Consider the following 115,343-nt stretch of genomic DNA (forward strand, 5'->3'; position numbering starts at 1 on the left):
TGTATAATATTGTCTATATGTCTTACAGAATATAGATTCTTTAACGGTGAGATATTGATATATTTTAAATAAATTTTATCCTTTTAAAAATATTTGTTTTTATACTCCATTATAATAAGAGATTTATGAAAAACAAATTCAAAGGCACAATAATTGTATCACTGTTTGTCCTTTCAGCAATACTAACCTCATTCTATCAATTTCAATCATCTTATGGTTTTCTTGGCCGATGCGTAATAGAAGCGATGGAAAGGCCCCAATAGCTGTTTCTGGAAACAACGTCTATGTTGCATGGTGGGAAAATATAATGGAAACTATGAGGTGATGTTTAAGGCATCAAAGGACGGCGGTCAGACATTTGGCGACAAGATTAACCTAAGCAATTCTCACCAATGGAACTTCTGTGGAAGCAGATATAGCAGTGTCAGGAAATAATGTATATGTTACTTTTGCAGATAACAAAACAGGTAGTGCTGATGCTTATATCATGACTTCAAACGATAATGGAAAAACATTCAATCCAGTCATAAAACTAACTTGGAGATTCAACGCAACTTTAGCAAACCAAATACCCCTGTCTCAGTTGTATTCATACGATGTGAAAACATCTCCTTATGAGTTCAAGTGGCAGCTTCAGGTAGTAACGTATACGTAATAGCAACAGGAGGCGAAGAAACAGGACATCTTATCAACCGGATGTTGATAAAAGTATCAAACGATAAGCCTAAACTTTTGGTAAGGACATAAATTTGAGCTGATCAGAAGGAGTTGCTTCAGAGCGAATACAAATGGAATCTATTGATGATAAAGGTATAGGTTACCGTGGGATAAAAATATGAACGGTAGATATACACTGATAATGAGAATCAGCGACAACGGAGGACAGAGTTTTGGTGAAACACAGGTGATTTCGGCAAATTCTACAACTTCAACAACAGCAAATAATACAAATGCATCCTCATCATCATAATTCCTATTTTTGTAACTAATAAATCTACAAGGATATAATACAATTTGAGTCAAAGATTATTATTCTCGTTACTATTATTAGTTTTTTTCTCACTTTCGTTAATACTTTTTAATATTTCTGTTGACTCCTTGTCGTTGTCGAAATCAAACATAATTGATATTAATGCATACAATAATATGGGATCACCTAGAGATTATTTCACAACCATATCGAATATTAGTAATGATAGAACTATTAATAATAGCATCGTTGAGAAAGAGGGAGCAGAGCCTTCCCATGTTTATATCAACTCTACCTATGGAATAAAGATAAAGTATCCAGCAGGATGGATAGTAGAGGAAAGCGATGCGGCCACCATTTCTCACAATCAGAGTAAATCCCTTAATGTTGTTCAGTGAAATATTAACCCCTATTCAAAGTAGTTACTATGATTCAAAAATAGGAGCATCGCATAACAGTATTAGACTGATTGTAGAAGATTATAATACATTTGGTAATTATGTAAACGAGAATATACAAAATTATATCAACAAAAATAACTCGAAAGAAAATAACAATAACAAGCTTTTAACTATTGCAAATAAAAGGATAGGAAGCGGCACAGGTTTGTATTGCCATAATTTTGACCTCCAAAGTTGGAATCAGAATGCTAGTTTAGCAGGCTATCCTGCTCATCAGATATTTTTAGACTATAGTTATGACAAATATAGCAAGGATGCGACTGAAATCTGGACCATAAAAAATGACAAAATCGTTTGTCGTTGAGTTTGTAGCTCAAGATATTTACTATAATCAATATTTACCCATTGTAAACAAGATACTCAATTCTTTCCAACAATACTTGCTTAACCTACACTTTTGGTAATAATTAGCACCATTATTATATCAGTTGATATAAAATCATATGCCGAAATTATGACTAATATCGGAATCCATTATAAAGGACTGATATCGTCCTGAAGCCCACCGGGCCCGTTTGATTTTGAGAATAAGGTTGATTTAGGCTTATTTGATTAGTATACTGTTTTTGCATTACAGTATACTGTTTTTGAAAGTCAGGTGAATAGTAAATATCGCAGGCGATACAGTATAGGCCTACCTTCTTAGAATGATTCTTTTGCTCCAACTCTGATATAAGTAGAGTTTAGACCTTTGTGACAGATTTGGCACTTTGTCATTTAAATTATAATCAAACGACATGCTATTTGATCTTTATGTCAGATGTATTGTGATCCAAAATGACTTTGAGAAGATTCATTGCGAAGCAAATTCTACTGATGTAGTTGGTGATTTAGTCAATTGGTTTTGACCTCGTATGAACTGAACTTCTGCTTTTGAGACGATATTGATATCTTCATCGTTGTATCACATATAGAGATGGCTAAAAGCGTTTATGTTTAGTCACTATTGGTGTTGAAACTTCTAGCATCTAATTTGACTAATTCATATATATAGATGATTCCGAAATCTACAAGGATATAAGAGTATTAGAATTTCAGGATCAATCTCATATAGTTCATTGAATAGTTAAGGGTATGGATAATATTAATAATGCCCAAAAAAACACAAAAGGAATTTTGAGAACGTTCATGATGATATTTGCTATTACATTGGTCCTTTCTATAACAATGTCAAATGTATTTGCGGTACCCGCCGAACGTCCGGAGAGTTGTCTGTTTGACGAGACTGCTGGTGAAGACTTGTGGGAATGTTGCTGGACAGAGACCGATCCGTCTGATCCAGAGCAAATTGAAATATATAAGTGTCAACATTGTTGGATTGAGAGCGGCGTCGTCGATTGTACTCCGGTCAAACCTGGCCATTCAGGACCACCAACGACAAAGGATGATATCTCCCCAGGAGACACAGGGGGTATAGAGCAACCACCTTCACAAAATACACCGCCAATAAAGTCGGATAACTCTGTTGCTCCAAATGACGATAGTAACATTATAGATGAACAACAATCAAACCCCAACCCACCATCAACTGATCAGCGTGCTCCAGCTGGTAACGTAGGCGTATTAGAAGAATTAGAAGATTCATCAAATAGTAAATCAGAGGATTCTGTATTTTCAGATAATCAGGGTTTGTTCAATGTGGTTCCACAAAATCCGTAATCATAGATCAACCCTATCTCCTTTTATTTTATTGAACCAAACGTATACTAAAACAATTTATTGAGTAGCTTAATATCCGTATACTAAAAGTCATATCTCATGCCAAATTTCTATTCCAACCTGATCCAATTGATGGATATGAATTTAATCCGATTCCTATAGATATTCACTTAGGGATAGTCAAAATCCCTACAGAAGAGCTTCTGTATGACGACGCAATAAATAACACTGAAGCTATTATTGTTGGAACGGATAGGAAAGAGGTTCTAAATAGATTACAAACAGTATTTGCTAGGGAATTTGAATGGTATGGAAAATTAAAAGAATCAGATGTTCTTTCGATAAATCATGCGACAAGGCAAATATGGTCTCAAATAAGAAAAAACATTAAGAATTAACCTCGTTGAGCTTGAGCCGTTAGTACGTACCCTATTTGCTTTTACATATTTCATTCCCCATATTTGCTGTTTTAGAACTAGAAAGTAACCATGGTGAAACCTATCGACTGATACATGCTGCTTATAAACCCCTCAGGATAGTTAAGAGCAACTTTAGCTCCCAATAAAGTTGACTTTGGGCCTTGCATCACTAATTCCACAGTTGCCAAAGTTGCAAGGCCCAAAAATTTTGTATTTAGTTTCTACAGCATGATAATAGATGTGAATTCATCGTATGAAATCATTAAATCATGACGAGTTAATCTTTCTTACGGTTATTGTCAGTTAAAATATATCTAACTTCATTAGCAGATTCTACAGAATTAGTCAAATCTAACGAATCTTGTTTATAATTTTAATTTAAACTGTCAGAGCTTGTATGTTCTTTGAAAGTTTTTATCGTGTCTAACATTTTCTTCCTACCTTGGTGAATCAAATCTCTAATTGCTTTATTTGAAAAGTTAGCATTTTGGATACATTGGGTGTTTCAATTCGGTTTCTAGTGATCCTCATTACAGTATGAATCTCCGCTCCATAATTGTGGACCAGTTCGTTATACTCATTTTCTATCTGTTTGGATTGGAATGGATCTAATCCTTGTTTATCAGCCTTTGTATAAAAGTCAAAGTTGTTCAATTAACTGAATCTGTCTTGTCACAAGTTCAATCATTTTGATATTGTGTTTTGTCTTGTCTTGTCACTAAATACTATCTCCTTGGCTCTGTCCATCACTTCTACCATATTTGATGACAATCTATCAATTATCCGAGGATAGTTTTCAACTATAATGATATGTTTATCATTCCTAGGTGAAGCTACTATTACCTCTCTAACAAGGGTGTTGCTGAGCATACTACCATCCCATGCATACACGCCTTTAACGACCTCTATCCATGGAAATCCGTAAACAGGATAAGCAGAGGTGGCTAGTAGGTGATTTGGCTTGATTTGCATTTTCCAGCTATCAAATGTTAGAGGTTTCGCAGTGAGAACATTTACTGCAGTCAGAATAAGCATTTTGATATCGTTATTAGATTTGTTGATATCTTTATTTATAAATTATTTATTATAGTCTATATACTTGTCTAGCGTTTTTCTTAAAGGCGAATGATCATAAATATATGTCCAAGTCGCAGGTTTAAAATAATCTTTATCTTTGAATATGTTACTAAAGTCTCAACGAGGAATAAACATTTTTGGAACAACAAACAATGCTGCATTGTTGGCAGCTGATGGTATGTGTTCGTAGTCAAAGGCTCTTTTGGAAGAATTATAAATAAATGCAGATGTTTCTGGAATAATCTCATAATTGCTGTCAGATAATTCATACCAGAATTCCTCAAGGCTTTTTTCAGGATTTTGTTATCTTTACTTCCTGCAATGATTGTAGCATTAATTCCACCTATCGAAGTGCCGCAACATATCTATTTTTATATTTTCCTCTGCCAAAGCCTTGTAAACTCCACATGAAAACGCCCCCAGTGAGCCACATCCTTATAACACTAATACGTTCTCTACCTTTCTACTCGCTGCATGATTTTGATGGCTGTTTGGAACTGTGAAATTTATGTACTTTATTGGTTCTCTTTATTTAAAGACTGTATCCCTATGATTAGAAATAACTTTGACAGTTGAAAAAAATCGAATAGTTTAGACATATTCTTACAAAGCCAAGTCCATAATACAATAGGAATTAACTTCTTTAATTAGTTTACCTGCTTTTGGACTAATTACTATATGTAAGGCTTAAAACATTACACTAATCGATACCATGGCTGTTCAACCAATCCTTTTTACTCAAGCAAAATTATGCTTTTTTTTATTAAATATGAATGACAACTTGATGTCCTTCCAAAGATTCAAAAACGCTATCGACTCGTGGTTTCTATTTACACTACCATAGGATATGGAATTTCGTACCAATGTGTTTTCACACCCTCTATGAATGTGGCAAACTATCTCTGTTGGATCGATACTACAAAAAAAATTTATGGGTTACGCGTGGCAGTATCATTTACGGTATAGGAACCTGTATATACATCACCCTGGGTACTGTGTGCCAGTATCCCACTTCCATTAAAATTAACAGATCCATTTGTTACATTTTTTAATAGTGTATTTGGTACATACTTCTTGTCTCCTACTTCCCAGATCTTTTTGGTTGCATTAGTTGGATCTTCTGTTACTTCTTCAAATGATATGACATCTGCAGGTTTAGAAAGATTGAATGTGACTGTCCCTGAATATGTCAAGCCGTCACTTGAATCTTGGAAGATTATGACTTGATGGGATTCATGTCCCTTTGCATTGTGTGCAATTGAGGTTTGATTTCCTTGCTGACCTACTTCTTTTTCTTCCTCTACCTCTACCTGACTTTGTTGTTGTTGCTGTTGCTGCTGCTGAGCTAATACTGTATTTACACTTTCTACAAATACTGTTTGACTAATAATGGCCAGTGTTAAGATCGTCAATCCTGCTATGAACAAACCATGGCCTATCTCTTTATTGTCATTGTTTAGTTTAGTATCCATTTTCATTCAACTTCTATCTTGGTAATTAATATATTTCGTTAGAAAAATTACTAAACTTGATATCTTCTAACAGGTACTGGATCTCTTTGTGCACCAAGGTTTTGCTATCTTCTTTTGTTGTACAATACTTGTCATACTGTCTCTTTTATTCAGATACTCGATCGGCTTAGATTCAATGCTACACTGATAAAGTTTGATGACCATATGAAACCATCTGGTAAAATCACAAAATGAAGAAAACACATACGTTTAAAAATAAGTTGACAAAATTTGCCCTTTCCTGTATATCATTATTTCTAATTATGCTTGGATTTATCTTTACCATGTATTGGTTCATGTGGGCTATCTATGTGGTGATTATGCTGTATGTGGGAATGATGATGATGGGACTAGGTGGATTTCTTATGCTTTGGTTGTATATGAGCAAATCGTACTATTACAATAAACCTTAATAAATTTAAATCATTATAATTAATTGTATCACAGATATTCGAATAAAATGGTAGACATAGAAGTATATGTCAGAGATTTGTACAAAAAAACACAAAGGTAAGAAACAGTACAAGGGCCTTTATTCTATCGGAAAAAAAGTTTATCAGGATAATGGGACCCTCCTTAACGAGGGCATTGCCCTGGACAGGGAGGCTTTAGAAGTCTTGAGGGCGAAAATCATGGCTATTTTAATACATGAAATACCAGCAATGAGAAATTTAAAAACTTCTTCATAGAACAAGAATTTAGAAATCTCTAATTGCCAAGGTGTGTGGCAATGATTGAAACTTTCAGACTATTATAGTCTCTTTTACTGGGACTTTTCACATATTTTTTCTAAAACTTTATTGCTAATGTATTTCAAAAATAATCTTTCAATTAAATTTATTGAGATTTATGGCTTTTCTTAATATCTCGTGCGGTTGTCCAATTCATTTAAGATTACTCTTTTGCCATACAGCACATCCACATTTTTTGGATCGTTCTCTAATGCAAGGTCAAAGTATTTTATTGCCTCTGTATGGTTACCAGAAATACCCAGTGAGAACCCTTTTACAATTAATGCATTGGTATTAACAGGATCAATCTCAAGTGCTTTGTCAGCATACATAAGAGCACCTGTAAAGTTTCTTAGTTTGTACAGATAGTCTGCCTTTCCAGTTAATGCAAAGGTGTTGTTGTGATTTATCGAAAGAGCCTTATCCAAGAGGGTAATCGCTTTAGTTTGATTACCCAATTGATCTACGGCCAAAGCCTTTCCATAGAAGGCATTAGCATTGTTAGGATTAATCAAAATAGCACGGTCAAAGTATCTTATAGCTTCCTCCGGGTTACCCGAAATATCCAATGCAAAGCCAAGATTGTTTAATGTCAGGCTATTGTTTGGATCTGCTACTAGCGCTTTTTTAAAGTAATCTATTGCATATTGGTGATTTCCTAGTCCATAATGAGACACACCTTTATCAAATAAGGAACGGTTACTAGTACGATAATTTAGAGTCAATACCTTTTCGAAAATCCTTGTAGCCTCAGTATGGTTACCCGAATTAAACAAAATTACACCTTTGCTGGTTAGTGCATCCATGTTATCAGCATCAATATTCAAGATTTTGTCATAGATCTTGATGGCTTCTGTATGGTTACCAAAATTATCTATAGTCAAACCTTTACCATGTAATGCTTCGGTATTATTAGGCTCTGTTGATAAAACCTTGTCAAAATATGTTAGAGCTTTAACATAATTCCCAATATTATTCATATGCTTTCCTTGACCAATTAATTGACCAATTAAATCAGTATTATTGATAGAACTGGATTCATCTTGTCCAAATACAACCGAATAGGAAAAAAGTAAGTCATGAGAACTATTTGTAAAAAGTGTTAAACTACTACCTAGCAGAATTGCCCACCCGAGCATATATACTCCCGAGGAAAGGAAAGATGTAAACTTGAACATCTTATTCATTAAGATATTATTTACGAACACTATATAAGATATTTATGTACCTATAAACCGGATACACGGGTTTTTCCTTTAGACCGAAAAATTTCCTATGGTAACTAATACCCTGAAAATTAAGAATCTTGTAAACTGCGCTTAATAATGCTTGCAAGAATAGATCGCCAAAAATAAATTGAGTATAAAAGAACTAGACCAGGAGTGTTCTCATTAGTGGTAAAACAACTCAGCACATCGAAGTGAACTGCTCATTTATGCGGTTGCGTGAAAGTTATTTGTAATCACCTTGACAAGAGTAGGCTAAGATGTGATGATAACAGCTCGGCTTTTTAGCCGATATACCTTTTGGTACATCACATCATTGTAATTACCTATCATGCCTCTGGTAGTCTCCTTAAAAAAAGATAATGACTACGTCATTTTGCCTAGCCTAAAATGAAGGCGATTTAGTACCGCTTTATAGTCTCTTCTCTATATTTATTCCTCATTTTCCAGCCTCGAAATGACCTTGTTCTCAGTTTATAATTACAACATGGACAATATGCATTATCATTCCAGTTTATAAAAATTTCACAAGTACTACATCTTTTCTGTCCCTCCTCATATCTTGAGGGAACCTCAAAATTCCTTTTTGCCTTATATCGTACACATATTCCATTACAACTCATATAGATTAGAATCAGAAGAAATACCCTATGGTAGTAATAAATATGTACTTAATTAGTCTGCTCTAACCTATATTCCAGCCCAGGTCTTAACTTTTAGACCCGATTTCATTGAAGTGGTTATTTGTAATGATCAACGAGAGTTAATTGGCCTTGCTACCGCCACAGAACAAACCCTAATCAATTTAGTAATAATTTGTAGTTTTAAATATCCATTACTTGATGGACCGAAAGATATTCTGTGCGAGCAGATATATCGCCATTAATTTTTTGCTACTATATCCGGAACTAAAAATACTTAGAAAGTTCTACCTTCTCATATGTACAGACGAATTGATAACAGAATAAGATCGTCTTCTTTTTAATCCTTTTTTTGAAACGATTGGTTAGATAGGAAAAATCTTGCAATGTTTTACATACCGCCTTGATAAATTTCTATATGGCTTTAATATTTCCCTGATCAGTCTGATTACTACCTAAATCAATGCTAGGCAAGATGTCTGTTGTTATCTTTATAGAAACATTGGGCTAGTTTGCAGTCAAATATTAATCATGGTGAAATACGATTGTTAATACATGGTGTTTTTAAACTTGACAATGTAATAGCGTACACTCCCGTAGTATTTTCGTAAGGGTCTTGCATTTCTGGTTATTAGATCTACTCCTCCACTACCACCCAAGACACAAAGTTTTACAAGAATTTCTCACCATAACTATATGGGAGACCTTAATTATGGTACAATTTAAATTAAGTAATTCCAATGCAATTATTGCAAGCATATTTTTAGGAACAAAATCATATTAGTTTATTAGAACATATTTTGCAATAACTATTAGACACGAAACCGTGGGGATATTCCACTTTGTTTTAGTTCATATACCAAAGCTTTGACATAAACTCGACTTATTCGCGGCTTGTACTGTTGGGACTTAAAACGGTTCGTAAGTTAATAGACCAGTTTAGCCAAACTTGCATCCCACCTTATGTAATTTTATTGGTCAAACTGTGAACCCTGTCTCTTAAAAAGCGGTCGAAAAAAATAGTTGTGAGTCGCCGACGGCACTAATGACTATCGACTACGAAATCATGAAAAGAGTAACGGATCAGAGTGATTACCTAATATTTCAGAATCGTACTATCATTTGATATATCATAGATGTTCAGAGAATAGGTTTATGTTTTCTGACTTGAGTTTTGCATTATATTTTTAGGTACTTGTTAATAGATCTATATGCTATTGTTTGAAATATTAAATGTTATGTAAAAGGATTAATGAAAGAGTTTGTTCAATTGAAGTTAAATTGGGGGTTTAAATATTACAAAACCAATACAACTAATTCTTCTTTTATCTATTGATTCAAATTTCCATACAGGGCAAATATTGAAGTATATTTTTATTGGTTAAGAATACACAATATCCAATGAATAACCCGAATGTGAGTGAGACATTAAATAAATCTGCTGGTCAGGTGGCTCTTTTCTTGTATCGAGCACCTAAAGAAAATCATGATGCATTGGTAAAAGTAAACAGACATTCGCATGATTTTTTTATGAAACACGGCATACTAAAATTTGAAGTATACAATCTCAATACTCGAGAAGACATGATGGGATTCGTAAACTTGGCAAAAACCATTTCTGCGTCTGATAACGAGGATGTTTGGATGGAAATACAATACTATCGTGACGCTAACCATGTTCAGGAATTTATCAAGGCAATAGAGGGTGATAAAAGTGGAGATGAAATGTATAATGAGTTTATGAGACTTATTACTCCTGGATCTATTGTTACATTTGGAGATTTTGGTAAACTAGAAGAGATTTCCTAATTCCATCCAATTATCCAGAGACCTGTCCCTTGTTCGACAAACTTGCGTTTCAAATCTATTCTCCCGACAAACCATAGGATGAAGGACACGGGCTGATTCAGAGCCTAAATTCGTTAAACACGGGCATTTAATTTCAAAATTGCACAAATCTAATTTTGTTTGGGTCTGAAGTAACTATTTATTGTAACAATTTTAGATAAATGAATACTATAATCTTTTAGCAGATTAAAGTGTCATATTTAATAAATATTGACTTGATCTATCTCTCTCAGAGGCAGAGCATAAAAAAGATCAAAATGATCGGTGGACATTCACAAAAATATGAATAGGGTCTACGAACAAGTTAGCTTTGACTTCCTCTAAGTTCTTGCCCCTAGGATAATGTCCGTTAATGTCAAAATGGAATTGTACACATATCGTAGTTTTAACTAGTATGATTACCTTATTTCGAAACTCTTGTTGGATTGATTCTTGTGTATATGCATCACTGGTTTATGTTACAAACCCTTTTCAATTTTACATGATTTGATTTGTCACATATCATTTATTCAATATTCAGCAGGTCAGCTCATCTTAGTATACTGTATCCTACTAGGTAATAATCTATAATTTTGAATATACAGATTTTTCCTGTAGTATTATATACTGCAAAAATAATATAGGAAAATATTATATAGTTGCTATTTGATGGTTATCTGAATGAAATGAATTGCCATTATAATGATGCAATTCACTATATTTCTGAAAAAGGGTCTACCTCAAAATCAAATAGAAACTTTGTAAACAAAATAGTTTGCTTCATGAATGGCTGCTTGACCAGACCTATCGCTAGATGTGTCCTTTGCTCAAAGTATTCTTGTTATGCTCATTTACAATTGTGCCTACAGCTTCATTCTCATGAAATTGAAATTATAAACGGCGTATAGTCATCTTAAATATTGCATAATAGGTTCATAATTATTACTTTAAAGTTACTTGGTAATGGAAATTATTTGAAACCTGTGCACAATTAATGAATTATACGAATTGATTTAGTATTTAAAAGTCTAAAGTTTTGGCCCTAATTTCTATCAAACTGGTAAACTGTTTCTGTTTTGTGGATATGCACTACACCGAATGTCTAGAGGTATAATTCTTGTGAAGGATTCAAATAGGAAAATGATATCTATTCAATATCTTATTCATCAAAGACTGAATTAGTCAAAGTTATTGACATACTTATCTAGCTTATCCACTCTCTTGTACAAGCAAGTAGCTATTTAAAAAAATGTGAAACAAGTAATAATCATTATTTATCAAAAAATGATTTTAATACTTTAAGAATCGAAAGATTATGGGTATGTAAACTATGTTGACTCTAAGAGTCTATTCTAGGTGAAACATGTTGCTTATTTATCCTGCTCAAATTATACCCAGAAGACTTGCAGACAAGGTCCTTTTACTTTTTTTGCCGTTTTTGTTTAGATTTTTACAATCTTTATTCTCGGGTTCTCTCTATATCAAAAATAGTTCAAATAGACAAGACAGCTGAAAAACAGCCGTATCCAAAAGCAAATTATCATTTCTAAAAAGTAAACAAGTACAAAAGGATTTTCTAGTATCTATCTAGAAAGAATTCTTATGTATGACATCTTGACATTTCTTTTAACTTAGATGCTTATTTTGTCATTGTGAGTAAAAAATATGGGATTTTTGCAAAGTTCACCCTGACTTTTTTCATATTAACAACAGGTTTTTTATCAACCATTTCTACACCGTCGTCTTATGCACAGAGCATAAACTTGCCAGACATCGCATCGCTAGATTATAACACTCAAAGCAATAACAATATAGACGAATTATACGACATGATCCCAAACTTAAACAAAAAAGATCCGTTTGAACAAAGTTCAGATATGTCTGTTGGTCCCAAAGATTCTCTTGAAAAAGATACCAAGTCGCCAGATTCTAAAGATGAAAATCATAACCAAGCTATAAATAGCAATTATCCATTCTATTCTGGTGATATATTAGATAATAATATCAATCCCAGTTTGAAAAGTGAGAATTCCAAAGAGGATACGTCTCCTGGTATCCTTTCCTCTATTTTGGACAAATTGCCTTATTCGGATGTGTTATCTGATTCCCACTCATCCACACCATCCTCCACTGGTTCTGAAGCGGAGATGGGTGAAGTAATTCCGGGGCAGTATATCGTGATTCTAAAAGGAGATTCTCTAAATTTACGTGAAATACTAACAGAGGTTTCAAAAAAAGTGAATATTGAGGGGACACAGATTTTGCATATTTACGAAGACGTGCTAAATGGATTTTCTCTTAAAGTTCCAAATGAAAGGATAATAGATGCACTGCATCAAAGTCCATTTGTAGATCATATAGAAAAAGATAAGGTAGTTAAAGCGTTTGCCCAAACCCTACCGACCGGTATCAACAGAGTTGATGGGGATTTAAGTTCTACAAGGTCTGGTAATGGAGCCGGTTCTGTCAATGCTGATATTGCAATTTTGGATAGTGGGATTCATACAAGCCATTCTGATCTCAATGTATATCATCAAAAAACATTTGTTTCTGGTACGTCTTCTGGAAATGATGATAACGGTCATGGTACCCACGTTGCAGGGATAGCTGCTGCCAAAGATAATTCTATAGGAGTAGTAGGTATCGCTCCGGGAGCAAAGCTGTGGGCAATTAAGGTATTGGATAGGAATGGTGCGGGAGCCTTATCTACCGTCATAAAAGGTATTGACTACATTAGACAATATGCAAGCCAAATAGAGGTCGCTAATCTTAGCCTTGGCTGTCAATGCAAATCTACTGCCTTTGATGCAGCCATTAACAATGCTGTCAAAGCTGGGATAACATTTGTAGTAGCGGCAGGAAATTCCGCAAAAGATGCTTCCACAAATTCACCTGCTAATAATCCCAATGTTATTGCTGTATCGGCAATAGGAGATAGTGATGGAAAATGTGGGGGTAAAGGCCCTGCCACTGGGTACGGAAAAGATGATGCGCTGGCTAGTTTTAGTAATTACGGATCGGTTGTAGACATTGCTGCTCCTGGAACAAAAATTTATTCTACTTATAAAGGCAATTCATATGCCGCTATGAGTGGTACAAGCATGGCATCTCCACATGTGGCTGGTGCAGCTGCATTGTATGAGGCATCACACCCAGGTGCATCCCCATCTGAAGTACGGAATGCTTTATTAAATAGTGGATCCACGTCGTCAACAACATGTGATGGAAACGGACGTGGCTACTTTACAGGCGACAAGGATAGTAACAGAGAACGATTACTATATGTTAGGAATTATTGATTGCCAATTGGCAAGGAACAATTGACAAGGAAATATAATACGTACGTTGGTGATCCCAGAGGAGTATCTCTATTTCAGTGACTCTCCTCGACTCCTCTCTCTCTTTTTTTTCTCACTAGTCTCTCCTTTTCAAAATTTTATTCTATGAACAACTCATCTACAAAGCACCATTTCCAAGACTCACCTGGCTCATAGGATTTGATTATTGGGTGCGCGGTACTCTTAAAATGCTTAGTTCCGTGTTTATTTTTAGAATTATCACAACAACCTACATGGCCACATGTAAGACAAAGCCTTAAGTGAACCCAGTCAGAGCCTATCTTCTCACATTCTTCACAGCCTTTTGTATTTCCCTTTTTTTCTAAATCTACAACCCTTAGGTGCTCGCATGCAATATTCTGATCATCGTTCATGTTTTTATTAATATTCACACATAATATCTAGAGAACCTCGTAATTAAATTGGACAGTAAAAATGTCGGCTTTGATAACCGGAAACATAATCGACTTTCTTGAGATTGAATTCATAAAATCGATTTTTAGTGAACTAGGATTCAGAAAAAAGTTGATTGGTATTGAAGCAAGACCTGAATTACTTGATTAGTATGCTCGTACCATATGCTGAATATACCGCCATGGTTCAAGCCCTTTAAATAATCGAGATGTAATCTGCCCTCGCTGTTTATGACTTCATCATTACTATGAAATATCTTTTACGGATACGTCACCACAGTAGAGAAATGCTTAATCGGCGATTCTGGTTAGGGCGCGTATACGATCCTTCAAAAGGCTACTTGTACCACCAATTCTCTAACTTGATCCTTTCTCAAATTGTCTATGTGGGTGAGTAACAGAGTGTCACAACTAGTAGTCAAAAGGAAAGGTCGATTTGTTCTATCCTTATCATCATCATCATTATTTAGCATCTGATCACTCAGTATTGTCATTATTTTTGAATATTCCAAAGTTTCCTACTGTGGACTCCTTAAAATGCAGTCAAGGCTATCAATAGTAATCTTCAATCTTTCGGGTTTTTATTGTGTTACTATATCAAGAGACCAATTTATTTGATTTGTTTTCTAGATAAATAATTGAGTGAAATACTGTTGACTTGGGAATTTACTGATATGTTGGTGTTTGGATTAGTATTAAATACTATTCTGAATAGAAAATAGTACCATATTAGGTCAATCAGGTAGAAAAACCTATGATGTGTGTTTACCTAGAAATGAGGTAATAAGCCACTACTGCCAACTTGCGGCTTTCTTTTCCTACCTCATTTCTAGTTTTTAGTAAATAGCATTTTTTCCTTTCGCTTTCCTACCCTTCACCTTAATCGTTTTTTATTCTGTTAAATAGTAAATTAGAAATCTCCTAATTTTATTGCTTTTTTGTACCTATAGGAATCAGGCCAACTGATCGAGCTATGAGCAATCATTGATTTATTGAACATGATCTTCTTGTTAGCATTTTGTAATTTTGTTACTCACCTAATCATGATTTCTTGCCAAGAATAGAGAATTATCACAAATTCAAATATTTGTAATCATAACCACTACACTCAAAAAAATTTAGTCAAGTATAGGAAATGGTTCTAAAAAAATTAATGAAAAAAGATTTACTTTTGAGAATTCTAGCTTCTGAATCTACTTTACTCTCGCTTTACTAGAATAAAGTGAGGAATATTTGAGATTGTGGCCGGATATGAAGTTTTATATTCCCATCCTTCGGAAAGTAATTTCCTTGTTTCTTGAACATCTGTGACGGCTGCAATATCTACTATCCTTTTTCTGTGAAATGTTGGTTTTCCAATTACTTGAGTATTGGACTTGTGTTTATGTTCATTCCCATCTTCATCGATTGGTTTCCAGATTGTTTTTCCAGATGTTGGATCTTGTCCTATATTTTGGAAAGTTATTAGTTGTTGGGGGAAACCTGCACTACTGCATATGGTGCATTCTCGCATCTTTTTTTGATAAAGCGGGTTTGATGCTTCCGCTTGATTTATTGTGTGAGACATTTTTGGTATAATTTGATCACGCTCTAAACTTATAAATTTATGAATTTTGTCAAAAAGCGAGCACATAAGGGTATAAAAAAAATTGCATAACAAAAAAGTATACTGACTATTTATTTATAGTCGATATTGTGTAAACTATTTTTATTTGGCTCATTAAATTTACAAAAAAATAATTTCAATCTCAAAAAGCCGTATAATCTTCATACTAGAGTTCTAAAAAAAAGAACTTTATTTTTTTGCTGAACAATATTGATTTATTGTGATTTATTAGTTGCGATTCTAATGTAACAGCTCAATCTTTTGATTTGGAACATATTTTTATATTTTGCATTTGATATATGACCAATGTGGATGTCGAATCAGACGCGAGAAAGATTTCTTACAATGACTCGATAATCTCACAATTCACTAAGCAGGCAGTTCCTTTTGTACAGATGTCTCAGCATTCTAATCAATATGGATTAAACCTTATGTTGAAACTAAGTGGCCCAAAACACGATGACACAGTTTTGGATGTGACACGTGGTCCTGGATTAGTTTCTTGCGAATTTGCCAAAATTGTTGGCCATGTTGCTGGTATTGATTTGCCACCTGCAATGATTGAACAGGCAAAACGACTTCAAAAAGAAAAAGATCTTCGGAATATTGATTGGAGAATAGGCGATGTTTATGATTTACCTTTCGAAGATAATTCCTTTTCATTGGTTTTGACGCGTTATAGCTTGCATCATATGATCAATCCTAAAGCAGTAATAAAAGAAATGAGCCGAGTATGCAAACCTGAAGGCAGAATCTTGATAGTCGATGTTACTCCTCCTGAAGACAAAAAGAAAGCCTATAACCACGCCGAGAAATTACGCGATCCTTCCCACACTGAAGCATTGACGCTTATTGAACTACAAGATATGGTCGAGACTATTGGGTTATGCAACATAAGGATTGAAAGTCAAGACCTTGAGATGAACCTCGAATCAATACTCACTTCTTCATTCTCAAATCCTGAAGACAAGGACAAAATTAATCTTCTTTTCAAAAAAAGACATTTCCGAAGATAATTTGGGAATGAAAAGTTATCTCAAGGATAACAAAATACTTTTTTTCTTTCCTGTGTCTTTAATTGTTGCTTCCAAGCCAAAGCAGAGAATTTGTTAAGTTTCTTTCAGCCTTATCAAATTTATTTTTTCTTAATATTGAAAGTAAGATAGAAAGTGGCATGTGATTCTAAATATAATCATTTAGCTCAAAAGACCTGTATTAGCAATTTTCCATTTATTTAAAAGCATATCGCATTTTATTTGGATTAACTATTGCATCATGATATCTGATTAGTGATACATAGTGTATCGGACATATATTTATAATCGGGGACTAAAAATTTTTGAACGATAACCGTATTACTGATATCATCTATACTAATAATTATGCTCGTTAAAATAGAATCTATAGATAAACCTGGACTTAAGGTAAAAGCTACATTGCTTGATATCGATGAACTAGGTTCAGTTGTTCCAGTTAAAGCACTAAGTCTGAATATTTTGCCTGGAGATGATTCGATTGTTGACCTGCTCAAAGCCTCCTCACATGCTATTATTTTTACCGAAGCCAGTAGCAACGAAGATCATCCGACCGTTATTTCCGCAATAAACCTTACTGATGATGAATTAAATGATGAGAAGGAAAAAATGATTAGAGCAGCAACTGCAGCAGATACAGCAGCTAACCATTTAAACAAAGAAAACTAATAGAATGATTACCAAAAACCTCGTTTTATAATCATGTGAGATTTGAAGATTTTGATTTGTTCCAAAGAGATTTTTTATCCTTAATTCGATTCCAACCTTCCTCTTCAGATTCTATAGCCTGAATTTTAATATCACTAAAATACCTGTCCAATACTGCTTCACGCTCCATTGCCAATGGTGGGGAACAGTGGTCTTCTTCTATCCAAACTGCATTGTCATCATTTTCCAATTTTGCATTTTCTAAACTATATTGCAAGGATTTTCCAAAAGGTATTAAGGTATGAATCATGCCATGGTCCATATCATAACGGAGCTCATAAATATTCTCTTTAGGTTTAGCTCTAACTTCATAATAGGTCATGCTATAATTAAGCAAGCATCGGATAAAAGTGCTGTTAATTCCCTTGTCTGTATTCCTATCCATCTGTGGAAAAATTTATTGATGAATATTTCTGTCGGCTCTTAGGGGGTTTTAACACGTTTGGTTCATGCAAACATATCAGTTTTCTTTAACATTATATTTGCAGTTACTAGATAGGTAATCCATGCAAGTATGGTTGTAGAAATGGAGAGTTGAGAGGAAGTCAAATCTATATATGCAAGCAAAAAATATGTTGAAATGAATTTGATTGTCAAATAGCTAATTTCGGATAAACCAAGTGTAGCAAGGAGCTTTAATACCAATGTTTTCAATTCAGATTTGTTTGATGGTGCCAAATCTCCTTGTTTTGGTTTTAGTAGCAATCTTTTGTTATCTGAGTACAACAAAAATAACAAGAAGGAATTAAAAATAGAGAAATCTGCAACTAGGGAAGTTAAAGAAATTAAGAAATTGTTTGTATGAAAAATAGATGAAGCCGCCATTACAATTACAATGTCACATAATGCTGTAATAATTGCTGAAATAATGATATTTTTGTTAAAGTCAATAATATTTCTGTAATTATGATAAAAGTTTGTGATGAGCCACTTTGTTCTCATCAAACTAATGTTATCAACAGGATATTTAAAAATACCATCGTTTGCTATCATAATTACATTGCAACAAAATGCTAAATTTCTTATAATGTGATTCGATCTGCTGTATATATTGTATATCTCTATACCGTAAAATAGAATTTTTAGTGCTATTACCTTTCTGCTAATCTATTTCCGTAAATGACATTCTTGAATTTTGTCGCTAAATGTAATTGTAAACTCCTTTTTGCTTGACGAACTTAAGGTAGAGAATCTTGACAATGATTAAATATGAAGTTAGTTCTAGAAGAAGAGAATATCTGCTATATCAAATCGAAACATTAAAGAGAAGCAATGACTGGTTTGGATTCGAGAAAGATAACACTCTTAGTAAGAGTTGTTGCTTCTCTTCGTGGTTTTAGTTTTATTCTTGTTTATTTTTTCTAGCCGGTACTCGAACATGATACTTGGATTAATGATTATTGAAGTTACGTGACATTAGACTCTGTTCATTTAACGAAATCTTATAGCTTGAAGACGTCTTATTCCATATGTGTTTACCAGAAATAAAACGCCTTCGGAATACGTCTATCGGGGCCTGTATTTGTATTTTTCAGGCCTATCGCTTAGGAGAACCTCTGAAAGACTATCTTGTTTTATAAAGGGAAACCATGTTACCATTTGGAACTGGATACAAAAATACTATCCTCTAAAGATATCCACAAAAAGTAAAAGATTTCTGAATTCATTTTGGATGAAACCTTGATCAAGGTGGGATGGGAATTTATATGGTTATGGGTTGCAATAAATGCAAAAAGTAAGGAAATTCTCGCACTATCTATCTCTAAGGAAAGAAACATGTTTGTTGCTGAAAGATTCATTGCTGGTTTAGTCAAAGAACATGGAAGACATCCAGTTTCCACTGATGGAGGCACATAATACCCGATGGCTTGTAAGTTTCTAAAACTAAATCACCACCTTCATTCTAATATTGAAAAAAGCCTGATTGAAAGAACTATACAGTATATAAAGGATAGAACCGAATGCTTTGACGATTATTTTTCCTGTCGAGTAAAGAATTGCAAACTAAAATATGTGAGGAACTGGTTAAATCTTTTTATCAACTATCATAACAAGGAGTTAAAATCCGTTAACTGAACACAGCCTGACATTATATTATATCTATTTAAAAGTGATTCTTATCTCAAATTTTGTCCGAGAAAAAATTTAGATAATGGAAATAAAATATTACAAATGTTAGAAAAACTCTCCATTATTTTATCTTTAATTGCAAGTAATTACTAATCAATACTTAATTTGAAATGTTTAGTTATTACGTGATATTATAGTCTTGAATATCATTGAAAATGAGATACCGTATTTGGTAGAAGCAAAAACTTGTGGTTGCAATGAACGAGGAAAAAGTGTTTCTTATCATTTCATTGAGTCCACTCATAGCCTATGCATGAATAAAGTTGAACTAATATCTGCCCAAATTCAAGCTTGCGAAGGACTCTTAAAATATGCCAAAGAAATTGACGAGACCATTTTGTTAAAAGATGAAATTACTCGATTGAGATTGGTACTAGATATGGTACAGTATTTGAAATCAATGTGTAAAGAAAATTTATTTGGATCAATTAGGTTTACTCCTATTTAAGCCCCAATTCATTGAATAGGAATAGATCTAGTAAACAACAGCTGATCCCTAGATATTATGACGGTTAGTTTGCAAGAGAATAGTCGATCGTGTTTTTTGGATAGTGTTTGCATACAAAATCACTAAATATTTGATTTCTTCCAATATAGTAAACTGAATATCCCGTTGGGAAGAATCGATAAAGATGGCTTTCCAAATGTTCCTTTAATATGGCCGGTTTCAACAAAATTCAAACAAGCTTACATGATCATATCAAGACTCGAAAGATTTTTAAAAAATGATAAAGTCGGCAGGTTTATTTTTTTTAGATAGTTATAGTATTCTAAATACGGCTGTTATGGGTAATGAGGAGGTAAGCACCATAGATATTATTGATTAAAACGTTATCATTGTCGAGGCCATTGAGACGAGATATTTGTGTGATCTCGGCAATCTAACATCCTGCACTATTCTGAAGTTTGTCAAGACTGAAGACTTGCATATTGAAAATTGTACTTGATTACTATTTTACTTGGGAAGACTGTAAAATAGATGGTTACCTTATCTCAGGATACAATAATCGTAACCATTTGAAATGGAACATTTAGGGATAGGAATTGATCATGAGACTAGAAGTATCATGATATTTGCATCGACTTTCAAGAACCTGGATAGTAAGAACAAGTATGATAGAATATTTAACCAGATTTTGAACTATTTGGAGGTGTTCTGATAAAAAGATCGATTTTTATTTATATCATTGAAATCCTTATCAGTAAATGATGTCTGACATACGGTGCAGGATTATTTCAGAACCTCATGATCATAAAGCAGTTTTTAGACAAACGTCTGTAAAATCTCCTTATTTTGATGGGGATGATTATGAAGATGTACCGTCGTCTAAAATTTCATATCTTTGTGGAGATTGTGGTTTTATTCTTGCAAAAAATATTCATTCGGATCAAATATCCCAGCTTTTGAAAAGCGATCAAAAGGGATTGAGCATTGTTTTGCAATGTCCTCAATGTGAAAAATTTAACGAGTTAAGCACTAATCAATCCAAGAGTTAACCTGAATATTGTTTGTAACAGAGTGTTATTGAAAGATTTGTGTATTTGTCCTCAGGGAGTAAATGGGACATATAAATAATAATACCTATTTTTTGGTATAATACTATAGATATCTTTAATACCCTTATTATTGAAGTGAAGTTGGAAAGGAAAGATAAGGTAAGATTGTCTGGAAAATCCCAACTAATTGAAAAAGATCATCAGTTATCGACTCTTGATTTAGGTACTATGGAATTTATGAAATGGTTAATGGCAGAAAATAGCTCGTCTCGGGATTGCTTAATAATTGTAAAGGATTTCTTTGAAAATAAATACGTGATTTTATACGATAAATGTATTAGTCAATCTGTAATTGTAGGTTATAGAGAGAGCATGCCTTGGTGTATGACCTGCGACACCGATGACTGTGGGCATGTTGGATTTGCAATATGTTTAAAACAGCATTGTGACAGAAACGACCAACTTATCTATTAGAGCTGTCTATTTAGTATTCTAATTACAATTCTAATAAAAACAGGTTTTGTCATTCCCTTTGTTTTAGTAGCCTAGTTCGGGTCTAGGAGCTGTTATCAATATTCTTTTGATCTTTTCTTAGTCTTTCTGTGAATTTCCATCCATATTTTATGACATAGGGTGAAATAAACGTAGTAATTATTGTCATCGTACCTATCATAGGCAATATAAAAGCGCTGGCTGCACCTACATCTATACCTCCCTTTGCTACTACAAGAGCTATTTCACCACCGGAAGATGATAACCCTACTGCTGTGCGGGCCGAAGTCATATTGCTTATCTTCTGAAGCCTGGACGATAAATAAACTGTCAAGAATTTTGCACCTATTGAAACTCCAATTAATATCAAAGCAGGTACAATGAACATAGGAATGAGCTTAAAGTCCATCAACGCTCCAACGGATACGAAGAACAATGCTGCAAAAATATCTTTAACTGGTGTGGCCAAAACGCTTGTTACCGCATGCGATCTTGATTCTGCAATCAAAACTCCTGCAAAAAAGGCGCCAGCTGCCACTGAGATGCCTAGCTGAAAAGATATGAAAGCAAATCCAAAGGCAACACCTACTGCAGCAACAATCAAAACATCATGCTGATTTGTTCTTGCAACAACATCTATTAGCTTTGGCACAATTTTTGAACCTACTATTAACACACCAGCTATGAATCCTATGGTAATTACAATTGAAATTACTATTTCGTTGATTGAAATGTCACCACTTACTCCAGAGGATTGGAATATTGCCAATAGCGATATTATTAAAATGTCTTCTATGATAGCCGTTCCAAGGATCAATGTTGCAGATTCCTCTTTCATCATGTTTAGTTCTCCTAAAACTCTCATGACAATAACGGTGCTTGTTACTGATATTGCGAGGGCTATGAATAAACTATCGTAAAATCCAAGTCCTAGTGTCTGTGCCGTAAAGAATCCTATGGCCAGAGTTCCAAACGCCTCACTTGAGGCAATTATCATTGCTTTTCTTCCTATTTTTCTCAATTTCTGAATTGGAAATTCCATTCCAACAGTAAACAACAATAGAATCACTCCCATCTCTGCAAACAAATTAAGAACGTCCGAATTATGGATGAGACTGAAAGGGGGGGTATGCGGTCCAATTATTATCCCTGCAACAATAAACCCGATCACTATTGGTTGTTTCAATCTATAAAATATCAGGGTCATAATAGAGGCGATTATCATTATAACTGCAAAATCTTGCAAAATCTGCTCAATTGGTACTTCCACAAGAAAAATAGGTTTGCACGTTATTTATATTCTGGCCTCATTTCCACTATTCAATAATATAGACATAAAATGTAACACTTATCGAAATATTGTTTCGTATATACTTTACCATAATAAAGTTCATTTGAACTTATTATTTCTTTAGCAGCTAAGACGCTCATTTATTTCATTGAACTTTTATAACCTATGTCATACTTTTGACTAATTACAATGACTTTTAATTACTCATTGTGATGCAATTATGCATTGCATAAAAATCTAAAGCGGTTGGAATAACCAGAAATAGATTTCAATCTGTCCGTATATTGACTTTGAAAGAAAAGAAGCGGCACAGAATCATCGCTCTATTCATGCATCGGTAATAGTAATGTACTTGAATCCACCATAAATTGAAGTTATTGGCCCTTTCAGCATAATTTGAGATCCAATTATTATTATTATTATTACTATTATAGTACTACTGCATATCTACCCTACTAATTTTCTGATAAAACCTCTGCATGTTCTGAGAACGCTGAGATGGCGACAGACCAAAATATCAAAATTGTACTACATCAAATGATTTTTTTTATCATGCATAACATTAATTCCTCTAATTAATTGCTAGAAACTATCCATGATAAATACAAAATCCTTTCATTTATCAATTTCGGATCTTCTACATATCTAATCTTTTCAGAGGACTGTATCTGATTAAGGATTGATCACTATTTCTTAGGGTGTATTATGGTAACGAGTTCTACCAAAAAGGCCCTTGCCTCCAATCAATACCTATAGCAAATTCTCTTAAACTTTCGCAATAATTCATCCGATCACTATTCTTTCCAATTACTTGCCTATCAATTAGTAAACATGATCTTAGACTCTCGCTAATATGGAAAATTCATATTGCATACTAACTTATTCTAACTGTTGGTTCGCCACATATTCCTCAATCAACTGTTTACAGTTATGATATAGAAGTTGATTGCAGCTTATTTTCAAGCTTTCCCTCTAACAAATACAATCCTTTGTCGATAAAGTCTTTGGTGATCATAGTTGGTGACTCTATTCTCAGTTCTTTTGGAAGTAAATTGTTGATTCGAATAAATAGTTTAATTTTAGCATCCGTATTTTCCTCATAGATGCATTTTTTGATCATCATTTTTATCTTTCTAACATTAATCATGATATATTAATATCATCAATGTTTATATTCATATCCATTGCCATTATATCGTTAAAAAAATTCAATATGTTTTGATATTAATTATTTAAATTGTTTTCCATTATTATGATATTTATTGAAGCCAAATGAATGCTCGTCTTTAGAGGAAATCAGACAAAACATTGACCTGATAGATCGGGAAATTGTTTCTCTTTTGATAAAAAGGGGAAGATATGTTATGCAGGCGGCAAAATTCAAAAATAATATCACAAAAATCGAAGATCAAGTGCGAATTAACAATATTATCACAAAAGTTACGGCTTATTCCAAGGAAATGAATTTTGATTCGAGTGTTATAGAACAAATCTATAGGTTCCTGATTAAGGTCTATATCCAATTAGAAAAGGAAACTTTCATAAATTCCAAATAGGTGTTCTAGCTTTTTGCACAAATCAATTCTAAATCCATGATGGATCTTATTCTATCCAAAGCTGATCATCTTGACAGTCTGCCAACTCGATGTCTGGTCTCGTCCGTATTATTCGATAATCTATAATAACAATTTGATTCATCATGCCTGTTAATACCTTCCTATCATTGGAGGATTCTAACTTGATTTGAATGAGTGCCGTTTTCTACTATTGACAAAATACAAATATTAAGTCACTTTAAGATATTATTGGAACTAGATGGTCAATGAGAGTATCCGATAGGATTAGTCGCGTCGAATATGCAATCAGAGACGTGATGCTTCATGCAAGGGAATATCAAAAGACGGGGCGAGAAATAATGTACCTAAATATAGGCGACCCTGTAGCGTTTGATTTCAAAACCCCTGATCATATCAAAAGGGCTTTGTCTGATGCACTAGTTAACAATAATGATTATTATACTGATTCTGAAGGTTGGATGGAACTAAGAAAATCCATTGTAGGCAAAGAAAAAGGGAAGAAAGGGCTGGAGCTAACTCCAGATGATGTGCTAGTAACAAATGGAGTATCTGAGGGGTTAGATATGGTTATGGGTTCTATTGTAGAAGACGGCGATCAAGTTCTATTGCCTGGTCCTTACTATCCTCCATATTCCTCTTATGCAAAATTTTATGGTGGTAGTATCGCTGAATTCGGAATCCATGCTGATGGTACTCCGAATTTGGATGATATAAGAAAAAAAATTACTCCCAAGTCCAAGGCCATATGCATCATAAACCCTAATAATCCGACAGGCGAGGTTTTTGACTCCAAAAGTTTAAGATCGATAGTTGATATTGCTGCTGAAAACGATTTGTATATCATTTGCGACGAGATATATGACGAAATTGTTTTTGACGAAAAATTTGATGGGATAGGAGCTGTAGCAAAAGACACACCAGTTGTACTTCTTAATGGCTTCTCAAAGACTTATCTAATGACGGGATTAAGATGTGGATATGTTTGCATGAATAGTAATTCAAGGCAGCTAGATCCATTAAGACAGAATATTTTTAAGCTTGCACGAGTCAGGATTGCCTCCAACTTCCCCGTTCAAATAGCTGCTAATGCTGCATTGCATGGACCTCAAGATCACTTACCGAAGATGGTGCAAAAGTTGAAGAATAGGAGAGATTTGGTCTATAGCCGCCTAAATGAAATTGAAGGATTGGAATGCACAAAACCCAAGGGTGCATTTTACATGTTTCCAAGAATAGATCTCAAAAATAAGTGGAACAATGATTTGGAATTTGTAATCGAACTGTTGAATTCAACCGGGGTATTAACAGTTCACGGATCAGGGTTTGGTAGCATGGGAACAGGACATTTCAGAATAGTTTACCTTCCACAAGAAGCGATCTTAAATAAATCAATGGATAAGATCGAAAAATTTATCAAGGACAAACATTAATTGACACTCAGATTACTACTACTGCCGCTGCCCCCGCTCGACTATCTAGGGAAAGTATCCTGCCTTTTTCTCTTTCCAAAATAAATCAATATCAGGCCAATTCCATACATCACTACCGCAAACTTTTCGTTTGTTATCTCTGGATTTAAAAAATTATCTATAAAAAAATCTGCCCCAAATTCAGTCGAAATCAAAATAAGGTTTCTAATTAATATAATAGTTGCCATCACTATGAATAATATTCCAAGTGGGAACATCCACTCCTTACGTCTATCTCTCTCCTTATCTCTAATCCTTTTATCTATCTTGTCAAAATCCATTTTAAGAGTGATCTTTACACTAGTTTGATACCAGGATGTTTTAATTTGTTTTGTTTGGATGCATTGAGAATCATAGGTGTCATGACTTCGGCTTGATATGATAATGACAAAGGACCCAAGTATACCGATCTAAGTCCGTCTATTTCTGAAATCAAACTATTAAGAGTTTGTAGTGACTCCTTGTTGTCAGTACAAATAAACGTATCTGCATTCAATGAGGATTCAATGTTTTTTAGTTTTACTTCAGAAATTGTATGAAATGCCGATACAACTTTATTGCTATTGGGAAGATTTTCGCCAACTAAGGCGCCAGCGGATTTATTTTCTTCGACAAAAGGAATATAGTAAAATCCGTCTTGATTTTTACCCATAGGGACTATAGGGGAAACGACGATGCAATCTGAATTAATGACAGTCTCAATGTCCTTACAAGTGCTTTGGATATTCTCATAAGGAATAGAAAGGATTAATATTTCACTTTTCTTTGCGACCGATAGGTTATCATCGCCTGAAATACTACCAGTTATTTTTTCTGACAAAGGTGTATTTTTGATTGCATTCATATGATTTTCTGCCACACTCTGGGCTCTCTGCTTATCTCTAGAACCCAAAATGATGTCATGATTAATACACCATCTGAGGGCAAAACCCTCGCCCATGCCGCCTGTTCCTCCAATGATTCCGATTTTCATTCTAATGTGTTTACTATTCTGCCCTAATATATTAAAGCACGGGTAACTCAACATGATGATTGACAATTGAATAAAAAGCTTAACGATCATAAAAACAACAACAACAACAACAAATGAGTTATCAAGTACAGCATGTCTTATTATTTTTAACCTTCTTTTATCTCTGAAACCAAGAGCAAAGAATATTCACTAAAATAAATGGAGCAGGATGAGCTAGCTCAAACCCTGATAAACTTGAAGAGTCGATATCCTTCTAAATAACATTCTTTGATTTAGGTGCGATATGGATATGCTATTGTCAAAGATATTTATCCTCCCCGGTGCATAGGTGATCTTGTTCTGACCCAAAACATTTTGATTTGAAACAGTAACACAAATTTTGAGGTTTTGTGTATTTTCCTATTGACTGAATACTTTGCAAGCAAAGTGCTTAAGATATGAAAAATTCCGTACAATCATATTTTATCCTCAATATGGGTCTGTACATTCATATCGAAATCGAGCGAGAATATGAAAAGAAAGTGTAACTGACCTACTTTAAAAGACACATTTTTTAGTCCTTTTTCATAAAATTTGATCATGCATTAGGGTTGGCCTTGACATACCAAATTAAAGTAATGCATGAATAGTTTAATATTGAAATAATTTTATCATACTCTTACTATAGCATGTCGCTTCTTATTTTTATGAGACACGGTCAGGCATACAACAATGTCAAACGGCTACTCGTTGGAAGAAATCTTGAATCTCATTTGACCGATCTTGGTAGAGAGCAAGTGAGTCAAAGCAGTGAATTGTTGAAATCCATTCCCATTGATAAAATTTACTCTAGTCCTGTGATTAGAACAGTCGAAACAGCTGAAATTGCCTCAAAAACCTTGGGTTTGAAATTTGAATTAGATGAAAGATTGTTCGAGATTGAGTTAGGAAAGCTAGTAGGATTGTACTACGATGACGTAATTTCTGCACATGGTGATCTATTCGCAAAATTTTATTCTGATAATGATAATGAAAACTCACTGCTTGAGTTTGAAGTAGAATCCTTTGGGTCAGTTAGGGAAAGAATTCGTCATTTAATTCAGGAAATGGTCAAAAAACATAAGAATCAAAATATTCTGTTTATTTCTCATTTGGATCCAATAAAGGCTGCAATATCTCTAGCTATGAATATAAAACCCTCCTCAGTCTATAGTGTTCAGGTTCCTAACGCATCCATTAGCGTATTAAAAAGTTATGATGATCTCTTAACGTTATGCGGACTAAATATACTAACAATGAAACGCTTTCTAACAGAGTTTTAAACTTAAGTTAATTCTGAAGTGAATATAGGAGATAACTTCTAGAGCTTCTAGATTATAAATTGTCGCAAAAATCATCAACAAAAACCTTAAATGACAGAAAGATTCACCAATCCAAAGAGAGTGGAGAATAAGATTATGGCTTTTTCCTCTGTTAATAAAATGTTGTTGATTTTCATTTTTAGTTCTATGGCTGTCATAGGTATTCAAAGCATAATTGAAATAGCATATGCTGCAGAAGGAGGTGAAACTGTAATACGCCGAGTAGAGATTTGGGGTCTATTTTATAGGATGATGGTCGCAGCATTCATTGTAGGAGCCGTTGTACAGGGTCTGAATGTGTATATATCGTGGCGATTTAGGGAATCACACCCTCGATTTAAAAATATAGATAATTCTGGAGGCAAGGCATAGTGGGTCACAGCACTCCAGAGTGGGTATATATAGGTGCTGTCACTGCTATTTTGATTTGGGTTGGTGCCGAATCTTGGAATATTGAGCATACATTAGAGTATGCTCCTCCTAATTCTGAAACAGTTCGAGTGGTAGGACAGCAGTGGTTCTGGTCATTTCAGCATGCTGATGGTACACAGGAAATAAATGAACTTCATGTGAAGGAAGGTATACCTTATCGTTTTGAAATAGTCTCATCTGATGTAGTCCATAGTTTTAATATTCCTGATTTTGCAATGCTTATGGATGCAGTACCAGGCAGAGTTAATACAATGTGGAATATTTTTGATGAACCTGGCGAATATCTGATTGAATGTAGGGAGTATTGCGGTATGCTTCATCAAGACATGAGGGCGAGGTTGTTTGTAGAACCAAATACTGATAATACAACAGCCTCACAACCTGAATCAGAACCAACAATATCTCAGGGTACGGGCACTGCTACGGTGGTTGCACCAGGCGGTGGTGAAGTAGGCTCTACAGGGACAGGAACCATGAGAGTAGTTGAGCCTGGAAATATAACTGCATCAAATGAAAGTGGTGCTAGTGATAACACTTCTAGTACAGCTTCCGATTCAGGTGACAACGCCACTACAGGTTCCACAAATGGAACTTCGACTACATCAGCAGCAGGTGTAACCTTATCTATACCTGCAGGGGCAGCTACTCCTGGAAATCCCGCCTATTCTCCTGATACACTGACGGTTACGAAGGGCGAGATAATTGCAGTGTCAAACGATGATACTGCTCCTCATACTGTTACTAGTGGGGCTTCTCCAGGAGATGCTGATGCTGGCCAACTATTTGATACAAGCATTATCATGCCTGCCGGCAAAGCCGAGATTGATACCTCAACAATAGACGCTGGAGAACACCCATTCCACTGTACAGTTCATCCGTTTATGACAGGAACAATGACTGTACAATAGATTCTCTCTCATTTTTAGTTGGCAATAGTATAAATTTTATAATAAAGTAAGTTTTTCTTTTAGAAATTTCTTTATATCAATACTTTTTTTATATTTTTGCAACTTTTTTTACAGAACGGAATCCAAATACTTTTATAGACATATTTCGATTTTATGATTGTAGGGGTGTTTATTGTAACAAAATGGTTCTAGAATTAAAAAAACCTCGTCCCATATGGGAGATTATATTTTCAACCCACCATACTGATATCGGGCTACTATATATCATAGCTTCGATGGTGGCACTGTTTGCTGGTGGTGCCTTAGCGATGGCGATCAGGGCTGAATTGTTTTTGCCTGGTGTGCAGATCTTCGAAGGCCAAGCAGACTTTTCGAGATTCTTTACAGTCCATGGGACAACGTTATTGTTTTTGTGGCTTATTCCATTTGCAGCAGGAGCTGGCAATTATCTTATTCCAATTATGGTTAGGTACAAAGATATGGCTTGGCCGAAGCTCAATGCTGTTGCATTTTGGATGATTCCACCTTGTATGTTCTTAATTTGGGGAGGATTTTCAGATACTACTTGGAATGCATATCCACCATATTCTATTTTAAAAGCACCGGGTCCAGCCGCTGATATGTGGATAGTCGGATTAAAGTTGCTTGGATTATCGTCAGTATTAGGAGCTATTAACTTCACTGTTACAATATTGAAAATGAAGCATCCCGATTTGCCTTTGATGAAAATGTCATTGTTCAGTTGGGCAACATTGGTTACATCTCTAATGATTATTGTAGCTATTCCCACATTCGCAGCATCTTTGGTTATGCTGTATACGGACAGACTGGGAGTAACCGGATTCTTTAATCCTGAAATGGGTGGAGATCCTATTGCCTATCAGCACTTGTTCTGGTTTACATTCCATCCAGAGGTTTACATCTTCGTCCTTCCGGGTATTGGTATGATGTATGAAATGATACCTACATTCTCCAGGAAACCCTTATTCAGCTATTACTCTGGAGTTGTAGCGTTGATAGTAATAGCGGTAATTGGCTTTGGTTCTTGGGCACATCACATGTTCGCAGTCGGTATGAGCTTTACAGAAAAGACGGTGTTCATGGTAGGAACCTTAGCTGCCGTGCCATCTTCTGCCATGCACGTGTTTAACTTCTTGGCGACTATGTGGGGTGGGCGAATCAAATTCGCGGCGCCCATGTTGTTCAGTGTCGGAGGTATTCTACTATTCTTCTCAGCAGGAGCTGGAGGTGTGGTAAATACAGCTATGCCATTGGACTTTTTGACTCACGATAGTTATTGGGTCGTCGGTCACATGCACCTGTTTATCATGGGAACTATAACTTTGGCGTTCGTTGGATTTATCTACTATTTGTTCCCGCTGATAACTGGCCGTATGTATGATCAACGGCTGGCGAAGATCCACTTTGTGCTAACGTTTGTGGGTATTGCAGTAATATTTGGTGTGCAGCACATACTGGGTTTGTATGGAATGCCTAGAAGAGTAGTGGACTATCTCCCTATACCCGAGCTTATTATCATGAACCAGATTGCCAGTTTCGGAGGATGGGCTATAGGTGCATCGTTTATACTGTTCTTGTATAACATGATAAAATCTGCAATGTTTGGCAAACCAGTTGATCCAAAAGATCCATTTGAATTAGGACATGGAGTTGAATATTACTATGACTACGCCCGACGAGAACCCCATCATTAGAACATCGCCCGCGCGATTTATGAAGGGATTGGTAATTATTATCATCCCTCTCATAGTCCTAGGCTACATCACAGTCTTTCATTGGGATGACACTGCAAGTGTTCCTCCGCCTGTATCGGCTCCTCCGCCTGCGCCGGCTGCACCTGATTCGACAGGCGCCGAATCCTCAACATCTGCAAATGCACCAGCTCCAGCTGCAGCGTCGGCTACGGCGATATCAATTCCTGCTGGGGCTGCGACTCAGGGCAATCCATCCTATACTCCAGACTCGATCACTGTGTCCAAAGGGGATGTAATTACCGTTTCCAATGAGGATACAGTTCCTCATACAGTAACTAGTGGCTCAGGACCACAAGATCCAAATTCAGCAAAGCTATTCGATACCAGTATCATTATGGCTGCTGAATCTGGAGAGGTTGACACAGCCACTTTGGAAGCAGGAGAGTATCAATACTATTGTACTGTACACCCGTTCATGACAGGTTTGATTACGGTCCAATAACTCCCTTTTTTTTAAATATAAAGGAAGACCGAAACATCACATATTAAGCAATTTCAAATGAATTATGATAAATTTCTTCAAATTTTTTCAATAGGTACGTTATGTGTTTTATTTAGTCTAATGACACTTGGTGGTTATGTGAGTTCTACAGGCGTGGGTCTGTCTTGTCCTCAATGGCCTTTGTGTCCTCAGGGATTGATTCCTTCTTATGAATTTTTGATAGAATATATTCATCGAACAATCGCTGCTACCACTGGTCTTTTGGTATTCTTAACCATGGTATTTGTTTTGAGAGGAAGACACTCCACCAAGCCAACCAAGTTATTTTCAATAATAGCTGCTGCCGCTGTGGTTGGACAGATAACATTAGGCGCTATTGTTATCAATGAGAAATTACATGCAGATCTGGTTACCGCGCATTTGGGTTTAGGATTAATCTTATACAGTAGTATGATATTTGTTGTAATCAATATCTTTTATACGAATGTAAATCTCAAATCCTTACAACCATCAAATTTGTCATCTCAGGATAGTGACTCTAGAGTTAGTTTTTCCAACAAATAGGAAATCTATACACAATAATAATAGTATTTTATGGGATTCAGATAGACACAAGGTGAATAGCGAATAAAATCATCAATTTTTCTATATGTCATTTTGATTTCACTTTTCCTTTCTCTTCACTCCATGCATTTAATAACTTCTAAACCAGCTGGAGGTCATTTTAATCACCTTTCATACTATAATAGTGAAAGCATGGGGATTGGTAACAAATATTTTATTGATCAGGAGTTGAATCCCGAATACGCCAAATCAAATGAGCAGACAAATATCATGTTCAGCATTCAAGATAAAAACGGCAATGATGTTTCTAATGTCAATGTGATGGTTGAGATTTATACAGCCGCAGGAGAACTATTGTATGATTTTCCATGGACTAATCTTGCAATTGGTGACTTTGAGATTCCATATACGTTCGAAAAAAATGGTAACTATCAAGTTGTATTGAGTATACTTAATGAAGGAGTAGCTAGACCACATGCATCTGATACCACACCTCCAACAAGGACCATTCTTACAGACAATGCAAATTGCAACTGTGAACGGGCGGTATTTAATATTGCCATCTCTGAGACCTATGGATTAATCTTTACTCTTACTATTTATGGGATAGTGATTAGTGCAATCTTAGTATTGGGGATTATCGGGGTCTGGGTGTTACGGAAAAGGAGAAGGAATAAAAAGTCTCGATTCTAGGTAATTTCTTAATATCTCTTTATTCGCCGATTCTGTAATGGATAGAGGACTTGAGTCCAATAGTCTTAATATTATCTTACAGATGATCAACACCGAGTGCTAGAATTTTTGGCTACAACTACCGCAATTTTTAAGATATCGATGAGCCTGTTCAACTAACTGATTAGTATATTTTATTTTACTAATGGACTATATGTAAAATGAATAAGTATCATTAGAACTATTAATATTGATGTAGCGCCATTTTCTTATTGTTATGAACAAATTGAAGAAAATTTCTTTAATTTTTAGCTTTATAACCTTGACAATTGCAGTAATTGCATTAGTTACACTAAATGCTATTTTTATAATAGGTGGGCTAGCCAGTTTTGTAATGGCAATTTTTTATCTGTACCTCAATCGAGCTCGTCAAACATTCAAGAAAGACCTATTGGATACGCTCAAGTAAACTTCTCACAATTTGTTGTCTTGGTCTTCCCAGGGAAAAACTACCCAACGGGAGTCATTAAGGATTTTTCCACAAACATCATTGTCAATGATCGAATCTGTCTTGTATCTTTTTAATAAGAATATTTTTAGACAATTCATTTTCATTAGGTACCTGCCCACCAATTCTATCGTCTTTCCAGTATCGTGTATTTCATCTATTAGCAGGTATTTTTTATTTGGATCCAAGATTGGCAGCTTGTGAGAAATAATTTGCTTGTCAATTAATGGAAATATGTTTATTGGTTTGATATTCATCTTGTAGGACAGTATTGTTGCTGGAATTATTCCGCCATTTCCAATCGCGATTATTTCATAGTCCTGAAGAGAACTGGGTATTATTTTTGACTGCAATTTGTACGATATATTTGCAATCAGGGCAATCACATCTCCCCACGAAAGGATTATTTCATTAGCAGTATAGTTCAAAAGATCTAAGGATAAAATATGGATTTACTTTTATATTGATTATGATGATTGTTGCATTTTATCTATACTTGGAGGGGATATTCCATGACAAAAATATTTTTGGTTAGAGTCAAATTCAGTTCTTCGGAACAAATTTTGGTGAATCACCTTACCAATGAAATTGACATTTCAATAAAAGAAGTGCCAATAAAAGGGAGAGCTAACAAAGCAATAATTAACATACTCTCGAAATATTTCAACATCAAGACTGAAAACATAAAGATAGTTCGCGGCCTGTTTTCAAAGACCAAATTTATTGAAATTTCATGATTACATAAAGATCATAAAATACCCCGAGTGAGTCGCCTCTCCGACATCTACGAAATACTGTAGAAAACATAAAGAAAATAATATTTATTCAAACGATGTATCTTGAAATATAGTCAAGTCTGATTACTCTCTGCTTGCCTTTCTAATAATTTTTGGATTATTTTTTCTGCTATAACAGAGGAAGCCAGTTCTTGTCCTTCCTTTGTTTGTGCTCCAATGTGTGGAGTACAAATTAGATTGTCCAAAACCAAAAGCTCTTTGTTTGTGGGAGGTTCTATTTCATATACATCTAAAGCGGCGCCACCAATCTTTTTGTTTTTTAGACCATCAATAAGAGCCTGTTCATCAATTACTTCTCCCCTTGATGTGTTTATCAGAAAAGAACCCTTTTTCATAATAGAGAGCATTTCCTTATTGATCAAATGTTTGGTTTGTTCCGTAGATGGAACGTGACAAGTTATGTAGTCAGAACTTTCTATCAAGGTCTTTAAGTCTGTTGTTATGAGTGAAACTTCTTGAGCAAAACTCTTGTCGATAGGAACTACATCATATCCAATTAGATTCATCCTTAAACCTCTGGCTAATCTTGCTACATTTCTTCCAATTTTTCCAAGTCCAATTATACCTAGATATTTTCCTTTTAATTCTATACCTATTAGATCTTTCTTGATCCATTTACCTTGTTTGGTAGCATTATTTGCAATAGGTATATTTCTACTTAGTGAAAACATTAATCCCAATACTAGTTCTGAAACTGCATTTACAGAAGCTTCACCTGCATTAATTACCTCGACATTTTTCTTTTGCGCTTCCACAGTATCTATATTATCTAATCCCACTCCCACTCTGGCTATTATCTTTGCGTTGGTAGCGTTATCTATGATTTCCTTGGTGATTTTCGTTCTGCTGCGTACAATAATCACATCATAGTCTTTTACCTTGGTAATTAGCTCTTGATTTGAAATTTCTGGTAAATATTCTACTAAAAGACCTGCATTCTTTAGGATACCTATACCTCTTTCATCGATAGAGTCACATACTATTACATTGCCATCAATTTGCATATAAGAAAACCTTTTTAGTGGGAATATATTGATTACTTTTTGTTTTTTAGTATTTGTTTCTATAATTAGGTAGACCTAACAAATTTGAATCAATTGTTAATGTATTTATACAAATTTGATAGTTTTGAATATTTTTAACAAAAATATTTATAATGAATAACGCCGTTATGAAGAGTATGACCGCAAAAGAATTAGATATGGATTATAGTAAATATGACTTTAAGGATTCAACTGAAATTTATGTCTATTTAAGTAAAAAAGGTCTATCCAGGGGCACTGTTGAGGAAATTAGCAAAATGAAAGGAGAGCCTGACTGGATGCGTGATTTTAGATTGAGATCGTATGATGTTTTTATGAGCAAACCTATGCCAAATTGGGGCGGTGATCTTTCTCATATAGACTTTCAAAATATATACTATTATGCTAAAGCTTCTGACAAGCAAAGTAAAAGCTGGGATGATGTTCCAGAATCCGTTAGAAATACCTTTGAAAAATTAGGTATTCCAGAAGCAGAGAGAAAATTCCTGGCAGGTGTAGGAGCACAGTACCGAATCAGAAGTGGTCTATCACAATTTAAGGGAGGACTTGGAACAACAAGGAGTAATTTTTCTAGATACTGATACGGCTGTCAAGAAATTTCCTGATTTAGTTAAAAAGTATTTTGGAAAGGTCATTCCGCCAGAGGATAACAAATTTGCAGCACTAAATAGTGCTGTATGGTCGGGAGGTTCGTTCATATATATTCCACCAAATGTAAAAGTGGATTTACCATTACAAGCATATTTCAGAATAAATGCAGAAAACATTGGTCAATTTGAAAGGACATTGATTATTGCAGATGAAGGGGCAGATGTCCATTATATCGAGGGATGTACTGCTCCCGTTTATTCAACAGAGTCTCTACATTCTGCAGTTGTTGAATTGATCGCTAAAAGAGGTGCAAAAATAAGATATACTACAATACAAAATTGGAGTAAGGATGTATACAACCTTGTAACAAAACGAGCATATGCATATGAAAATGCATCAGTAGAATGGATTGATGGTAACCTCGGTAGCAAACTTACAATGAAGTATCCTGGGGTTTACATGCTTGGCAAAAATGCACATGCCGAAATTGTGTCTGTTGCTTTTGCTGGTAAAGCTCAGCATCAAGATGCCGGTGCAAAAGTTGTTCATTTAGCTCCTGGCACCACTTCGAGAATCACAAGCAAATCCGTTAGCAAAGATTCAGGTAGAACTACTTATAGAGGTTTATTGCATGTTGCCAAAGGAGCAAATGGTGTAAAGTCAAATGTTAGATGTGATGCCTTGTTACTAGACGAGTTTTCTAGGACTGACACTTATCCTTATGTTGAGGTTAACGAAGATGATGCAACAATTACTCATGAGGCAACGGTAGGAAAAATTGGTGATGAACAAATATTCTATCTAATGAGCAGAGGATATTCTGAATCTGATGCATTAAGTATGATTATTGGAGGATTCATGGAGCCCTTTACCAAAGAATTACCAATGGAGTATGCAGTTGAACTTAATAGACTTGTAAAAATGGAAATGGAAGGATCAGTAGGTTAATGCTCTATTCCATTTTCATATTGCATTGCATTGCTATTTGTAAACATGAATGATAAATTATGATAACACTTTCTTCACTTTCAGAAAATAATCTACAAGAAATTCTATCTAAAAAAAATACTGAGCCCACTTGGGTATCTTCTAGTAGAAAAGATATTATGTCTAAATTTTCCGGTTTGCCGTCAGAAGTTTCTCCTCTATATTCTAAATATACCGGATTGACGGTATTAAGACCCGAAAACATTTTTTTTTCTAACGAAGAGAATATATCTATTTCAAAAGATCTAGAAATACGCTTAAAGGAAATAAAGTCCTCTCCCAGTGTACTTTTGATAGGCTCAACAGCTGTGCATATCTTCAATCCACCGGAGTTGGCTAAAAAGGGTTTAATTATTTGTACTATCGAAGAGGCGATGGTTAAGCATGCCGATTTAGTAAAGAAATACTTTGAGGAGACTTCTACTAATCACGAAGATCGTTTTCTAATCTTGGGATCGTCTGCATTCCAATCCGGATTCTTTATTTATATTCCAAAAAATTTGATTATCGAAGATCCCATCCGAGTTGTATACTCGCTTAAAGATGATTGTACTTCATCTATTTGTAGAAATATTGTTGTATCAGAGGAAGGCTCTAAAGCAACAATTGTGCAAGAACTATACTCTTCATCGTCATTAATTTCTACTTCGTCAAATAAGAATAAGCTGGGATTAGATGCTACTGGCACATCGGATAAGATAGACACAAAGGAAAAAAATCAGCAAGGTTATTTTGAGTTTCTTGAATGTGATATTAAACCTACAGCTGAATTAGAGTTTATAACACTTCAAGCAATGAATTTGGACACTCTGTGTATATCCAATAGAAAAGCATTTGTTGAAAAAGACGCTAAAATGTCTTGGTATTCTGGCATGTTTGGTGCCCGACTTTGTAGATTTAAAACCGATAGTATTATGAACGGCTCTGGGGCACAATCTGAAGACGTTCAAATAGTTTTTGGTACAAATAACCAAATGTTTGATATTTCTTCTAATTTAGATCACGTGGGATTTAGTACCCGTGGTAAAGTATTGGTTAAATCGATAGTGAAAGATACTGCCAAATCCTTGTTTAAAGGCATGATAAAGATTCGAAAAAATGCCCAGACATCGGAAGCATATTTGGCTGGACACGCTATTTTGTTGAATAAAGGCGCACAGGCCGATGCTATTCCGGGATTGGAAATTGAAACCAACGAGGTTAAGGCAACACACTCTGCATCGGTCTCGCAAATAGATGAAGAGCAAATTTTCTATCTGATGTGCAAAGGCTTGGATAGAGAGGGTGCTAAACGCGAGATAATTAATGGATTTGTAGAACCTTTATCCCGTAAAATGGGACCCTTTATTCGCGCATGGATTAGTTATTTGTTTGAGAACAAGTGGACTGGAAAACCATTACTATTAAAAGGAGATGAGGTAATGGAGCAAATTCTAGAGGTAGAAAAATCGAGGTACAAGGAAACAGCAGATATTTTTGAAAAACACTACAAATATCGATAGCTATTACCTGTCTATTGTAGTTTTTTTACGACCATATACACCCCTATATTTTTCCTAGTTTTTGGACATCAATGATTGCTTTCAATAAATTGGTCAATAGGACAACATAAATCGAATTTGTCAATATATCGTCAACTTAAATGTAGGAGAAATGATCGAATTCGATTATAAAGAGAAAAACAATTTTGAGTATATACTACATTAATGGTAATAATTATTCGTGTTGAGATAAATACCTGAAGAAACAGATTATTAATTTCAAGGGTGTTTTTAGATAATCAAAGGATGATGACACAATTAGTTCCTAGGGTAATTTGAAAACCAATTCTAATGTTCCCTTAACTGTATGTGTTGAAGATTCCAGATATGCAATATCTCTTTCAATTAATGCTCTGGAAGTTGCGGGACCGATTGAAATTACCTTATAAATCCTCAAATCATGTATTATATCCTTTTCAGTCCTGTTGTCATAAAATTTGGGTGAAAGTTGATACATTATATTGAAAAACGATCTCACCGCCGATGGGCTAGTAAAGATTAAGAACGATTTTCCTTCACAATTCGATAATTTTGTCAATTTCTTCCAGACTGGAGAATTGGATGCATTCTTAATTTCGGTAGTGTCATAAAAAAAAACCTGGTCTAACTCAATATTTTCAAATGTTGAATTAATAAAATTATTTGATTTTACAGATTGTGCACTCCTTGGTAATAAGATTTTTAGAGGATTATTTTGATGTCTTTCTTTTATTTCTGAATCCAATTCCTGGAGAAACTTATTGATACCGGTCATCGAATAATTATTATTATGATGATCTGCCACTTGCGATTTAAAACCGTGTTTTCTTAATGTATATTTGGTTTTGGGACCGATTGCGATGATCTTCATTGTTGATAACCCGTGTAAAATTTCCATATACTCATGCTCATCCTTTATCATTTCAAAAAAGATATCCACAGAGTTTGAACTTAAGAAGATACAATGATCATAGTGTGATTTTGAAATTTTTGCTAGTGCATCTTTGACTTCCTTTGAGTATATTTTTTTAAAATTCATTGTAGGTAATGTGATCAAGTTAATCTTGTATGGGAATTTTTTCCCATTTACCGGAATGTCATTTTCGGAAATAGTTATCTCGACTGATTATGATGTTTTTGACATCCAAGCTTAAAAGATCCCTTGCATGAGTGCGGTTAGTGCGCTATTATATTTATTTAGCCTTATTTTTTTCATTCCTCTGGAATTGCTGCCTTTGTTACTTGATTAAACCAACTTATTTTGTCCCCTAACCTAACAATATCGCCAATAATCACTATAGCTGGTGGCTCAATCTTTGCTTGCTTTGATAAAGTAACGATATTATTGAGATTTCCTATAATCACCTTCTGATTCTTGAGAGTTCCGTTCTGAACTATTGCAACAGGTTTCAACGCATCTTTTCCCTCATTCTTAATCCTTTCAACTATTGTCTCCAATTTCTCTGTTCCCATATACACTACCACTGTATCTACCGCATCAAATAATTTCTCCCATTTCACCTGTGGTGTTTTTTTATCTGGATCTTCGTGACCAGTAACAAAAGCTACTGCAGAACTATATTTTCTATGTGTAAGCGGGATACCTGAATACACAGCCGCACCTATCCCTGAGGTAATACCTGGGATGATCTCAAATGGTACATTTGTTTTCAATCAAGATTTCTGCTTCCTCACCACCTCTTCCAAAAATGAAAGGGTCGCCTCCTTTTAACCTCAAAACTGTTTTACCCATGCCTGCGTATTTTAACATCAATTCATTAGTCTTATCTTGATGAGTGGTGGGATCTCCTATGTTTCTTCCAACATATACTTTTTCTGCTGACTTTGGAAACAAATCAATTATTGCCTTGCCTACTAATCTATCATATAGAATTACTTCTGCTTGATCAATTAGCTCTGATGCTCTTAAAGTCAACAGTTTTGGATCACCGGGACCCGCACCGCAGATGTAGACCATTCCCAAACCGTCTTTATTCTTCATCCTATTAACTCATTTAACACATCAATATTCATATTATTATTATTATTCCATTCTTTTGTTATCTCCTTTGCACCCTTTGAAATTAAGTCGTCCGCAACCATTTTCCCCAACTCTATTGGATGATCAATTCCATACTGTTTTGCTACCTTGATAGTTTTTCTACCGTCCAAGGAATAGACTACGGCATAAAGTGAAATCCGTTTTTGTTTAATTTGCGTACTTGCCAGGGCACCCAATGGAACAGTACATCCTGCTCCTATGGCATCAGTTAGGGATCTTTCGGCCTGAACTTCTATTTGAGATCTAGCATGTTCAATTTTTTTCAATAATATACATAGATCAGTATCTTCCTTTCTACAAACTATTGCTAATGCACCCTGCCCTGGTGCAGGAGTAAAGCTACGAATGTTTAATCTTTGAGTTATGTGGTTAAATAATCCCAATCTGTCTATTCCTGCCTCTGCGAGGATTATTCCGCTGTATTTTTTCTCCTTTGATCTATTCAATCTGGTTTCCACATTCCCTCTAATTGATTTGATTTTTAAGTGGGGATACCTGGTCTTAATTTGCAAGGCTCTTCTGATACTACTTGTACCTATAGTGGAACCAGGAGAAAGTCTATCGAGTTTCTTGTCATCAGTGCTATTTATGAATACATCATTGGGTTTTTCTCTTCTTGGAATACAAGCAATAATCAACTTATCAGATATTCCTGCGTGAAGATCTTTGAGACTGTGAACTGCAAAATCCGCCTGATATCTTAATAATTTCTCATTCACCTCTTTTTCAAAGACACCTGTTTTATTCATGACAAAAAAAGGCCTGCTATCCCTGTCTCCTTGCGTTATGGTTTTGTCTGTTCTTATTTTTATGCCTGGTTGAATTTTTTTTAGTAATGAAATGATTAATTCAGTTTGTCTAGTGGCCAGGTTGCTAGCCCTTGTGGCAACTACTATTTCTTTAACTATTCATCACCGTCGACAGGGCTGACTCATAAGCGTCTATTGTTTTTTCAATATCCTCTTCATTATGTACTGTTGAAATAAAACATGTTTCATAGGGTGAGGGCGGAATGAATATGTTCTTACTTAACAAGATTTTAAATAATTTGTAGAAGGATTCGGTGTTTGTTGATTTTACTGAACTATAGTCTTTAATCGGTATATCAGAAAAAAAAAGTTGAAACATTGAACCAATAGAATTCAGCGTAATATCTAATCGTTTATCATGTACAATGTCTCTAATGGCATCAACAATCTTGTCACAATTGATGACAACTTTTGGATAAATTGTATTTTTCTCATTGACTAGTATTTCTAATGTTTTGAGGGCCGCCGTTACTGAAATCGGATTCCCCGCAAAAGTACTTGCTTGATATACTGATCCACTTGGTGCAAATCCCGACATTATTTCTTTGCTACCTGCAACTAGCGATATAGGATATCCATTTCCTAATGTCTTGGCGAAAATAGCAATATCTGGCCTAATTCCAAAGAATTCGCTAGCTCCGCCTAAAGCCAATCTGAAACCCGTGATTACTTCATCAAATACCAATAATATGTTATTTTCTTTAGCTATGCTACGTAAATTATTAAGATACTCCTTCTCTGGAAGTATGAGACCAGCATTTGCCAATACCGGTTCAATTATAATACACGCGAGATCGTCGCGGTTCTCTTTTTTATTTATAACTTTCTGGACTGATTCAATGTCATTGAATGGAATGGTGATGGTTTTTGATGCGCTTTCAGTTAATATTCCGTCTGTATAATCCATTGTGGCAGCTGCTGACCCTGCCTTGTTAAGAACGTAGTCAAAGGCTCCATGATAACCGCCTTCAAATTTAACCAATTTAGTTTTATTTGTAAATGATCTTGCTAACCTAATTGAGTGCATTGCTGCTTCTGCACCTGTGTTCATTATTCTAACCATCTCTGCACAAGGAATTATTCTTGTGCATATTTCTGCTAATTGAAGTTCCTTTTCTGTGGGTGTGCAAAATAAGTTTCCTTTGTCGATTTGATATTTTATCTCTGTTCCAATCTCTTGATTAGCATGCCCTAGGAAAACAGACCCATACCCTAGACAATAATCAATTAATACATTTCCGTCATTGGTAAATAATTTACTACCATTTGCAGATTCTACAAAAAATGGGTATGGTTTGAAGTATCTTACCGGGCTGTTAACTCCGCCAGGAATTACCTTGGTGGCCCTTTCAAAAAGAACACGCGATTTATTAAAATTTATATCATTCATAAAGAGTGATTGTGATTAATAGCATGTCGTTCTAGATATACGTTATCTGACACTTTAGTTGCAATTAAAGATATGATGACAATATTATTGCCAAAGGTTATGGAGCAGTGCGTGATCATGAACCTACAAAACACAGATCGCAACTTAGATAAACGTTTTAAATCAGTTAATAGCAATATGATTTCATTATTACAGGGATTATCACAGTGAGAATATCCAAAAGCATAGATCGACGTTTAGTTGGGTTCCTATATGTCAAAAATTTGAATTTATTTCTTTAATGGTGGTTCTAAAGAGCTTCATTTGCTAAAAAATGAAATGCGGAAATGCTAATTTGATGTCAAAATAATAATTATATATATAAAGTATATGTTTTATTACAATATATATGAGCTTTTTAGAGCATTTGACTTTCTTTCTTGCTGTAATTATAGCAACATTATTCATAATATCGCTTGTTTTTAACCAAACCGTAACTTACTATAGAATCCTAGAGAAGGCCAGGAAATTTGGCAAAAAGAAGTTAACTAGACAACCTGTCAAATTATAGTAATTTCTTATCCTTATCATTATGATTAGAAAAAGATATTGTAGTTATTGCTTAGTCTCTGAAATTTTTGCTCTGATTAAATAATAAAGACACGAAACTAGGAATGCAGTCTAGATTAAATGTTATTTATCCGTTATGGATAAAGGATTACAACTATTCAAAACTTCACTTTTCATAGTTACCAATCTTGTCTATTGTAGTCATTTTCATAGAATATCTATGTTTTCATAAGAGATAATAATGGCATTGGTACATAATATTTGATGCAAAATTATTTAGCAGTGATCGTTGCTCTTGTATTGACAGGTGGTTTTGCTTTTGTGGCCCCCGTTTCCAATGTTGCAATGGCTTTGCCTTTTGATTTTCTTGAGCGGACATATATTTTTGGACCAATTACTGGAATATCTGAAGATGACAATGGTTCAACTGAATGGGTTTTAGCGGGAGTATGGCGAGCTAGTCTTCCTAATTCTACGGATATCTCAAATAATAATACAAACGGTACTACTTTTAACGCTGCAATAGAAATGATACGACCTGATGGTTCTGCTAGACATACTCATACACTAACTGATTTTGTATTATTGAATCCATCATCAGAATCTGGTACTAATTCTACAATATTTAATGGAACTTCGACAGTTAGTCTTGCCGATGGTCCAGCACTAGATATTCCCACCTCTGTTAAGTTGTCAAATAATAATATAATAACAATCTGGTTAGACCCCGAAAGTTCAGATAACCATTTTGGTATTTCCCCAAAAATATTTGGAGTCGTTACTAGCCCTGAATTTGACAAATCTATTCAAGATTCTGTCTCAATGACCAATGGGACTCAAATTAGTGGTCTGGTCCACTAATATTATTATTTTTTTCAATTAGGTTTTTTGAAAAACTATTTAAATAATGAAAGTTTGATATTACGAGATGAGGTTATCTCGATTTGTTTTGTTATGTATTTTGGCATATAGTTTAATATTATTGCCTGCATATTATTCCTCTGCATTTGCACTAGAATTTGCTCATAAAACTATGTGGGGCGAAAAGGGTGTCGCCGAGGGTCAGTTTAACCAGTTAGGCGGTATAGGAATCGATTCGGAAGATAATGTGTATGTTTCAGACTTTGCAGGCTATACAACAAAAATGATTCAAAAGTTTACTCCAAATGGGACATTTATACTCGGTTTTGGAACATTTGGTAACGGACCACAATACTTTACCAATCCATCAGGCATAGCAGTTGATTCTAATGATCGAATATTTATTGCTGATTTCGGTAATCCAACTTATGCTGTTAAAGAATTCAGCTCTAATGAAACATTTATTCGAAGTATAGGATCGTTCGGAATAGGACCTGGGTTATTTATCAGTCCAGGTGGTGTTGGCGTAGATAAAGAGAATAACATATATGTTACAGATTTTGGCGAAAATACCAATGTACAAAAATTTGATCCCGCTGGTAATTTCTTGATGAGTTTTGGCTCCCCTGGAACCCGGGATGGTCAATTTAATAATCCCGCCGATGTAGCCGTAGATTCAAATGGTAATATTTTTGTTTCTGATTCTAGTAACAATAGAATCCAAAAATTTGATCCCGCTGGTAATTTCTTGATGAAATTCGGGGTTTTTGGTTCTGGAAACGGTCAGTTCCAAGCTCCCATGGAATTAGCACTTGATTCTTCTGATAACGTATATGTAGCCGACAGCCGCAATCACCGAGTTCAAGTTTTCGATAATAATGGTAACTATCTTGCTCAATTTGGAAATACCGGAGCAGCTCATGAACTAACAGAGGATCCTGTTGGAATCGCCATTAATTCACAGGGTGACGTATATGTTGCAGATGGGAGAGATACCGATATTCACGTATTCTATCCTATACCTTAATTTTTTATAACCCTAGTCAATAATCACTAATAATTTGTAGCTGGTAATTTACTAACTAGTTTTTAAGATTTCGGCCATCCTTTTTGCGTAATATGATATAATTATGTCAGCTCCCGCTCGTTTTATTGCTGTTATAGATTCAGTAACAGCTAAATCCTCATCTATCCAGCCGTTGATAGCAGCTGCCTTTATCATTGAGTATTCGCCTGAAACACTGTAAGCCGCAATTGGGTGTAGCGTTTTTGTTTTTGCTTCATGAATCAAATCTAAATTAGAAAGAGCTGGTTTTATCATCAGGACATCCGCCCCTTCATTTATATCAGATTCAATTTCTCTAATTGACTCTCGTGGGTTAGAGTAACTCATTTGATAGGATTGTCTGTTTCCAAATCCTGGTTTGGAATGTGCCGCATCTCGAAATGGTGAGAAAAAAGAAGAAGCCTGTTTGGCAGAGTATCCCATAATCAGGGTATTTGTGTAACCGTTTTCATCTAGCAAATCTCTAATTTTCTTAACTTGTCCGTCCATCATAGCTGAGGGGGCAACTATATCTGCCCCTGCTTTAGCTTGACTCAAAGCAGTTTTTGATAAGGTATCAATCGTTTTATCGTTGTTTATCTCATCTTCAACAATGATTCCGCAATGTCCATGTGTTGTATATTGGCATAAACATACGTCAGTCATGATCACAATTTTGTCTCCAAAACCATCTCTAATCGTTTTTATTGTACGTTGAACAACTCCCTTATCGTCATAGGAGCTTTTTCCAAACACGTCTTTTTTTTTGGGCAAACCGAACAATATTACTGCATTAATCCCACTCCTCACAGATTCCTCAATTTCATGTGTTACCATATTAGGTGCAAATCTAAAAACACCTGGCATCGAGTCTATTGGTTGATTACTTTTTAGACCTTCTTGAACAAATAAGGGTAATACTAGATCTTTTGAAGACAATCGTATTTCCTGAAACAGGTCTCTAATCGCAGAATTCTTTCTGAATCGTCTCAGTCTCATTTTTGGAAAAATATTGTAACTCTGTTGATGATCGTAGTTTAAAAACTCTGGATTATTCATGGAAGGGTTCCTATTATTTTTTCCATCACGTCTAGGCATATTGGGATTTATGGTTTCTCATAATTGAATAATTTCAAAGCTAAATTTATCAATTCATTTTCGTTCTTATTATTTGAAAATTCTTTTCTTAGATTATTCATGGGCGTTGACAAAATTCCCTCTACTAGCGCATAGGAAAATTGTTCGAGTATTTTGACGTCATTTTCATTCATTCTATTACCGATTAATGACAAAGCTTTTTTTAATTCCTTGTTCCTTATCGAATCTGCATTTTTAAAGATTGTTATTATAGCCGGCTCGGAGCTCTTTCTTTTTAGCATTTCTTTGATGGTTATTATCTCTTCGTCTATAATTTTTTCAGCTGACTGGATTTCTTTTTTTCTCCTACCTACATTTTTTTCAACTATTTCTGAAATTTGATCTATGTTAACTAGCTTGATGTTTTCTAACATCGCGATCCTATCTTCAACAGTTCTGGGGTTAGACAAATCAAAAATCATCAATCCTTTATTTCTGTTCTTCATCATATTAGCAATTCTTTCATAGGTTAAGAGGTAATAAGGCGCTACAGTGGAAATGAATACTATATCTATGTTCTCATTTAATTTCTCTAGTGCCGCTTCAAAAGGTATTGGGGAACCTGCAACAGTTTCAGCAAAAGAACGTGCTCTTTCAAAGGTTCTACTAGTAACAAAAAACCTCATGTTTCGTTGCTTTAAAGATTTTGCGATCAAGCTTGCTCCCTCTCCAGATCCTATAAGTAGAATCTCTTTTTCCTTAATATCATCAAAATACTCGCAAGCTAAATTTACTGCCATGGAGCCAACAGATGTACTGCCTTTGTTAATACCAGTAAGCGCACGGACTCTGCTTCCTATCTTGATTGTCTTGTCAAACAAAACGTTAAGGTTTGGACCTGCAAATCCATTCTTCCTAGAAAATTCAAGTGATCTCTTTACTTGACCTAAAATTTGATCCTCTCCTATCACCAAAGAGTCTAATCCGGAGGTAAGCTTTACTAAATGTCTTACAGCTTCCTCTCCATCGTTGGTGATGACGTTATTCTCAACTTCGTCTATTGGTAGATCTATTAGAGCAGACCAGCCTCTAATGATACTCTCTATTTGCGGGTTTGGTCCCACTCCATAAACTTCTACACGGTTACATGTTTGCAAGATAATGCACTCTTGTAATTCAGATGAATTCAACAGATATTGATGAGCGCCAAAAATATCCTTAAAAGCAAATTTTTCTAAAATATGAATTGGGGAGTTCTTGAAGGTCACCCTTAAATTGACAAATTGTGATGATTGTACTCCCAAATAAAGCGTCATCCGATCTTGTTGCCCTCCCATTTGTCTAATGTTCTTATGATTCTTTCTTTGACCTTATCAATGTTTTTTTTGGATATTAATTCTTGAATCTCACTATCATGAAGTAAACCATACAAAAATTTTCTTCTTTCTTGTTGATTCTTTATATACTTCTTAACCTGTTCTCTGGCAAATTCTTGAATTATTATGTTATCGATATCGTTTTGCCCTATTATATTTTTTATATTGTTTTCGATCTTGTATCTTATTATTTTACTCATCAAAGGGCTTTTTCCTAATGTGGAAACTGATATGTGAATAACATCATCAAAATTTATTGTCGATGTGAAAAAGAGATCGGCAGACGATGGGTCGTCAATGCTATAAGAAAGAATATTTCTTTTTTTAGCTTCTTTTACTATGGTCATATTGAGAGACTGATCATTAGTAGCTGCAAGTATGAGAAAAATATCATTAAATTTGTCTAGAAAATCTATATCCTTGATTCTTCTTCTAATAATTACTATCGGATGTCTTCCAACATCTTCTAATTCGTATAACAATACATTGACAGCCTCGCTTAGAACGATGATTTGACAACCCTGTTTTGAAAGATTCTCAATTCTTTTGGAGCCTTCTCTGCCCGCACCTATGACAAGCACCTTTTTATCTTTCAAGTTTAGGTCAACTATCACGTCTAACCTTCTCTGTTACTCGTTAATCTAATATAGTTTATTTCTACCGTGATATTGTTTGATAAAATGCAATAAACTAATATTGAGTGTTTAAACAAGAGTCATTTAATATAATAATAATTTTACATATATTCATCCATTATATTGTTCAATTTATTTATTTAGTATTATTGAAATATTGGAGTTGGCAAACCTATTCTATACTTTGAATGATGGTTTGGACCCTGATAATTCGTCATTTAATGAGAAATCAAAGAAAGAATCTTTTTCCGTTGAGATGTTGAGTGATCTCTCTGCTGAATTACTTTCTCAGCTAAAGGAATCTGGATTACTGTCCATCAAAGATATAGTGACAGAAGGGCCATTTGAATTGTCTATAAAGTCGGGAATCAACATGGATGATTCTAATTTCATATATAATCAAGCTATATCTTACCTGGAGGATATAGGAATAATGGAAAAGCGGTTTACTCCGGCAACTACCATATATGACAAGAGAAAAAAAATCGGTCGGATTTCGACCGGGTCCCAGAATTTTGATAAGCTGTTAGGTGGTGGAATAGAAACAGGCGCAATCACCGAGGTTTACGGGGAATTTGGCTCGGGAAAAACACAATTGTGTCATACTGCAAGTGTTACAGTTCAACTAAATCGAAAGCAAGGAGGACTCGATGGTGGAGCTCTATATATTGATACTGAGAACACTTTTAGGCCAGAGAGAATCGAAACAATAAGCAGAGCTAGAAGTCAAAACCCAAGCCAAATACTTGATAATATCATTGTTGCAAAAGCTTATAGCTCCTCACATCAGGAACTTATTCTGTCTGAATCTCGCCGCATAATTGAATCTCAAAATATAAAGCTGCTAATAATTGATTCTGCTATCGCTTTGTATCGTTCTGAGTTTCTCGGACTATCTGCACTCTCATTTAGGCAACAAAGATTGAATAAACTGGTACATTCTATTATGAGAATAGCTCAAACACATCAAATTGCTGTATTGCTCGCCAATCAAGTACAGTCTTCTCCAGAAACAGGTTTCGGAAGTATTTCATTCAAAGCCGCTGGTGGAAACGTCTTTGCTCATTCAAGCACCTATAGAATTTTTCTTAGAAAATCCAACAGGAATAGAATAGCCAGAATGGTGGACTCGCCAAATCATCCTGAAAGTGAAATAGTGTTTTCTATAGACGAATCAGGGATTACCGATCCTAAAAAAGTTTAGCACTGACAAATATCTATTGTAAATAATATTTATTAGGGTGTTCACAAAAGAGAATTATGCCTTCATCTCACGGAACTAGGAGAAAATCTAGGTCGGTACTGACAAAAGATAATAGAATTACCGGGGTATCTTATCTATTAATCGAATACAAGCCAGGAGATAAAGTAGTTGTGGATATCGACCCAAGTGAACATAATACTATGCCACATAGGCGCTTCCAAGGTAAAGTGGGAATTGTAGAAGAGGTTGGTAGACGTACATTAAAGGTAATGGTCAAATTTGGCAGCAAGCCGAAATACTTGCAAACAAAGTTTAATCACATTCGACCAATAACAAGTTAAGAATAAAGTGTGTGATGGATTTGCCAGAAGTAATAAAAAGGGAGATTGTCACTTTGTCAGAAGTAAAAAAGATCTTAGAAACAATACCAATGGATGAAATGGATCAGATTCAACGATGGACTTATGATTATTCCAAAAAGTTTTCAAAAGTTGAATACGAACATGCAAAAGAGATGGTCGACAAACTTGCTTCTGAGAGCGATTTAACAAACGAAGAATCTGTAGAATTGGTGAATGTCATGCCAAGGTCGATTGAGGAGTTGAGAGCATTTACTTTCGGCTGGAAAAAATTAATAGTAACAGAAAAGTTAGAAAAGATTAAATCAATATTACTTTCAAAGAACAAGGAAGAAGCCGAAGTAGTAAAATCTCCATCTAACGTTGAAAGTTAAATAAAAAGTCGTTTCTAAGTATAATAGTAAAGGTAAACGTATCTTGTCGAGGTTTAATTCAAATAGAGATAATTACGGCAGACATGGAGATAATTTTGCTCCTCGCAAATTCGAAGAATACGCCTATATTTTGGATTACATCCAAAACGGGAAATCTTCGATTGTTAGAATGAGAGAAGGAGTCATTATTCATGCGGTTGGGGAAGAACATTTGACTTTATTGGAATTGCTGGGGGTCAATAATGAGAAATTTAGCATTGGTGAGCGCGTATATATCGGCAAAGATGGAAGGGAAAAAATTGTAAGTGTATTGGGGAGATTGGACTATACTCATATATCTCAATCAGCAAAAAATGAATTACCTACAGTAATTGAAAAAATTGTAGTTGTTAATGAAAAGCGATTTATAGATTACTTTAATTCTTCTCAACCTATGACTCCACGGGTTCATTCCTTGGAACTTATTCCCGGTATAGGGAAAACTTACATGAAATCTATCTTAGAAGAACGAGAAAAGCGCAAATTTGAGTCCTTTTTGGACCTACAGGAAAGGACAGGACTACGTGATGCACCAAAGTTAATTGCTAAAAGAATTTATGATGAGATTTCAGGAGAAACTCGAATGAATATTTTTGTCAGAAAATAATATATCCAAATGGTTCTGAATGTGAATTCCGGTATTTAATAAATTTCAATTGTCAAATGAAGCATAAATCAATTTTGGGCCAGAATTTTCTAGTCGATACAAAAACCATAGATAATATAGTAGAACTTGCTCGAATTGGCAAAGAAGATGTAGTTTATGAGGTGGGAACAGGCAATGGAGCTTTGACTAAGAAGCTCTGTAAAATATCTAGGTTCGTACACTCGTTTGAATTGGATTCAAAGGTATATGAACAATCTAAAAAACTTTTGAAATTTGAAAATTTAGAGTTGTTCAACCTCGATGGTCTAAATGAAAAATTGAATATCCAATTTGATGTTTTCTTTTCAAGTTTGCCTTATTATGAAAGCAGGAGAGCATTGTCATGGTTATGTCAGAAACGATTCAAACGTGGAATTATCTTGCTCCAGAGAGAATTTGTCGAAAAACTCCTATCTAAACCCGGAGAAGAAAATTATAGAGCAATTTCTATTTTGTCTCAATATAGGTTTTCAATTACCGTTTTGCTCAAAGTTCCTGCATCGTCGTTTTCTCCAAAACCTAAGGTTGATTCACTTTTAGTAGAAATATGCCCAAAGAATTCTCCTCTAGATATACAGATCATAAATGATATACAATTCTTATTTTCCTTCAGGAAAAAAACGGTCTCATTTGTTTTGAAGTATTATAAAAAGCATTACAAAGACAATTTAGATATATCTGCTATTTCTGATATCGCTTCCATTAGGATTGCCCAACTAACTCCTGTACAAATCCTTAGGCTAAATAACTGGTTGAAAAATAATTTATTCTTTTAGTGCCAAATCTGAATTATATCAAATAGACTTTAGAAACATTTAGAAATTTGATTAGGGAGTAATTATCGTGTCATCTTGATTAGCGAATTTATTGCACTAATCCAAGGTATCCATTTGATCTTCTCTCTCTTATGGTGGAGTACTACATTTGTTGTAATCTTTGTAATTAGACCCGTCAATAGAACAGGAAATTTGTCAGTTGTCTTACCAAGAATACGCAAGATAATACTTATTGCATCTACTATTTCTATTGTCAGTGGTCTGATCTTGTTTTGGTTATTATTTGATTTCGGTGGTCATACTCTTGTAATTACAACAAAGGGTATACTTATCTTGACATCGGGATCCTTATCTCTCGTCGTATATTATCACATTTTACTTGGAACACGCACAAGGTTATCATATTCAAAATCAAATATACAAAAAGGAATAGTTCTAGTTAAAGGCATGCCTTACCTCATGTTTGGTTTTCTCACTATAACAATGATTTCAATGGTAATTGTATCAAGTATGTTATAATCCTAACAGAATCTGCTATAATAGTAGTGGATCCCTTGAGTGTGGTACTTGAGCCACTAGTTTACTTTGATTTCATGCTAGTTTTTTCCCATGTGATTATTTTACAATCAATACTGGACAATGTGCATAAGTCGATATGCCCGAAGCGACGCTTCCAAGAATCAGTTTTTTCCAACCCGATCTTCCCTTAGAACCTACAATAATCAGATCTATGCCTTCTTTTTCTGCATATGATAAAATAGCCTCCACAATCGAAATTACAGTAAGAACTACCTCCGATTTTACCTTAATCTTAGTCCTTTCTGTTATCTTGTTAACTTGATTAAACCACTTTTCCGCTTCATTTTTTGCTTCGGTATTTAGATCATCTAGTGAACTAGTTGTAATGGTTCCAGTAACAGTTTCGGTATGAAACGCAAATCCACTGTGAGAAAATAAGACATGCAAAACGACCATTTCGCTTCCGTATATTTGAGCAATATCTGCGCCATACTCTGCAGCCTTCATTGAATTTGTTGATCCATCTATCGGGACCAAAATCTTGGTGAACTTTTTGTAATTATGATTATTCACGTTTAACTATGAAAACAAATAGCTAGATAAACTGTTTCTAGGTTATCTTGTGTAGTGATGATTGTAAATCCAATTTGGTTTAGATCCGTATTTTTAGAGGACATTTTGTGAACAAGCCTATCAAACTCTGTTTAGTCTATTGTTTTCGACTGATAACAAAACTTATATTTTGATTTTAGCGATAATCTTGTGATTGCCAAAAACATACAATCATTCTTTTTCTATTTTGTTTATTGTCACTTTTCTTACGATTATAACAATTTTATATTGTCCTTCACAAGTTATTGGTCTTACAAATGAATCGGAATTTATTGTAGCCGAAAATCCTAGATCTTTCGTAAAATATTATTCTTCATATTTTGATAGCGACAATAATGCAATTATTGTTGGTTCCGTTGCAAAATCAGATTTCCAAAATTTTCCTCAGTCAGTGTCAATAGGCGTAAATGCTTATAATAATATTACCGGCAGTAACGAAATTATAATTGAGGAACCATATAACTCGATATTATCCAAAAATAATGAACCTTTCCCCTTCAAATTTAAAATCAATTCAACAATATTCCCTGATGCTATAAACTCAGAACCATTTATTTTTGAAAGTAGAAACGTAAGTGTGCCTAACACCAAGCTTAATACATTCAAATTGGAATATCCTGTTGTCCCTCAAGGTAATCATAATGAGCTGTATGGGAACATAACAAATACCGGCCCCATCCAGATAAATAATATAACTCTCTTTGCAATTGTTAACGACAAAAATAGCACTCAAATCGATTCTGTGAAGACGGTAATCTCAAACTTGAAACCATATGAAACCCGTAATTTTGCATTTGTTCCAGATCCTGCCATAGAAAATAGTGTCTATTTTTACAGTTGTGTTGGTGGCGATATCGACGATATGAATATCGATGACTTTCAAATAGTGAATATCTCTTCATCAAAGGTATTAGGGTACAAATTTTCTAGTTTGATCCAGATTGATTATTTAAATTACAATAGTAGTAGTAACCAATTTAGATTTACGATCAATAATATCTATCCCTATCCTGGATCGTTGTCACTACAACTGATGCCCATTCAAGAAGTACCCATCACGATTTCGATTGATGGCTTGTCAATCGATACCCCAAGCGCGAGAAATGTTGACAATAAGACCTTGTTAGAATTATCGATACCCCAAGGTATTCATGATATAGTTATTTCTAATATTCAAGAATAGATTATCTTTTTTTTGAATAATTTTAAGAAGGTTTATCAAATGCAAAATTGAAGTCAACGAGAGGCGTTACATTTATTAGAAAAAGATATCTTAACCTACTGAAAATTTTGGTGAGGGTAGGTTTGTTCGCATCTTATATCGTGCAGAAAAAATTTCTGGCGGACCGGATCCAATTTTGGGTTCAAATCCTGGGACGTAAAGAATTTTGATGTGAATAAAAAACTACTGCTATGGAACGGTATCCAAAATCTATTAGCACACCAAAACTGTGATGTACTCGTAGTATAAGAACAACAGCTTGTGAAGAATAATTTTAATATGATAGAATTATTTGGTATTTGTTGATCGATTCTGAATTCATAATAAAGAAATTGGATTTGCAAGCCCATCCATATGAAGGTGGAAATTTCAAAGAAACATATCGATCTACTGTTTTCGTTTCATATAATAAATTATTAATGTACAATAAAGACATGGACCAAACAGATAGTAAGAGAAATTCAGATAGGGAATTACGCCCTGCTTCTACACTAATTTATTATTTGTTGAATAAAAATCAATTCTCTCCTTTACATAGGGTTGGAAATGATGAGATTTGGCATTTCTATCTTGGAAGTCCTTTGATTATATATATCTTAAGTGATGAACAGTATGCTACAATAATAAAATTGGGGCATAACATTGAGGATGATGACTGCTACCTGCATTATGTAATTAGGGAAAATTCATGGTTCTGTGCTGAAGTGGAAGACAAAGAATCATTTTCTTTAGTTGGTTGTACTGTCTCACCAGGATTTGATTTTTCGGATTTTGAATTGGGCAAGAAATCGGAATTACTGTCAGTTTATCCCCAGCATCAATCCATAATAGAAAAGTTCTCGCATTAAATTTCCCAATTTATTGTTCTAGTTTTGGTGCGATTTCTTTGCTTATTTCATTATTCATTCTAAGGTCGAGGAATGGCTTCCCCCTCGTGACTTAAAAATAATTACGGTTGATTATTCAATATTTATGATTATCTTGTATTTCTTTGCAGATAACCTTTGTAATTGTTCTTCGATATTTCTTTTAGTTATCTTTATTTGTTCTTCAATCTTTGAGTTGTTTTTCAAAATCTCGTTCTTTCTTTGATTTTCTGCCATACGACGTTCGACTTCTTGTTTGCTCTGTTCTTGACTCTGACTAAGTTTATCTAGAATAGCAACCTTCTCTTTATCCTTTAACTTGTTTATCTCTAAATCAAGTTTTAGGATTGCGTTCTTAAAGTTTGGTAACTCAGCATTTAGTATATCGAAATATTGAATAATTTTGCTTGAATCCTTCAAGATAATTTTGTTTGACATAACAGATTCTTTCATTTCCTTCACTAGATTCAAGTATTCTGACATATCCTGTTTATATGCTATCTCTGAAGGTTTATTCACAATAGTGTCGATTTTTTCAATAGTGGATTTTGTTAAACCGTATGAGTATTTGTTTGCTGCCTTGGACAAGTGACTTGAAATTCGATTTAATTTTTCTATTAAAATCTTTTTCTCTTTTTCGATCTGTTCTTTTTCCTGTAGGTATTTCAAAGCTTTTGAATAATCTGATGATGATCTTAGTTTATTTATTTCATATTCCTTTTTTTTAATTTCTTCTTCTATCTGTATGCAGTCTTTATCGATTTTTTCTAATAGTCCTACAGATTTCTCCCTCTCATCCATGTTAGCCTTCAAAACTGAGAGGTTAGACCTGCATTCTTCCACGATCCTTTTTTCCATGGATAGCTCCTCAAATTCGTCACTTAATTTTTCTGAAATGTCGCTTATCTTCTTTAAATCACCTCTCAAACTATTTGCGTGCTTCTTCATGAACATATTTACTATCCGGCTGTGAGAACTAGTAACTTCACCGAATCTATTAATAGAAGCATCAAGTGATTCTTTAAATTTTACAAACTCATCAAATGTTTTGGGAATCGGTATGTTATTTGAAGACTCCCTTTTTAATGCCCTTACTATAGTGTTCTTAGTATTCTTGACAAGTGGTGCAAGTTTTTCTTCTTCAACCTCTATTTCTTCATTCTCCAGATCCTGTGCAATGACATTGATGTGTTGAAAAATTAGATTTGTATCTTGAAACGTTTTTTCCAAACCCAACAAAAGACTCCGAGTCAATCCATTATCTATTCTGTTTAGCAAATCTTGTGCATCTTCAATCGTCAATGTATCTCCCAGATTTTGTGATGATGGAGATGGCATGTTTACTTGAGTATCATTTAGTTTATTGTTTAATTTTGAAATGTCTTTGCCCTTTCTTTTAAAAAAATTAAATGATGGCATAAATCTATATTAATTTCAATGAAAATAAGTATATATGTTGATATCACAGCGTAATCCTTGATTTTGGTCACTGATTTTAGCAAATTTAGCTTTTGAGATTTGGAATAATAATGGGTAAAACCAGTGGAATTTGAAATTTATCAAAGTGAAAAGATTAACTTTCTCAATTCCATAGAAAAATCTTGGATCAGGCACATGTTATCTTGTTAAACCACCAATGGCAACATTCTATTAACAATAATTTTAGTTCATAAAAGGAGGGCTTTATTAGACCCAACAACTGTTTATAACTTGTAATCATTTATTATTGTTGTGACCAGAGAAAATTCCCTATTTAATAACTCTTCATATATAAACCTTGAAACATATCGAAAGGATAAACATGGGGTCAAGACTCCAGTCTGGTTTGTTCAAAAAAATAATATCATATATGTAGTAACTAAAGAAAAAACGGGCAAGGTAAAACGAATCAAGATTAATAATGAAGTAAAAATTGCTCCTTGTGATTACAAGGGGACTCCTACAGGAACATGGGTTTCAGGAAGAGCTCATATTGTTGAGTCTATTGAAAAAAACGACATCCTGAGATTGAGGAATAAGAAGTATGGATTCAAGGCCAAAATTGCAAACTTAATCAGCTTTAATAAAGGAAGTTATGTAATAATAGCGATACAAATTTAAAATCTCTTTTTACCTTACTTTTTGCATCTGAAATGTCTTGATCTACATAGATGAAATACCAATTTAGTCTCATTTATCGAAATACTTCTCTCATAAATCTCAATTTCTATTTTATGATGCTAGGGCCTTCTTGAAGATCTTTATTAATAAATCAATAACAAAGTAATACATGTACCAAATACATAACAAAAATTAAATATCATGGTTAGGTAGCTAGAATATATCCGAGATAAAAAAAGAGAAACCATCAGGTTCAAAAAAAAATAAGATTGAATCTTTTCCGTTAGAAGATGATAATTCTTTTGGCGACTTATTAAAAAGACTCGATGAAGATGAATTAAAAATTACAGTCCAGCTATATGTGATTAAAAGAGGAAAAAGAGTAACAAACATCAAGGGATTTTCTGACCAAGGTCAAATGGAGTCAATTGCTCATGAGTTAAAAAAAACAATTGGGACAGGCGGAACTGCAAAAAATGGTATAATAGTGTTACAGGGTGACCACCGCTCAAAGGTCACAGAATTTTTGTTAACCAAGGGGTTTTCTGAAGACTCTATTGAAGTTATTTAGCATCGTTGTTAAAGAATATATGGACATAATCTAACTATTTACTAGGACACGATCATTACAATATTTTTTAATAGCGCAATTTGATTTTTGACGAGAGCATACATTAATCCGTATAACATGTTCAGAAATTTCATTGCAAATTTATGGAATATCAATATATAGGTACCTTTATTGATAGATATGCTCGACCATTTATCTATCAAGAGGATTGATTGGCAAAAACCACGTGCTGAAGGGATTTCTTATATAGTAGATAAATTTCAGGGATTTGATAATGAAAATTTCAAGATAATTTCCCCACATATTGATATGGTCAAGATTTATGGCGCATTGCCATTAATGATCTCCGACGATCAATTAGCAAAGCGAATTTCCTTTTATCACGATTACAATATTTTGGTATCTGTTGGTAGTACTCTTACAGAGTACGCTTTGTTGGAAAAATCATTTGATACATATGTTGAAGACGTACATCGATTAGGGTTCGATATCATTGAAATTGGCGAAAATAATATAGAATTATCTATTGAAAAAAAGAAACAGATATCTGAAAAGTTATTTTCAAAAAACCTCAAACCTCTATGGAAAATAGGCAAAAAGGATCCCAGGCGACAAATGTCTTTTGATCAGACGGTTGCAAAAATCAACGAAGCTCTTGATGTAGGTTCAGAGAAGATTCTGTTGGAGGGTAATTTGGGATATGCTGTGAGTATTTACGATGAAAAAGGTAATATAAAGTGGAATGTAGTTGGTGCAGTGACATCTAAGATTTCACCAAATAGGATAATTTTCGAAACTCCTTTGGAGATTCAACAATCGGCTCTAATAGCTGAGTTTGGACAAAGAGTAAACTTGGGTGAAATAAATTTGGATAACGTCATGTCTATAGAGTCACAAAGAAAGGGGTTTCTTTCAAGATCCAGTTATGGCATCTCCAGTATGAAGAAGATTGCAAAAGGGAGTCCAGCAACCAAGTTTATTTATTATGTCATCAAAACCCGAAATTCTATGGAACAAAGCGACCTAATTAATATTACGAATTTGCCGAGAAGAACAGTTCAGACAGGCCTAGAAGAGTTGAAAGAACAAGGGTTAATTGTTGAAAAGACCAATTTAGATGACATACGAAAAAAAATTTATCAAATAGTCAGTGACGAATGGATTTAATTGGAACAATTTTGTCAACGACATGATTACTAATATTTCTTCTATAATTATTTTTTTAAAAAATTCAAGAGGAATCATTAAACTCAAGGTTTGATAAACTAGGGTTCAAGTTCGTTAAGGACACTTTATTAGAATTAGGTATTCGGTTAATCCAACTTACTCCACCTGATTCTACTGCTCTCACACTTAGCCTTTTTCCAAAGTCATTAATTACAATTCGTGAACCTTGGTCGTTATCAATAATTGTTTTTCGTGCGGAAAATGCCGAGAGGACGTCGAATCAAATGAACAGAAGTCCTTATCATTTCTCATCATCAAATCAATTCAGTAATGAGGCTGTACACAACGTTTCACGATCAAGATAATGAGGGAAATGAATATGTTAGATTAGAACATGGACTTTGAATATAATCTTTCATTCTGCTACAAACTTGTTGACGAAAAGAAGCATTGTCAATTTAAGAAATGGACGAATCCTCATATTTTTGAAGTAGTTGAAAGTGGTTTGATCCTTGTTAACGACAAGATGTAATTTGATTGGCCAATTTATCTGGGAAGGGGGAATCGACTTGGGGTCAGTAATACATAATCTTAAAAAAATTTTTGATAATAAAAGATTACAGACGATACAAAGATCAACAAGCGAAACTGCTAGAAAGTGAATCTAATAACCTGGAATCAGAAATATTATTTGATCATAACATGATTTGTCAGAAAGATTCTACTACACGATTATCACAAAAAATAAAAATATTATTTTGAGGGGTCTTTTATTATCCATGCTAATAAAATACCAACCATTATTAGTTGGGTTGATTTTGATCATCGTTTTAACCTTCAATAGTGTAATTTTGACATATGCATCGAAATCTATACTATTGAATGATGATTGGCATCATTTAAGATTACTTAATGATTTAAAAAATTTCGCCTTATCCAAAATTAATGATGATCGAAAAAAATATGATCTTCCTTTGCTATTTTTAAGTAATAATACTGCTGCTCAAATTCATGCAAATGAATTATTACGAACGAAGACTATATCTCATTTGAGCTTAGAGGGATTTAAGCCATACATGCTTTATTCTTTCTATAATGGAACCGGTTATGTGCAACAAAATATAGGTCAAATAAGTTACGTCATTACAAATGGGACTGAAAATTATTACCCTGTATCCGATCAATGTTACGATCAAAAAAGATTCTATTGTCCAGTAATTGATCGATTCAAAGCAATTAGTGGTTTGCAACATTCTATGATGTATAATGACAAACTATGTTGCAATGATGGACACAAGAACAATATCTTAAACAAGTATCATACACATGTAAGTATTGGGATCGCGTACAATGACTATTACTTCGTTATGGTTCAAAATTTCGAAAATCATTATCTAAGACCTGACTTTACAATAATGAAGAATGATGATGCTATTAAACTGGAGGCAAGAATCAATGATCCAGATAACTTCAATTTTGAAATCAACCATGTGTCTTTCTTTTTGGACGAGTTCCCTACTAAACTAGATTATGAGAAGAATCGAGATAAAAATAGTTATGATTTTGGAGATCTAAAGTTAATGGTGTCAAAGCCATTACCTCCGGATTTAGAATATGTCCAGGAAAAGGAAGATAGTACATATAGAATTATCGAGGCAAACAAATGGGAGCTAAATGAAGAGGATATTAATCTCGAAATCCAAATCCCTGATACATTAAATGTAAAAGATAAAATCCTGACAATGGTACTATATGCTCAAACCGTTGGTGTTGAAGACAATGTCATAGGTGAAGAAAGTGATTATGTGCCATTGACCTCGTATACTTTCTTTAACTCTTGATTAATTGATAGCAACATCAAAAAAAGTAATGAATGATAAGATTACAAGTGCTTCTTTGTTACACGGTTTATCAGCTAGCCGATCGCAAGCATGTTGGTATTGGGACAATCACATCACAAGTTGATTCCATATTCCTATTTCTTTTTACGGCTATGGATCTTGATGTTATCCCCATCAGTAAACCGATAAAATTCCTGAAAATAAACCTTTAAATCTCAAATACACTAATTGATCAAAAATCTCTTCTATGAGATCTTGAAGTTTTCTATCCTCCTTTACTTTCAAGTCCTTTTCATAACCTCTTTCGATCCATTCCAATATTTTGCAATCTAAATCGTCCCCATTCTTATCCTTAACAGTAGAAAAATACTTCCTTCGATTAATGTCTCATGGGTTCAGTAACTATCCAATACTGAAATTTGGTTTGTGGATACCTGACAAATATTATTTCATTCTTTTGTTTTTTAACGGTTCCGTCATTACAAATTAGACGTACCTGTATCCATCAGCCATCTTTTCATCCTTTGTAACAATATTTCGACCGATTCTGGAACTATAAAATACTTAGTGGCCTTTGTGCTCGATAATATTTATATATATTATTCCCCGGATAATTTTTGTTCTGTAGATGCAATATCGACTACCACTTAAAATATTAAAGTAACTTCGCTAAATAAAACACAAAAATCATATGGTCAATATCAAATATAAAAGAATGGTTTTCAAAGTATGCAGATACCTACTAATTTGAATTTGCTAGACATACAACAAGATATTAGAAATTGTAGGTTGTGTCCTCGTCTAATCGAATATATACATTCGGTTGGGATGAGTAAGCAATCTAAATTTAGCCAGGACGATTATTGGAGCAGACCCGTGCCTTCATTTGGTGATTCTAAAGCTAGTCTATTAGTAGTTGGACTAGCTCCTGCTGCACATGGTGGGAATCGAACAGGGCGAATGTTTACTGGAGATAGTTCTGGCGATTGGCTTATGAGGGCAATGTTTGAAACCGGTTTTGCAAATATCCCAAATAGTGTATCTATAAACGATGGATTAGTGTTAAAGAATGCGTATGTCACCTCTGTAGTAAAATGTGCACCTCCAAATAATAAGCCCACATATAATGAAATTCTAAACTGTGCTACACATTTAAGAAAGGAACTTTCCGTATTGAAAGGAACGTTAAAGGTAATTGTAATCTTGGGTAAAATTGCATTAGATTCTTATTGCAATTTAACAAATAATCGCGGCTTGAAATTTCGTCATGGTGGTATTTATTCAGACGGGGATGAAAGAGTACTTATTGTTTCTTATCATCCAAGTAAAAGGAACACTAATACTGGCCTTTTAACTTGGCCAATGTGGATTAAAATCTTCAAAAAGGCAAAGTCAATAATAGATAATAATCCAAACCAAGTCTAATTCTATAGACAAAAATACAAAATTTGCGATATTAGTAGGTATTATTTAGTAACCGTCTCAAATCAAAATTGATAGTTTTTAAATATTGATGAGGACAAGCATGAATGCGAGTTTATGAATTACTCGAGAAAGTTTATTTGGAAATGAACCTAGATATCTTACTCAGGACATATCCAAAGATGCCCTGAGCAGTCACGTGTCCTAAACTAGCTGAATAGTCATTATTCTATAAACCCTAAATATTGCTCTTTTATTGCCGTTTTGGAGATTATAACGATCAAAATATGAAAGATGCTTGCTTACTACATGTATGAAATGTAAATACCTGGTTAGTCTATTGATTGTCTATTGTACTATTTAGATATCAAAACTTGGTTACCTACTAGGCTATATAATGAATCCATTGCGGGCATATTGAAAATATAACTTGTGACAAGTTATGATTCCTATATCTTAAACAATATCAAAAGTTTAATTCTCATTATTTCTATTTTGATTGGTTGTATATCATTATTATTATTAATTCGTGTGAATTGGATGTTCTCTATATGTTTTATATATCTCCAACAATAAGAAATGGTATTCTTGACCTCCGGCGAGCATGACAAGAAGGCATTATCGCATCAGAGACTTCATCTTCACAAAAATACTCAAATCCTATACGGAGCTGAGAACGCAGTCGGGAAAGGCGTAGAATTCATGAAAAATACTCGTACTAAAATGGACATTACCTTTGACGATAGAGCTCCATCAATCGTAATTAAAATTCCTCAGTATTATAATGGATATCGGGATATTTTATCACGTGGTGGCAAAATACGGTGTATAACAATCATTACAAGAGATAACTTGGAGTATTGTGAAGAACTGATTAAGATTGTAAGCGAGTTAAGACACTTAGATAGTCTCAAAGGTGGAATCGCCGTAAATGACTCGGAGTATATGGCTACTACTGTTCTTAAAGAAGCACAGCCCCTGACCGAGGTCATTCATAGCAATGTAGATGAAGTCGTAGAACAAGGTCAATTTGTATTTGACACACTGTGGAAGAATGCGATACCAGCTCAGAGGAGAATTAGGGAAATAAAAGAGGGAATCAAACTCTATGAAACAAAGCTGATTGAGGGATCAACTGATATGGTAATAGAGAATGTAATATCTAAGATTTTGACACCCGCCTCTGACATTAGCATCTGCACATCGATTGAAGGATTCAAATACAGCAAGAACTATTTGACCAAGTTCCTAACGTCTTCATTGCAACGCAAGAATATAGTGCCACACAAAAAGATAAGAATCCTCGCTGAAATTAATAGAGATAATTTCGAACTAATAAAAAAATTACTTAAATTAGGAATAGAAATCAAACATAGCAAAGAAATTCTCTCAATAAATTATATGATTACGGATTGTGATTTGGCTGTAGCCATAAAGAGAACAGGTATGGATGATCCAACCGACAGTATCTTATATAGTAACGATCCTTCATATTTGAACCATTTCTCAAAAGTATTCACTGAATTATGGAAAAATGGCAAAGATCCAGACCGCATAATAAAGTCATTGGAGAATGAAACGGAGCTATCTTTCATAGAGACAATTGAAGATCCAGATGAATTAGTGAACCTTATGAGGACTTTAATATCTTGTGCAGAAACAGAGATATTGGGGATTCTGCCAAGCTTTAATTCTTTTCTTAGGCAGGTGGATATTGGAATGATCGAATTAATCAAAACTATCGCGTCAAACAAACCTGATTTAAATATCCGGATTCTGATCGCCGAAGAAATCGATGATAGGATACGTAAACAAATCAAGATGATATTTGACCAAGTTTGTGATCAAATTTCCGAATCAGCTAACTTGAATGATATTCAACTAGAATATCAATTTAATGGAATTGAAAACTTTAGATTGAAACTTTTAGATAGTAGACTACTTACAGAAATTGGGTTCTTAATAGTAGACAAGAAAAAATCCTTACTGATTGAATCTCGAAATATATCTTCCATGGATCTGATACAATCAATAGGACTTTCCTCGTATTCGAACAGTATAAGAATTTCAAAATCCTATGCTTCAATATTTGAAGCACTATGGAACCAAGCAGAATTATATGACAAGTTAAAACTGCAAGATAGACTTCAAAAGGAATTTATAAACATTGCAGCTCACGAACTTAGGAATCCTATTCAATCATTATTGGGATTTTCAGATATACTAATGAATATGAAAGGCAATATAGAAGCTTGTAATAAATTTATAATTACGATCAATCAGAGTACAAAGAGACTTGCTAGATTAGTTGACAAAGTGTTAAATGTTACTCAATTAGAAAATGAATTACTAATATTAAATAAAGAAACATTTAATTTAGAACAACTTATAATAGATATCGTTAAAGAATACAATAACAATCTCCATTTCTTAAATAAAGATCAATTGGAAATAGAATATATGCCACAAAAAGACTGTGATGATAAAAAAACGACTTTTTGTAAGAGTGGCCTTTTCACGGTTTACGCAGACAAAGTTAGAATAATCCAAGTCATTATGAATATGCTAGAAAATGCAGTAGAGTTTACTAAAGTTGGCAAAATTCATGTTAACATACTCAATACTCTTGACTCAAATGAATTGTTACTGAGCATAAGTGACTCTGGATGCGGCATCGACTCAGATGTATTACCTAAATTGTTCTCTAAATTTGTGTCCACATCCAAAAAGGGAACGGGATTAGGCCTGTATATTTCTAGAAAGATAATCGAAGCTCATGGTGGAAAAATATGGGCAGAAAATTGTTTTGATGCTAACAATAAAATGACTGGTTCTAAATTTACATTTAGTCTGCCATCTAGAAAGTAGTTTTGTAAATTATAGGTAATTACATTTTAACTATAGTTTTTCCCAGACGTAAGGAACCCCTTTTATTTAGATCTGATTTGTTTCTAAACTGATATTTGTAACTTTTATGAGTGATCATACTCTTAATTTCATAACTGAACCATGAACAATGGATAAATTAATTCGACATCTGAGGAACAAAGAAAATCGGGGACAAAATTTGTTACATATAGTGTTAGAACAATACCTACCTTAGAGGTCATTTTTTAGGACAATTCGATATCTAGCCAGTCCTTTTGTCAAATGGTCTAAGGCTTCATTTGCACTTGACAATGAGAATTCTTCTATTATTGGTTTGATCCCATGACGTTGACAGAACTCTAACATTTTCAAAATATCCGATGGACTGCCGGTGGGAGAACCCCCCATCGATCTTTCTTGTGAAATAAAGGGAAAAACTTTCGCGTTGATTTGATCTACTGCGCCCACAATATGCAATTTTCCCTCTGGAGCCAATGTGCCAATAAATAAATCCCAATCTAATTCTACATTTGAGGTAACAATGATTAAATTAAACTTATTTGTTAAAGACTTTACTTCGTCAATATTATTCAAATCATAAAAATAATTTGCACCCATGGTTTTGGCTTCTATTGATTTATTAGGATTGGTGGAAAATGCGCTAACTTCGCATCCCCAAGCTTTCAAAAATAACAATGCCATATGTCCCAATCCACCTATTCCTACAACTGCAACGCGATCACAAGAATTGATCTTGTTTTGAATAAGGGGGCTAAAAACAGTGATACCACCACAAAAGAGGGGACCAGATGATTGTAAGTCCAAATTATCTGGCAATGGGAAAGCCCATAATCCTTGGCACCTAACTTTGTTAGCAAATCCGCCATGTCTCCCTACGATTACATCTTCTCCATTTGGACAACGGTTATGATGTCCACTCAAACATTGAAAACATGTTTGACACGACTTTGATCGCCATCCTACACCAACTCTTTGACCAATACTTAAGTGTGTTACCGTACTGCCTATAGCTGCAACTTTACCCACAATCTCATGTCCGGGAACAAATGGATATCTTGTTATTCCCCAATCATTGGTTAGCATGTGTAAATCGCTGCGGCAGATACCACAATATTCTACGTCAATGTCAATTTCATCTGGCTTTAATGATCCTAATTTATACGTGAATGGTTCCAGTCTTAATCCGGGTTTATTGACTGCAACCGCGTTGATAATCATGACAAAGATCAAGTAACAATAAATATATAGTTAACAGTCGATAACATAGCCTTTTCAAAAAATTTTATGCAAGAATTTCTTAATCTTACAGAAAATAGGTACCTGAAAGACAATAAATTCAGATCTAGAGTCTTTATCAAGGTCAAATTCGTGAGACGATACACAGTATTCTAAAAAATCCGACAAACGAATAACAAAAGTTGTTTATTTAATTTAGTGAAACTTAAAATAATCCATGACTAACTCATCATGTGTCGAATCCCGCAAGAAAAGTTAATTCAGAGCTCATAACCGTGGGAATACTAATTTTTGATGATGTTGAAGTCTTGGACGTTGCTGGTCCTTTTGAAGTTTTTTCGGTAACTCGACTAGATGAGGATAAGAGGGATAGTGCCAATTCTCCTTTTAAGATATGCCTACTGGCGGAAAAATCATCTGCAAAATATGCAATTGGTGGGTTGAAATTGATGCCTGACTACGCCTTTGATAATTGTCCAAATCTCGACTTATTCATAGTTCCGGGAGGATGGGGAACCCGAGCTGAAATAAATAACTTACGACTTGTTCAAAAAATTTCAAATCTTTCTCAGAAGTCGTTATTGACTGCTTCGGTTTGTACCGGCTCAAGCCTGATCGGTAAAGCAGGTCTATTGGAAGGAAAAAAGGCAACTACTCATTGGCGGGCATATAATTTTTTGAGGAATGCAGCACCAAATGCTATAATAAAAAAGAACGTTCTTTTTACTATTGATGGAAAAATCTTTACTTCCGCAGGAGTCACATCTGGTATTGCACTGGCTCTACACCTGGTGAGTTATTTCTTTGGATTAAAAGTGGGTATGGCTACTGCGAAATTCATGGAGTTTCAATATCCACATCACAACATAAATCTCTTTCATGATGGTGAGAATAGAGAGTAGAATTCTAATTTATTGTTCAAATCGGGTCGTATTCAATAGGTTACACAATTGGATTCTATCACGATTAAATAGGAAAGAGACCAATATATTAAGGTAAGAACAAATTGTCAAACTCTTGGAAAAACAGGGATCCTGGTATTACAATACGAATAATTGCATGTTTAGGTATTTTGGCCATCTTGTATATTGTTTTCATAACGGTTTTAGTTTACCTGGGTCTGGGGTATCTGCCTATAATATTAATTTCTACTGCCTTTATTCTAAGTCAATGGTATTTTTCAGACAGAATTGTCCTTTGGAGTACTGGAGCAAAAATTGTAACCAAGGATCAGTATACAGATCTTCATACATTGGTAGAACAAATTGCAGTTGTCAACAGACAGCCTAAGCCTAAAATTGCAGTTGTAAATAGTAGCGTTCCTAATGCGTTTGCTACAGGAAAGGGGCATAGCAGTTCTGTTGTTGCCGTAACAACTGGCTTGTTGAACCTGTTGAATCGTGATGAGCTCGAAGGTGTATTGGCACACGAATTGACCCATATAAGAAATAGGGATGTATTGGTAATCACTCTTGCAAGTTTATTTTCAACCATTGCTTGGCAGATAATGCAATTCAGTTTTTTTGGAAGTATGTATGGAGCGGGACGAGACCGCAATAACGGCGGTGCAATGCTAATCATAATTGCCATTTCTTTTATTACTTGGATTGTGAGTTTTCTCATAATTAGGGCAATTTCAAGATATCGAGAGTATTCTGCTGATAGGGGAGCCGCGCAATCGACTCAAAAGCCGAAAAGTCTAGCCAGTGCTTTGTTAAAGATTAGCGGAAATATGGATAGAGCTCCTGCAAGAGAAGTAAGACACCTTGAAGGTTATAGTGCTTTTTTCATAATCCCAGCAATTTCAAGAGAAAGTCTTTTTAATCTTTTTTCTACTCATCCCCCTATTGAGAAACGAATTCAAAAACTCTTGGATATGGAAAAATCAATGGAACGGTGACATATCAAGACAATCGACAGATATTCACAGTTTCATTCTATTTGTCCATGACAAAGACAAGATTCATGATCCATAGTTTATTAGAATTTTTCGTCGATTGCGACCACGCTTGTTCAAAGTTTGGGTCAATCTTATACCGATTTGTTCACTTGTTCGTAACATTTCAGAAAAACAGAAACCATATATCATATGTCATTGATGTATAAAATAGTATTATAGTTGGAAAAGCTTAAGGGCAAAAAAAGATATTATAGGTTAATTGAATGTTTGACGTAAAAGACCGGTTTAATCGTTTAAGATCAGATAGATTTTCATTAATTAAAGAAAAATATTCAACCAATAATACACAAGATCAAGCTTTACAGTTCTTTTCAAAAATATATGGACTCGATGGTATGAAAGAAAACCTTTATCGCGCATTAATATCTGATGAACAAGTAAATGTTTTGCTTGTGGGTCCACCAGCAACTTCAAAGACTCTGTTTATGACAACTATACAGGAGAAATGCAACAATGTTTTATATTTTGATGCTTCGAATACATCTGGAGCTGGATTTATCGAGAATCTATATTACAATAGAAAGACTCGACTAATACTTATAGATGAGATTGATAAATTGCGGAAAAATGATATGAGTTCTTTGCTTGGACTGTTGAACGATGGAAGAATTGTAAAATCCCTAAAACAAACCCGATATGATTTTAGGATTGAAAATGTCAAAATATTTGCTACCTCTAATAGTTTAATGAGGTTATCAAAACCTTTAAGATCTAGATTTCAGGAGTATCATTTAAATGAATACTCAGACGAAGAATTTTTAAACGTTCTTAATTTCTGTCTCCAAAATAAATTTCCACAAGAAATTAACGAAATGATTGGAATTCTATTGATCAATTCTGATATCAAGGATGTTAGAGCAGCCATCGCACTCGGTAATTTACTGAAAAAGGATGATACCAGAGAAGATGTCATACGGGTTTTTGAAAATTGGGAAAAACATAAAACACAAGGCGATCTGAATTACAATTAAGTTGTATTCTCTTTTAAACTAGTAAGGTAATTTATGCCAGGATTGTTCTATTCAACCTTGGTTCTGCTATACTGCCTAAAATTAGTAGTCTACAAAAGTTTTTCTCATAAAAAATAAATGATTTTGTTTTAAATGTCTACCCTTCCAAATTGATTTGCAACATTTTTGTACATATCTAACTCTTGTTTTGATAAAGGTCTAATTTTTTTCATCGCTTCGTCAAAATGTTTCATACCAATTTTTAGATCATCTGTATGTTTTTCTGCTTCTTTTGAATCCGGGTATTTGGCAATGTGTTCTCTCAACGCAAGCATGACTGCTGCTGATGCTAAAGAAGCAATGTCTGCGCCAGTATATCCATCGGTTTTATTTGCTAAATCTTCAACATTTACATCCTCAGACAAGGGTTTTTTCTTTGTATGAATTTTGAGGATTTGTAATCTAGACTCTCTATCTGGTGGAGAAACATACAGTATTCTATCAAATCTTCCCGGTCTTAACAATGCAGGATCTATTATATCGGGACGATTTGTAGCGGCAATCACTACTACATTAGTTAATATCTCTAAACCATCCATCTCAGTTAACAATTGGCTGATTACTCTTTCTGTCACGTGAGAATCGCCATGATCTCCGCCCCTTGTTGGTGCAATGGCGTCGAGTTCATCGAAGAAAATTATACAGGGCGCAGCTTGTCTTGCTTTTCTAAATATTTCTCTTACTCCTTTTTCTGATTCTCCTACCCACTTGCTAAGTAACTCTGGCCCCTTAATGCTGATAAAATTAGCTTCACTTTCATTCGCTGCTGCCTTTGCCATTAATGTTTTTCCTGTTCCAGGTGGTCCATACAAGAGTATGCCCTTGGGTGGAGTTGCATCTGCATAGGTAAATACATTTAAATATTTTAATGGCCATTCTACTGCTTCTTGAAGCTCTTGTTTGATGGCAGTTAGACCGCCGATATCCTCCCATTTTATATCTGGAACTTCTACAAATACTTCTCGCATAGCTGAAGGTTCTGTTTCTTTGATGACTTCCATAAAATCTTGCATTCTTACTATGATTTTTCTCAAGGTATCCAGAGGAATACTTTCACTTGATAGATTTATGTCAGGAAGTACTCTTCTCAATGCTCTCATAGCAGCTTCTTTAGCCAATGCTTGAAGGTCTGCACCAACAAATCCATGAGAAATATCTGCCAATTTTTGTAAATCTACATCTTTGTCAAGTGGCATACCTCGCGTATGAATTTGGAGAACTTCTAGTCGTCCATCCCTGTTTGGAACTCCTATTTCTATTTCCCTATCAAATCTTCCTGGTCTTCGTAATGCAGGATCAATGGCATTTATTCTGTTAGTTGCCGCTATTACCACTACTTTGCCTCTGGATGTCATTCCATCCATTAATGATAATAGTTGAGCGACTATTCTTCTCTCTACTTCACCAGTTACTTCCTCTCTCTTTGGTGCAATCGAATCTATTTCATCTATGAAAATTATTGATGGTGCATTCTTTTCAGCCTCTTGAAATACGTTACGCAATCTCTCTTCAGATTCGCCATGATATTTACTCATGATTTCGGGACCTCCAATGGTAAAGAAATTCGAATTAGTTTCATTTGCTACAGCTTTTGCCAATAAAGTTTTGCCCGTACCAGGAGGTCCATGTAGCAGTACTCCCTTAGGAGCCTCCACACCCAATCTCTTGAATAATTCCGGATGTCTGAGAGGTAGCTCAATCATTTCTCTGACTCTAGCTACCGCATCGCCTAATCCTCCAATGTCCTCATAAGTAATGGAAGCTGAACTTCCTTCCTGCGAAATTTGCAGAGCTTTTGAAGTCTCCTCTGATACAACTATTTTAGTAGTATCGCTTATAATTACAGGTCCTGAAGGATGTGTTGAAATCACAACCAAATCTATCCTTCTACCCATAACACTAATCGGAATTGTGTCGCCTTTAGTCATTAGCGCTCCATTGAGATATTCTGCTAGATATTCTTCAGCACCCATAATCCTCAAGGGCTCGGTGGGAGCAAATGTGATATCATTTGCTGTTTTTGATTCGACAACTCTAATTTCAATTAGATCATTGATGCCTACATCCAATCGATTACGAATAAGGCCATCGATGCGGATCAAGCCTTTTCCCCTGTCACTTTCTTTGGCCGGCCAATTTAATAGAGTAGTTTTTCTTCCTAGAGATGAAATTTCCAAAGCATCCCCACTAATAATGTTCAGTGCATCGGCAACATCTGGATCGACTCGAGCTATTTTCCTTCCTACGTCTCGTTGCTCTGCCTCAGCCACCTTTAATGTAGCAGATTTTGATGGATCCTTGCTATCGTCATTACTTACAGTCATAATATAGCGTTATGAATTTTCTCCTTATTAAAAATAGCATCTGAATTGATTGACTTGCTATTGCGAATAAATAAATAAGCCTCTTGTTCACCACGCCAATCATACAATCTTATGAGGGCTCGACTTGTGACCCCATAATGCAAAAAATCTTGATAATAGCTTCAGAACCTCTGATAACACAATTGGAGGAGAAATTACGGATAAGGTTTGATGTAGAAACAATGTCTGTTTCTCCTAATGCTATTTGCGAGATAAGAGCAAATTTAAGAAGAAGTTGGATCACCATTTGCAGGTTTTCTGCAAGTGAAAATATGCGTGATATTTTAACAATGTTTGAAGTTAATTATGAATTAAAGTCACGAAATTTCCAATCTCCATGATCATTTTTCAGTACTTTTTAGTTTATGATTGTTAGTAGATTGTACTGGCTTATTTATTCACCAATTGATTCATGAGGATCATTTTACATATCAAAGTACCACAGAAACAATAGAAAGTTATGTAGCAAGACATTTTATTAGAATCTATTTTTGATCTTGTTCCAAAAAATACCCAAATAACTCTTTTCTCTTCTTCTAAATCGTCCCAAAGCCAACTTTTTAACGATCATCCAACCTAATAATTTTACAGTATTTGCAATAAAACTCGTTTCGATTTATCATTTGCATTTTTCTATTACACCGTTCACATCGAAAAAATTGATCTCTGACTTAGCTGATTTTTGATTCTCTTTAGTATGAAAGGTATGATTAATCCAATAATTATATACATCAGGATACGAGATAGTATTCCACCACCACGTTTGTAAGGATTTGAGGATGATGCAAACCGAGTATTTCTTTTCGCCATTTTCGCTATGACTATGTTATACTTATTATCTATACTGAATAAACTTTTGGCTGATCACTGGACAACGACTGGGAAAGTCCTTATTTATTATATCTAACTTTAGAACCATCATAATGATGCATTTTTAATAGTTCAAAAATGGTCGCAGGATCAAATGAATTTATTGTTAAATTACTGGTAGTGAGAATATGTATAAATAAATTGGATCACCAATTATGTTTGAAATAGTTGGTTGGATGATAATAATTATTACAGAATATTGGAAATACCCGAGAATTCTACTCAAAGGGATATCAAAATAGCATTTCGACGATTAGCACGAAAATATCATCCAGACCGAAATTCTGTGGTTTCGGACGAGGTGATGAAAAACATCAATATTGCGTTCGAAAACCTATCTGATCCTGAAAAAAGACAAATTTATGATGAATCTTTAAAGGTTTTAAAATCCAACCTAACGAGCAATGTGGAGGAATTCGAGGATTCTGATGCCAACAGCTGGGATCTCAGTATTGCACCAACGGATACTAATGAATATGCAGAGAATTATTATGATGTTGACACGTTTTTCTTCGACCAAAAAGAACTAAAAAATGAATCCATATCCACTAATAGTGAAACCCTTCCAACATCGTTTTTAGAAAGTCGCTATCAAATAATTGTAGAACCTTCACTTTGTCTTGCCTTTGGAAGTTGTGAAGTATTGGCTCCCAAAGTTTTTGTAGTGGAAAAGAATAGACAAATTAATCCTAAAGCAATAGTTATCTCAGAAACTGCGGAGGATTTTGACACTATAATGGATGCCGCAAAAACCTGTCCCACCAAGGCGATTATTATTATTGATCGCTATACGGGGAACTGTATATACCCGTAGATATATTTCTATCATGAAAAAAAAGATTTTAAAATTTGGCCAAATTTTAAAAAAACTATTCTTTAGGGCTCCTTAAGTACTACTTAAATTCCGGAACTATCCGATCAGAATAGGATTGATGTTTGAGGGTAATTAATAACCCCTTGATATACTAAGATACACAAGCGGTCACAACAATTATTGGTGGAATGGATTTTACTCCGATTGCTTTGATTCTCCTATTATCATGACAAGATTTATCACATAAAAAAGAAATTTTAAATTGTTAACAAAATTATTTATCCTTTGTTTATCTATTAATATTAAGGGACTAATCTTTGGAAGATACATCTATGGCGGGCAAACATACCACAGAGTCACCGGCAAAAGACTTTATGCAAATACGGTATACCGACCTTTTGGGAAAGTTTCTCGCTAAATATATTCAAATAGATAAAGAACTAATGCAGGATGTATTCAGGAAGGGAGTAGGACTCGATGGATCTTCTGTCAAAGGCTTTGCAACTATAGACGAATCTGACATGATGTTATTTCCAGATAGGAAAACACTAAGAAAGATACCTTTGTCTAATTATGAAATATATACAGTTATCGCAGACGTTCACAATGGATTTTCACAAGGAAGATCGATTAAAGATCCGAGAAGTGTCTCTCAAGCGCTTGAAGAGCATCTTGCTGTCAATCAAATAACTTGTCAAATAGGTGCTGAAGTGGAATGCTTCATTTTTGATCAAATATTGTTTGAGATGTACAAAAATAATATCGTAGATAATAATATGACACAACTTGAGAAAGTTAAAAATGTATCAATCCTATCTACAGAACAATACGGAGTAGGGAAGTATCCAATACGAAGAAAATCGGGGTATGATGTTCCTACATTTCAGGATTCTCTGATAGAATTTCGATTCGAAGTAGCGGACATCCTTAAAAAATTCTATGATATAGATGTAACTAACATGAATCACGAAGTCGCCAGTAGTGGTCAGATTGAAATCAATTTTATGCACGACTATTTGACACAATCTGCTGATAATGTTCAAATTTATAAAGACATCGTTAGAAACGTTGCAAAAAAGCATAATAAAATCGCAAATTTCATGCCGAAGCCAATCTTTGACCCTGAAAATCCTGAAAACAGTGATAATGGATCGGGTATGCATGTGAGTATAAGTTTGTGGAGTAAGTCATCTGGAAAAAATCTAAATCTATTTTATGATGAAGCGGATCCATATGCTGAATTAAGTCAAACTGGGCGCTATTTTATCGGAGGTATTCTTGACCATGCTGGCGCATTATCCGCAATAGTGACACCAACTATAAATTCTTATAAAAGAATTATTCCTGGTTTTGAGGCCCCTGTATATGTTGCTTGGGCTAGAGGAAATAGATCCGCTGTCGTAAGAGTTCCAATTAATGAAAAAAAGAGTGCTAACTCTAAGCGAATTGAATACAGGGCACCTGATCCATCCGCAAATCCTTATCTTGCATTTTCTGCTATAGTTGCAGCAGGGCTAGACGGAATCAAAAGGAAAGTCGATCCCGCCGATCCAGTTAGTGAGGATATTTACAAAATGAGTGATACAAGGAGAAGGGAGTTTGGCGTAAAGGTATTGCCTGGCAGTTTAGAAGAGGGGCTAGCTGAATTGAAAACCGATTCAACTTTCCTAAATGTTTGCTTTCACTCAGATTTGATTAACACTTATCTGGATTTAAAGGAAAAGGAAATTTTGGAATTAGCAGATGATCAATCATTGATCAATCAATTTATGCTTTATTATGATGTCTAGATTTTTTGTTACTCATGGGTATTTAAATTCGAATTGAAAGGATGTGGTTAGATCATGCTATTCTACTGGTATCAGTTTAGTGCACCTGATAATATTTCCCTACCATCGTCTATGCTCGCTTGCGTTCCTTTTTTAACAACAAAAGTCCCTCGGTATCATTAGGATTCATATAAATCTCACCCTTCACGGCTTCTTTAACTCCTATTATTGGCTCTTCACATTCAGGACATAATTGAAAGTATACAAAAATATTTACATTCCTTTTGTTCTTTCCAACAACTGCGTTGTTCATCTTTGAATGAAATTGGGCTAGACATGTAGGACATTCCATCAATTATTAAAAATAAATTCAGATATATTTAAGTTCAGATTCTGTCCCTGCTAGCAGTGACAATTTGTCTATTCCTTCCGGATCTGGCTTTACAGTAGAATTGATTGTATGGAGTATAATGATCCGTAAAAGAAATTTATTATACCAAGGCAAATCTTGTCATTCAAACGAATTTTTACCAAACGTAATTTTTTACAAGATGTATATATACTCAAATACGTCTGTACATTGGGATGCCGTTTATAAAGCAAGTATTATCTCTATCGGTATTTTCAATCGTACTTGCAAGAATATTATATGCTGTTAATTGGTTCAATATATCTTCAATTTTTTATTTAATCATGATTGATTTTAGTCAGGACGTTTCAATGTTGGGACTAATCACATCAGCCTTTCTAATTGGTATAGGATTATTTCAAATTCCTGCAGGGATATTAGCAGCAAAGTACGATCCCAGATTAATAATAGTTTTTGGAACAATGTTGCTATCCATTTCCTCACTTTTGTCTGGGTTAGTAACGGAGATCAGTCAAATGGTATTTTTGAGATTTTTGGTTGGTGTAGGAATGGCATTTTTCTTTGGACCTAGTGTAATTTTAATTTCGAGGTATTTGGGTAAAGGATCTGATGGTTTTGGTATAGGAATTTTGAATTCGGCCCACTCATTAGGAGGAATTGTAGGAATATTTGGATGGATAATCATTGCTGAAATCATCGGATGGCGAATGAGCTTACTATTCAGTGGTATATTGGGTATTATTAGCGGATTGTTATTATACTACGCTATATTCAGACAAACATCAAAGATTGATGTCAATAACCATGAGCCACATTGCAAGATTAAAGAACAGACATTAGAAAGTTCAAAAATTTTACCAGAACAGAATCCACTCTCTAGTTTTCAGATTAACTTGGGTAGTTTGCGAACTTTGATGCTAGATAAATCAATGATTTTAGTTGCGCTTTCTCTTCTTGGGATCCAAATTGGCTGGGCTTTAGTTTCAACATTTATTGTAATATTTCTTAAATTCGAATTTGATGTTGTGTCCACGATCGCGGGTGGAATTGGGGTCATGATCTTAATAGTAAATGTCATTTTTGCACCATTTTTTGGAAAATTCTATGATCTTTTGATAAAAAAAAGATGGAAAAAAAGTGAAACTGCATTATTACTTTTTTGTGGGATACTCGTTTCTACAAACATCATTCTTTTCTCATTTACAAACATTTCTATCCTAATTCCTGGAATTATTCTTATTGGTATATTTGCATCAGGAGGTTTTGTAATTCCCTACACCATGGCTAGGAGGATAGCTGTTGAGAAATTAAACCTTCCTAACTATGAGATCTTATCAGTCAGTTTCGTTAATGGTTTATCACTTTTGGGTGCCTTTTGGGTTCCACTTTTGTTTTCTATATTAGTAAAGACATATGGTTATTCTACTGCATGGATAATCGGTGGATTGCTGACAATTGCGTTCATAATTCCAATTATTAAAATCAAGTATTGAATATGAATAAAATTTGATATTTTTGCTTTCACTTTAACTATTGATCTATATCAGATGCAAGGAATTGCCGATTAGTTTTACTTTAGTTACAACATTAAGAAAAATGAAATAGCTAATATTAAAAATGTTGTTTCGTTTTGTTTATTTTTTGAGAAGAGAAATTAGAAGTGATCTTTTAATTCAATTAATTTTCTATCTTATTATGTTTTTAATAATTCTGTATTTATAAGTGCAATCTGGTATAGATATATTAAGGGAAATTAATTATACTTTTGTGTCGCAAGTGACACCAGTTCTGTTTTTATTAAAATGAAAGTAAATTATCGGTTTATGAACAGGAAGTATATATATTTATATGTTAGGGTTTTTGCTATTTATATCTTTTTATCGTTATATTATGAAATCTTTGATTTTTTCACTTCAAAATTATTAGTGCTAATAATATTGGTCTAATTTTAGTGAATATATTCTGAAATTCTTCTTTGTTGTCTAATGGAATTTATGATCGCACTATTGCTTGTCCACTCGTTTTTGGAAATGTTCATCCCTACACAAGCTTGAGTAATTGCTTTGTCGAGACTGTCAAAAATTTCACCTTTGGTTTTCATAGCCATTCTGATACCTTCCCTAATCTGCCATACTCCAACAGGTAATACGTAGTCAGGGTGAATTTGCCTCAAGATTATTGCTGCTGATTTCCTTCTATGCCGTTCCAAATATTCGGTTACTGCAACCCTTGCAGCAAAATAAGATCCTCCTATTTTTGGATAATTTTTCGGTGAACCAGAAATCTCTGCTGCTGATTCTATACTTACTTTGCCATCATTGTCAATCCAGGCTTCATGCATTTCAAAACTCCATACCAGGTCTGGAATCAAAATGATTGCATAATCGTTTCCTAAATGTGCATACCGATATAAGTGAAAATTATCTAACGAAGAATAATCTATTAACTTTTTAATTAGATTCGCAGATATGATTTGATCTACTGCAGTGATACTCCATTTTGTGGGAACCAATTTCCTCCTCTTTTTGGTTCCAAGCATTCCTATGCTCAAGATCTTGCTCAGTCTACTAATTTCCGTACCTTTGTTGTAGAGCATATTGACTGCTTCATTTGCATTCAAATCCTGATCATAGTATACTTTTTCTATTCTTTTATCGACACTGATTGCTGCAGGAATCCTTAGCCCCTCCATCTTTGATACCAGTCCAAACTGTACAGAATCTGCGTCTGTTACTGAAGAATTATCTATCTCTTCAAATCTTAGAGTGGGTTTTTTATCAAATTTTACTTCGATATTAATGGATTTATTTGCCATTGCCAATTCTTGCAGCAATTCTACGTATTTGTTGTTATTTACATCTACAATTGCAGAAGCCAAACTTGTTCCCCGAATCAAAGATAGCCTATTGCTTATCAGATCTTCTAGTTCAAGTCCCGTCCATTCCTCTGGATGATCCAAAAACTTGACATCCCCACACTTGGTTGAAACCAGAGGTCCAATGTTCACCTTGGGATAGGAATAGCTTCCAACAAAAACAGAAGGTGGTGATCCACCTAACAAACTCTCTGAAACGTCTAATAGATTTTCTCTCAATAGTTTGTTCCAATTTTGTCTTATCTTTTCTTTTACTTCGATACTACTTCTTGATGGCATCGGGAGGTAAGTAGATATACAGACGTACTTATTTGAATTTAAATCAAGATCATTGAAAAATCCAATCAAGATTTTTCTGATAGCTTTTATTAACTAACTGCGTTAAATGAAGAGAAATTGAAAATAATTTTGTTGGTCTATTTTAAATTTTTCAATAAATCACTTACTGGCAATACATTTAGTATATCATCCCTTTCTGCCCAACCTCTTCTGGCTTGAGCAATTCCAAATTTCAAAAATGCATAGTGCAGTGAGTGATGAGCATCTGAATCGATAACCATTTTTACTCCTGTATCTGTTGCCATCCTTATGAATTCATCCTTTAAATCGAGTCGATTGTAATGTGCATCGATTTCCAATACTGTGTTAGTTTCCATGGCAGTGAAAAGCAATTTCGAAATGTTGACCGGATAACCTTCTCTTTTGTTGATAATTCTGCCAGTCGGGTGGAATATTATATCCACGCTAGGATTCTGAGCAGCCCTTATCAACCTCTCAGTTTGTATTTCCTCTGTCAGAGAGAAGTTCGAATGTATTGCTGCACCAATTATATCAAGCCTATCCAAAACATTATTTGAAATATCCAGAGAACCGTCCTTTAGGATATTCACTTCCGCACCTGCCAATATTCTGAATTTCTTGTCGTCCTTATTTCTATTGTCTTTCAAATTTTTTGTTCCTGCCTCTTTGAGATAATTATTACGATCTCTATTGCTCTTTGGTCTATTTTCTTCGACAAAAAAATCTCCCGACTTTATTCGATCATTTATTTCATTTATCTTGATTAATTGATCCAGTAGTTGTTGTTCGTCTAGTCCCTTGGCAATGGCCAGACTCTTTGTATGATCTGTGATTGCGATATAATCTAAATGAAATTTTGTTTTAGCAAAGTACGCCATTTCCTCAATGGACAATTGACCATCGGTATTGTTTGAATGGACTTGGAGGTCCCCTTTCAAGGATTCATATTCTACTAGGTTCTGAATCTTGTTGATCCATGGTCTAGAGTGTCTCTTGGCCATCTCAATTTCTCCGTGGTTTTCTCTCATTTCGGGTGGTATCCACTCTAAACCTAGCAAGTTATAGATCTCAGTTTCGGAGTCGCCAGCCAATTTCTGTCCTGTTTTGTTATCAAATAAACCCCATTCATTTAAGCGGTAGTCACGCCCTTGAGCTAATTTTCTTAGTTGTATGCCATGTTCTTTGCTTCCAGTAAAATATAATGATGCTGAGCCAAAACTATCCTCAGGAACTACTAGCATATCCAGGTCTATTCCATTTTTTAATCTCACAAAAGCCTTTGATGTTCCTCGACTCAGGATTTCTTCAATTTCAGGCAGAGTTATTAAATCATCAATTATATCGGATGGATGCTTTGATACTACCAACAGATCTATATCACCGATTGTTTCCTTCATTCTTCTAAAAGATCCGACTACAATGAGCTTTGAAACTTTCTCATTTCCTGTCAAATAGTTTTCAATTTGGTTGATTATTGGGAACAGATCTCCCAACAAAAATCTTGACTTACCTATACGGTGGGATTGAATTTTCTTTAGGAGATTAATCTCTTTCTTTTCAGAAAATCCCGGTATTCTTCGTAATTTTTTCTCTTTTATTAAGCTCTCTAGATCATTTAGATTCCTAATCGTCGTAGTATCTAGGATCTCTTTAAGAGTTTTGGGACCAATTCCTTCCAACCCCAAAAAGTCATCGACATCTATAGGATATTTGATTTGTAATTTTTCATAGTATTCAATTTTACCAGTGTTTAAATATTCCTCAATTTTAGAAGAAATTGCCTTGCCAATTGATGGAATTTGCAACAAACCGATCAAACCATTTTCTTTGTAAATTGTTTCTAGACGAACAGGTAGATTTTCAATTTGGTCAGCTGCTCGTAAATACGCTTTGTTCTTAAAATTTATATTTTTATCGTCTTTATTTGAATCCATCTCAAGTAAAAATGCAATCCTGCGAAGCATCTTTGAGATCTCTGCATTGGTTATTGTCACTCTACGTTTAAGACAACCGTGTCTTAAATTTATGGCCCCGTAAATTCATGATCTATAGGGGGTCAGTTCATTAAAAATTTCTTAAAAAGCCCATAACCTTTGGACAAATCACATTAGCTAGTTATGATGATGTATTTTATTCAAAGACTGAATCTAAATATTTCAGATTTTATACATAATGTATAAACTCGGTAAAAACCTGAAACTTAGTAATCTTTTATTCTGAAAAAAGCAAAAAGTATTTTGTTTTTTTATCATCCACTCTCAATTTCAATTCCTTTTGTTCCAAGTACATTTTTTTCCTTAAAGATATCTCTTATATTCCATTTGTGTAAGTAGATCATTATTTCTGTGTCCATATCCGGAGGAACACCTATTGTTTTTTCTGTATTTTCTTTGTCTATCGTTTGTATAAATTTCTAAAGTGTCGTCAGACAGGATAAGCTTTATACCTTCTTTTTTTGACACCGGGCATTTTTAAAATCACTTTAATTTCCTTTTCTGTCAAATTAGCGTCCGCTAAAGGTTCCCTTTCTCTCCTGATACTTTGTCCTACCTCTCCATCAATGAAATTTCTGCTGATGCTACCTTGCGAAGGTTTATTTTTTTGATATCTCCAAACTCTCCAACGGTAGGTCTGCCATCTGGCCAAGTAATCATCTAATATCCAAAAACAATGGGGCCAATTTTTCTTTCCCTATTTCCATCCTGTGTTTGATATTCTCTCACTAATTCTTTAGGTGGGTTGTTTTTTGCCTCATTGAATTAATTAAAAATTCTTTCCATTTCCTCGTCCATGCTAATGAATTCCTTAAAAAAGTCCAATCTAAAGAAATTGATGATATTTCTTCTATTACTAATGCTATGTTCAAAGAAGTTTCTATACCAGTCAATTGGGTTGACGCGCTTGTTATTCATGAGGAACTTTACTTCTACAGATTAAATTATTTAGGTATTGTATTTATGTAAAAGTCATAATATATAACTGATCATATTGTGTTACGTGATATCGGTTACAATATCTGCAGCAAACATAATTTTGTACCGGCTCTATCCAACTTCCATTCCTAATTCGCTAAAAATTAATTTAAGATGGATTAAGTGAAGTTACCATGAGTAATATCTGAGATGAATATCTTGAATATATTTGAAATATTCTTTCTAAAAAAAAGAAATTGATAACTTAACCTGTTATGATATTAACAATAATAAGGGATATCCTGAGAAATTTAAACTGATTATGAAATCGATAGATGAAGAAATTGCTTGGAAATTATTGAAACCTGTGTGTAGAGAAATTGATGAACTAATTGAACAAAAACAAATGCAATTTCTTTCGGGATATCATAACGAGAGTGATGGTATCTACGTGCTAAAATTACAGAGCAATCATCTGCATTTTGCCTCCAGGGGACTCAGAGATAGTATTGGGGATGTCGCTTATAAGGACGGCAGTCTTAGAATCGGATTAAGATCCGGAGGGGTCCCACTTAACATTTTTGTTCAAATCACATGAAAACATAATCATCAATTCATGTCATTTTTTTCTCTCAATTTTCAATTTCGAGATTCACTACTGTTAATGTTATCAATTTTTTCTCAATAATGATCATTTCATAAATAGATTTTTGAGAGTTTTTCTAATTATCTGAGTCATCTACTTTGCTAACAATAGCTTTCAATGTTCGTTTTCTCAATAGTATCATACATGGAAATGATACTAATGATATAATCGTTGCAGTCAAAAAGATTAGGTTATAGGATAATGTAGATGGATATGATTCTATATTTGCTCCACTAGTAGGATCCTGGAATGTCTGCATAAACGTAGTTGCTATCACTGGACCAATCGAACTGCCCATTAATACCAGTACGACGGAAATACCTATTGAAATTCCACTAAATTGATAAGGGGTGTGCTGTAATGTAATGTTGAAAGCTCCTACTTGAGTGAGGGATAAACCAGCAGATATCACGACTAAATTTATTGCAATCATTAACTCATCCAAATGGAACATAAACAAGCTAGCAAATCCTATTGTTGTCAAGATACTCCCAACAATGATAGGCTTAAAGTTTCCAATTTTGGAAACGATAAAACCTGATGAAGGTGCAAATATTAAGAATACTACCATGAAAGGTAGTTGGACCATTGCACTTTGAATGGCATCACCACCGAAACCAAAAGGGATCGGACTAGTTACCAATATGGGAATTGTTTGATAAACCATAAACATCGTGATGCCAAACACAAGTAAAATGATATTTGAAGGAAGTAAAATTTTATCTGTGATCAATCTGAGGGGAATCAAGGGTTCTTTTGCTCTTTTCTCAACTACAACAAATGTCAATATTGAGACAATAGTCAAAACAATCAAAGCCATTAAAATCATCAAGTCGGTGGATGTAGCCTCATGATCTTCACTATTAACGTTTGCAAAATATGTTAATGTTAACAGGAAAGCAGAAATTGTAAAAGCCAACGAAATTGCGCCTTTTATGTCAATGTGTTGTTTTCTTCGTCGACTGATGGTTCCCAACTTTTTCTTTAGGTTAGAAGAATATTCCTCCTTTCCTTCTAAATTTATTTCCTTGATAACTTGTGAACGATTATCATTTCCGATGCTTTTTTGAATGACCACCCACAGGATAATGGCAATTGGGATAATTGTAAAGAATGTGGCCTGCCATCCAAAGTTCTTTATAATTGTACCACCAATTGCCATACCCACGACCGACCCTGCCGCGAACATGGAGCTAAAAATACCTACTCCTATAGCTATCTTTGACACCGGAAACTGGTCTCTGATGATTCCAAATGCAATTGGAAACATCGATATTCCTATTCCTTGTATCACACGTGCCAAAATTAACATGTAAATATTATTGGAAATCCCTCCTAATGCGATCCCAATAATATAGATTATAAAGATTATTAACACCATTTTTTTCCTACCGTAAATATCTGATAGTTTTCCTGCAATGGGAGTCATTACTGCACCAGAAATCAAATAAGCAGTTAGTATCCATGATGAAGTGCTATAGGAAATATCAAACTCCTCGATAATGTCACCAATTGCGGGTAGCAACATCGTTTCTCCATACATGGTGATTAGGATGGTTGAACCCAAAATCGCAAGCATGGTCCATGCAGATTTGTTTATTCTGTCTGGAGAACCTATTTCTGAGTCTCTCATTTAAAGATAACCTGTGATTTACAAAATGGTAAATTTTTAATTAAAAGAAATCAGATTACTGGTATTCTAATTTCGCTGTCCATTTTTTTTCTATACTCTCTATAATCTTCATCTATTTCCATGGCTGCTTGTAGAATCTTGCTTTTTATCGTATTAGATGAATTGATAAACATCTTTGTATCTTTGGGTAGACAGTGACCTCCTATTCCATCTCTTGGTTCCAGTATTTCGACATTCCATTTGGTATTAAGTGATTCTCGTAGTTCTGAGAAACTAATGCCATTTGCTTTACTGTAGAGGTATAGTTCTTCTGCAAATGCTATCTGAAGATATCTGTGTGCATTTTCAACAATCTTTGTTAGTTCGGCTACCTCGACTGAAGAGACTGGATGCATTGGTATACCCAGGCTTTGCTTTAGATTGATGTTACTAGTACTATTACCTGCATAGTGATCTCTATCATCGTTAACTGGGTCTGTACTAATTCGATAGTCTGTCTTACCTACTAAATCCATTACCTTATTTGATGTAATTGCTTTTGACGGATGACGATCTGTACTAACGGAAGAATTAGGTATAATAGTAACGTCGTCGTTTTCATTCATCGAGTTAGCGTTAGTAGAAGTATTATTATTAGTAGATTCGACTACTTTTCTGTTTGTTACACCATCATAAAAGTTCAGTCCATGTTGCAGACAACAATTGCTTACACCACCAACAATACGTAGTTGATTAACACCGTGAATTTCTTCTTCTAATGCATACCATCTGTGAGGTGCATGTACCACATGGAGCCTGTGATCTAGTTTCTCAAAGACTCTCTTTGAAGTACCTTTTGGTATTGTACTTTCAATGGATATTAGTGCACCACTCTTTGCCTCTCTTGATATCTTTTCTACCACAGACATTAGACTATCTACTTGTGGTGAAAACATATCATCTGGTCGATGTGTTGATACACATATTATTAGTACGTCAAAGTCACCAAAGTTTGTAGCTTGTTTAATTCCGTAGCTGGCTTCAGCTGACTGCATGGCTTTTTGATTGATATCATAACCAAACGTATCAAACCCATGCTCTTTAACATATTTTGCAACTGGAAGACCAAGTTGGCCAAGGCCGATAACAAGCTACCTTGCTTGGCTTAAATGGATATTGGTGATTACTTTGAATTATTTTACTTTTAGCAGTAAATTGATTAATATGTTTATTATTATGTCTAAACAGCTCAAAAAGCATTTCGTCTAAAGCTCGAACATCTTTCTCTGACTGTGAATCCATAAATAATCTTCATTCCACTCCTTAATAAATTAAACTGACTGGTCAGACAGGTTTATTAATGCCTATTTCTTAACTTCTATTATGCATAGATTTCACAGTTCTAAGACTTTGCATTTGATTTTTATTTTATTTATGCTTTTGAATTTTATTGATATCATTTCCATTGATAAAACTAGGGCTAACGCTATTACTTTCCTACCATATCATGAGATTACCACTTTGTCAGTAGAACATCGAACAAATTAACTGTTAGATGATAGTTTTATGTGTCCAAAGGTAACATCTCAACACAGAGAAGAAATCCGGGTGAGAATACTTCAATCTGCAGTGGATCGTTTTTCTAAAAATGGATTTGATAGGACCAAGATGGATGAGATCTCGTCATCCGCCGATGTTAGTAAGGGTACCCTGTATAATTATTTCAATAGTAAGGAAGATCTCTTCCACGCCCTATGTGATGACAGTCTTGAATTATTAAAAATACAATTGGACACGCTATTTACTAGCAGCAAAAATGATCTGATTTCTAATGCTGAGTTATTCTACGAGAATTTTCAAAAAATTCAAAAAGAGGGCACTGCTAAGGTTTTCTTTGAAGCTTTATCAGAATCTACACGTAATCCGAAATTACAAGAAATATTGATTAAACACCGATTAAAAATTATTAAAGTTGTGGAAAACTATTTGCAGCATCAAATAAGCAAGGGATTTTTGAAAGTAGATTCCAACCCTGAATATCTTGCCTCTGGTCTGGTTTCATTATTTGATGGTATAACTGCTGGGAGCTTGTTAGGAATACCTGAAGAGTTTAACAAGAAAATATGGGCCGTGACAATTAGAACCATATTGTCAACACTTGAATAAGATCAAATCAAATAGAAACTATCTATACAGGATAACGATCCACAGTCATTATATCATAATTTATATCTAATTGAAAATGTACTTTTGATATGTCTTTACTACCTTTTAAGAATAAAATTCCAAGAATAAATTCCGACTGTTTTATTGCACCAAATTCAATGATAATAGGGGATGTAGAAATAGGATCTATGTCATCTGTCTGGTTTGGGACTGTTGTAAGAGGAGATGTATTTAATATCCGTGTCGGATCTAACACTAATATTCAGGACAATAGTGTAGTACATGTTACTACTAATAAGTATCCTACAATAATTGGAAATAATGTTACTATCGGACATTCGGTTATATTACACGGTTGCTCAATATTTGATAATTCATTGATAGGGATCGGATCAGTTGTATTAGATCAATGTGAAATCGAGGAATGGTCTATTATCGCGGCTGGTTCGATGGTCAAACCCGGGACCAAAATAGCATCAGGAAAATTGTGGGGTGGACTCCCAGCAAAAGAGATTCGTGACATTAATGATAAGGAAAGAGAATGGATAGCGGAGTTGTCAAACAATTATGTGAAATTATCAAGACAATATTTGAGTATATAGTAGAGTATTAACAACTCTAGTTTTTCTGTGTACAAATTGATTTTAATTCGTCAGATAACTTTGAACTTTGGTAATCAACCCTAATTAATATAGTGACCCCTAGTTTATCATAGAACCTAATTCTGTAAGTATTAAAGCTATTCTTATTTCAAAATTTTTTACTAAACATCTTGTTGTACCATTAATGGAGTAATGAGTTATCAAACTGCTTTATGACATAAAGTTGAATCTTCCCTAATGATGAAGATTATGCCATTTAATCTGCTATTAATTTTTTTAGTAGTGGTGATATCAGGTACATCTACAACAACAATCATAAATCAAGACGTATTAGCGCAAAAATCAGACGGAACTAGTGGATTAAATTTCGACATAAATAGTCTTTTTGGAGGAGGCAAGGAAGGTTTTAGCTTTGATGAATTATTCCCATTTGATCAATCAAGCTCTTCTGAATCATCAGACGGAGAGTCATCCGACAATGGTGATTCTTCTAGTCAAGATGAATCAGCAGTAACTGATCCCCTCGGAGGAATTGATCTAGTATTTCCAGTAAACAATGCTGAGGCTCCACAAACAGAAACAACACCTTCAGAAGATGAAAGTGCATCCAGCTCTAGCGAAGATGAAAGTGCATCAAGTCCTCAAGATGAAAGTGCATCAAGTCCTCAAGATGAAAGTGCATCCAGTCCTAGCGAAGATGAAAGTGCATCCAGCTCTAGCGAAGATGAAAGTGCATCCAGCTCTAGCGAAGATGAAAGTGCATCCAGCTCTAGCGAAGATGAAAGTGCATCCAGCTCTAGCGAAGATGAAAGTGCATCCAGCTCTAGCGAAGATGAAAGTGCATCCAGCTCTAGCGAAGATGAAAGTGCATCCAGCTCTAGCGAAGATGAAAGTGCATCCAGCTCTAGCGAAGATGAAAGTGCATCCAGCTCTAGCGAAGATGAAAGTGCATCCAGCTCTAGCGAAGATGAAAGTGCATCCAGCTCTAGCGAAGATGAAAGTGCATCCAGCTCTAGCGAAGATGAAAGTGCATCCAGCTCTAGCGAAGATGAAAGTGCATCCAGCTCTAGCGAAGATGAAAGTGCATCCAGCTCTAGCGAAGATGAAAGTGCATCCAGCTCTAGCGAAGATGAAAGTGCATCCAGCTCTAGCGAAGATGAAAGTGCATCCAGCTCTAGCGAAGATGAAAGTGCATCCAGCTCTAGCGAAGATGAAAGTGCATCCAGCTCTGATGACGACGACAACAAATCCAGCTCTGATGACGACGACAACAAATCCAGCTCTGATGACGACGACAACAAATCCAGCTCTGATGAATCTAGGATGATCGCCCCACAAAGTGGATCAGGCACCACCACAGAAACTGGAAAGCCAGTAATTCCGTTGGGAGAATCTACAACTAGTACAGCAACTGAAACACCAGTATCTCCACAGAGCTAACTTAATTCTGTATAGATAGGGTTGTCATAACTAGAACAAGAAATCTAGTCTAGATTCTTAACCCCACATTTTTTTATTCGATCTTTAATTTTGTGAATTTATAAACTGGCTCAAGCTATACAATTGTAAAATATATTCCCCATTTATTTACTATATTTAGGAACAAAAATTAGCCTGCTAGTGTTGGTCCAAAAAATAAGTTATTTTAATATTGGTTTCTTGTATTCGCCTCATTTGTAAATTATCTATGTTCGAAAATCTTTTTCAGATCTTCATTAATAGCTTTATATCTATCCAACCTTGCTCTACCTTCTTCAGTCGATGGTATGTTCTCCAACAATTTTCTTTGTTCCTTTTCAGTCATGCATTCAACCGAATCCATTAGATCTGCAAGCTCCGATCTTGTAATCTCAATTGTCAATGATTCATTCTCTTTATTGATCTTAACAATTTTCGGCATATCGATATTGAAATGTTCAAATTAATATCTTTTCAAAACCATGCCTAATTTACTCCTAGTAAGGTTAGAAAATTCATATAAATACCTTTAATCTATAAACAAGAAAAAATATTTTTGAACCTAGTTAGTGTCGATCTCTATATTATGCCTAAGCAAATTTTAAGAAGGCGGTTGTTCATACTACTATTGACATTTTTTCTCACAAGAGACATTTATCCACATGATTTTTTCCACAATAGTACTTGTCCGGATCAATAGAAAAATAGATTCAAATTTTTTGTAATATCTAAATAGTAATTCAATTTAGTTTCAAGCTAACCTCTTCCCCATAACCTATGGGTACCGTTACTGACCGGACGTATTTATTTTTCCTAACGTGATCTATGTATTTTAACATGGCTGGTCTGTAATTTTCGGGCAACAAAATATTATCTGTAACAATTAGTCCTCCTTTTCGCATCACTGCCATCGCCAAATCAAAATATCTTACCAAATTTTCCTTGTCTGCATCCAAAAATACAAAGTCAAATAATTTGTTACCCCAAAACTTATCATGTTTCATTTTTTCTGGAAGTTGAGTGAGTATGTCTAATGCGTTACCTTCAACTATTTCTACCATATCCGTAACTCCAGCTTCTTCAAAATTTTTTCTTGCTCTTTTTATTTTGGAAGGATTATTTTCAATAGTGAGAATACTTTTTTTCAAGTTGGCTAAACTCTCATGATTCTGCAGGAGTGTGAGGGCCATCCATAGTGTCGAATATCCCACGGATGTTCCAATTTCCAAAACTCTGTTGCAGTTAATAATTGAAAGTAGGAAGTTTAGGAATTTTCCGGTATCATTTGTAATTGCTAACATTGAATCTTCATGAGAGATTTTTAACTTACCAGATCGTTCCAACTCTGACTGCAGATCAAGATTAGTTAGAATGTTTAGAATCCTTGTTTGAATGGTGCTGATCTCAGAATCTGGCATATTATGACAATAATGAATTCCGCTATTAAAAGGAAGTTGATCAATTATAATCCAATATCGGTACCCATTTTTGGTACTTTATTAAAGTGCGCTAGCAAACTCCTGTATCTTATTCCGAAATACTTACTCTAGCGAATGTCTAAACTTAATTGGGTGAAATTTTCTATTTTTCTAATCCCTTTGTAGTTGATAACGAATAAATACAAATAATTCAAGGAATAGAACTCTGATAATCGACTAGGCGTGATTCACTGGTATTGTTTGTAAATCTTATTTTCATGAACTAATTTTCAATAATACCCTTAAATATATGTGCATTCACTTACTGCATTTCATTTTTCCAGGTGAAATATATTAGTAATAGAGACCCCTCTTAACACACAAAATTTATAGTGGGAAATATCGTGTAATCATTACAACAATAAGCTGTAATCTTTAATTATCTTGTCATTAAAAAATCCATAGTTGCTGGCCTTCAAAAGAGAAATGAATGATTATTCTCAATGATTGATAGTCTTTTTCGATATAAACGACTCTCTTGGCCAATTCTATGTAAGCTCACGATGAATATCGTATGAATAAAACTAATTCTTATCATTATCCATGAGGTTTCGTAAATATTTCCCTAATCAAATAAATTAAAAACCGAGTTACCCTAAATAAAATTCGAAAGAGTGCATAAAATTTAATAACAATAACAATCAAGGGAGAAAGTGAATGATAGTACAATCTCATCTTGGATATTTGATTTAGATGGAATGACTCCTCAAATTGCTAGTCAACATGGTACCATGTCTCGAATGAATGCGGATAACTTTGCAATATTGAAGGGAATGGCTGGTTCATTACTAAGGCTAAAAAAAGGAGGTATACAAGCTCCTCATTGGCATGTGAATTCGGCTGAATTGAATTATTGTTTAAATGGACAAGCAAATATGACTATTTATGGAAATGCTCAAAAATTTACTTTTGCCGTGAAACCGGGCCAATTGACTTTTATGCCAAAAGGTTATTGGCACGATATCGAAAATATTGGACAAGAAGAACTGAAGGTCATTATGATACACGATATTGAACGTCCGACAGACATAAGTTTGGCTGCATCTGTTCAATCTTTGTCAAAAGAGGTCTTAAACAGCATTTTTGGGCTGAGATCACCTGGATTTTTCAATCAATTAGAAGACAAGAAAATTAGTGATGAATTAATAGACATGACTCCATTAGATTTAGCTGATAATAGTATTAAACCTACAACAAGTAGTGAAAGTTTGTCAAATCCCTATACGATTAATCTTGGGGCTACGGAACCACAAATTCAAACACCTGGGGGAGTTGCTAGACTAGGCAGTACACCGTATTTTCCGATTCTCCAGGGGCTGTCTGTTTTTGTACTGGATTTGGAACCAAGAGGAATAATAGAACCCCATACTCATCCAAATGCAGGGGAATTAAACTATGTCATTGATGGGAAAGTGAGATTTACGATACTTGGTCCTAATAATGAGATAGAGACAAATGAGATGAAAAAAGGCCAAGTTTTCTTTGTTCCAGCAGGATATTTTCATTATCTGGAAAATTCTGACAATTCAAATCGAGGTGCCGTAGCATCATTTTTTAGTAATGAAAGCCCTCAATTTTTAGGTCTAGTTGGGGGGATGAGTTCCTTCTCAAATGAAACATTGGGAGCGGTGTTTAACAAAAATACAGAATACTTTAATGGTCTTCCACGTATGGTGAAAAACATTTTGATTGCTGCGGGTACAAATTGACTAGGCTTTTTTTGGTCTTACCGGCTAAAATCTATACAAAAACTTTCTATCCTGCTTCATGAACCACGACCAATCTTGTGCCAATTTAAATATTGAAAACTGTACATGCTAAAAATGAATAACATTTAGATAATGATGCCTTGTGATATATAAATTAAGTAACAATATCACCATGCCCTTGCTCTTAACCATGTGTATATTGTTGTCGAAAAATTTAATCTTGTTTATTCACCAATGATTTTTCTATAGCTAGTCTTTGCTTCTCCCACGAGGTCATCATCCTTCGAGTTTCTTTCATATCATGCTTACTCTTTCTTTCCTTGATACAAAGAAGAGATCTTTGAATACTCCCTTGGACAGAGCGGTCGTAGTTAGCCGTCTTGCTGAGTAAAGATATATGATTTTTTGGTCTGTTAATATATCTCGTCCACATACGCACTAATCCTAAAAGCGGGCCCGGAGGGATTTGAACCCTCGACCTGACGCTTAGGAGGCGTCCGCGCTATCCATTCTGCGCCCTTGTAATGAAAAAAAGACAAGGTCTGCGCTACGAGCCCTGCGAAATAACTATCAATCTATGAATAAAAAGCACACATAATATTAATGCTGAGAAGAGTTTACTAGGTTGGAAGTAACCATGAGTTTACCTAAAGTAGTAATATTTATCACAGTTTTTCCTCTGTCGCCTTTGTCTACTTCTACCAATCCAAGATCAGCCAATCCTTTGTTTTCTTTTCCGCCTTGAACATGATAACTTAGTAGGGGTTTGCCGTAGCCAGAAATTTGTTCTAATTCTTCTAAACTGCTTACCATTCCACCAATACTATCAATACTTTTTAAGATCTTTATCTTTGTATCAGATATGATTTCGCTATAACTGAACTTGAGGACCGGTAGTAATAGTGGCACCGTGTGATCATGATCCATTGCAAATGCCTTAATACCATTAATAAAAGCTGATGATAACGCTGCACAGCTTATCAGTTTATCTCCCGAGCTCACATTCATTAATATCTGATGGTACTCTAAACTCTTCTTTAACAATACTTCATTGACTCTTTCAATAGTATCTTTTACAACATTTTCCTTCTCGACTAGAATAATTTCTGATCCTATGCCTATTATTGCTTCCATTTTTTTGGAATATTCATTTGCTTTAGCTTCGTCACTTGAATAACAAATAAGTATAAGTTGATGAATTGGAAAGTTCCTAATCCCCAATGCAATACCGTCCTGATCGTCATCACCAAAGGTGGCTATCTGAAGGGTCTTCATTCTATAATCTTATTGCTACATACTTTATTAAAAATATTTGTAATATTTTAATCAATTTTCTGTTGTACTGTGGATTTAGATCAATTCTTGGTGATTTATCGAGTCTAGATGACAATTTATGATAGTTCTAATTCACCTTTGTATTGATTGTTTTATAACTGCTTGATAGCCAAATCTTTGAATGTTATTGTCGGAAATACTTTGAGGTTTAATCTAATTTAGAAAGAATTAATGTTTTTTGAATATTTTTATTTAAGGATGTTTATTCAAATGAGTTATAATTATTAGAACTTTCTCGCAGAAATATAGTCGCCCTTTTGGGAAAAGACTAAATAAATCAATAAATTCTTAGCGAAGGCGATTATTGGACTGGATAAGAGTTTTCACTCTTGCCCTTCTTGTTGATTATCAATATGTCTATACCATCACCACTTGCCGAATCCCTTTGAATGGACGATCGAATAGACTTTAATGCCAAGTTAGTTGCTTTTTCCTCGTCCATATTCTCTGAAAATTCTGCGTCCATAACTCCTAAAGCCATTTCAGCTCCTGTTCCTACAGCTGCATATCTGTCTGGCAATACGGAGCCTAATGGATCCAATGTGTATATTTCTGGTTTTCCAGTTGTTACTCCACCAACTACTACTTGAGTTAAAAGCGGAAAATACCTCCTTTCAAACATTATCACAGACATCAACTTTGCTACTGAGTTTGGTTCAACATTTCGTCGAGTTTCTAGTTTTCTGATTTTTGATAATGCGCTTACTTGTCTAACCAAAACTTGCATATCTGCTACCATACCCGCACATGCAGCACCCACATGATCAGTAACATTAAAGGTTTTTTTAGTATTCTTATTAACTACAAAATTGCCATACGATACTCTCTTCTCAGCAGCCAAAAGTACTCCATCATTATATGTAATACCTACAGCTGTTGCTCCGGGCATAAATTGAAAAGCCATTTAATAAATTAAAAAAAAGAGTTAGATTTAGTCGTTTCTATCTCGTTTTAGATTCATTTTTTCAACATTGAGTAGTCGTGGATTTTTATGGCTTCGGAAATCAATTTATTTTGAATTTCCAAAATATCTTTAGCTTCAGGATACTTTGACCCAACCACTACCTCTGCAACAATATTTGTAATATGTCTAAAAAGAAATTCATCTCCTCTTTCAGCCTCGACCTTGTACGTTGAGTGTGCCTTGTTTACAAATACAATATTTTCATTTGTGAAACTATACCTGGGGTCGGTTTCATCCTCATAAGGAACTACTTTGTATCCAATTTTTTTGAGAGTAAAGGTTTTCTTTAGAATGGGCTTTCTAACAGTTTTTCTCACAAGATTGTTTTCATATGAAGTTCCTGATGCTCCAACATCTGCAGGTTGTTGACTACTATAGTTCATAGATTCATTGATAGAACTTTGGCCAGGGTAATTATTCGAGGTTGCTGCTGCTGCATCATTCCTTGTATTTGGATATTTAATATCATTTTGAGTCGTCCATTTTCCCTCATTTCTATAATTACTTGGATCAGAATTAGAAGTCGACGGTGATGCAAGAGTGGAATGAGCTGAACCTTCGGAGCCAGAAGTATTTTCTAAACCCAATGGATTTGTTTTTCTCTCATCTTCTTCCTTTATTCCACGATGATATTCACTCCCTGAACCTCTAGACGAAAAATCATTTCTATTTTCTTCGTATTGGTTTGTATCAACAAGAGAATTTGCTATTTCTCCTACTCTTGCTCCTTCTTCGCTCTCTAGCTGATGTGATGTTACCTCTACAGACTCAAACCCTTGTATTTCCTCTCCGGGCTCTAGAGTTTCCAATACGGCCTGGCCCATGACCTTGTCTATTTCTTTATAAATTTTCGATTCTTCCCTTGTTATCAAAACATCTTCGTATTCAGTTAGACTTGGGAGCACTTGATCTATGATGAATGATTTTACACTTTGATTAAAACTATTATAGATATCATTCTCAATTAACGCCGATTTATCGGCGAATCTTGATGTTAAGGCATCACATTTGACATATCCTGTAACTCTGTTCAGTTTATTCTCAAAACCAAAAGTACTTCTCAAAACAACATGATTGCCTACCATTATCGCTATACCTTTCTCATCAGCTCCCAAAGGTCTTCTTGCTATTACAATTTCCCCTGTTATGCGAGGATCATCGAAGTTGACATTGAGCTTGTATCCTTGAATATCCGGCGATCGTATTACCTGAGAATTAGTCAAGTCCCATTCTTTAAAATCTTCTGCAGATTTTACATAAACGTCAAATAATGGATATTTTAGAATCGACAATTTTTTGATTTCTTTTGCAAGCTTATTTACATCGACAGTAATTTTTGGACCTTTCAATAGGATTTCGGTACCGTTCCTATTGAGTTTTGATTCCTTGAGTTCACCTAACTTTGCATGTCCATTAATTAGTTCCTCTAGTGTATTTCCATCAATAATAATTGACTTGCTAAAATCATCTCTACGAGTCTTTATTTTCATTTGATCAAAGGACGTCAAAAATGACAATCTGCCAGTACCATATCTTCCAGTTCTTAACCTTTTCAAGTTTGGTGACAAAGTTTCTTCCGCCTTATGTGGAGAACCCAATATCAAGAATTTATCCATAGAATCGGAATTCATTCCTGCGTTATCTTCAATTATGATATTTCCGTTATTTAATACCGTAACGATGACGTTTGTAGCATCTTCATCAAATGCGTTTTCAATCAATTCACGTACAATTTCATAGGGAGATATCCAAGTCTTTGTGGCAAACTCTCTAAAAAATGAGGGGTGAACCTTTAATTCCATAGTCAAGATATAATAAGCTTGAAATATATTATTATTTAAACAAATATTAAGAAATTATTGACCAAATTATTAACTTTTGTTGACTCGCATGGATTATTTAAGATACTGGAATATTGGTTAGAACTAAACTCAAAACTTGCGGAACCAGATCAACTAATTTTATTGTCAATTGGGCAGGGTGGGTCTCGATAAAGGGATGCACGGTAGTATAGTAAATCAACAAAACTGGAACTGCAGCGCATCCTGCTATCGTCAAGAGGATAAGCCAAGTTGCTGTCATTTTTCCCGTAAACATGTCATTTTAAAATTGGATTGGCTATATAAAGATAAAGTTAGGCAATAACGACCAAACCAATTTCTAAATTCGAAAAGAAATTTCCTTATAGGCATTCCAAAATTTGTCTCCTACATAATGTAAATTGTTTATAATTTGTCCTTTTTCCATGCCATGGGCACGATCTTTATCCTCAAGCGCTAGCCCCACTGCTAGATATTTTTTAAATTTTTCGTCCTTTACTCCAACTATGTCGTCTTTTTTGAAGGACTCAAAATCAACTATACCTGGTCTCAAAATCTTTGCACCGTTGCAAATGAATCTAATTGATCCTGAATCCACCGTAACCGATGGGAATTTGTCGAGGATTTCAGTTTTTCCAAGAAATGGTAATATGGAATCATTGGCTGTTAAAACCGCAACCATGCTGTCAATGACCAAGATACTCTTATTTTCCTCAATTTCGAATATTTTCACATTCTTTACCTTTGGTATGGATACTTTTTCCCAACTTTTCTCAAGAATTTTCAAAATTTTCTCTGTATCTTTCTTGGACATTACATATGTTTTCAAACAAATTTATTGAATTCTTTATAGATTATAAAGGTGTATTAATTCATGCAATTGTGAATTTATTGATCGGCTAGTTTCCCACGGTTGATTTTGAGCTTCCTCACGCTATAAGATAAAAAAAAGTAGATGTGTGTCGAGGTATTCTAAAAAAATTTTTATAAATAATTGTGTCGGAATATAACATAATTAGAGATGAGTGAAACAGCAGGAACAAAATACGAAGTTCCCATAAAGCCAGTAGAAAAATCCCTAAAGATTAGCGACAGAGCCAAAGGTGAACTGAAGGCCTCAGGGATGATGGATGAGAAGGGGAAATTAAAACTAAAGGGAGTTAGCCCAAAAATGTTAAAGAGAATGAAACTAGAATCAATAGATTGTCCCGTTTTCAAAAAGGAGCTTGGCTTTGTGGAATGCTATGTTTGTAGTAATTTTCATAGTAGAATAAGCGGGATAGTATATTGTAAGGGAGACCCTATAGATCAGTAACATTAATCGAACCTAAATATCGTTTCGATTGACACAAACTTCATAAATAGAAAATAATAGCTATCTTTTGTTTAATTGAGTAAAAATATCAATAAAGAATTTGGCCTAACCGTTAAGAAGAATGAAGATTTTAGCGAATGGTATTCTCAAATAGTAGAAAAAGCTGGATTAGCTGATTATATTTCAGCAAAGGGCTTCATAATCGTCAGACCGTATGGGTATGCCATATGGGAATTAATCAAAGATTATCTTGACTCAAAATTTAAAGAGACTGGTCATGTAAATGGATTTTTGCCATGTCTTATTCCAGAAGGGTTATTGAACAAAGAGGAAAAACACTTTAAAGGATTTAATCCAGAGGTTTTCTGGGTAACTTCTTCTGGTGATTCTCAGCTATCTGAAAGATTGGCATTGAGACCCACTTCTGAGGCATTATTATATTCCGTATTTCCCAAATGGATATCTAGTTACAGAGATCTGCCCATAAAAATAAATTTTTGGAATACAGCTTTAAGAGCTGAAATTAAATCTACAAAACCTTTTATAAGAAATTCCGAATTCTTATGGCAAGAAGGTCATACTGCTCACACGGACAATGAAGGCGCCAAAGAACAAGTATTTAGCATTTTAACCATTTATAAGAACTTTATCGAAAAAATTCTTTCTATCCCCACAATTTCAGGATTCAAGAGCAACAAAGAAAAATTTGTAGGGGCTGATTATACTACAACATTAGAAGGACTGATGCCCGATGGCAAAGCGCTACAGCTTGGTACATCTCACAATTTGGGCAGGAACTTCTCTCAGCCATTTGAAATAAGGTTTCTAAACAGTAACAATAAAGAAGAGTTTGTTTGGCAAACTTCCTGGGGTATATCTTGGAGACTAATCGGTGCTTTGATAATGGTGCATGGTGATGACAAAGGACTTATTCTACCACCAATCATTGCTCCAATACAAATCATCATAATTCCAATATACAAAGATCAAAATCAAGAGTTAGTAAAGAAACATGCTAATAGTATACGAGACAAACTAAATTCCCTTGGATACAGAGCACTAGTAGACGACCGCGACGAATTTACTGCAGGCTGGAAATATAATGAGTGGGAAATGAAGGGTGTTCCAATTCGGATTAATATAGGACAACGTGATATTGAGAACAATACCGTAGAGGTAGTTAGAAGGGACAACAGAGAAAAGAGATTAATTCCCTTAGATGCCGTCTTTGATGAAATAAGAATAATCTTTCAAATCTTGCAATCCGACTTGTACAGAAATGCCTTTGAATCTCTTAAAAATAGAACCTTTGTAATAAAAGATGTCGATGAATTGAAGTCACGTTTAGACAATGGACAAGGTGGGTTCATGGTGTCAAATTGGTGTGGAAAAGAAGAGTGTGAGGAAGGAATTAAAGAGGATACTGGGGCTGATATTCGTGTTCTCCCTTTTGACACAAAAGACTTACCTATCGAACCAGAAAATAACGAACCTACCATTAAACTCAAACAATGCGTATATTGTCAACAAGACGCAAGTCGAATCGCTGTCTTTGCCAGGGCATATTAGATTGACAGACCAAGTTCTACATACGTTTAAGCTTTTGGAGTAATTCACATTGACGAATCAAACAGAATGTTTATGTAAGGTTCAAATTCCAAATCTCTTATTACAAGTTGTCAAAACAGAAAAAGGATAACAAGAGAAAGGATATCAAGATAATTATTATTATTGTGGTTATATTTGCCATTGCATTTATATCAATTAGAACTGTATTGTCTGATTCAAACCCTTTTTACGTGGTTGCAAGTGGTAGTATGATTCCTGTTTTAAATGTAAATGACCTTATCATAGTATGGGCCAAAGACAATAACACTTCATTTGATAGTGCCAATATCGGAGACATTATTGTTTTTAAAGCACCTGATCCAAGGGAAGAAAATAAAACTATAGTTCATAGAGTTTCTGCAATCATTGAAAATGGAAACAATTTGACAGGTAATGTAATCCTTTGTGCACCAATAGCCGTAAATGATGTAATACAAGAAAAGACAATACTGACTAAAGGAGATGCTAATGAATGCTCTATTCCTGGGATCGATTTTCCGATAACCCAAGAAAATTACGTAGGAAAAGTAGTTTATACTATTCCACAGATAGGGATAATACCTCAAGTGTTAAAACCGCCAGTAAATTACATAATTATGGCAATAATAGCTGGATTACTAATTTTTTCATTCATTCATGGAAGCAAGAAAGATAAACAAGAGGAAAAAGAAAAATTAAAAGATGATTGACTCTGGCGGGGTTCAATTTGGATTGGCCGTCTTGATGTATAGGCAGGATGACCCAAACAAATGCACTGCCTCCAGACTGGTTAAATTTCATATGGCCAATGAGGTACGAAGAATTCCTGCCTCTTTTGTTGTATTGAATCCCTATTCAGATAAACTTCTTACATGTCATGATGCAAAGATCTTTAAAGGAATTTGCGGGATTGATTGTTCTTGGAAACATGCATCAAAAGTAATCCAAACTCCAAAGAAATATTCTAATAATAGGAAACTCCCGGCCCTACTGGCTGGAAATCCTACTAACTATGCAAAACTTGGAATGCTATCCACAGTTGAAGCAATTTCGGGTGCTCTTTACATCCTGGGTTTTAAAATTAAATCAAATGAAATTTTGAATAAATTCAGATGGGGTCATACCTTTATGGATTTAAATTCGGAGATTTTGGAAGATTATTCTAAAGCTTTAGACGAAGATGAGGTAAAATCAATTGAAAAAGAATACTTTCCAAATTATTTCAACTGATCCTATAGATGTCAGTATTCATAGATAGTTTTTTGAAAACACAGCAAGTTTTCATAAATTAAAATAAAATTTAGAACAATTTGATATCAATAGTTCATTTTAATAGGGATATGATTGTGCAGTGTACATGATTCTTGCAAACCAGCAAGATTAATAAATCGTTATGGAATCTTTTTTATTGTGAGCTAGCGAGCAAGTTACTTCATTATAACGAAGAGGAAACTCCTCCCTCACAACGGGTACCTGAATTAGCGATAATTAGAAGGAGACTTCTGGCAACGAAATAGAAAAGTATTCAGTTGAAGTCCATGGCAATGATGATTGATAATCTGAGTGATTTCAATTTGAAATGAAACTGTCGCCCCAGGTAGAGAAAGGCCAAACAGAGGATTATTCCCGTATTTAGACTCAGGTAGGCTGCTTAGCTGAATCTTGCCTAAAACAAAAGGAGGGTTACTACTAGGACACGATTGTGGGGATTCAAACCGTAAATACTATGTTTGAATCCCATTCTTTTGGGACAATAACAAATAAACAACTAATCGTCTTTATTACTGGTGTAATTATTTCAAGATGTCAAAAGAAGATAATCTATGCTGTCCGGTACTTTTTCCCAGCAATGATTTGTCTAAAAAATTATCTTTAAAATATGGTTATAAGGAATGGATGATCTCTCGGTTTTTAAATTATGTGCCTAATCCTGAGGAACTTTTAGAATATATTGATAAAAGAGAAAACCTGCATACCTACATCAGAACTAATACATTAAAGATCAGTCCTAGAGTTCTAAAAAAAAGATTGCTTGAGAAAGGGTTTATCCTAAGTGATACTATATTAGATGAAGTATTTGAAATTATAAATCCATCTTCTTGCACGCCCGCTCCTGCCCCAGCAGAAGTATCAAGTTCCCAAATGTATCACAATGTTCTTTCTCAAAATTCATTTTCTTGTGTACAGAAACATGAATCCAAACCACCCAAATCTAAGTTGCCAAGCCTAGGATCAACAATCGAATACCTGAGAGGGTATTACTATATTCAGGATTTGAGTTCTTGTATAGCCGTAAACGAATTGGAAATTCTATATTCAGATAATCTTGTTGTACTTGATATGGCTGCTGCACCCGGAGGAAAAACTACTCATATTGCTCAAAGATTAAATAATAAAGGGTTGATTGTGGCTTGCGAATCAAAGCCCCAGAGGCTTTCTTCTCTTGTTTTTAACTTATCTAGGTGTTTTGTAAAAAACACTACTGTCTTTAACATGAGATCAGAGGAAGTCAAAAATTTGGGCATAAAATTCGATAGAGTGCTTCTGGATGCTCCTTGTACATGCGAAGGTATTATTCAGAAGGATATATCTAGAAAAAAAAGCAGAACATCGAGGGATTTAGAAATATGTAGTGACTTGCAGAAGAAAATGATTATTGCAGGATTCGAGGTCCTCAAGCCAAACGGGCTAATGATATATAGCACTTGTTCTTTCGCACCAGAAGAAAATGAGATGGTCGTCCAGCACTTGATTGATAATTTCAGGGATGCTCAAATTGAACCCGTCGAATTAGGGACAGAAGGACTGACAAAATTTCATGAATTTCATTTTGTTGAAGAAATGAATCAAACAAAAAGGTTTTATCCGCACTTTCATGATACAAATGGATTTTTTATAGCAAAAATTAGAAAGGAGTCCAAATCAAGTGGAGTATAGGTTTCCCAATGCTATGGAAGAGACGATTCTCAAACGGTCGTTTTCTAATTGGAACATTTTCGAACTATATGATAATGAAAAAATAATTATTGCATACATATCATCGACAGTAACGAAGACTAATTTGTCAAAAAAAACCGATTTGCAAACTTTCAATCCCGATATAAGAGATACCACGATACTTGTTGATAGCCAAGATATGAGGAAAAATCTCGATGGAAAACAAAATCAAATCAACAACTCTAATTTAAGAAAGGTTTACCTATGGGATCGACGTCCGGAACATGATGATTTGTTATTAAGCTGGCATCCTGTTCTAATGGGTATTCAAATAGGCATAATCAAATCCAAAAAATTCTTGCCCGGGTTAAATTTTGCAGAAATGGTCTTAGACTATCACAAAAATACCAAACTTGAATTTCCGTATATAGTAGTGAATGATAAGGCAGCAAACTTGGTTTGCTTTGGCCGGGATATTCTTGGCAGTTCACTTATTTCTTGTTATGATAAGATCAAAGGTAATCAATTATTGATAATCCTAAATGAAAACCATGAGGTCTTGGGATTGGGTAGATCAAGATTTGCTAGTCCATTGTTGAGTCGGCCTAAGATAATTACGGTGGATACAGTAGAAAACATCGGGACCTTTTATTTGCAGAATGAGAATAAGGATAATAAGAGTTTAGTAGATATTCAATAAATTTGTTCTGCTAAAAAAGAAATAAGAAACAAGACTGACTTCTATTGTCTTATTTTCTTGCTTTCACCAACACAAGTACTGCCACACCTGCCATCATTGCTCCAAAAATTAGCAATACTTGTATGGGAAAACTACCTGAAGAGGTTGCAACACCCTGAGGTGCCACTGAAGAAACAAACAGGTGTTCTGTTCCTCCTGCTCCACCTTGTTGGATCTGCGAAAATCCACCGATCTGAATTTGTCCACTTGGAGGAGCTGTTAATCCATTAACGTTCACAGTCACTCCGTCAATTTCTGCTGATCCGCTGGTTTCCTTAACTGTATGTGTTCCCTCTCTAAAGCTACTTTCACCTAAAGAATAAATGGAAACTATCTCTGAATCTCCTTCGATAACTGAGAATCCATATCCAGCTGCTCCAGCCTGTGCACCTGTAGCATCAAACAAAAAGTGCCAATTATTCATTGAGGCACCAAATTCCTCAAAATCTAAAATGGGTGTGTTAAATGCTTCGGCAAGAGTTGTATTTTGTATCTTTGTCGCTACCTCTGGAGCTATTTTTTCCAAACCACCAATTGGATGATTTATGTCTATTTGACCCTGTTCTGGAGAAGTTACAATCAGGGGCTCTTCCAATACGATGCTTCTCCAGTCTACGTCTAATACGGATGTCTCAGTTCCATTGGACTCTGTGACCAGATTAGTGATAGTTGGATGTAATTCTACTTGATATGAGATCGTTGCAGTAGTGGGTCCACCATTGACAGCTGCTCGATAATCGAGTGTAGCGTTCTCAAACTTTACTAGACTTTGTTTTTGAGATAACATGTATTCATTTATTTTATCTAAAACAACGCTCAAACCATTGCTACTATCTGAGGTATTTAATGAAAATGAAATTGAATTTTTATTTCCGTCTAACATTTGGGCCATTGTGCTGTTAGCAGGATATCTTAATGTGATAATTCTGTCTCCAGTAAAAGACGCATCAGCTGCATTCTTTGCCGGTGAAACTCCGGCCTCCATCTGAATTGCAAAGCCTTGATTAAAAATTCCGCCAAAAATAACTATTGCAGACAGCAAGACTACATATTTTAGAGAACTTAATTTCAATAAATTTGAATTCCAGTTTCCCTGTTTATAATCTTATTGAAAATTTGCCACTGAAAAGGAATTAAGAATGATTACAGTATAATTAAAATAAATTTTTAATTCATATTTACGAATTTTGAAAAAAATTATCAACTATTTTAACAAGAATAGAAACAATAAATAAAAAATGTCATAAAGAAGACCTTATCCATTGATTACTATTTTGGCAGGAGGAACAGGTTCAGTAAAGCTCGTCAGAGGATTGTACAATGTCTTTAAAGACATTGGGGTTATTTCTAACGTCGCAGATAATTTTTGGCATCATGGTTTGTACATATGTCCTGATATCGATACCATAATGTACGGATTAAGTAATAAATTAGACAAGGATAGAGGGTGGGGCATTAAGGGTGAAACTTTTAATTTTCTAAATTATATGAAATTGCTTGGATACGATACTTGGTTTAACCTGGGCGACAAAGACCTGACTACTCACATCGTTAGAACCCGTTTACTAAAAGAAGGCAAAAGATTATCGGAAATAACCGCGATTTTGTCAAAAAAATATGGTGTCCATATTCCAATATTACCTGTATCAGATAACCATTACGAAACTAACATGGTAACAAACGAAGACGACAACAAATTAGTTCATTTGCAGGAATATTGGATCAAGTACAAAGGAGGGTTGTCCTTGAAAGATATAGTTTACAAGAATATCAAACAGGCCAAAATTAGTTGGGATTGTCGTAGGGTGCTTGAAAAATCAAAATTAATTGTGATTGCACCAGGAAATCCGATCTCTAGTATCGGACCCATAATCGCAGTCCCAGGGATGAAAAATTTATTACACAAGTATAGAAACAAGATAGTAATGGTTTCACCAATTGTCTCAAATAGGGCCGTTAGTGGCCCAAGTGAAATCTATATGAGAGCAAAGAATATCCCGCCAACTATAGAGGGACTAGTCAGCTTTTATTCAAAATTTTCTAACAATATGATATTTGACAAGGTTGACAAAGTTGAGGTTGAAGATAAAATAAAAAGTGCTTATCCTCAGGTCGATTTTTCCTTTGTCAACATTATGATGAATGATTCTAGGAAGGAATCAGCCTTGGCAAGGCATATTGTTTCAAATTTTTATTGATTATTATACTGAGGTTGAACAATTGGAAGATCCAAGAACTGCAGTAATCATTCCAATAAAAAACTTTGAAAAAAGTAAGACTAGGCTAGGAAAATTTCTGAATTTAGAACAAAGAATTAGTCTCTGTCTTCACTTTGTTAATGATCTAATCGAGAAAGTATCAAAGCTTGAACAGTGTCAAATCATCTTAATCACAAATGAATCAATTGACCTGCCTGATACGATCAAAGATAAAAGCCTAGTAATTAGAGAGGGAGATAGGAATACAGGGGTAAATAGTGCAGTAGCGCTTGCAGACTCGTATGTGGCCAAAAATAAATTTGAAAAATCTCTGGTAGTTCCAATCGATATTCCATTGCTTGACTTGTCACAAATAAAAGAGATTATTCAATATTCCAAAAATTTTGATGAGGGAATTTGTATCGTCCCTTCGTACAGATATGATGGTACTAATATATTATTAAGAAAACCTCATACAGTTATAGAAACCAGTTATGATAACTTTAGTTTTTTTAATCACATAAAAAGAACCATGGAAAAGGGTGCATTCATCAAAATCTTTGACTTTGAGAATTTAAGAGCAGATATAGATACAATCGAAGACATAATGCTCATTTTTAAGAAGTATGTATTTTCTGACAGATCAATTGGTGATACAACCTATTCGAATCATTACTACGCGAAATTTATCCAGAAATATGAAAATAATAATACTTTGAATTATCTGTTAAGTATTTTGAAGGAAAACCATGAAATCTGGCATTAGACAATTGGGAATCAAATAATAGATATATTATAATGGGTTAAAATTAAGATATTTATTAGTAAAATGAGAGTAGGAATATCTATAATTGTACCATAATATCATTGCTGTAGTTGTTATTTCATTCATAATAGTCGGATCTATGTGGGGAATAGGTAATTTGTTGAACCCTCCGCGCGAAAAAAACATTCAAAAATCAAATGACACTATTTTACTGGTAGCTCAAGGTAACGCTTTTAATCACACCAATCCTACATTACATGTAAGTTCCAATCAACCGACTAAACTCATAATCCTTAACAAGGACTTTGTAAAACATGATTTTATCTCTGAAGAGTTGGGTATTAATACTGCTTATCTTAGCGCAGAACAGGATTTTGTAACCGGAATTGCAAGCAATAAGACTGGCAATTTTACTTATTATTGTTCTTTTCATCCAGAGATGAGAGGATTAATTGAAATCACCTAGTAGACCTAGGCTTATATCTTAGAAAAGCAGTCAATAAATCTTGCAAGCTGGATATTCGCAGTAATGTCTTTAGAAATCATGACAAATTGATTAATCGAAATAATTGGTTATCAGTTAAATCCATACCTACACCAATACATTGGTAATGTATTGAGTTCTCAAAATAGTAGTTTTGTGTTTGTTTCTCTCTTCCTCCATTCACATTTTCTCTTCTCTCTCTTTCTTACCCGTCTTTTTTTGTAACCTTTTTACTTTAGTTAATATCTAAAAACCTAGAGCGGATGTATAGACCTGCGGAAGATACCTTTTTCATGGCGGATATAATCAAAAATTACAAGGGAAATTTTGCTCTAGAAGTTGGAATTGGTTCTGGATATTTAACACGTTCCTTGTGCTCTAATTTCGATTTTGTAGTTGGAACTGATATTAATTTTGATTCAATTGTTTACGCAAAAAGCACTACATTATACAATTATCGTAACAAATTGCTTATTTGCACTAGTCTAGGTTCAGCGTTAAAATTTAAATTCGATTTGATAATTAGCAATCCACCTTACTTGCCAAATGATCCTCAAGGGATAGGTTTTGAAGACAACGCCATTTATGGAGGCAAAGAAGGGATAGAATTTACTTTACAATTTCTGAATTCTATTCTACCACTTATCAAAGAGAATGGAAAGATTTTGTTATTGAGATCATCTCTATCTAACATAAAAAAGATGGATAATTTGATCGGGGAGCGTTTTTATCAACAAAGGGTTTTGGCTAGAAAAAATTTATTTTTTGAATCTTTGGAAATTGTTGAACTGGCTGGGATAAAAAATTCTACTACTTCTGATGTACACAAAAATTAATTTTAGGTAGCATTCAAGGAGCTGGTCAACTAAATTAATTAAAAGTCCAGTTATTTGTCTCTATCCTTCTCACTCTATATAAATATGCGCGCATCTATCAAACTATCACTTCCTCATTAGAGAAGCAGATCTTTGAGCTATTTCTTCAGCCATTTTTGATAGTGATGCAGAACCACCCAAGTCATAAGTCAAAAACTTGCCTTCATCAATGATTTGTTCTGTGGCTTTAAAAATGGCATCTGAAATGTGTTTTTCTCCCAAATATTCAACCATCCAAGCACCAGAAAGTATGGTTGCAACCGGATTTACCTTATCTTGTCTTGCGTGTTTAGGGGCACTACCATGAGCCGGCTCAAACATGGCATATGTATCTCCATAGTTTCCAGAATATACGTTACCAATTGACCCAACATGGCCTGAAGCACACTCGGAAATAATATCCATAAAAAGATTGGTGCTGAGCAACAAACTGTCATTGAACCTTTCGGGGTTTTTTACTAACTGTTGTGTCATGTTGTCAATATAGTATTCTTCAACTTCGATATCTGGATATTGCTTATTTTCTTCTGTTACTGCATTCCAGAATATGCCATCAGTTTCTTTAAGAATATTTCTTTTTGTAATTGCAAATACTTTCTTGAAGTCTTTTTGTTTTGCCAATTCAAATGCCTTTTTCACCACTCTTCTACAACCTTTTCCGGTAGTCTTTCTTATAGCTACAGCCGAATCATCGCTTGTCTTAAACTCAATACCTGCATACAAGCCTTCAGTTGATTCACGCACGCAAATGAAATTTAATTGTAATTTTGAAATCTTGTAAGTTTTAATTGGACGAATGTTTGCATAAAGCTGAAATTTCTGTCTTATGCTTACCGCTACGCTTCTGGGTGCATCGGGGTTTGGTACTGTGGTAGTTGGCCCTTTAAAACATGCATCAGAATTTCTGAGGATTTCCCAAACCTCATCAGAGATATATGAACTGCCTTTATTTCTCTCCCACCATTCAGAACCCGCATCACACGTTATCAATTCTACATTAGTATTACAGGATTTCAGCACCTTGGTCATCGCATTCACCAATTCAGGACCGGTGCCGTCACCATTTATTATAGCCGCTTTTTTATTGCTCAAGTAAATTCAAAAAGGATTTGATGATATTCATATTTATTTTTTCAGTCACTTTGAAACAAAATCAATTTTCCCAAAAAAGGTGTTTGAGAATGGGGGAAATTGACTATTGTTTACTATCTTGGTAAATTCATTTTGGTCCGAGTAATAAGAATACTGAATATCATAATCTGCTAATTCTAGAGTACTATTGACGTAATTGCCGGTGGAATTATCTACTATTGAGACTGTTTTATTATCGTAAGAATAGATTTTCATCAGATCTGGGAGTGATAACTGTACAGGTCTAATATACTGGACGTGAAGAGTATCTCCTACGGAGTCGGTATGAATAGGTTTCAGACATTCCTCGCCCTTTTCATTTGGTTGCTTGCCGACATCCCCTGGAAACAGGTACTGTTTATTATCTACAAATAATTGAACTCTTGGATAAACATTATAACTATCCAATGAATGTGCCTTCAGGCATACACTTAGTATTTGTGGCGGAGGTACTATCTGTGTAAATACTAATCCAAATAATACTGCTGCACCTATAATTATCGGAGGCAATAGCAGATCCCTTTTTCCCAGCTTTTGAAAAAAATTCTTCTTTGGAACACCTTCTTTTATTTTCCTCTTGGGCACAAAAATCACTATGTCCTGATAATATAAATTCTTTAGAATGTTCATGCTTTAGAGAAATAAAAAAAATAAATGTAAAACAAATACAGGAAAGTTGTTGCTAGAAGTGCACATTGATGGCGCAAGCAGAGGTAATCCAGGTTTGTCTGCAATTGGAATAATGATTAAAGAAAATGATAAAGTGATTAAAGAATATGGTGAATTCATTGGCATACGGACCAATAATCAGGCCGAATATGAGGCACTTCGAAGAGCGCTAGAAATATGTACTGAATTGGACAAGGAAGTTACTATATTATCAGATAGTGAATTGCTGATAAACCAAAGAAATCAAAAATACCGAATCAGAAGCCAAGAGCTCAAAATATTAACCCGGGAAATTGCCACCCTGGAGAAAAATTATGACAAAATAACATATAGACATGTTCCAAGATCGAAAAATAGTCACGCTGATTATCTGGCTAATAAAGCACTTGATAAGCATCTAAGTGCTAATACCAATAACAGAGCCCACAACTGATTTCTATTGCTATTACTATCACTGTCCCTACTACTTCGACATTAACACTATTATCTTCACCATCACTATTACTAGACCACCACTACCACTACCGTCACCATTGCTCAATCAAGAAAAAAATCAAAATTGTTTTAAAATAATGCTGTTACATTACAAGATCTAAGCCTAGTCTATTTTACATAGCTAATAATGATCAAGCGCATTAAACTCATACAATCAAATATTCGTAATAACTAATAGTGAATGGGCGGCTATGAGGAATCAGAGTTATCACGTATCTAATATGAAGAAAAGGCATTTGACTGAGCCGCTTTACTGTATCCGCGTTATAATGCGTTTATTTTTTTAACTATTGTTAGAATATCTTCATCAATAATTCTGTGTTCCAATCCTACCTTCTGGCCACCATACTTCACACTCTTTCCCCAAATCTGTGCAAACTTGAAATCTCTGACCAGGTTTCGGTGAATTTTGTTACAGATATTTTGAACAGTACTATCTCTTGGCATGATCAGTGGCTCAACCAAATCTGCTTCTTGACCTTTTGGCTTCATGTAAATTCTAACAAAGTCCAGCTTGTTGTAAATTTCTTGTTTTAAAGCCTCAATATTCTTGTTCGTATCTGCAGAAACTGCAACATATGGTACTTTTAATTTTGAAGTTACTGATTTAACATATTCTGGATCAACAAGATCTATTTTGTTTAAGACCACCAATGATGGAATATACACTCTATTGCCAGACATGACGTCAATCAATTGATCTATTGTTAGCCCTTTTTCTCTAATTGTTATGCGACCATTGTGTATACCGTTAATACGCATGACATTTCTAATGAAATTCTCGTCAACTTGTACTGAGGCTTGAATATTAACCGATATCCCACCGGTTGAAGTTTTTTCTAGTGTAATATCGGGTGGTTTCTCGTCAACTTTCACACCGATTTCGGAAAGCTCTTTTTTAATGACTTCGAGATGGTTGATTTGAAAAATATCCAAAACGATCAAAACAAGATTGGCATTTCTGGCAACAGATAAGACCCTTTTTCCAAGTCCCTTTCCTGCTGCGGCTCCTTCTATAATTCCAGGCAAATCTAGAATCTGAATTCGTGCTCCGTTGTAGTCGAGCATCCCCGGTACAGCGGTTAATGTGGTAAATGAGTAAGCACCTGTCTTTGATTTTGCATTAGTTAACGCATTCAATAGAGTTGATTTACCTACACTCGGAAATCCAATCAAAACAACTGTGCCATCTCCTGCTTTTCTAACATCAAATCCTGCACTTCCACCTCCTGTGGAAACAGTTCTTCCATGGGTATTTTCTTCTTGTTCTCTTTTTAATTTTGCAATCTTTGCCTTTAAGAGACCTATATGAAATTCGGTTGCTTTGTTAATTTGGGTCTTGTGAATTTCGTCTTGAATTGCCTTAATTTTCTCTGGAATTCCCATCGGATTGATTCTTCTTAGAAAAATAATAATAAAAATTTTTTTGATCTCAATATCGATTCTGTTGATGTAGAAGCGGTGACCGCAGTAGTAGCGACAGCATGGGGATAGTCATAATGATGCAAAAGTTATTTTCTGCTTTAATCTCTTATATCCCGCCTATTTCTTATTTTAAAACCATGAAAAACTTGAGACCGTATAATACTGCAATGCTACAAATAAATCCAAGCATGCCCAACCAAGGCATCGCAGGCATCTTGGGTGATTTTAATTTTATCTGATGGTCATCGACTATATTTGTAATATAATCTTTAACAAAAGCGTGCCATAGTTGATACTCTATTCGATGCTTTTTTAATATCGTCTCAATTTCATACACCACTGGAACCCTAACTGATTTGATGTGTTGAAAATAATTTCTGGAAATCTCTACTTCTGCATGAATTCCGATCAGACCTTGGTTAAAATCAAGCAATCTAACATGCATTTCCCATGGTCTTTTTAACTTTTTTGAAAATCCACTGCCAATTTGTGTGGGTTTCTTATGTTCAAATTTTACCATCTTAAATCCTTCAGAAACCAAAGTATTGACGATTTCGTCTTTTCGTATCTTGACCATTAGGAAAAGATGATCCAGCTCTACCTCCTCTCTCTTTATGAGGTTTTGGATTCCTTGCAGAAGATTAATTCTTCTGGGATACAATGTAGAAAATTCAGACATGTAACGCTTTCTCCAATTACATTCTGATATAATATTCTTTGACTATTTATAATTTAAAAAATTAAAACTTTTGACAAACTGTGTTCAAGAAATTTTTCCTCTCAGACCTCTTATGTATATGTCATATTTGCTTTCAATACCCAATGATTCACTTGAAATGGGTCTATTTGTAAATTTGATCTTTAGTCCTCGCAAAATAATTACTGGAGTTGAAGCATCTGATTCACCCATTATCATCGTTCCAATTGAGGCCAAACAGTCTGCAATGTTTTGTGATGTATATTTCAAGACATTCCCAAAAAGATCTTTGGTTCCTTTCAAGTCTATAACTGGTTCAAATCCACTACAAGCTAGTGCTACACCTGTGGTCCCCTTTCTCATGGGCAAAATCCTACTATCTGATAATACTATTCCAATTTTTTTACCACAATCAATCAGGAATTTATTGCGCAGAGTCTCCACTGATTCATAGGGATGTTTTGGATACAATACCACATGGTCTGTGGGAATATTTGATTTATCGATGCCAGCATTGGGGGCCAGAATATTTTGGACCGAAGTGAGAACAAACCCGTATAACCCTCCAAAAATCTCATCTGATTCTCTTATGATTAATTCCATCATTTTCGGATCTATATGATACTTTTTGGCCATTAGGACTGCCTCTTGGGAGGGATTGACATCACTTAATTTCTTTATTCTGCCCTCGCCAATGGCTAGATACTTGCTTGAGATAACCAGCACATCAAAATCTTCTATGGATATACCCTGATTATTTTTTACAATTTTCTCATATATATCAAATCTGGAGGATTCTCTTTCTAGGTGGATGGGGATTATTTCCAAATGGTGATATTCATCTTAAAACTTATTAATATATTGCATTCATACAAAATGCAAAAAGATACTTCATTATTCAAAAAGTATTAATCTTTAGATGAGCAACTTATTATATCACTATGGGAATGACATTAACTGAAAAAATTCTTTCTCATTCCTCAAATTCAAAATCTGTTGTGCCAGGTGAGATTGTTTTTTCAAACGTTGATAAAGTTATGATTCATGATGTTTCTGGTCCTGGGGTAATAAAGGTCTTTAAGGAGTTGGAAAAAAAAGGTATCAATTTAGAAAAGGTTTGGAATCCCGATAAGGTTTGGATTTCTGAAGACCATTTTGTTCCTGCCTCTGATAGGATATCTGCAGACAATGTTATACAGCTTACAAATTGGGCTCAAAAGTATGGCATTAAAAGACATTACAAGTATGGAATGGGACAATATGGTATCTGTCATACAATATCTCATGAAGAGGGTTTGATATTGCCAGGAGAGGTATACGTAGGTGGAGATTCTCATACAAATACGACAGGGGCTGTGGGTGCGTTTACTGCAGGTTTGGGTCATACTGACATTGCATATGTTTTAAAACACGGTAAAATTTGGTTTAAAGTACCTGAGACAATGTTATTTAAAATAAATGGAAAAAAACCCGATCACATTATGGCCAAGGATATCATTCTCAAGATTATCTCAGATATTGGAACGGATGGGGCAAATTACAAGACAATGCAATTCACAGGTGATGTAGTCGATAAATTGGAGATGGAAGAAAGATTTACATTGACTAACATGACCACAGAGGCAGGCGCCAAAAACGGAATCATAGAACCGGATCAGATCACTGCTGATTATCTGAGTACCAGAAATAATTCACCAATTAGACTGGAAAGAGGAGATCCTGATGCTACTTACAGCGAAATATTTGAATATGATTGCGAAAAAATGGAGCCATCAGTAGCAAAACCGTATTCACCAGAAAATGTAGTAGCTGTGAGAGAAGTTCCAAATACTGAGATAGATAAAGCCTATATTGGATCATGCACTGGGGCCAAACTTTCGGATTTGAGATCTGCTGCAAGAATACTAAAGGGTAAGAAGGTCAAAGTACGGACTGAAGTACTTCCGGCTGCTCAATCCATATACATGAAAGCAATCAAAGAGGGACTCATTTCTATTTTTATGGAATCAGGAGCGGTAATTGGGCCTCCCACCTGCGGGGCTTGCTGTGGTGCTCATATGGGTGTTTTGGGAAAGGATGAAATTTGCGTAAGTACCACGAATAGAAACTTTCCAGGACGAATGGGTCACGTTACCTCTCAAACTTATTTGGCTTCACCAATTGTTGTTGCTGCGTCGGCTATTACTGGAAAATTAACTGATCCGAGGGATCTTTGATGACTTTGAAAGGCTACATTCACAAATACAATAAGGCAAATATCGACACAGATGTAATTATACCTGGCCCATATCTGAAAATCCATGATCATGATGAGCTAGCAAAACATGCGATGGAAGGAATAGATTTAGACTTTACAAAAAAAGTATCCAAAGGTGATTTTTTATTAGTTGGTCATAACTTTGGATGTGGTTCAAGTAGGGAGCACGCACCAATTGCTCTTTCTAAAACTGGGATCAAAGCTATTCTGGCTCCATCATTTGCAAGAATTTTCTATAGAAATTCAATAGATGGGGGATATTTGTTACCAATTGAAATTGAGGAAGATGTTTTAGAGAAAATTGAGGACAAGGATGAGATTGAAATAGATCTTGAGAAAAATAGTATTACAAATCTATCCCGGAATGAGAAGTACCCAATAAAGCCCTTCAGCAAGATAATTGCTGGCATAATTGAGGCAGGAGGGCTATTTAACTACAAAGTTTCTTAAGCCTTGATTGATCTCATACTCCCAACCAAGCACTACTTGAAGTTTACATTTTTTTTGAAATACATCTGTCCACACAGTTTCTTTATACTTGATCAAGTTTATCCTAGATGGTCTGTAAGATCGACTTTCTTGTACACAAATAGTCTCTCTTTCTTTCTCTCTCTATAAATTAAACTGGTAATGATATTTTCAGTTAAAAATATTTTAGCTCGAATTATTCCGATCACAAGTATCAAAAGTGAGAAAAAAATTTGGCAGCTTCCTCAAGATCAGTTGAGGTCATATAGTGTAAATCAAGATTTTGTTGAGAATGATAAAACATCATTTGATTCTTGGTGGTTTCGTCAATTACATTTGTTTTTGAGTAGTACACTGCAAGCTCAAATACATCATTATTACTTTCTTTCGGCTTCCCTATCCAAGACAATTGTATGTCACCATAGTGATCTGCAAGTTGTATTGCCAAAGCACATGCAAAGTTGTAGCATTTACCAGTTAACTTTTCGATAACAAGATCGGGTGCAGAGGTTTCTATTATTTCTAGTTCTACTAGGTTACTACAACTAATTCTAAATTTGCTTTGTAAAGTATTACCAATAGACCGGTCGGTGTAAAAGACATCTACATTACATTCCTTAAATATAGACTCTGCTATGTTTTTAAAATTTGTCATTTGATGTATGTATTGTATTGAACTATCAAGAATATCTTCTTTATAACTTTTGATCAGAGACAAAAGTAACGAAGATAATATTGATCAAATTCAAATATTCGGTTGTTCTGATTGGTCGGACAATAAAAACAACAACAGCATTAACAACAATTAGAGGACATAAGAAAGTTGGAAAGAATAGAACCTTGAAAAGTAATGTGTAAAGAAACGAAGAACTAGCGACTAGATCTTATCTGTCATCCTCGTCTGATAATTTTTTATAAATATGCACCTTTCAAGATATTGTCCCAATTAACTTTCTGTATGTTTCGAGTCCGCTTTCAATATCATTTTTCACTATCGCTTCAGATTGCTGGCCACTAAAAGAATATGTTAACAGAAAAGGCTCGTTTGTTATGAATCGTAAACTATTGCCAGAGAACATAACACTACCGGTGACTTTGGGCACATCAAAAAGATCACTTGTAATTATTATTGTTTTATTCAGGGGAAATGTATATAGCGTTCCAAACTGAATTGGCAATTTCAGAGTGTTGTTTAAGGTCAGAATATTTATAGATTGTAGTTGGACGGGTTTACTGGATGTAAATGTGAGTATCCCTGAATATATCTTGCTATTGTTTTCCACAGGGAAAATGTAATAGGATTGCTCCAGTCCTGTTACTTGAACCGGATCGTCTTTAGATGTTATCGTTCCTACGAGGCTTATCTGTTTTGGAGGAAATTGTGGCTCCGCTGTGGTCTGTGGGGATAGCAAATCGCCGCTTGTGGCATTATTAACAATCTCGTTTGAACTATTTGAAAGTGGTCCCTGAATTGGTATGGATACTAGAGAAGACAATGATGATGGCGATGGCGATGGTGATGGCAGTGGGGATGCGAACGCAAATACGCTGACCGCAGTGTAGGCCAACAATCCAAATAAAGATATCGAGATAACTGAAAGAAGGATAATATATTCGCGGTAAAGCGTAATACTTTTCATAGGTTGATACATCTTTTTGTTGGCAGCAGTTCGTATATGGTATTTATTATAAATAGTTGATATCGTAGTACTATTGAACCAAGTCGGTTATGCTCTTTTGGATTATCTGTTTTGCCTCTGCCGAAATGTCGTAGTAATCTAATATTTTTGCAGGGTTTTTTATCAATTTTTTCCTGAATTCGGGCTCACTGGCTGCCTTAAGTAGAATTTCACTTATTACTTCAGCTTCCATATTGATAGAACTCAAGTAATTCCTCAAGTGAATTTAGAGTATATATACTTTATTCAAACAAAAAATTTTTGGATGCCTTGACAAAAAAGAGTGGTAGATTGCTATAATTGTAAGTTTTC

115 protein-coding genes, 1 tRNA gene, 1 other RNA gene and 2 pseudogenes are annotated in these 115,343 nt (G+C 34.7%); 70 read left to right on the forward strand and 49 right to left on the reverse strand.

Annotation, left to right across the window (positions count from 1 at the left end; genetic code table 11):
• The first annotated feature begins 421 nt into the window (after nt 1-421).
• The 5 genes from ACMT7R_RS12060 to ACMT7R_RS12080 all read left to right on the forward strand — a co-directional run bounded on the left by ACMT7R_RS12060 (nt 422) and on the right by ACMT7R_RS12080 (nt 3,090).
• Entirely contained in the window at nt 422-655 is a 234-nt protein-coding gene (locus ACMT7R_RS12060; protein WP_415312206.1) for a hypothetical protein, read from the forward strand.
• Nucleotides 656-835: 180 nt separating this feature from the next.
• Nucleotides 836-970, forward strand: a complete 135-nt coding sequence (locus ACMT7R_RS12065; RefSeq protein ID WP_415312207.1) for a hypothetical protein — start codon at nt 836-838, stop codon at nt 968-970.
• A 134-nt stretch (nt 971-1,104) separates the two neighbouring features.
• Nucleotides 1,105-1,368 carry a hypothetical protein gene (locus ACMT7R_RS12070; protein WP_415312208.1) on the forward strand — a complete coding sequence of 88 codons (264 nt, stop codon included), beginning with the start codon at nt 1,105-1,107 and terminating at the stop codon, nt 1,366-1,368.
• Nucleotides 1,316-1,735, forward strand: coding sequence for a hypothetical protein (locus ACMT7R_RS12075; RefSeq protein ID WP_415312209.1), 420 nt, complete (start codon nt 1,316-1,318; stop codon nt 1,733-1,735). The genes ACMT7R_RS12070 and ACMT7R_RS12075 overlap by 53 nt, the downstream gene beginning before the upstream one ends.
• Nucleotides 1,736-2,505: 770 nt before the next feature.
• Complete coding sequence (locus ACMT7R_RS12080; RefSeq protein WP_415312210.1) at nt 2,506-3,090, forward strand: hypothetical protein; 585 nt, start codon at nt 2,506-2,508, stop codon at nt 3,088-3,090.
• An 869-nt stretch (nt 3,091-3,959) separates the two neighbouring features.
• On the opposite strand, the gene ACMT7R_RS12085 is transcribed toward ACMT7R_RS12080, so the two are convergent.
• The 3 genes from ACMT7R_RS12085 to ACMT7R_RS12095 all read right to left on the reverse strand — a co-directional run bounded on the left by ACMT7R_RS12085 (nt 3,960) and on the right by ACMT7R_RS12095 (nt 6,058).
• Nucleotides 3,960-4,163, reverse strand: coding sequence for a hypothetical protein (locus ACMT7R_RS12085; RefSeq protein WP_415312211.1), 204 nt, complete (start codon nt 4,161-4,163; stop codon nt 3,960-3,962).
• Between the two features lie 30 nt (nt 4,164-4,193).
• On the reverse strand, nt 4,194-4,544 hold the full coding sequence (locus ACMT7R_RS12090; protein WP_415312212.1) for a hypothetical protein: 351 nt from the start codon (nt 4,542-4,544) through the stop codon (nt 4,194-4,196).
• Nucleotides 4,545-5,515: 971 nt separating this feature from the next.
• The gene (locus ACMT7R_RS12095) at nt 5,516-6,058 is read right to left on the reverse strand and encodes a hypothetical protein (RefSeq protein WP_415312213.1); all 543 of its coding nucleotides are present in this window, start codon (nt 6,056-6,058) and stop codon (nt 5,516-5,518) included.
• A 518-nt stretch (nt 6,059-6,576) separates the two neighbouring features.
• Between ACMT7R_RS12095 and ACMT7R_RS12100 the strand changes: the two genes are divergently transcribed.
• A complete protein-coding gene (locus tag ACMT7R_RS12100) occupies nt 6,577-6,786 on the forward strand; it encodes a hypothetical protein (protein ID WP_415312214.1) in 210 nt (69 codons plus the stop codon).
• 170 nt (nt 6,787-6,956) lie between these two features.
• Here ACMT7R_RS12100 and ACMT7R_RS12105 read toward each other — a convergent pair whose 3' ends face one another.
• Nucleotides 6,957-8,015 (reverse strand): tetratricopeptide repeat protein, encoded by a 1,059-nt coding sequence (locus ACMT7R_RS12105; RefSeq protein ID WP_415312215.1) that lies wholly within the window; start codon nt 8,013-8,015, stop codon nt 6,957-6,959.
• A 2,081-nt stretch (nt 8,016-10,096) separates the two neighbouring features.
• Between ACMT7R_RS12105 and ACMT7R_RS12110 the strand changes: the two genes are divergently transcribed.
• Together ACMT7R_RS12110 and ACMT7R_RS12115 are read left to right on the forward strand one after the other, a co-directional pair.
• Nucleotides 10,097-10,504, forward strand: a complete 408-nt coding sequence (locus tag ACMT7R_RS12110) for a hypothetical protein (RefSeq protein ID WP_415312216.1) — start codon at nt 10,097-10,099, stop codon at nt 10,502-10,504.
• Nucleotides 10,505-12,174: 1,670 nt separating this feature from the next.
• On the forward strand, nt 12,175-13,821 hold the full coding sequence (locus tag ACMT7R_RS12115; protein WP_415312217.1) for a S8 family serine peptidase: 1,647 nt from the start codon (nt 12,175-12,177) through the stop codon (nt 13,819-13,821).
• 137 nt (nt 13,822-13,958) lie between these two features.
• Here the strand turns inward: ACMT7R_RS12115 and ACMT7R_RS12120 are convergent, their stop codons facing one another.
• The gene (locus ACMT7R_RS12120) at nt 13,959-14,234 is read right to left on the reverse strand and encodes a UBP-type zinc finger domain-containing protein (RefSeq protein ID WP_415312509.1); all 276 of its coding nucleotides are present in this window, start codon (nt 14,232-14,234) and stop codon (nt 13,959-13,961) included.
• A 61-nt stretch (nt 14,235-14,295) separates the two neighbouring features.
• Between ACMT7R_RS12120 and ACMT7R_RS12125 the strand changes: the two genes are divergently transcribed.
• On the forward strand, nt 14,296-14,424 hold the full coding sequence (locus tag ACMT7R_RS12125; RefSeq protein WP_415312218.1) for a hypothetical protein: 129 nt from the start codon (nt 14,296-14,298) through the stop codon (nt 14,422-14,424).
• Nucleotides 14,425-14,602: 178 nt separating this feature from the next.
• On the opposite strand, the gene ACMT7R_RS12130 is transcribed toward ACMT7R_RS12125, so the two are convergent.
• Both ACMT7R_RS12130 and ACMT7R_RS12135 read right to left on the reverse strand, forming a co-directional pair.
• Nucleotides 14,603-14,785: a hypothetical protein gene (locus ACMT7R_RS12130; RefSeq protein ID WP_415312219.1), complete on the reverse strand. Its 183-nt coding sequence runs from the start codon at nt 14,783-14,785 to the stop codon at nt 14,603-14,605.
• 686 nt (nt 14,786-15,471) lie between these two features.
• Nucleotides 15,472-15,840 carry a hypothetical protein gene (locus ACMT7R_RS12135; protein ID WP_415312220.1) on the reverse strand — a complete coding sequence of 123 codons (369 nt, stop codon included), beginning with the start codon at nt 15,838-15,840 and terminating at the stop codon, nt 15,472-15,474.
• A gap of 347 nt (nt 15,841-16,187) precedes the next feature.
• Between ACMT7R_RS12135 and ACMT7R_RS12140 the strand changes: the two genes are divergently transcribed.
• Both ACMT7R_RS12140 and ACMT7R_RS12145 read left to right on the forward strand, forming a co-directional pair.
• Nucleotides 16,188-16,895 (forward strand): class I SAM-dependent methyltransferase, encoded by a 708-nt coding sequence (locus tag ACMT7R_RS12140; protein ID WP_415312221.1) that lies wholly within the window; start codon nt 16,188-16,190, stop codon nt 16,893-16,895.
• 366 nt (nt 16,896-17,261) lie between these two features.
• The gene (locus tag ACMT7R_RS12145; RefSeq protein ID WP_415312222.1) at nt 17,262-17,582 is read left to right on the forward strand and encodes a hypothetical protein; all 321 of its coding nucleotides are present in this window, start codon (nt 17,262-17,264) and stop codon (nt 17,580-17,582) included.
• 31 nt (nt 17,583-17,613) lie between these two features.
• Here ACMT7R_RS12145 and ACMT7R_RS12150 read toward each other — a convergent pair whose 3' ends face one another.
• The gene (locus ACMT7R_RS12150; RefSeq protein WP_415312223.1) at nt 17,614-18,006 is read right to left on the reverse strand and encodes a hypothetical protein; all 393 of its coding nucleotides are present in this window, start codon (nt 18,004-18,006) and stop codon (nt 17,614-17,616) included.
• A gap of 62 nt (nt 18,007-18,068) precedes the next feature.
• Nucleotides 18,069-18,614 carry a hypothetical protein gene (locus tag ACMT7R_RS12155; protein WP_415312224.1) on the reverse strand — a complete coding sequence of 182 codons (546 nt, stop codon included), beginning with the start codon at nt 18,612-18,614 and terminating at the stop codon, nt 18,069-18,071.
• Nucleotides 18,615-18,814: 200 nt separating this feature from the next.
• Here ACMT7R_RS12155 and ACMT7R_RS12160 point away from each other — a divergent pair, with 200 nt between their 5' ends.
• The 5 genes from ACMT7R_RS12160 to ACMT7R_RS12180 all read left to right on the forward strand — a co-directional run bounded on the left by ACMT7R_RS12160 (nt 18,815) and on the right by ACMT7R_RS12180 (nt 21,722).
• Nucleotides 18,815-18,961: a hypothetical protein gene (locus tag ACMT7R_RS12160; RefSeq protein ID WP_415312225.1), complete on the forward strand. Its 147-nt coding sequence runs from the start codon at nt 18,815-18,817 to the stop codon at nt 18,959-18,961.
• Nucleotides 18,962-19,289: 328 nt separating this feature from the next.
• Nucleotides 19,290-19,478: a DDE-type integrase/transposase/recombinase gene (locus ACMT7R_RS12165; protein WP_415312226.1), complete on the forward strand. Its 189-nt coding sequence runs from the start codon at nt 19,290-19,292 to the stop codon at nt 19,476-19,478.
• 412 nt (nt 19,479-19,890) lie between these two features.
• Nucleotides 19,891-20,199: a hypothetical protein gene (locus ACMT7R_RS12170; protein ID WP_415312227.1), complete on the forward strand. Its 309-nt coding sequence runs from the start codon at nt 19,891-19,893 to the stop codon at nt 20,197-20,199.
• Nucleotides 20,200-20,957: 758 nt separating this feature from the next.
• Nucleotides 20,958-21,248: a hypothetical protein gene (locus ACMT7R_RS12175; RefSeq protein ID WP_415312228.1), complete on the forward strand. Its 291-nt coding sequence runs from the start codon at nt 20,958-20,960 to the stop codon at nt 21,246-21,248.
• Nucleotides 21,249-21,389: 141 nt separating this feature from the next.
• Nucleotides 21,390-21,722, forward strand: a complete 333-nt coding sequence (locus ACMT7R_RS12180; RefSeq protein ID WP_415312229.1) for a hypothetical protein — start codon at nt 21,390-21,392, stop codon at nt 21,720-21,722.
• 82 nt (nt 21,723-21,804) lie between these two features.
• Here the strand turns inward: ACMT7R_RS12180 and ACMT7R_RS12185 are convergent, their stop codons facing one another.
• Together ACMT7R_RS12185 and ACMT7R_RS12190 are read right to left on the reverse strand one after the other, a co-directional pair.
• Nucleotides 21,805-23,010 (reverse strand): cation:proton antiporter, encoded by a 1,206-nt coding sequence (locus tag ACMT7R_RS12185; protein WP_415312230.1) that lies wholly within the window; start codon nt 23,008-23,010, stop codon nt 21,805-21,807.
• 949 nt (nt 23,011-23,959) lie between these two features.
• On the reverse strand, nt 23,960-24,178 hold the full coding sequence (locus ACMT7R_RS12190) for a hypothetical protein (RefSeq protein ID WP_415312231.1): 219 nt from the start codon (nt 24,176-24,178) through the stop codon (nt 23,960-23,962).
• A gap of 115 nt (nt 24,179-24,293) precedes the next feature.
• On the opposite strand from ACMT7R_RS12190, the gene ACMT7R_RS12195 reads away from it, so the two are divergent.
• Both ACMT7R_RS12195 and ACMT7R_RS12200 read left to right on the forward strand, forming a co-directional pair.
• Nucleotides 24,294-24,587: a chorismate mutase gene (locus ACMT7R_RS12195; protein WP_415312232.1), complete on the forward strand. Its 294-nt coding sequence runs from the start codon at nt 24,294-24,296 to the stop codon at nt 24,585-24,587.
• A 266-nt stretch (nt 24,588-24,853) separates the two neighbouring features.
• Nucleotides 24,854-26,038: an aminotransferase class I/II-fold pyridoxal phosphate-dependent enzyme gene (locus tag ACMT7R_RS12200; protein ID WP_415312233.1), complete on the forward strand. Its 1,185-nt coding sequence runs from the start codon at nt 24,854-24,856 to the stop codon at nt 26,036-26,038.
• Between the two features lie 41 nt (nt 26,039-26,079).
• On the opposite strand, the gene ACMT7R_RS12205 is transcribed toward ACMT7R_RS12200, so the two are convergent.
• Nucleotides 26,080-26,358, reverse strand: coding sequence for a hypothetical protein (locus tag ACMT7R_RS12205; protein ID WP_415312234.1), 279 nt, complete (start codon nt 26,356-26,358; stop codon nt 26,080-26,082).
• 14 nt (nt 26,359-26,372) lie between these two features.
• Nucleotides 26,373-27,050, reverse strand: coding sequence for an NADPH-dependent F420 reductase (gene npdG / locus ACMT7R_RS12210; RefSeq protein WP_415312235.1), 678 nt, complete (start codon nt 27,048-27,050; stop codon nt 26,373-26,375).
• Between the two features lie 668 nt (nt 27,051-27,718).
• Between npdG and ACMT7R_RS12215 the strand changes: the two genes are divergently transcribed.
• From ACMT7R_RS12215 to ACMT7R_RS12245, 7 genes are all read left to right on the forward strand, one after another.
• Nucleotides 27,719-28,351: a histidine phosphatase family protein gene (locus tag ACMT7R_RS12215; RefSeq protein WP_415312236.1), complete on the forward strand. Its 633-nt coding sequence runs from the start codon at nt 27,719-27,721 to the stop codon at nt 28,349-28,351.
• A gap of 90 nt (nt 28,352-28,441) precedes the next feature.
• Complete coding sequence (locus tag ACMT7R_RS12220; RefSeq protein WP_415312237.1) at nt 28,442-28,762, forward strand: hypothetical protein; 321 nt, start codon at nt 28,442-28,444, stop codon at nt 28,760-28,762.
• Entirely contained in the window at nt 28,762-29,730 is a 969-nt protein-coding gene (locus tag ACMT7R_RS12225; RefSeq protein WP_415312238.1) for a cupredoxin domain-containing protein, read from the forward strand. Before ACMT7R_RS12220 ends, ACMT7R_RS12225 begins: the two co-directional genes overlap by 1 nt.
• Nucleotides 29,731-29,912: 182 nt before the next feature.
• Nucleotides 29,913-31,445, forward strand: a complete 1,533-nt coding sequence (locus tag ACMT7R_RS12230; protein WP_415312239.1) for a cytochrome c oxidase subunit I — start codon at nt 29,913-29,915, stop codon at nt 31,443-31,445.
• Complete coding sequence (locus ACMT7R_RS12235; RefSeq protein ID WP_415312240.1) at nt 31,414-31,947, forward strand: plastocyanin/azurin family copper-binding protein; 534 nt, start codon at nt 31,414-31,416, stop codon at nt 31,945-31,947. The genes ACMT7R_RS12230 and ACMT7R_RS12235 overlap by 32 nt, the downstream gene beginning before the upstream one ends.
• A gap of 120 nt (nt 31,948-32,067) precedes the next feature.
• On the forward strand, nt 32,068-32,511 hold the full coding sequence (locus tag ACMT7R_RS12240; protein WP_415312241.1) for a COX15/CtaA family protein: 444 nt from the start codon (nt 32,068-32,070) through the stop codon (nt 32,509-32,511).
• A gap of 123 nt (nt 32,512-32,634) precedes the next feature.
• The gene (locus tag ACMT7R_RS12245; protein WP_415312242.1) at nt 32,635-33,204 is read left to right on the forward strand and encodes a hypothetical protein; all 570 of its coding nucleotides are present in this window, start codon (nt 32,635-32,637) and stop codon (nt 33,202-33,204) included.
• Nucleotides 33,205-33,657: 453 nt separating this feature from the next.
• Here the strand turns inward: ACMT7R_RS12245 and ACMT7R_RS12250 are convergent, their stop codons facing one another.
• Complete coding sequence (locus ACMT7R_RS12250) at nt 33,658-34,119, reverse strand: hypothetical protein (protein WP_415312243.1); 462 nt, start codon at nt 34,117-34,119, stop codon at nt 33,658-33,660.
• A gap of 84 nt (nt 34,120-34,203) precedes the next feature.
• Here ACMT7R_RS12250 and ACMT7R_RS12255 point away from each other — a divergent pair, with 84 nt between their 5' ends.
• Nucleotides 34,204-34,428 (forward strand): DUF167 domain-containing protein, encoded by a 225-nt coding sequence (locus ACMT7R_RS12255; protein ID WP_415312244.1) that lies wholly within the window; start codon nt 34,204-34,206, stop codon nt 34,426-34,428.
• Between the two features lie 113 nt (nt 34,429-34,541).
• Here ACMT7R_RS12255 and ACMT7R_RS12260 read toward each other — a convergent pair whose 3' ends face one another.
• Entirely contained in the window at nt 34,542-35,492 is a 951-nt protein-coding gene (locus tag ACMT7R_RS12260; RefSeq protein ID WP_415312245.1) for a D-2-hydroxyacid dehydrogenase, read from the reverse strand.
• Between the two features lie 176 nt (nt 35,493-35,668).
• On the opposite strand from ACMT7R_RS12260, the pseudogene sufB reads away from it, so the two are divergent.
• A pseudogene (sufB, locus tag ACMT7R_RS12265) lies at nt 35,669-37,070 on the forward strand (Fe-S cluster assembly protein SufB).
• Nucleotides 37,071-37,129: 59 nt separating this feature from the next.
• Nucleotides 37,130-38,611, forward strand: a complete 1,482-nt coding sequence (locus tag ACMT7R_RS12270) for a SufB/SufD family protein (RefSeq protein WP_415312246.1) — start codon at nt 37,130-37,132, stop codon at nt 38,609-38,611.
• Nucleotides 38,612-38,915: 304 nt separating this feature from the next.
• Here ACMT7R_RS12270 and ACMT7R_RS12275 read toward each other — a convergent pair whose 3' ends face one another.
• The 4 genes and pseudogenes from ACMT7R_RS12275 to ACMT7R_RS12290 form a co-directional block, all read right to left on the reverse strand.
• Nucleotides 38,916-39,686 carry a uroporphyrinogen-III synthase gene (locus ACMT7R_RS12275; RefSeq protein WP_415312247.1) on the reverse strand — a complete coding sequence of 257 codons (771 nt, stop codon included), beginning with the start codon at nt 39,684-39,686 and terminating at the stop codon, nt 38,916-38,918.
• Between the two features lie 155 nt (nt 39,687-39,841).
• Nucleotides 39,842-40,631 (reverse strand): annotated as a pseudogene (gene cobA / locus ACMT7R_RS12280) (uroporphyrinogen-III C-methyltransferase).
• Nucleotides 40,628-41,599: a hydroxymethylbilane synthase gene (hemC, locus tag ACMT7R_RS12285; protein ID WP_415312510.1), complete on the reverse strand. Its 972-nt coding sequence runs from the start codon at nt 41,597-41,599 to the stop codon at nt 40,628-40,630. The pseudogene cobA and the gene hemC overlap by 4 nt, the downstream one beginning before the upstream one ends.
• Entirely contained in the window at nt 41,592-42,890 is a 1,299-nt protein-coding gene (locus tag ACMT7R_RS12290; protein ID WP_415312248.1) for an aspartate aminotransferase family protein, read from the reverse strand. Before ACMT7R_RS12290 ends, hemC begins: the two co-directional genes overlap by 8 nt.
• Nucleotides 42,891-43,703: 813 nt before the next feature.
• Here ACMT7R_RS12290 and ACMT7R_RS12295 point away from each other — a divergent pair.
• Both ACMT7R_RS12295 and ACMT7R_RS12300 read left to right on the forward strand, forming a co-directional pair.
• Entirely contained in the window at nt 43,704-44,300 is a 597-nt protein-coding gene (locus ACMT7R_RS12295; protein ID WP_415312249.1) for a hypothetical protein, read from the forward strand.
• A 67-nt stretch (nt 44,301-44,367) separates the two neighbouring features.
• A complete protein-coding gene (locus tag ACMT7R_RS12300) occupies nt 44,368-45,327 on the forward strand; it encodes a 6-bladed beta-propeller (protein ID WP_415312250.1) in 960 nt (319 codons plus the stop codon).
• Nucleotides 45,328-45,378: 51 nt separating this feature from the next.
• On the opposite strand, the gene hemB is transcribed toward ACMT7R_RS12300, so the two are convergent.
• The 3 genes from hemB to ACMT7R_RS12315 are packed head-to-tail and all read right to left on the reverse strand — an operon-like array spanning nt 45,379 to nt 48,394.
• A complete protein-coding gene (gene hemB / locus ACMT7R_RS12305) occupies nt 45,379-46,443 on the reverse strand; it encodes a porphobilinogen synthase (RefSeq protein ID WP_415312251.1) in 1,065 nt (354 codons plus the stop codon).
• Nucleotides 46,444-46,451: 8 nt separating this feature from the next.
• A complete protein-coding gene (gene hemA / locus ACMT7R_RS12310) occupies nt 46,452-47,738 on the reverse strand; it encodes a glutamyl-tRNA reductase (protein ID WP_415312252.1) in 1,287 nt (428 codons plus the stop codon).
• A complete protein-coding gene (locus tag ACMT7R_RS12315; protein WP_415312253.1) occupies nt 47,735-48,394 on the reverse strand; it encodes a precorrin-2 dehydrogenase/sirohydrochlorin ferrochelatase family protein in 660 nt (219 codons plus the stop codon). Before ACMT7R_RS12315 ends, hemA begins: the two co-directional genes overlap by 4 nt.
• 202 nt (nt 48,395-48,596) lie before the next feature.
• Here ACMT7R_RS12315 and radA point away from each other — a divergent pair, with 202 nt between their 5' ends.
• The 6 genes from radA (at nt 48,597) to ACMT7R_RS12345 (ending at nt 52,350) form a co-directional block, all read left to right on the forward strand.
• A complete protein-coding gene (gene radA, locus ACMT7R_RS12320) occupies nt 48,597-49,637 on the forward strand; it encodes a DNA repair and recombination protein RadA (protein WP_415312254.1) in 1,041 nt (346 codons plus the stop codon).
• 56 nt (nt 49,638-49,693) lie between these two features.
• On the forward strand, nt 49,694-49,978 hold the full coding sequence (locus ACMT7R_RS12325) for a 50S ribosomal protein L21 (protein WP_415312255.1): 285 nt from the start codon (nt 49,694-49,696) through the stop codon (nt 49,976-49,978).
• Nucleotides 49,979-50,031: 53 nt separating this feature from the next.
• The gene (locus tag ACMT7R_RS12330; protein ID WP_415312256.1) at nt 50,032-50,370 is read left to right on the forward strand and encodes an RNA polymerase Rpb4; all 339 of its coding nucleotides are present in this window, start codon (nt 50,032-50,034) and stop codon (nt 50,368-50,370) included.
• A gap of 43 nt (nt 50,371-50,413) precedes the next feature.
• Nucleotides 50,414-51,016, forward strand: coding sequence for a DUF655 domain-containing protein (locus tag ACMT7R_RS12335; RefSeq protein ID WP_415312257.1), 603 nt, complete (start codon nt 50,414-50,416; stop codon nt 51,014-51,016).
• Nucleotides 51,017-51,072: 56 nt separating this feature from the next.
• A complete protein-coding gene (locus tag ACMT7R_RS12340; RefSeq protein WP_415312258.1) occupies nt 51,073-51,831 on the forward strand; it encodes a ribosomal RNA small subunit methyltransferase A in 759 nt (252 codons plus the stop codon).
• 75 nt (nt 51,832-51,906) lie between these two features.
• Nucleotides 51,907-52,350: a hypothetical protein gene (locus ACMT7R_RS12345; protein ID WP_415312259.1), complete on the forward strand. Its 444-nt coding sequence runs from the start codon at nt 51,907-51,909 to the stop codon at nt 52,348-52,350.
• A gap of 96 nt (nt 52,351-52,446) precedes the next feature.
• Here ACMT7R_RS12345 and ACMT7R_RS12350 read toward each other — a convergent pair whose 3' ends face one another.
• A complete protein-coding gene (locus ACMT7R_RS12350) occupies nt 52,447-52,923 on the reverse strand; it encodes a universal stress protein (protein ID WP_415312260.1) in 477 nt (158 codons plus the stop codon).
• A 193-nt stretch (nt 52,924-53,116) separates the two neighbouring features.
• Between ACMT7R_RS12350 and ACMT7R_RS12355 the strand changes: the two genes are divergently transcribed.
• Entirely contained in the window at nt 53,117-54,145 is a 1,029-nt protein-coding gene (locus ACMT7R_RS12355; protein ID WP_415312261.1) for a hypothetical protein, read from the forward strand.
• A gap of 341 nt (nt 54,146-54,486) precedes the next feature.
• Complete coding sequence (locus tag ACMT7R_RS12360) at nt 54,487-55,032, forward strand: cupin domain-containing protein (protein WP_415312262.1); 546 nt, start codon at nt 54,487-54,489, stop codon at nt 55,030-55,032.
• 111 nt (nt 55,033-55,143) lie between these two features.
• Here ACMT7R_RS12360 and ACMT7R_RS12365 read toward each other — a convergent pair whose 3' ends face one another.
• On the reverse strand, nt 55,144-56,469 hold the full coding sequence (locus ACMT7R_RS12365) for a hypothetical protein (RefSeq protein WP_415312263.1): 1,326 nt from the start codon (nt 56,467-56,469) through the stop codon (nt 55,144-55,146).
• Nucleotides 56,470-56,781: 312 nt separating this feature from the next.
• Between ACMT7R_RS12365 and ACMT7R_RS12370 the strand changes: the two genes are divergently transcribed.
• From ACMT7R_RS12370 to ACMT7R_RS12395, 6 genes are all read left to right on the forward strand, one after another.
• On the forward strand, nt 56,782-57,150 hold the full coding sequence (locus tag ACMT7R_RS12370; protein WP_415312264.1) for a PPOX class F420-dependent oxidoreductase: 369 nt from the start codon (nt 56,782-56,784) through the stop codon (nt 57,148-57,150).
• 343 nt (nt 57,151-57,493) lie between these two features.
• Nucleotides 57,494-57,721: a hypothetical protein gene (locus ACMT7R_RS12375; RefSeq protein WP_415312511.1), complete on the forward strand. Its 228-nt coding sequence runs from the start codon at nt 57,494-57,496 to the stop codon at nt 57,719-57,721.
• Between the two features lie 180 nt (nt 57,722-57,901).
• Nucleotides 57,902-58,888, forward strand: a complete 987-nt coding sequence (locus ACMT7R_RS12380; protein ID WP_415312265.1) for a phosphosulfolactate synthase — start codon at nt 57,902-57,904, stop codon at nt 58,886-58,888.
• A 779-nt stretch (nt 58,889-59,667) separates the two neighbouring features.
• On the forward strand, nt 59,668-60,729 hold the full coding sequence (locus tag ACMT7R_RS12385) for a CAP domain-containing protein (RefSeq protein ID WP_415312266.1): 1,062 nt from the start codon (nt 59,668-59,670) through the stop codon (nt 60,727-60,729).
• Nucleotides 60,730-61,557: 828 nt separating this feature from the next.
• Nucleotides 61,558-62,154 carry a uracil-DNA glycosylase gene (locus ACMT7R_RS12390; RefSeq protein ID WP_415312267.1) on the forward strand — a complete coding sequence of 199 codons (597 nt, stop codon included), beginning with the start codon at nt 61,558-61,560 and terminating at the stop codon, nt 62,152-62,154.
• Between the two features lie 585 nt (nt 62,155-62,739).
• Entirely contained in the window at nt 62,740-65,019 is a 2,280-nt protein-coding gene (locus tag ACMT7R_RS12395; protein ID WP_415312268.1) for an ATP-binding protein, read from the forward strand.
• A gap of 231 nt (nt 65,020-65,250) precedes the next feature.
• On the opposite strand, the gene ACMT7R_RS12400 is transcribed toward ACMT7R_RS12395, so the two are convergent.
• A complete protein-coding gene (locus tag ACMT7R_RS12400) occupies nt 65,251-66,255 on the reverse strand; it encodes an NAD(P)-dependent alcohol dehydrogenase (protein WP_415312512.1) in 1,005 nt (334 codons plus the stop codon).
• A gap of 254 nt (nt 66,256-66,509) precedes the next feature.
• Here ACMT7R_RS12400 and ACMT7R_RS12405 point away from each other — a divergent pair, with 254 nt between their 5' ends.
• The 3 genes from ACMT7R_RS12405 (at nt 66,510) to ACMT7R_RS12415 (ending at nt 69,207) form a co-directional block, all read left to right on the forward strand.
• Complete coding sequence (locus ACMT7R_RS12405; RefSeq protein WP_415312269.1) at nt 66,510-67,178, forward strand: DJ-1/PfpI family protein; 669 nt, start codon at nt 66,510-66,512, stop codon at nt 67,176-67,178.
• Between the two features lie 104 nt (nt 67,179-67,282).
• Nucleotides 67,283-68,176 carry a zinc metalloprotease HtpX gene (htpX, locus tag ACMT7R_RS12410; protein WP_415312270.1) on the forward strand — a complete coding sequence of 298 codons (894 nt, stop codon included), beginning with the start codon at nt 67,283-67,285 and terminating at the stop codon, nt 68,174-68,176.
• Between the two features lie 263 nt (nt 68,177-68,439).
• Nucleotides 68,440-69,207, forward strand: a complete 768-nt coding sequence (locus ACMT7R_RS12415; protein ID WP_415312271.1) for an AAA family ATPase — start codon at nt 68,440-68,442, stop codon at nt 69,205-69,207.
• Nucleotides 69,208-69,335: 128 nt separating this feature from the next.
• Here ACMT7R_RS12415 and ACMT7R_RS12420 read toward each other — a convergent pair whose 3' ends face one another.
• Nucleotides 69,336-71,570, reverse strand: a complete 2,235-nt coding sequence (locus ACMT7R_RS12420; protein WP_415312272.1) for a CDC48 family AAA ATPase — start codon at nt 71,568-71,570, stop codon at nt 69,336-69,338.
• A gap of 137 nt (nt 71,571-71,707) precedes the next feature.
• Here ACMT7R_RS12420 and ACMT7R_RS12425 point away from each other — a divergent pair, with 137 nt between their 5' ends.
• From ACMT7R_RS12425 to glnA, 3 genes are all read left to right on the forward strand, one after another.
• Nucleotides 71,708-71,950: a hypothetical protein gene (locus tag ACMT7R_RS12425; protein WP_415312273.1), complete on the forward strand. Its 243-nt coding sequence runs from the start codon at nt 71,708-71,710 to the stop codon at nt 71,948-71,950.
• 701 nt (nt 71,951-72,651) lie between these two features.
• Nucleotides 72,652-73,293 carry a DnaJ domain-containing protein gene (locus tag ACMT7R_RS12430; RefSeq protein WP_415312274.1) on the forward strand — a complete coding sequence of 214 codons (642 nt, stop codon included), beginning with the start codon at nt 72,652-72,654 and terminating at the stop codon, nt 73,291-73,293.
• A gap of 317 nt (nt 73,294-73,610) precedes the next feature.
• The gene (gene glnA, locus ACMT7R_RS12435; RefSeq protein WP_415312275.1) at nt 73,611-75,083 is read left to right on the forward strand and encodes a type I glutamate--ammonia ligase; all 1,473 of its coding nucleotides are present in this window, start codon (nt 73,611-73,613) and stop codon (nt 75,081-75,083) included.
• Between the two features lie 109 nt (nt 75,084-75,192).
• Here the strand turns inward: glnA and ACMT7R_RS12440 are convergent, their stop codons facing one another.
• Nucleotides 75,193-75,375, reverse strand: a complete 183-nt coding sequence (locus tag ACMT7R_RS12440; protein WP_415312276.1) for a hypothetical protein — start codon at nt 75,373-75,375, stop codon at nt 75,193-75,195.
• Nucleotides 75,376-75,647: 272 nt separating this feature from the next.
• On the opposite strand from ACMT7R_RS12440, the gene ACMT7R_RS12445 reads away from it, so the two are divergent.
• Nucleotides 75,648-76,925 (forward strand): MFS transporter, encoded by a 1,278-nt coding sequence (locus ACMT7R_RS12445; protein WP_415312277.1) that lies wholly within the window; start codon nt 75,648-75,650, stop codon nt 76,923-76,925.
• A 455-nt stretch (nt 76,926-77,380) separates the two neighbouring features.
• On the opposite strand, the gene ACMT7R_RS12450 is transcribed toward ACMT7R_RS12445, so the two are convergent.
• The 3 genes from ACMT7R_RS12450 to ACMT7R_RS12460 all read right to left on the reverse strand — a co-directional run bounded on the left by ACMT7R_RS12450 (nt 77,381) and on the right by ACMT7R_RS12460 (nt 81,253).
• Nucleotides 77,381-78,586 (reverse strand): hypothetical protein, encoded by a 1,206-nt coding sequence (locus ACMT7R_RS12450; RefSeq protein ID WP_415312278.1) that lies wholly within the window; start codon nt 78,584-78,586, stop codon nt 77,381-77,383.
• 137 nt (nt 78,587-78,723) lie between these two features.
• A complete protein-coding gene (locus ACMT7R_RS12455; RefSeq protein WP_415312279.1) occupies nt 78,724-80,601 on the reverse strand; it encodes a helix-hairpin-helix domain-containing protein in 1,878 nt (625 codons plus the stop codon).
• Nucleotides 80,602-81,031: 430 nt separating this feature from the next.
• A complete protein-coding gene (locus tag ACMT7R_RS12460; RefSeq protein WP_415312280.1) occupies nt 81,032-81,253 on the reverse strand; it encodes a hypothetical protein in 222 nt (73 codons plus the stop codon).
• Between the two features lie 588 nt (nt 81,254-81,841).
• Here ACMT7R_RS12460 and ACMT7R_RS12465 point away from each other — a divergent pair.
• Nucleotides 81,842-82,117, forward strand: coding sequence for a hypothetical protein (locus ACMT7R_RS12465; RefSeq protein WP_415312281.1), 276 nt, complete (start codon nt 81,842-81,844; stop codon nt 82,115-82,117).
• Between the two features lie 124 nt (nt 82,118-82,241).
• On the opposite strand, the gene ACMT7R_RS12470 is transcribed toward ACMT7R_RS12465, so the two are convergent.
• Complete coding sequence (locus ACMT7R_RS12470; RefSeq protein WP_415312282.1) at nt 82,242-83,798, reverse strand: MFS transporter; 1,557 nt, start codon at nt 83,796-83,798, stop codon at nt 82,242-82,244.
• Between the two features lie 50 nt (nt 83,799-83,848).
• On the reverse strand, nt 83,849-84,922 hold the full coding sequence (locus tag ACMT7R_RS12475; RefSeq protein ID WP_415312513.1) for an NAD(P)-binding domain-containing protein: 1,074 nt from the start codon (nt 84,920-84,922) through the stop codon (nt 83,849-83,851).
• A gap of 463 nt (nt 84,923-85,385) precedes the next feature.
• Between ACMT7R_RS12475 and ACMT7R_RS12480 the strand changes: the two genes are divergently transcribed.
• The 3 genes from ACMT7R_RS12480 (at nt 85,386) to ACMT7R_RS12490 (ending at nt 87,985) form a co-directional block, all read left to right on the forward strand.
• Complete coding sequence (locus tag ACMT7R_RS12480; RefSeq protein WP_415312283.1) at nt 85,386-85,943, forward strand: TetR/AcrR family transcriptional regulator; 558 nt, start codon at nt 85,386-85,388, stop codon at nt 85,941-85,943.
• Between the two features lie 89 nt (nt 85,944-86,032).
• Nucleotides 86,033-86,545, forward strand: a complete 513-nt coding sequence (locus ACMT7R_RS12485) for a gamma carbonic anhydrase family protein (RefSeq protein WP_415312284.1) — start codon at nt 86,033-86,035, stop codon at nt 86,543-86,545.
• A 282-nt stretch (nt 86,546-86,827) separates the two neighbouring features.
• The gene (locus ACMT7R_RS12490; protein ID WP_415312285.1) at nt 86,828-87,985 is read left to right on the forward strand and encodes a hypothetical protein; all 1,158 of its coding nucleotides are present in this window, start codon (nt 86,828-86,830) and stop codon (nt 87,983-87,985) included.
• Nucleotides 87,986-88,226: 241 nt separating this feature from the next.
• Here ACMT7R_RS12490 and ACMT7R_RS12495 read toward each other — a convergent pair whose 3' ends face one another.
• Entirely contained in the window at nt 88,227-88,445 is a 219-nt protein-coding gene (locus ACMT7R_RS12495; protein ID WP_415312286.1) for a hypothetical protein, read from the reverse strand.
• 298 nt (nt 88,446-88,743) lie between these two features.
• Nucleotides 88,744-89,421 (reverse strand): O-methyltransferase, encoded by a 678-nt coding sequence (locus tag ACMT7R_RS12500; RefSeq protein WP_415312287.1) that lies wholly within the window; start codon nt 89,419-89,421, stop codon nt 88,744-88,746.
• A gap of 713 nt (nt 89,422-90,134) precedes the next feature.
• On the opposite strand from ACMT7R_RS12500, the gene ACMT7R_RS12505 reads away from it, so the two are divergent.
• Nucleotides 90,135-91,190: a cupin domain-containing protein gene (locus ACMT7R_RS12505; protein WP_415312288.1), complete on the forward strand. Its 1,056-nt coding sequence runs from the start codon at nt 90,135-90,137 to the stop codon at nt 91,188-91,190.
• 451 nt (nt 91,191-91,641) lie between these two features.
• Here ACMT7R_RS12505 and ACMT7R_RS12510 read toward each other — a convergent pair.
• The 6 genes from ACMT7R_RS12510 to ACMT7R_RS12535 all read right to left on the reverse strand — a co-directional run bounded on the left by ACMT7R_RS12510 (nt 91,642) and on the right by ACMT7R_RS12535 (nt 96,123).
• Nucleotides 91,642-91,747, reverse strand: a tRNA-Arg gene (locus tag ACMT7R_RS12510).
• 43 nt (nt 91,748-91,790) lie between these two features.
• Nucleotides 91,791-92,465: a hypothetical protein gene (locus ACMT7R_RS12515; RefSeq protein ID WP_415312289.1), complete on the reverse strand. Its 675-nt coding sequence runs from the start codon at nt 92,463-92,465 to the stop codon at nt 91,791-91,793.
• 361 nt (nt 92,466-92,826) lie between these two features.
• Entirely contained in the window at nt 92,827-93,414 is a 588-nt protein-coding gene (locus ACMT7R_RS12520; protein ID WP_415312290.1) for a proteasome subunit beta, read from the reverse strand.
• A 68-nt stretch (nt 93,415-93,482) separates the two neighbouring features.
• The gene (locus ACMT7R_RS12525) at nt 93,483-95,291 is read right to left on the reverse strand and encodes an ATP-binding protein (RefSeq protein ID WP_415312291.1); all 1,809 of its coding nucleotides are present in this window, start codon (nt 95,289-95,291) and stop codon (nt 93,483-93,485) included.
• A gap of 97 nt (nt 95,292-95,388) precedes the next feature.
• Nucleotides 95,389-95,586 (reverse strand): hypothetical protein, encoded by a 198-nt coding sequence (locus tag ACMT7R_RS12530; protein ID WP_415312292.1) that lies wholly within the window; start codon nt 95,584-95,586, stop codon nt 95,389-95,391.
• Between the two features lie 63 nt (nt 95,587-95,649).
• The gene (locus ACMT7R_RS12535) at nt 95,650-96,123 is read right to left on the reverse strand and encodes a PUA domain-containing protein (protein WP_415312293.1); all 474 of its coding nucleotides are present in this window, start codon (nt 96,121-96,123) and stop codon (nt 95,650-95,652) included.
• A 207-nt stretch (nt 96,124-96,330) separates the two neighbouring features.
• Between ACMT7R_RS12535 and ACMT7R_RS12540 the strand changes: the two genes are divergently transcribed.
• The 7 genes from ACMT7R_RS12540 to ACMT7R_RS12570 all read left to right on the forward strand — a co-directional run bounded on the left by ACMT7R_RS12540 (nt 96,331) and on the right by ACMT7R_RS12570 (nt 101,848).
• Entirely contained in the window at nt 96,331-96,624 is a 294-nt protein-coding gene (locus ACMT7R_RS12540; RefSeq protein ID WP_415312294.1) for a hypothetical protein, read from the forward strand.
• Between the two features lie 87 nt (nt 96,625-96,711).
• Nucleotides 96,712-98,193 (forward strand): proline--tRNA ligase, encoded by a 1,482-nt coding sequence (gene proS, locus ACMT7R_RS12545; protein WP_415312514.1) that lies wholly within the window; start codon nt 96,712-96,714, stop codon nt 98,191-98,193.
• A 107-nt stretch (nt 98,194-98,300) separates the two neighbouring features.
• On the forward strand, nt 98,301-98,921 hold the full coding sequence (locus ACMT7R_RS12550; RefSeq protein ID WP_415312295.1) for a signal peptidase I: 621 nt from the start codon (nt 98,301-98,303) through the stop codon (nt 98,919-98,921).
• Nucleotides 98,914-99,441, forward strand: a complete 528-nt coding sequence (locus ACMT7R_RS12555) for a DUF367 family protein (protein WP_415312296.1) — start codon at nt 98,914-98,916, stop codon at nt 99,439-99,441. Before ACMT7R_RS12550 ends, ACMT7R_RS12555 begins: the two co-directional genes overlap by 8 nt.
• 180 nt (nt 99,442-99,621) lie before the next feature.
• Nucleotides 99,622-99,909: RNase P RNA component (gene rnpB, locus ACMT7R_RS12560), an RNA gene on the forward strand.
• Between the two features lie 105 nt (nt 99,910-100,014).
• Nucleotides 100,015-101,148 carry an NOL1/NOP2/sun family putative RNA methylase gene (locus ACMT7R_RS12565; RefSeq protein WP_415312297.1) on the forward strand — a complete coding sequence of 378 codons (1,134 nt, stop codon included), beginning with the start codon at nt 100,015-100,017 and terminating at the stop codon, nt 101,146-101,148.
• Nucleotides 101,138-101,848, forward strand: coding sequence for a hypothetical protein (locus ACMT7R_RS12570; protein ID WP_415312298.1), 711 nt, complete (start codon nt 101,138-101,140; stop codon nt 101,846-101,848). The genes ACMT7R_RS12565 and ACMT7R_RS12570 overlap by 11 nt, the downstream gene beginning before the upstream one ends.
• Before the next feature lie 49 nt (nt 101,849-101,897).
• Here the strand turns inward: ACMT7R_RS12570 and ACMT7R_RS12575 are convergent, their stop codons facing one another.
• Nucleotides 101,898-102,959: a hypothetical protein gene (locus ACMT7R_RS12575; RefSeq protein WP_415312299.1), complete on the reverse strand. Its 1,062-nt coding sequence runs from the start codon at nt 102,957-102,959 to the stop codon at nt 101,898-101,900.
• A gap of 190 nt (nt 102,960-103,149) precedes the next feature.
• Between ACMT7R_RS12575 and cofD the strand changes: the two genes are divergently transcribed.
• The 4 genes from cofD (at nt 103,150) to ACMT7R_RS12595 (ending at nt 106,171) form a co-directional block, all read left to right on the forward strand.
• On the forward strand, nt 103,150-104,085 hold the full coding sequence (gene cofD, locus ACMT7R_RS12580; RefSeq protein ID WP_415312300.1) for a 2-phospho-L-lactate transferase: 936 nt from the start codon (nt 103,150-103,152) through the stop codon (nt 104,083-104,085).
• A 22-nt stretch (nt 104,086-104,107) separates the two neighbouring features.
• Entirely contained in the window at nt 104,108-104,851 is a 744-nt protein-coding gene (cofC, locus tag ACMT7R_RS12585) for a 2-phospho-L-lactate guanylyltransferase (protein WP_415312301.1), read from the forward strand.
• Between the two features lie 85 nt (nt 104,852-104,936).
• On the forward strand, nt 104,937-105,317 hold the full coding sequence (locus ACMT7R_RS12590; RefSeq protein WP_415312302.1) for a cupredoxin domain-containing protein: 381 nt from the start codon (nt 104,937-104,939) through the stop codon (nt 105,315-105,317).
• A 281-nt stretch (nt 105,318-105,598) separates the two neighbouring features.
• Nucleotides 105,599-106,171, forward strand: coding sequence for a HemK2/MTQ2 family protein methyltransferase (locus tag ACMT7R_RS12595; protein ID WP_415312303.1), 573 nt, complete (start codon nt 105,599-105,601; stop codon nt 106,169-106,171).
• Between the two features lie 105 nt (nt 106,172-106,276).
• Here ACMT7R_RS12595 and ACMT7R_RS12600 read toward each other — a convergent pair whose 3' ends face one another.
• Both ACMT7R_RS12600 and ACMT7R_RS12605 read right to left on the reverse strand, forming a co-directional pair.
• Nucleotides 106,277-107,302 carry an isocitrate/isopropylmalate dehydrogenase family protein gene (locus ACMT7R_RS12600; RefSeq protein ID WP_415312304.1) on the reverse strand — a complete coding sequence of 342 codons (1,026 nt, stop codon included), beginning with the start codon at nt 107,300-107,302 and terminating at the stop codon, nt 106,277-106,279.
• A gap of 45 nt (nt 107,303-107,347) precedes the next feature.
• Nucleotides 107,348-107,926: a hypothetical protein gene (locus ACMT7R_RS12605; RefSeq protein WP_415312305.1), complete on the reverse strand. Its 579-nt coding sequence runs from the start codon at nt 107,924-107,926 to the stop codon at nt 107,348-107,350.
• Nucleotides 107,927-108,029: 103 nt separating this feature from the next.
• Here ACMT7R_RS12605 and ACMT7R_RS12610 point away from each other — a divergent pair, with 103 nt between their 5' ends.
• Entirely contained in the window at nt 108,030-108,443 is a 414-nt protein-coding gene (locus ACMT7R_RS12610) for a ribonuclease HI family protein (protein ID WP_415312306.1), read from the forward strand.
• A gap of 326 nt (nt 108,444-108,769) precedes the next feature.
• Here ACMT7R_RS12610 and ACMT7R_RS12615 read toward each other — a convergent pair whose 3' ends face one another.
• From ACMT7R_RS12615 to ACMT7R_RS12625, 3 genes are all read right to left on the reverse strand, one after another.
• The gene (locus tag ACMT7R_RS12615; protein WP_415312307.1) at nt 108,770-109,891 is read right to left on the reverse strand and encodes an OBG GTPase family GTP-binding protein; all 1,122 of its coding nucleotides are present in this window, start codon (nt 109,889-109,891) and stop codon (nt 108,770-108,772) included.
• Between the two features lie 163 nt (nt 109,892-110,054).
• Nucleotides 110,055-110,609 (reverse strand): hypothetical protein, encoded by a 555-nt coding sequence (locus ACMT7R_RS12620; protein WP_415312308.1) that lies wholly within the window; start codon nt 110,607-110,609, stop codon nt 110,055-110,057.
• 84 nt (nt 110,610-110,693) lie between these two features.
• Entirely contained in the window at nt 110,694-111,455 is a 762-nt protein-coding gene (locus ACMT7R_RS12625; RefSeq protein ID WP_415312309.1) for a coenzyme F420-0:L-glutamate ligase, read from the reverse strand.
• A gap of 119 nt (nt 111,456-111,574) precedes the next feature.
• Here ACMT7R_RS12625 and ACMT7R_RS12630 point away from each other — a divergent pair, with 119 nt between their 5' ends.
• Nucleotides 111,575-112,843, forward strand: a complete 1,269-nt coding sequence (locus ACMT7R_RS12630; protein WP_415312310.1) for a 3-isopropylmalate dehydratase large subunit — start codon at nt 111,575-111,577, stop codon at nt 112,841-112,843.
• Entirely contained in the window at nt 112,843-113,334 is a 492-nt protein-coding gene (leuD, locus tag ACMT7R_RS12635) for a 3-isopropylmalate dehydratase small subunit (protein ID WP_415312311.1), read from the forward strand. The genes ACMT7R_RS12630 and leuD overlap by 1 nt, the downstream gene beginning before the upstream one ends.
• Nucleotides 113,335-113,566: 232 nt before the next feature.
• On the opposite strand, the gene ACMT7R_RS12640 is transcribed toward leuD, so the two are convergent.
• From ACMT7R_RS12640 to ACMT7R_RS12650, 3 genes are all read right to left on the reverse strand, one after another.
• Nucleotides 113,567-114,007 (reverse strand): hypothetical protein, encoded by a 441-nt coding sequence (locus tag ACMT7R_RS12640; RefSeq protein ID WP_415312312.1) that lies wholly within the window; start codon nt 114,005-114,007, stop codon nt 113,567-113,569.
• A gap of 274 nt (nt 114,008-114,281) precedes the next feature.
• Complete coding sequence (locus tag ACMT7R_RS12645) at nt 114,282-114,992, reverse strand: hypothetical protein (protein WP_415312313.1); 711 nt, start codon at nt 114,990-114,992, stop codon at nt 114,282-114,284.
• A 70-nt stretch (nt 114,993-115,062) separates the two neighbouring features.
• On the reverse strand, nt 115,063-115,239 hold the full coding sequence (locus tag ACMT7R_RS12650; protein ID WP_415312314.1) for a hypothetical protein: 177 nt from the start codon (nt 115,237-115,239) through the stop codon (nt 115,063-115,065).
• Nucleotides 115,240-115,343: the final 104 nt, after the last annotated feature.

Source organism: Candidatus Nitrosocosmicus sp. FF01 (assembly GCF_047711275.1).
GTDB lineage: Archaea > Thermoproteota > Nitrososphaeria > Nitrososphaerales > Nitrososphaeraceae > Nitrosocosmicus.

Bases quoted from the DNA above. Each gene is read 5' to 3' on its own strand.
- ACMT7R_RS12065 (WP_415312207.1), top strand. From the start codon at position 836: ATGAACGGTAGATATACACTGATAATGAGAATCAGCGACAACGGAGGA.
- ACMT7R_RS12075 (WP_415312209.1), top strand. From the start codon at position 1,316: ATGCGGCCACCATTTCTCACAATCAGAGTAAATCCCTTAATGTTGTTC.
- ACMT7R_RS12080 (WP_415312210.1), top strand. From the start codon at position 2,506: ATGGATAATATTAATAATGCCCAAAAAAACACAAAAGGAATTTTGAGA.
- ACMT7R_RS12090 (WP_415312212.1), bottom strand. From the start codon at position 4,544: ATGCTTATTCTGACTGCAGTAAATGTTCTCACTGCGAAACCTCTAACA.
- ACMT7R_RS12095 (WP_415312213.1), bottom strand. From the start codon at position 6,058: ATGGATACTAAACTAAACAATGACAATAAAGAGATAGGCCATGGTTTG.
- ACMT7R_RS12100 (WP_415312214.1), top strand. From the start codon at position 6,577: ATGTCAGAGATTTGTACAAAAAAACACAAAGGTAAGAAACAGTACAAG.
- ACMT7R_RS12105 (WP_415312215.1), bottom strand. From the start codon at position 8,015: ATGAATAAGATGTTCAAGTTTACATCTTTCCTTTCCTCGGGAGTATAT.
- ACMT7R_RS12110 (WP_415312216.1), top strand. From the start codon at position 10,097: ATGAATAACCCGAATGTGAGTGAGACATTAAATAAATCTGCTGGTCAG.
- ACMT7R_RS12120 (WP_415312509.1), bottom strand. From the start codon at position 14,234: ATGAACGATGATCAGAATATTGCATGCGAGCACCTAAGGGTTGTAGAT.
- ACMT7R_RS12125 (WP_415312218.1), top strand. From the start codon at position 14,296: ATGTCGGCTTTGATAACCGGAAACATAATCGACTTTCTTGAGATTGAA.
- ACMT7R_RS12135 (WP_415312220.1), bottom strand. From the start codon at position 15,840: ATGTCTCACACAATAAATCAAGCGGAAGCATCAAACCCGCTTTATCAA.
- ACMT7R_RS12145 (WP_415312222.1), top strand. From the start codon at position 17,262: ATGCTCGTTAAAATAGAATCTATAGATAAACCTGGACTTAAGGTAAAA.
- ACMT7R_RS12150 (WP_415312223.1), bottom strand. From the start codon at position 18,006: ATGGATAGGAATACAGACAAGGGAATTAACAGCACTTTTATCCGATGC.
- ACMT7R_RS12155 (WP_415312224.1), bottom strand. From the start codon at position 18,614: ATGATAGCAAACGATGGTATTTTTAAATATCCTGTTGATAACATTAGT.
- ACMT7R_RS12175 (WP_415312228.1), top strand. From the start codon at position 20,958: ATGATGTCTGACATACGGTGCAGGATTATTTCAGAACCTCATGATCAT.
- ACMT7R_RS12190 (WP_415312231.1), bottom strand. From the start codon at position 24,178: ATGATTAATGTTAGAAAGATAAAAATGATGATCAAAAAATGCATCTAT.
- ACMT7R_RS12200 (WP_415312233.1), top strand. From the start codon at position 24,854: ATGAGAGTATCCGATAGGATTAGTCGCGTCGAATATGCAATCAGAGAC.
- ACMT7R_RS12205 (WP_415312234.1), bottom strand. From the start codon at position 26,358: ATGGATTTTGACAAGATAGATAAAAGGATTAGAGATAAGGAGAGAGAT.
- npdG (WP_415312235.1), bottom strand. From the start codon at position 27,050: ATGAAAATCGGAATCATTGGAGGAACAGGCGGCATGGGCGAGGGTTTT.
- ACMT7R_RS12215 (WP_415312236.1), top strand. From the start codon at position 27,719: ATGTCGCTTCTTATTTTTATGAGACACGGTCAGGCATACAACAATGTC.
- ACMT7R_RS12220 (WP_415312237.1), top strand. From the start codon at position 28,442: ATGACAGAAAGATTCACCAATCCAAAGAGAGTGGAGAATAAGATTATG.
- ACMT7R_RS12230 (WP_415312239.1), top strand. From the start codon at position 29,913: ATGGTTCTAGAATTAAAAAAACCTCGTCCCATATGGGAGATTATATTT.
- ACMT7R_RS12235 (WP_415312240.1), top strand. From the start codon at position 31,414: ATGACTACGCCCGACGAGAACCCCATCATTAGAACATCGCCCGCGCGA.
- ACMT7R_RS12240 (WP_415312241.1), top strand. From the start codon at position 32,068: ATGACACTTGGTGGTTATGTGAGTTCTACAGGCGTGGGTCTGTCTTGT.
- ACMT7R_RS12245 (WP_415312242.1), top strand. From the start codon at position 32,635: ATGCATTTAATAACTTCTAAACCAGCTGGAGGTCATTTTAATCACCTT.
- ACMT7R_RS12255 (WP_415312244.1), top strand. From the start codon at position 34,204: ATGACAAAAATATTTTTGGTTAGAGTCAAATTCAGTTCTTCGGAACAA.
- ACMT7R_RS12260 (WP_415312245.1), bottom strand. From the start codon at position 35,492: ATGCAAATTGATGGCAATGTAATAGTATGTGACTCTATCGATGAAAGA.
- ACMT7R_RS12270 (WP_415312246.1), top strand. From the start codon at position 37,130: ATGATAACACTTTCTTCACTTTCAGAAAATAATCTACAAGAAATTCTA.
- ACMT7R_RS12290 (WP_415312248.1), bottom strand. From the start codon at position 42,890: ATGAATGATATAAATTTTAATAAATCGCGTGTTCTTTTTGAAAGGGCC.
- ACMT7R_RS12295 (WP_415312249.1), top strand. From the start codon at position 43,704: ATGCAAAATTATTTAGCAGTGATCGTTGCTCTTGTATTGACAGGTGGT.
- ACMT7R_RS12300 (WP_415312250.1), top strand. From the start codon at position 44,368: ATGAGGTTATCTCGATTTGTTTTGTTATGTATTTTGGCATATAGTTTA.
- hemB (WP_415312251.1), bottom strand. From the start codon at position 46,443: ATGCCTAGACGTGATGGAAAAAATAATAGGAACCCTTCCATGAATAAT.
- hemA (WP_415312252.1), bottom strand. From the start codon at position 47,738: ATGACGCTTTATTTGGGAGTACAATCATCACAATTTGTCAATTTAAGG.
- ACMT7R_RS12325 (WP_415312255.1), top strand. From the start codon at position 49,694: ATGCCTTCATCTCACGGAACTAGGAGAAAATCTAGGTCGGTACTGACA.
- ACMT7R_RS12340 (WP_415312258.1), top strand. From the start codon at position 51,073: ATGAAGCATAAATCAATTTTGGGCCAGAATTTTCTAGTCGATACAAAA.
- ACMT7R_RS12365 (WP_415312263.1), bottom strand. From the start codon at position 56,469: ATGCCATCATTTAATTTTTTTAAAAGAAAGGGCAAAGACATTTCAAAA.
- ACMT7R_RS12380 (WP_415312265.1), top strand. From the start codon at position 57,902: ATGCTCGACCATTTATCTATCAAGAGGATTGATTGGCAAAAACCACGT.
- ACMT7R_RS12385 (WP_415312266.1), top strand. From the start codon at position 59,668: ATGCTAATAAAATACCAACCATTATTAGTTGGGTTGATTTTGATCATC.
- ACMT7R_RS12390 (WP_415312267.1), top strand. From the start codon at position 61,558: ATGAGTAAGCAATCTAAATTTAGCCAGGACGATTATTGGAGCAGACCC.
- ACMT7R_RS12415 (WP_415312271.1), top strand. From the start codon at position 68,440: ATGTTTGACGTAAAAGACCGGTTTAATCGTTTAAGATCAGATAGATTT.
- ACMT7R_RS12420 (WP_415312272.1), bottom strand. From the start codon at position 71,570: ATGACTGTAAGTAATGACGATAGCAAGGATCCATCAAAATCTGCTACA.
- ACMT7R_RS12425 (WP_415312273.1), top strand. From the start codon at position 71,708: ATGCAAAAAATCTTGATAATAGCTTCAGAACCTCTGATAACACAATTG.
- ACMT7R_RS12440 (WP_415312276.1), bottom strand. From the start codon at position 75,375: ATGAACAACGCAGTTGTTGGAAAGAACAAAAGGAATGTAAATATTTTT.
- ACMT7R_RS12445 (WP_415312277.1), top strand. From the start codon at position 75,648: ATGCCGTTTATAAAGCAAGTATTATCTCTATCGGTATTTTCAATCGTA.
- ACMT7R_RS12450 (WP_415312278.1), bottom strand. From the start codon at position 78,586: ATGCCATCAAGAAGTAGTATCGAAGTAAAAGAAAAGATAAGACAAAAT.
- ACMT7R_RS12465 (WP_415312281.1), top strand. From the start codon at position 81,842: ATGAAATCGATAGATGAAGAAATTGCTTGGAAATTATTGAAACCTGTG.
- ACMT7R_RS12470 (WP_415312282.1), bottom strand. From the start codon at position 83,798: ATGAGAGACTCAGAAATAGGTTCTCCAGACAGAATAAACAAATCTGCA.
- ACMT7R_RS12485 (WP_415312284.1), top strand. From the start codon at position 86,033: ATGTCTTTACTACCTTTTAAGAATAAAATTCCAAGAATAAATTCCGAC.
- ACMT7R_RS12495 (WP_415312286.1), bottom strand. From the start codon at position 88,445: ATGCCGAAAATTGTTAAGATCAATAAAGAGAATGAATCATTGACAATT.
- ACMT7R_RS12500 (WP_415312287.1), bottom strand. From the start codon at position 89,421: ATGCCAGATTCTGAGATCAGCACCATTCAAACAAGGATTCTAAACATT.
- ACMT7R_RS12515 (WP_415312289.1), bottom strand. From the start codon at position 92,465: ATGAAGACCCTTCAGATAGCCACCTTTGGTGATGACGATCAGGACGGT.
- ACMT7R_RS12520 (WP_415312290.1), bottom strand. From the start codon at position 93,414: ATGCCCGGAGCAACAGCTGTAGGTATTACATATAATGATGGAGTACTT.
- ACMT7R_RS12525 (WP_415312291.1), bottom strand. From the start codon at position 95,291: ATGGAATTAAAGGTTCACCCCTCATTTTTTAGAGAGTTTGCCACAAAG.
- ACMT7R_RS12530 (WP_415312292.1), bottom strand. From the start codon at position 95,586: ATGTTTACGGGAAAAATGACAGCAACTTGGCTTATCCTCTTGACGATA.
- ACMT7R_RS12535 (WP_415312293.1), bottom strand. From the start codon at position 96,123: ATGTCCAAGAAAGATACAGAGAAAATTTTGAAAATTCTTGAGAAAAGT.
- ACMT7R_RS12540 (WP_415312294.1), top strand. From the start codon at position 96,331: ATGAGTGAAACAGCAGGAACAAAATACGAAGTTCCCATAAAGCCAGTA.
- ACMT7R_RS12555 (WP_415312296.1), top strand. From the start codon at position 98,914: ATGATTGACTCTGGCGGGGTTCAATTTGGATTGGCCGTCTTGATGTAT.
- ACMT7R_RS12565 (WP_415312297.1), top strand. From the start codon at position 100,015: ATGTCAAAAGAAGATAATCTATGCTGTCCGGTACTTTTTCCCAGCAAT.
- ACMT7R_RS12595 (WP_415312303.1), top strand. From the start codon at position 105,599: ATGTATAGACCTGCGGAAGATACCTTTTTCATGGCGGATATAATCAAA.
- ACMT7R_RS12615 (WP_415312307.1), bottom strand. From the start codon at position 109,891: ATGGGAATTCCAGAGAAAATTAAGGCAATTCAAGACGAAATTCACAAG.
- ACMT7R_RS12620 (WP_415312308.1), bottom strand. From the start codon at position 110,609: ATGTCTGAATTTTCTACATTGTATCCCAGAAGAATTAATCTTCTGCAA.
- ACMT7R_RS12630 (WP_415312310.1), top strand. From the start codon at position 111,575: ATGACATTAACTGAAAAAATTCTTTCTCATTCCTCAAATTCAAAATCT.
- leuD (WP_415312311.1), top strand. From the start codon at position 112,843: ATGACTTTGAAAGGCTACATTCACAAATACAATAAGGCAAATATCGAC.
- ACMT7R_RS12640 (WP_415312312.1), bottom strand. From the start codon at position 114,007: ATGACAAATTTTAAAAACATAGCAGAGTCTATATTTAAGGAATGTAAT.
- ACMT7R_RS12645 (WP_415312313.1), bottom strand. From the start codon at position 114,992: ATGAAAAGTATTACGCTTTACCGCGAATATATTATCCTTCTTTCAGTT.